The organism is Halomonas beimenensis, assembly GCF_002549795.1.
In the GTDB taxonomy this organism is placed as follows: domain Bacteria; phylum Pseudomonadota; class Gammaproteobacteria; order Pseudomonadales; family Halomonadaceae; genus Halomonas; species Halomonas beimenensis.
The window spans coordinates 3,820,539-3,934,296 of sequence record NZ_CP021435.1 but is presented as its reverse complement, the minus strand read 5'-3'; the positions used below and the strand labels follow the sequence as shown (position 1 = coordinate 3,934,296).

The 113,758-nt window shown below is 68.6% G+C and carries 101 protein-coding genes (2 of these 101 only partly in view); 60 read left to right on the top strand and 41 right to left on the bottom strand.

From position 1 onward, the window contains the following. Together flgK and flgL are read left to right on the top strand one after the other, a co-directional pair. A protein-coding gene (gene flgK, locus BEI_RS18275) for a flagellar hook-associated protein FlgK (RefSeq protein ID WP_097790841.1) crosses the window boundary here: on the top strand, positions 1–1,256 show its 3' portion. Its footprint begins 403 nt before the window's first position; 1,256 of the gene's 1,659 nt are visible here — the last part of the coding sequence; its start codon lies off the left edge, out of view; the stop codon is at positions 1,254–1,256. Positions 1,257–1,275: 19 nt separating this feature from the next. Then, the gene (flgL, locus tag BEI_RS18270; protein ID WP_097790840.1) at positions 1,276–2,514 is read left to right on the top strand and encodes a flagellar hook-associated protein FlgL; all 1,239 of its coding nucleotides are present in this window, start codon (positions 1,276–1,278) and stop codon (positions 2,512–2,514) included. Between the two features lie 201 nt (positions 2,515–2,715). Here the strand turns inward: flgL and BEI_RS18265 are convergent, their stop codons facing one another. The 14 genes from BEI_RS18265 to fliF form a co-directional block, all read right to left on the bottom strand. Further along, the gene (locus BEI_RS18265) at positions 2,716–3,705 is read right to left on the bottom strand and encodes an IS110 family RNA-guided transposase (RefSeq protein ID WP_097788805.1); all 990 of its coding nucleotides are present in this window, start codon (positions 3,703–3,705) and stop codon (positions 2,716–2,718) included. A gap of 226 nt (positions 3,706–3,931) precedes the next feature. Next, positions 3,932–4,726, bottom strand: coding sequence for a flagellar biosynthetic protein FliR (fliR, locus tag BEI_RS18260; RefSeq protein WP_097790839.1), 795 nt, complete (start codon positions 4,724–4,726; stop codon positions 3,932–3,934). Positions 4,727–4,740: 14 nt separating this feature from the next. Next, on the bottom strand, positions 4,741–5,010 hold the full coding sequence (gene fliQ, locus BEI_RS18255; RefSeq protein WP_097790838.1) for a flagellar biosynthesis protein FliQ: 270 nt from the start codon (positions 5,008–5,010) through the stop codon (positions 4,741–4,743). Positions 5,011–5,053: 43 nt separating this feature from the next. Beyond that, positions 5,054–5,806, bottom strand: coding sequence for a flagellar type III secretion system pore protein FliP (gene fliP / locus BEI_RS18250; protein WP_097790837.1), 753 nt, complete (start codon positions 5,804–5,806; stop codon positions 5,054–5,056). After that, positions 5,803–6,237, bottom strand: a complete 435-nt coding sequence (fliO, locus tag BEI_RS18245) for a flagellar biosynthetic protein FliO (protein ID WP_097790836.1) — start codon at positions 6,235–6,237, stop codon at positions 5,803–5,805. Before fliO ends, fliP begins: the two co-directional genes overlap by 4 nt. After that, complete coding sequence (fliN, locus tag BEI_RS18240) at positions 6,234–6,743, bottom strand: flagellar motor switch protein FliN (protein WP_097790835.1); 510 nt, start codon at positions 6,741–6,743, stop codon at positions 6,234–6,236. The genes fliO and fliN overlap by 4 nt, the downstream gene beginning before the upstream one ends. Continuing rightward, the gene (gene fliM / locus BEI_RS18235; protein WP_097790834.1) at positions 6,736–7,779 is read right to left on the bottom strand and encodes a flagellar motor switch protein FliM; all 1,044 of its coding nucleotides are present in this window, start codon (positions 7,777–7,779) and stop codon (positions 6,736–6,738) included. The genes fliN and fliM overlap by 8 nt, the downstream gene beginning before the upstream one ends. Positions 7,780–7,799: 20 nt before the next feature. After that, entirely contained in the window at positions 7,800–8,279 is a 480-nt protein-coding gene (gene fliL, locus BEI_RS18230) for a flagellar basal body-associated protein FliL (RefSeq protein WP_097790833.1), read from the bottom strand. 127 nt (positions 8,280–8,406) lie between these two features. Then, a complete protein-coding gene (locus BEI_RS18225) occupies positions 8,407–9,729 on the bottom strand; it encodes a flagellar hook-length control protein FliK (protein ID WP_097790832.1) in 1,323 nt (440 codons plus the stop codon). An 18-nt stretch (positions 9,730–9,747) separates the two neighbouring features. After that, positions 9,748–10,203 carry a flagellar export protein FliJ gene (gene fliJ, locus BEI_RS18220; protein WP_097790831.1) on the bottom strand — a complete coding sequence of 152 codons (456 nt, stop codon included), beginning with the start codon at positions 10,201–10,203 and terminating at the stop codon, positions 9,748–9,750. After that, complete coding sequence (gene fliI, locus BEI_RS18215) at positions 10,200–11,594, bottom strand: flagellar protein export ATPase FliI (protein WP_097790830.1); 1,395 nt, start codon at positions 11,592–11,594, stop codon at positions 10,200–10,202. The genes fliJ and fliI overlap by 4 nt, the downstream gene beginning before the upstream one ends. An 11-nt stretch (positions 11,595–11,605) precedes the next feature. Beyond that, positions 11,606–12,379: a flagellar assembly protein FliH gene (locus tag BEI_RS18210; RefSeq protein ID WP_097790829.1), complete on the bottom strand. Its 774-nt coding sequence runs from the start codon at positions 12,377–12,379 to the stop codon at positions 11,606–11,608. Next, positions 12,372–13,376, bottom strand: a complete 1,005-nt coding sequence (gene fliG / locus BEI_RS18205; RefSeq protein ID WP_097790828.1) for a flagellar motor switch protein FliG — start codon at positions 13,374–13,376, stop codon at positions 12,372–12,374. Before fliG ends, BEI_RS18210 begins: the two co-directional genes overlap by 8 nt. Beyond that, positions 13,369–15,090, bottom strand: a complete 1,722-nt coding sequence (gene fliF / locus BEI_RS18200) for a flagellar basal-body MS-ring/collar protein FliF (protein ID WP_097790827.1) — start codon at positions 15,088–15,090, stop codon at positions 13,369–13,371. The genes fliG and fliF overlap by 8 nt, the downstream gene beginning before the upstream one ends. A 247-nt stretch (positions 15,091–15,337) precedes the next feature. On the opposite strand from fliF, the gene fliE reads away from it, so the two are divergent. Continuing rightward, a complete protein-coding gene (fliE, locus tag BEI_RS18195; protein ID WP_097790826.1) occupies positions 15,338–15,667 on the top strand; it encodes a flagellar hook-basal body complex protein FliE in 330 nt (109 codons plus the stop codon). Positions 15,668–15,671: 4 nt separating this feature from the next. On the opposite strand, the gene BEI_RS18190 is transcribed toward fliE, so the two are convergent. Together BEI_RS18190 and BEI_RS18185 are read right to left on the bottom strand one after the other, a co-directional pair. After that, positions 15,672–16,034: a flagellar protein FlaG gene (locus tag BEI_RS18190; protein WP_097790825.1), complete on the bottom strand. Its 363-nt coding sequence runs from the start codon at positions 16,032–16,034 to the stop codon at positions 15,672–15,674. 143 nt (positions 16,035–16,177) lie between these two features. After that, entirely contained in the window at positions 16,178–16,855 is a 678-nt protein-coding gene (locus BEI_RS18185) for a hypothetical protein (RefSeq protein ID WP_227644517.1), read from the bottom strand. 261 nt (positions 16,856–17,116) lie between these two features. On the opposite strand from BEI_RS18185, the gene BEI_RS18180 reads away from it, so the two are divergent. The 6 genes from BEI_RS18180 to BEI_RS18155 all read left to right on the top strand — a co-directional run bounded on the left by BEI_RS18180 (position 17,117) and on the right by BEI_RS18155 (position 27,993). Beyond that, positions 17,117–18,781 (top strand): methyl-accepting chemotaxis protein, encoded by a 1,665-nt coding sequence (locus BEI_RS18180; RefSeq protein ID WP_097790824.1) that lies wholly within the window; start codon positions 17,117–17,119, stop codon positions 18,779–18,781. Positions 18,782–18,800: 19 nt separating this feature from the next. Then, entirely contained in the window at positions 18,801–20,132 is a 1,332-nt protein-coding gene (locus BEI_RS18175; RefSeq protein ID WP_097790823.1) for a sensor domain-containing diguanylate cyclase, read from the top strand. A 12-nt stretch (positions 20,133–20,144) separates the two neighbouring features. Beyond that, positions 20,145–21,893: a putative bifunctional diguanylate cyclase/phosphodiesterase gene (locus tag BEI_RS18170; RefSeq protein WP_097790822.1), complete on the top strand. Its 1,749-nt coding sequence runs from the start codon at positions 20,145–20,147 to the stop codon at positions 21,891–21,893. Between the two features lie 62 nt (positions 21,894–21,955). After that, entirely contained in the window at positions 21,956–23,605 is a 1,650-nt protein-coding gene (locus tag BEI_RS18165; protein ID WP_097790821.1) for a methyl-accepting chemotaxis protein, read from the top strand. 10 nt (positions 23,606–23,615) lie between these two features. Then, on the top strand, positions 23,616–25,388 hold the full coding sequence (locus tag BEI_RS18160) for a bifunctional diguanylate cyclase/phosphodiesterase (protein WP_227644516.1): 1,773 nt from the start codon (positions 23,616–23,618) through the stop codon (positions 25,386–25,388). Positions 25,389–25,485: 97 nt separating this feature from the next. Next, positions 25,486–27,993 carry an EAL domain-containing protein gene (locus BEI_RS18155; protein WP_097790820.1) on the top strand — a complete coding sequence of 836 codons (2,508 nt, stop codon included), beginning with the start codon at positions 25,486–25,488 and terminating at the stop codon, positions 27,991–27,993. Positions 27,994–28,085: 92 nt separating this feature from the next. Here the strand turns inward: BEI_RS18155 and ftsZ are convergent, their stop codons facing one another. Continuing rightward, positions 28,086–29,180 carry a cell division protein FtsZ gene (gene ftsZ / locus BEI_RS18150; RefSeq protein WP_097790819.1) on the bottom strand — a complete coding sequence of 365 codons (1,095 nt, stop codon included), beginning with the start codon at positions 29,178–29,180 and terminating at the stop codon, positions 28,086–28,088. Between the two features lie 206 nt (positions 29,181–29,386). Between ftsZ and BEI_RS18145 the strand changes: the two genes are divergently transcribed. Beyond that, complete coding sequence (locus BEI_RS18145) at positions 29,387–31,261, top strand: methyl-accepting chemotaxis protein (RefSeq protein ID WP_097790818.1); 1,875 nt, start codon at positions 29,387–29,389, stop codon at positions 31,259–31,261. 306 nt (positions 31,262–31,567) lie between these two features. Here BEI_RS18145 and BEI_RS18140 read toward each other — a convergent pair whose 3' ends face one another. The 3 genes from BEI_RS18140 to BEI_RS19460 form a co-directional block, all read right to left on the bottom strand. Beyond that, complete coding sequence (locus BEI_RS18140; protein WP_097790817.1) at positions 31,568–31,765, bottom strand: hypothetical protein; 198 nt, start codon at positions 31,763–31,765, stop codon at positions 31,568–31,570. Continuing rightward, a complete protein-coding gene (locus BEI_RS18135; RefSeq protein WP_097790816.1) occupies positions 31,762–32,115 on the bottom strand; it encodes a hypothetical protein in 354 nt (117 codons plus the stop codon). Before BEI_RS18135 ends, BEI_RS18140 begins: the two co-directional genes overlap by 4 nt. A gap of 80 nt (positions 32,116–32,195) precedes the next feature. Beyond that, complete coding sequence (locus BEI_RS19460) at positions 32,196–34,460, bottom strand: flagellin N-terminal helical domain-containing protein (RefSeq protein WP_097790815.1); 2,265 nt, start codon at positions 34,458–34,460, stop codon at positions 32,196–32,198. 290 nt (positions 34,461–34,750) lie between these two features. On the opposite strand from BEI_RS19460, the gene BEI_RS18125 reads away from it, so the two are divergent. From BEI_RS18125 to BEI_RS17960, 35 genes are all read left to right on the top strand, one after another. Beyond that, positions 34,751–35,983: a FliC/FljB family flagellin gene (locus tag BEI_RS18125; RefSeq protein ID WP_097790814.1), complete on the top strand. Its 1,233-nt coding sequence runs from the start codon at positions 34,751–34,753 to the stop codon at positions 35,981–35,983. A 132-nt stretch (positions 35,984–36,115) separates the two neighbouring features. Next, complete coding sequence (locus BEI_RS18120; protein WP_097790813.1) at positions 36,116–39,037, top strand: O-linked N-acetylglucosamine transferase, SPINDLY family protein; 2,922 nt, start codon at positions 36,116–36,118, stop codon at positions 39,035–39,037. Between the two features lie 6 nt (positions 39,038–39,043). Continuing rightward, entirely contained in the window at positions 39,044–39,616 is a 573-nt protein-coding gene (locus BEI_RS18115; protein ID WP_097790812.1) for an acyltransferase, read from the top strand. Continuing rightward, complete coding sequence (locus BEI_RS19080) at positions 39,613–40,464, top strand: hypothetical protein (protein ID WP_153045811.1); 852 nt, start codon at positions 39,613–39,615, stop codon at positions 40,462–40,464. The genes BEI_RS18115 and BEI_RS19080 overlap by 4 nt, the downstream gene beginning before the upstream one ends. A gap of 46 nt (positions 40,465–40,510) precedes the next feature. Continuing rightward, positions 40,511–40,744 carry a DUF2835 domain-containing protein gene (locus tag BEI_RS18110; RefSeq protein WP_379802303.1) on the top strand — a complete coding sequence of 78 codons (234 nt, stop codon included), beginning with the start codon at positions 40,511–40,513 and terminating at the stop codon, positions 40,742–40,744. A 171-nt stretch (positions 40,745–40,915) separates the two neighbouring features. Next, the gene (locus BEI_RS18105; RefSeq protein WP_193765132.1) at positions 40,916–41,881 is read left to right on the top strand and encodes an ABC transporter substrate-binding protein; all 966 of its coding nucleotides are present in this window, start codon (positions 40,916–40,918) and stop codon (positions 41,879–41,881) included. Further along, the gene (locus tag BEI_RS18100) at positions 41,878–43,827 is read left to right on the top strand and encodes a PhnD/SsuA/transferrin family substrate-binding protein (RefSeq protein WP_097790810.1); all 1,950 of its coding nucleotides are present in this window, start codon (positions 41,878–41,880) and stop codon (positions 43,825–43,827) included. Before BEI_RS18105 ends, BEI_RS18100 begins: the two co-directional genes overlap by 4 nt. A 123-nt stretch (positions 43,828–43,950) precedes the next feature. After that, a complete protein-coding gene (locus BEI_RS18095; RefSeq protein ID WP_097790809.1) occupies positions 43,951–45,621 on the top strand; it encodes a PilZ domain-containing protein in 1,671 nt (556 codons plus the stop codon). A 214-nt stretch (positions 45,622–45,835) separates the two neighbouring features. Further along, positions 45,836–47,224 carry a flagellar filament capping protein FliD gene (gene fliD / locus BEI_RS18090; protein ID WP_097790808.1) on the top strand — a complete coding sequence of 463 codons (1,389 nt, stop codon included), beginning with the start codon at positions 45,836–45,838 and terminating at the stop codon, positions 47,222–47,224. Between the two features lie 63 nt (positions 47,225–47,287). Further along, positions 47,288–47,707, top strand: a complete 420-nt coding sequence (fliS, locus tag BEI_RS18085; RefSeq protein ID WP_097790807.1) for a flagellar export chaperone FliS — start codon at positions 47,288–47,290, stop codon at positions 47,705–47,707. 1 nt (position 47,708) lies between these two features. Further along, positions 47,709–48,101, top strand: coding sequence for a flagellar protein FliT (fliT, locus tag BEI_RS18080; RefSeq protein WP_097790806.1), 393 nt, complete (start codon positions 47,709–47,711; stop codon positions 48,099–48,101). Next, positions 48,098–49,348 (top strand): flagellar hook-length control protein FliK, encoded by a 1,251-nt coding sequence (fliK, locus tag BEI_RS18075; RefSeq protein WP_097790805.1) that lies wholly within the window; start codon positions 48,098–48,100, stop codon positions 49,346–49,348. The genes fliT and fliK overlap by 4 nt, the downstream gene beginning before the upstream one ends. Then, positions 49,345–49,623 (top strand): EscU/YscU/HrcU family type III secretion system export apparatus switch protein, encoded by a 279-nt coding sequence (locus BEI_RS18070; RefSeq protein WP_097790804.1) that lies wholly within the window; start codon positions 49,345–49,347, stop codon positions 49,621–49,623. The genes fliK and BEI_RS18070 overlap by 4 nt, the downstream gene beginning before the upstream one ends. Positions 49,624–49,932: 309 nt before the next feature. Continuing rightward, on the top strand, positions 49,933–50,265 hold the full coding sequence (gene flhD, locus BEI_RS18065; RefSeq protein ID WP_097790803.1) for a flagellar transcriptional regulator FlhD: 333 nt from the start codon (positions 49,933–49,935) through the stop codon (positions 50,263–50,265). Then, a complete protein-coding gene (gene flhC, locus BEI_RS18060; protein ID WP_097790802.1) occupies positions 50,255–50,824 on the top strand; it encodes a flagellar transcriptional regulator FlhC in 570 nt (189 codons plus the stop codon). The genes flhD and flhC overlap by 11 nt, the downstream gene beginning before the upstream one ends. A gap of 124 nt (positions 50,825–50,948) precedes the next feature. After that, the gene (motA, locus tag BEI_RS18055; protein ID WP_097790801.1) at positions 50,949–51,821 is read left to right on the top strand and encodes a flagellar motor stator protein MotA; all 873 of its coding nucleotides are present in this window, start codon (positions 50,949–50,951) and stop codon (positions 51,819–51,821) included. Then, a complete protein-coding gene (gene motB, locus BEI_RS18050; protein WP_097790800.1) occupies positions 51,818–52,777 on the top strand; it encodes a flagellar motor protein MotB in 960 nt (319 codons plus the stop codon). The genes motA and motB overlap by 4 nt, the downstream gene beginning before the upstream one ends. A gap of 31 nt (positions 52,778–52,808) precedes the next feature. Continuing rightward, positions 52,809–54,959, top strand: a complete 2,151-nt coding sequence (cheA, locus tag BEI_RS18045; RefSeq protein ID WP_097790799.1) for a chemotaxis protein CheA — start codon at positions 52,809–52,811, stop codon at positions 54,957–54,959. After that, positions 54,956–55,453 carry a chemotaxis protein CheW gene (cheW, locus tag BEI_RS18040; RefSeq protein WP_097790798.1) on the top strand — a complete coding sequence of 166 codons (498 nt, stop codon included), beginning with the start codon at positions 54,956–54,958 and terminating at the stop codon, positions 55,451–55,453. The genes cheA and cheW overlap by 4 nt, the downstream gene beginning before the upstream one ends. Before the next feature lie 41 nt (positions 55,454–55,494). Continuing rightward, positions 55,495–57,111 (top strand): methyl-accepting chemotaxis protein, encoded by a 1,617-nt coding sequence (locus tag BEI_RS18035; protein WP_097790797.1) that lies wholly within the window; start codon positions 55,495–55,497, stop codon positions 57,109–57,111. A 58-nt stretch (positions 57,112–57,169) separates the two neighbouring features. Then, on the top strand, positions 57,170–58,909 hold the full coding sequence (locus tag BEI_RS18030; protein ID WP_275539479.1) for a methyl-accepting chemotaxis protein: 1,740 nt from the start codon (positions 57,170–57,172) through the stop codon (positions 58,907–58,909). 91 nt (positions 58,910–59,000) lie between these two features. Beyond that, positions 59,001–61,175, top strand: coding sequence for a methyl-accepting chemotaxis protein (locus BEI_RS18025; protein WP_097790796.1), 2,175 nt, complete (start codon positions 59,001–59,003; stop codon positions 61,173–61,175). 1 nt (position 61,176) lies between these two features. Then, on the top strand, positions 61,177–62,049 hold the full coding sequence (locus BEI_RS18020; protein WP_097790795.1) for a CheR family methyltransferase: 873 nt from the start codon (positions 61,177–61,179) through the stop codon (positions 62,047–62,049). A gap of 94 nt (positions 62,050–62,143) precedes the next feature. Further along, entirely contained in the window at positions 62,144–63,205 is a 1,062-nt protein-coding gene (locus BEI_RS18015; protein ID WP_097790794.1) for a protein-glutamate methylesterase/protein-glutamine glutaminase, read from the top strand. Between the two features lie 27 nt (positions 63,206–63,232). Next, complete coding sequence (locus BEI_RS19435; RefSeq protein WP_097790793.1) at positions 63,233–64,927, top strand: methyl-accepting chemotaxis protein; 1,695 nt, start codon at positions 63,233–63,235, stop codon at positions 64,925–64,927. 63 nt (positions 64,928–64,990) lie between these two features. Beyond that, positions 64,991–65,380 (top strand): chemotaxis response regulator CheY, encoded by a 390-nt coding sequence (gene cheY / locus BEI_RS18005; protein ID WP_097790792.1) that lies wholly within the window; start codon positions 64,991–64,993, stop codon positions 65,378–65,380. 42 nt (positions 65,381–65,422) lie between these two features. Then, on the top strand, positions 65,423–66,106 hold the full coding sequence (gene cheZ, locus BEI_RS18000) for a protein phosphatase CheZ (protein ID WP_379802301.1): 684 nt from the start codon (positions 65,423–65,425) through the stop codon (positions 66,104–66,106). Between the two features lie 146 nt (positions 66,107–66,252). Next, positions 66,253–67,416, top strand: a complete 1,164-nt coding sequence (gene flhB, locus BEI_RS17995; protein WP_097790790.1) for a flagellar biosynthesis protein FlhB — start codon at positions 66,253–66,255, stop codon at positions 67,414–67,416. Next, positions 67,416–69,497: a flagellar biosynthesis protein FlhA gene (gene flhA / locus BEI_RS17990; protein ID WP_097790789.1), complete on the top strand. Its 2,082-nt coding sequence runs from the start codon at positions 67,416–67,418 to the stop codon at positions 69,495–69,497. The genes flhB and flhA overlap by 1 nt, the downstream gene beginning before the upstream one ends. Before the next feature lie 5 nt (positions 69,498–69,502). After that, entirely contained in the window at positions 69,503–71,737 is a 2,235-nt protein-coding gene (gene flhF / locus BEI_RS17985; RefSeq protein WP_097790788.1) for a flagellar biosynthesis GTPase FlhF, read from the top strand. Then, positions 71,734–72,234: a hypothetical protein gene (locus BEI_RS17980; RefSeq protein ID WP_097790787.1), complete on the top strand. Its 501-nt coding sequence runs from the start codon at positions 71,734–71,736 to the stop codon at positions 72,232–72,234. Before flhF ends, BEI_RS17980 begins: the two co-directional genes overlap by 4 nt. Then, positions 72,231–72,620, top strand: coding sequence for a flagellar protein FlhE (locus BEI_RS17975; protein ID WP_097790786.1), 390 nt, complete (start codon positions 72,231–72,233; stop codon positions 72,618–72,620). Before BEI_RS17980 ends, BEI_RS17975 begins: the two co-directional genes overlap by 4 nt. Before the next feature lie 27 nt (positions 72,621–72,647). Further along, positions 72,648–73,352 (top strand): RNA polymerase sigma factor FliA, encoded by a 705-nt coding sequence (locus BEI_RS17970; protein WP_097790785.1) that lies wholly within the window; start codon positions 72,648–72,650, stop codon positions 73,350–73,352. Between the two features lie 247 nt (positions 73,353–73,599). Continuing rightward, a complete protein-coding gene (locus BEI_RS17965) occupies positions 73,600–74,418 on the top strand; it encodes a motility protein A (protein WP_097790784.1) in 819 nt (272 codons plus the stop codon). Then, positions 74,411–75,070 carry an OmpA/MotB family protein gene (locus tag BEI_RS17960; RefSeq protein ID WP_097790783.1) on the top strand — a complete coding sequence of 220 codons (660 nt, stop codon included), beginning with the start codon at positions 74,411–74,413 and terminating at the stop codon, positions 75,068–75,070. Before BEI_RS17965 ends, BEI_RS17960 begins: the two co-directional genes overlap by 8 nt. Before the next feature lie 15 nt (positions 75,071–75,085). On the opposite strand, the gene BEI_RS17955 is transcribed toward BEI_RS17960, so the two are convergent. Together BEI_RS17955 and BEI_RS17950 are read right to left on the bottom strand one after the other, a co-directional pair. Continuing rightward, a complete protein-coding gene (locus BEI_RS17955) occupies positions 75,086–76,840 on the bottom strand; it encodes a putative bifunctional diguanylate cyclase/phosphodiesterase (protein ID WP_097790782.1) in 1,755 nt (584 codons plus the stop codon). Next, positions 76,833–79,391 (bottom strand): sensor histidine kinase, encoded by a 2,559-nt coding sequence (locus tag BEI_RS17950; RefSeq protein ID WP_097790781.1) that lies wholly within the window; start codon positions 79,389–79,391, stop codon positions 76,833–76,835. The genes BEI_RS17955 and BEI_RS17950 overlap by 8 nt, the downstream gene beginning before the upstream one ends. Positions 79,392–79,851: 460 nt before the next feature. Here BEI_RS17950 and BEI_RS17945 point away from each other — a divergent pair, with 460 nt between their 5' ends. Continuing rightward, complete coding sequence (locus tag BEI_RS17945; protein ID WP_097790780.1) at positions 79,852–82,659, top strand: bifunctional diguanylate cyclase/phosphodiesterase; 2,808 nt, start codon at positions 79,852–79,854, stop codon at positions 82,657–82,659. A 6-nt stretch (positions 82,660–82,665) separates the two neighbouring features. Here the strand turns inward: BEI_RS17945 and BEI_RS17940 are convergent, their stop codons facing one another. The 11 genes from BEI_RS17940 to BEI_RS17890 form a co-directional block, all read right to left on the bottom strand. Next, positions 82,666–83,217, bottom strand: coding sequence for an invasion associated locus B family protein (locus BEI_RS17940; protein WP_227644515.1), 552 nt, complete (start codon positions 83,215–83,217; stop codon positions 82,666–82,668). A 61-nt stretch (positions 83,218–83,278) separates the two neighbouring features. Further along, entirely contained in the window at positions 83,279–83,866 is a 588-nt protein-coding gene (locus tag BEI_RS17935; RefSeq protein ID WP_097790779.1) for a nitrous oxide reductase accessory protein NosL, read from the bottom strand. 16 nt (positions 83,867–83,882) lie between these two features. Then, a complete protein-coding gene (locus BEI_RS17930; protein WP_097790778.1) occupies positions 83,883–84,707 on the bottom strand; it encodes an ABC transporter permease in 825 nt (274 codons plus the stop codon). Continuing rightward, positions 84,704–85,639 (bottom strand): ABC transporter ATP-binding protein, encoded by a 936-nt coding sequence (locus tag BEI_RS17925; protein WP_097790777.1) that lies wholly within the window; start codon positions 85,637–85,639, stop codon positions 84,704–84,706. Before BEI_RS17925 ends, BEI_RS17930 begins: the two co-directional genes overlap by 4 nt. Further along, positions 85,636–86,949 carry a nitrous oxide reductase family maturation protein NosD gene (locus BEI_RS17920; protein WP_227644514.1) on the bottom strand — a complete coding sequence of 438 codons (1,314 nt, stop codon included), beginning with the start codon at positions 86,947–86,949 and terminating at the stop codon, positions 85,636–85,638. Before BEI_RS17920 ends, BEI_RS17925 begins: the two co-directional genes overlap by 4 nt. A gap of 47 nt (positions 86,950–86,996) precedes the next feature. Further along, on the bottom strand, positions 86,997–88,874 hold the full coding sequence (gene nosZ / locus BEI_RS17915) for a TAT-dependent nitrous-oxide reductase (RefSeq protein ID WP_097790776.1): 1,878 nt from the start codon (positions 88,872–88,874) through the stop codon (positions 86,997–86,999). A gap of 3 nt (positions 88,875–88,877) precedes the next feature. After that, complete coding sequence (nosR, locus tag BEI_RS17910; RefSeq protein WP_097791146.1) at positions 88,878–90,989, bottom strand: transcriptional regulator NosR; 2,112 nt, start codon at positions 90,987–90,989, stop codon at positions 88,878–88,880. A 120-nt stretch (positions 90,990–91,109) separates the two neighbouring features. Then, the gene (locus tag BEI_RS17905) at positions 91,110–91,427 is read right to left on the bottom strand and encodes a c-type cytochrome (protein ID WP_097790775.1); all 318 of its coding nucleotides are present in this window, start codon (positions 91,425–91,427) and stop codon (positions 91,110–91,112) included. Between the two features lie 156 nt (positions 91,428–91,583). Further along, positions 91,584–92,354 (bottom strand): molybdopterin-binding protein, encoded by a 771-nt coding sequence (locus tag BEI_RS17900; protein ID WP_097790774.1) that lies wholly within the window; start codon positions 92,352–92,354, stop codon positions 91,584–91,586. Next, entirely contained in the window at positions 92,338–93,192 is an 855-nt protein-coding gene (locus tag BEI_RS17895; RefSeq protein ID WP_227644513.1) for a cytochrome b/b6 domain-containing protein, read from the bottom strand. Before BEI_RS17895 ends, BEI_RS17900 begins: the two co-directional genes overlap by 17 nt. 87 nt (positions 93,193–93,279) lie before the next feature. Beyond that, entirely contained in the window at positions 93,280–93,576 is a 297-nt protein-coding gene (locus BEI_RS17890) for a hypothetical protein (protein ID WP_097790773.1), read from the bottom strand. Between the two features lie 179 nt (positions 93,577–93,755). Between BEI_RS17890 and BEI_RS17885 the strand changes: the two genes are divergently transcribed. Together BEI_RS17885 and BEI_RS17880 are read left to right on the top strand one after the other, a co-directional pair. Beyond that, the gene (locus BEI_RS17885) at positions 93,756–94,475 is read left to right on the top strand and encodes a response regulator transcription factor (protein WP_097790772.1); all 720 of its coding nucleotides are present in this window, start codon (positions 93,756–93,758) and stop codon (positions 94,473–94,475) included. Continuing rightward, a complete protein-coding gene (locus tag BEI_RS17880) occupies positions 94,472–95,989 on the top strand; it encodes a sensor histidine kinase (protein WP_097790771.1) in 1,518 nt (505 codons plus the stop codon). Before BEI_RS17885 ends, BEI_RS17880 begins: the two co-directional genes overlap by 4 nt. Here BEI_RS17880 and BEI_RS17875 read toward each other — a convergent pair. Continuing rightward, a complete protein-coding gene (locus tag BEI_RS17875) occupies positions 95,980–96,447 on the bottom strand; it encodes an Rrf2 family transcriptional regulator (RefSeq protein WP_097790770.1) in 468 nt (155 codons plus the stop codon). The genes BEI_RS17880 and BEI_RS17875 overlap by 10 nt on opposite strands. A gap of 293 nt (positions 96,448–96,740) precedes the next feature. Here BEI_RS17875 and hemN point away from each other — a divergent pair, with 293 nt between their 5' ends. Further along, positions 96,741–98,126: an oxygen-independent coproporphyrinogen III oxidase gene (gene hemN / locus BEI_RS17870; protein ID WP_097790769.1), complete on the top strand. Its 1,386-nt coding sequence runs from the start codon at positions 96,741–96,743 to the stop codon at positions 98,124–98,126. On the opposite strand, the gene BEI_RS17865 is transcribed toward hemN, so the two are convergent. After that, on the bottom strand, positions 98,123–99,073 hold the full coding sequence (locus BEI_RS17865) for an IS481 family transposase (RefSeq protein WP_097789481.1): 951 nt from the start codon (positions 99,071–99,073) through the stop codon (positions 98,123–98,125). The two genes, hemN and BEI_RS17865, sit on opposite strands and share 4 nt — an antisense overlap. Before the next feature lie 494 nt (positions 99,074–99,567). Between BEI_RS17865 and BEI_RS19430 the strand changes: the two genes are divergently transcribed. The 4 genes from BEI_RS19430 (at position 99,568) to BEI_RS17845 (ending at position 104,152) form a co-directional block, all read left to right on the top strand. Continuing rightward, a complete protein-coding gene (locus tag BEI_RS19430; protein WP_193765131.1) occupies positions 99,568–100,488 on the top strand; it encodes a hypothetical protein in 921 nt (306 codons plus the stop codon). Between the two features lie 237 nt (positions 100,489–100,725). Next, positions 100,726–101,193 (top strand): ubiquinone anaerobic biosynthesis accessory factor UbiT, encoded by a 468-nt coding sequence (ubiT, locus tag BEI_RS17855; protein ID WP_097790768.1) that lies wholly within the window; start codon positions 100,726–100,728, stop codon positions 101,191–101,193. A 28-nt stretch (positions 101,194–101,221) separates the two neighbouring features. Next, on the top strand, positions 101,222–103,333 hold the full coding sequence (locus BEI_RS17850) for an adenosylcobalamin-dependent ribonucleoside-diphosphate reductase (protein WP_097790767.1): 2,112 nt from the start codon (positions 101,222–101,224) through the stop codon (positions 103,331–103,333). 78 nt (positions 103,334–103,411) lie between these two features. Further along, complete coding sequence (locus BEI_RS17845; RefSeq protein WP_097790766.1) at positions 103,412–104,152, top strand: ribonucleoside-diphosphate reductase; 741 nt, start codon at positions 103,412–103,414, stop codon at positions 104,150–104,152. Between the two features lie 42 nt (positions 104,153–104,194). Here the strand turns inward: BEI_RS17845 and BEI_RS17840 are convergent, their stop codons facing one another. From BEI_RS17840 to ubiU, 3 genes are read right to left on the bottom strand one after another with little or no spacing between them, the layout of a single operon-like run. Continuing rightward, positions 104,195–104,941 carry an anaerobic ribonucleoside-triphosphate reductase activating protein gene (locus tag BEI_RS17840; protein WP_097790765.1) on the bottom strand — a complete coding sequence of 249 codons (747 nt, stop codon included), beginning with the start codon at positions 104,939–104,941 and terminating at the stop codon, positions 104,195–104,197. After that, a complete protein-coding gene (locus BEI_RS17835) occupies positions 104,935–105,855 on the bottom strand; it encodes a U32 family peptidase (protein ID WP_097790764.1) in 921 nt (306 codons plus the stop codon). Before BEI_RS17835 ends, BEI_RS17840 begins: the two co-directional genes overlap by 7 nt. A gap of 9 nt (positions 105,856–105,864) precedes the next feature. Further along, positions 105,865–106,860, bottom strand: coding sequence for a ubiquinone anaerobic biosynthesis protein UbiU (ubiU, locus tag BEI_RS17830; RefSeq protein ID WP_097790763.1), 996 nt, complete (start codon positions 106,858–106,860; stop codon positions 105,865–105,867). 186 nt (positions 106,861–107,046) lie between these two features. On the opposite strand from ubiU, the gene BEI_RS17825 reads away from it, so the two are divergent. Continuing rightward, complete coding sequence (locus tag BEI_RS17825) at positions 107,047–107,439, top strand: ribonucleotide reductase subunit alpha (protein WP_097790762.1); 393 nt, start codon at positions 107,047–107,049, stop codon at positions 107,437–107,439. A 140-nt stretch (positions 107,440–107,579) separates the two neighbouring features. Here the strand turns inward: BEI_RS17825 and BEI_RS17820 are convergent, their stop codons facing one another. Beyond that, a complete protein-coding gene (locus BEI_RS17820; protein WP_097790761.1) occupies positions 107,580–107,933 on the bottom strand; it encodes a DUF488 domain-containing protein in 354 nt (117 codons plus the stop codon). Positions 107,934–107,973: 40 nt separating this feature from the next. After that, positions 107,974–108,540: a YIP1 family protein gene (locus tag BEI_RS17815; RefSeq protein ID WP_097790760.1), complete on the bottom strand. Its 567-nt coding sequence runs from the start codon at positions 108,538–108,540 to the stop codon at positions 107,974–107,976. A gap of 129 nt (positions 108,541–108,669) precedes the next feature. On the opposite strand from BEI_RS17815, the gene BEI_RS17810 reads away from it, so the two are divergent. Continuing rightward, a complete protein-coding gene (locus BEI_RS17810) occupies positions 108,670–109,092 on the top strand; it encodes a MarR family transcriptional regulator (RefSeq protein WP_097790759.1) in 423 nt (140 codons plus the stop codon). Positions 109,093–109,283: 191 nt separating this feature from the next. Here the strand turns inward: BEI_RS17810 and BEI_RS17805 are convergent, their stop codons facing one another. Then, a complete protein-coding gene (locus BEI_RS17805; protein WP_097790758.1) occupies positions 109,284–110,453 on the bottom strand; it encodes a globin domain-containing protein in 1,170 nt (389 codons plus the stop codon). Positions 110,454–110,667: 214 nt separating this feature from the next. On the opposite strand from BEI_RS17805, the gene BEI_RS17800 reads away from it, so the two are divergent. The 5 genes from BEI_RS17800 to BEI_RS17780 all read left to right on the top strand — a co-directional run. Then, positions 110,668–111,120, top strand: coding sequence for a globin (locus BEI_RS17800; RefSeq protein ID WP_097790757.1), 453 nt, complete (start codon positions 110,668–110,670; stop codon positions 111,118–111,120). 87 nt (positions 111,121–111,207) lie between these two features. After that, entirely contained in the window at positions 111,208–112,404 is a 1,197-nt protein-coding gene (locus BEI_RS17795) for an NnrS family protein (protein ID WP_097791144.1), read from the top strand. 4 nt (positions 112,405–112,408) lie between these two features. Then, positions 112,409–112,795 carry a SirB2 family protein gene (locus tag BEI_RS17790; RefSeq protein WP_097790756.1) on the top strand — a complete coding sequence of 129 codons (387 nt, stop codon included), beginning with the start codon at positions 112,409–112,411 and terminating at the stop codon, positions 112,793–112,795. A 51-nt stretch (positions 112,796–112,846) separates the two neighbouring features. Continuing rightward, positions 112,847–113,167: a carboxymuconolactone decarboxylase family protein gene (locus BEI_RS17785; protein ID WP_097790755.1), complete on the top strand. Its 321-nt coding sequence runs from the start codon at positions 112,847–112,849 to the stop codon at positions 113,165–113,167. A 175-nt stretch (positions 113,168–113,342) separates the two neighbouring features. Beyond that, positions 113,343–113,758, top strand: partial view of a c-type cytochrome gene (locus BEI_RS17780; protein ID WP_097790754.1) — the 5' portion only. The gene runs 37 nt beyond the window's last position; the window shows 416 of its 453 coding nt (coding positions 1–416); its start codon is at positions 113,343–113,345; its stop codon lies beyond the right edge, outside the window.

The following is a 113,758-nucleotide window of genomic DNA, read 5'->3' as shown; positions in this document are numbered from 1 at the left end:
AGTTCCGCTCCTTCGACGGCTACCTGCAGGACATGCAGGAGGGCATCAACGGCCAGATCCGTGACGAAGTCACCCAGATCAACAACACCACCGAGCAGCTGGCCGGCATCAACCGCGAGATCGCGCTGGCCCGGGCCCGCAACGGCGAGGCGCCCAATGGCCTGCTCAACCAGCGTGACCAGCTGGTCCACGAGCTCAGCGAGCGCATGGACCTTCGCCTCAACGTCCAGGACGGCAAGTCCTATAACATCAGCCTGCCCAACGGCCAGCCGCTGGTGATGGGGGACCGCCGGTTCAAGCTCGAGACCATGGACGCCCCTAACGATCCCCAGCGAACCGTCCTCGGCTATCGGGATTCGGGGGGCAACCTCGAAGCGCTCGACGAGGACACCGTCACCGGGGGGACCCTGGGTGGCCTGATGGCCTTCCGCGCCGAGACCCTGGACAAGACCCAGAACCAGATCGGCCAGATGGCCGTGTCGTTGGCCGTGGCGGTCAACGCGCAGCATGCCGCCGGTGTCGATCTCGAAGGCAACCCCGGGGAGGCGTTCTTCACCGTCGGTGAGCCACGGGCCTTCACCCACGAGGGGAACCAGGGCACCGCCGAGATCGCCTCGGTCGCCTTCGATGCCGCCAATGTGGGCGAACTCCAGGCCAGCGACTACACGGTGCGCGTCGCGGCCGTACCGACCGCGGCGGCCACGGACTTCGAGGTGGTCCGCAAGGACAGCGCTCAGGCCCTCGATCCGACCGACGTGGACTACGATGCCGCCGCGGGCACCCTGAGCTTCGGCGGGATGACCGTCACCTTCGACGATACCGCCAACCTGGCCGCCAACGACCGTTTCGAGGTCCAGCCGGTGCGCCGCGCCGCGGCCGAACTGGAGGGCGCCCTCGACGACCTGGACAAGATCGCCGCCGCGGGGTCAGGCGGCGGGGCCGGCAACAACGAGAACGCGCTGGCGCTGCAGGATCTGCAGCAGCAGAGCATCGTGGGCGGGTCTGCCTCCCTGAGCGGGGCCTATGGGGCCATGGTCAGCGATGTGGGCAATCGCACCAACATCGTCCAGGTGAACATGGAGGCCCAGCAGGGGCTCAGCGAGCAGCTGCGGGCCGCCCAGCAGGCCGAGTCCGGGGTCAACCTCGACGAGGAGGCGGCCAACCTGATCCGCTACCAGCAGTACTATCAAGCCAACGCCAAGGTCATCGAGACCGGCCGCACGGTGATCGACACCGTGCTGGGCCTGCGCGGCTGATCAAGGGAGAGCGTTCGAGATGCGCATCAGCACCGTTACCATGTTCGAGCAGAGCGTGACCTCCCTGAACCGTCAGCAGGGAGACTTCCTCAAGGTCAGCGAGCAGATCGCCAGCGGCCGCCGGGTGGTCAACCCCTCCGACGATCCCCAGGCGGCCTCCCGGGCCGTGGGCGTCGACCAGGCCAGGGCGGTGACCCAGCAGTTCGCCGACTCCCGGGTCAGCGCGCGAAACTCCCTCTCCCAGGCCGAGAGCGTGCTCAACAGCGTCAGCGACGCCGTGACCCGGGCCAAGACGCTGATGGTCCAGGCCTCAAGCGACACCCTCAGCGACGTGGACCGGGAGTCCGTGGCCAGCGAGCTGCGCGGCGTCTACGAGGCGCTGCTCGGCCAGGCCAACGCCACCGACGGCAACGGGCGCTACCTGTTCGGCGGCTACCAGGACAGCAGCGCGCCCTTCGTCAAGGATGCCGCCGGCGAGGTCCAGTACGTGGGCGACACCAACGTCCGACGCCAGCGCATCGACGCCTCGCGGTTGATGGACGTCAGCGACCACGGTGAGGCGATCTTCCAGAGCGTGCCCAGCGGGGCCGGCTATGTCACCGAGGCCGATGCCGCCAACGCCGGCAGCGTGACCTTCAAGGGGCCCGAGGTCATCGACAGCGGCGATGCGGGCTACGGCGAACGCTACCGGGTCAGCTTCGACGAGGACGCCGCGGGTGACCCGACCTTCAGCGTTGAGGTCTACGACGAGGCCGGCGGTACCTGGAACGCCACGGCACTGACCGAAGAGGCCTACAATCCCGAGGTCACGGTGGTGTCGGTCGGTGGCCTCAAGCTGACCCTGGAGGGCGAGCCGGCGGTGGGCGACAGCATCACCATGGGACCCGCCGACGAAATGAACACCGATCTGTTCCGGACCTTCGAGAAGGCCATCGCCGCCCTGGAGACGCCCAACGCCACCGAGTCTGATCGCGCCAGCCAGCGCAACACCCTCAGCAGCGTGATGCGCGAGCTCGACAATGGCCTGGACAACGTCCTGACGGTCCGCGCCTCCATGGGCGCGCGGCTCAACGAGCTGGACGTGGTGGACTCGGTGGGCGGCAACCGCTTGCTGAACTACGAGCAGACCCTCTCCGACCTGGTCGACCTCGACTACGCCGAGGCGATCTCCGAGTACAGCCTGCGCCAGGTGGGCATGCAGGCCGCCCAGAAGACCTTCGCCGACATGAAGGGGATGTCGCTCTTCCAGTTCCTCTGACCCTTCGCGAACCCTGCCGGTCATGGTCTTGCCATGACCCCTTGTCCCGCCCCGTCGCATCCCGACGGGGCGGTTTTTTATCCTGAGGCTGCGGGTGCGAGTTACTGCCGGCCGGATCTGTCGGGTGCGCTCGCAGGCTCGCTTACCCGACCTACGCGGGCTTCGCAGGGGCCGCGTAGATACCGTCTCTCCCGACCGACCTCAACCCCCCGCAGGGATGGGTTGGGGTCGATACTCGGTTTGCGTCTTCAGGACGCCATAGGCGATATGCACCAGCTTACGCATGGCCGCCCCGAGGGCCGACATGCTGTGCTTCCCTCGTGCCTTCAGCCGGGCATATTGCGCCTGGATATCCGGGTTGTGTGTCATGGCCACCACGGCTCCCATGTACAACTTCCGACGCATCACGGCACTCCCCGTCTTGGAGAGGGTTGGTGTCTTCTTGACCGACGTGCCAGAGGTGTAATACGTCGGCACGAGCCCCAGGAAAGCGGCCGCCTGTCGAGCACTCTCGAATGGTCGGCTTCGCAGGACCGCGACCAGCCTTGTGGAAAGCCCGGGACCGATGCCAGGAATGCTCATCAGCAACTGTCGATCTCGTTTTAGATGATCATGGCGGTCGAGGTGCGTCTCGATCTCCTCCTGTAAGCGCTTGGCTTCGCGCTCCAGGGCCGCCAGGACATGGCCGATCGAGGTCTCGGCCCCTGTATCACGGCTGAATTGAGCTTTCTCGAGACGATTCTTTTCGCGCTGAATATCCTGATAAACCGCTTCGAGGCGCGCCACCAGGCGCTTCAGCTCACGCGTTTCTTCAGGCTCCGGTGTCCACCGCCGGTGGCTTCGGGACGCGCCGAACTCTGCTAGGACACGGCTGTCTGCCTTGTCCGTCTTGTGAAGGCGACCTGCACTCTTGGCATAATGATGCGCGTGTGCGGGGTTGAGCACGTAGACATTGACGCCAGCCTCATGGAGCCAATAAGCCAGGGGCTCATGGTAGATCCCCGTGGCTTCCATGTAGACATGCAACGCTTCGGGAGACTCACCGGTCTGCCGGGTCAGCCAGTCCAGCAGCGCTGGATAATCCTGGTGCCGATTGGTAAAGACCTTGGTTTTGACCTTGCCCTTCTCCATATCACGAAGCCAGAGGCAATCCAGTTTCTTCTTGCCGATATCGATGCCGATATGTGCCATCTCACCACTTTCCCTTGTGCGTACAGCCTCTCCTCGCCGGAAGGGGGCATTGGATACCGTTCAGGTTTGCGAGATAGAAGCCTGGGAGACCAATCTACGGAACAGGTTCGAAACCGTCAGGGTAGATCCGGGTTTCTCCCAGGCCGTGGGGGTGGTAGCTAATCACTCCCCACTGGAGAGACACAAGGGTGGATAAGCGTTAGCGCATCCACCTTGCTTCCGGCATTCAACCGGCCAGCGGGGCCAGGACGTCCAGGAAGCTCCTGAGGAAGGCCAGCCCCTGGGAGAAGAGGCGTTCCAGGAAGCGCGACAGGTCGGTCATCAGCACCATCAGCAGGATCAGTCCCACGGTCAGCGAGCTGGGGAAGCCGATGTTGAACACGGTGAGCTGGGGCGCCGAGCGGTTGAGGATGCCCAGGGACAGGTTGATGATCAGCAGCGCCGCCACCAGCGGCAGGGCCAGCAGCATGCCGGAAACGAAGATGGTGCCGCCATAGCGGGCCAGCATCTCGAAGGCGGCGGGATCGTAGCGGCCCAGGCCGATGGGCAGCGCCTCGAAACTGGTCGCCAGGATCTCGATCACCACCAGGTGGCCGTCGAAGGCCAGGAACATCAGCAGCGTGATCATGTAGAGGATGCGCGACAGCACCATCATGTTGGTGCCGCTGGACGGATCGAAGAAGGTGGCGAAGGCCAGGCCCATCTGCAGCCCGATGAACTCGCCGGTGGCCTGGACCACCACCAGGGTCACCCGCATGACGAGCCCCATGGCCGCCCCGATCAGCAGCTGCTCGACGATGATGCCGAGCCCGGCCCAGGAGATCAGCGGCACCTCCGGCATGGGCGGGATCACCGGCGCCATCACCACCGTCAGCGCCCCGGCCAGCCCCAGCTTGGCCTGACGGGGCACGCTGGAATGGCCCCACAGCGGCGAGGTGAGCATCAGGCCGGTGATCCGGGTGAAGGGCCACAGGAAGGCGACCAGCCAGGCCTGCAGCTGCGCGAAGGTGACCTCGACCATGCCTGCGACCGGCCTCAGGAGACCAGCGAGGGAATGCTGGTGAACAGCTCCCGGGTGAAGGTGGTGATCAGGGTCAGCAGCCAGGGGCCCGCCAGCACCAGCACGGCGAAGACCGCCAGGATCTTGGGAATGAACGACAGCGTCATCTCGTTGATCTGGGTGGCGGCCTGGAAGAGGCTGACCAGCAGGCCGGTGAGCAGGGCGGTGATCAGCAGCGGGCCGGCCAGCAGCAGGGTCACGCGCATGCCCTGGTAGGCGATGGTCATTACCGTCTCGGGGGTCATGGCATCCGTCCCGGGTCAGAGGTGGAGGGTCAGAGGTGGAGGGTCAGAGGTAGAAGCTTTCCGCCAGGGAGCCGATGATCAGCTGCCAGCCGTCCACCAGCACGAACAGCATCAGCTTGAAGGGCAGCGAGATGGTGATCGGCGGCACCATCATCATCCCCAGCGACATCAGGGTGCTGGCGACGACCAGGTCGATGATCAGGAAGGGGATGAAGATGGTGAAACCGATCTGGAAGGCGGTCTTCAGCTCGCTGGTCACGAAGGCCGGCACCAGCACCCGCAGCGGCACGTCCTCCGGCCCCTGCAACTCGCCGACCTCGGCCAGGCGCGCGAACAGCGCCAGGTCGGGCTCCCGAGTCTGGGCCAGCATGAACTCCCGGAAGGGGCCCTGGGCCTCACGGAGGAAATCGGGGAAGGCGATCTCGCCGTTGGACAGCGGGACCCAGGCCAGGTCGTACACCTCGCCGAAAACCGGCGCCATGATGAAGAAGGTCAGGAACAATGCGAGGCCGAGCAGGATCTGGTTGGGCGGGGTCGCCTGGGTGCCCATGGCCGTGCGCAGCAGGCTCAGCACGATGATGATGCGGGTGAAGCTGGTCATCATCAGCAGCGCCGCCGGCAGGAAGGCCAGCGAGCTGAGCAGCAGCAGGGTCTGCAGCGACAGCGACCATTTCTGGCCGCCGTCCTCCAGCGGCTGGCTGACCAGGCCGGGGATCTGCTGGGCCATCGCCAGGCCCGGCAGCAGCAGCAACAGGAGCCCGACCCAGCGGGCCGCCCGGCGACCGCTCCACCTCATGGACGGCTCCGGTCCCGGCTCGGTCCCAGGCCGGCGTTGTGGCGCATGGCTCGGGCGAACCGGGCGGCGAAGCCGTCGTCCGCCGGCGCGGGGTCTGTCGCGGGCTGCGTGTCCGCCGGGGCGGGCAGCTCGTGGAGCTTGCTGACCTGGCCGCCGCCGACGCCCAGTACCAGCCAGGTGGACTCGACCTCGACGATCACCACCCGTTCGCGGTTGCCCACCGCCGTGCTGCCGACCAGCCGGGGACGATGGCCCTGGCCGCGGTTAACGCCCCCCAGCCGCCGCAGCAGCAGGCTGCAGGCCAGGATGACCCCCAGCACCAGCGCCAGGGCCGCGGCGGTCTTGCCCAGGGTGGCCATGCCCACCAGGACCTCGCCGCCGGCGGCCAGGCCGTCGATGGAGGCGGACGGGCTGGAGGCGGACTCGTTCATCGGTTCAGTTTCTGGACCCGTTCGGAGGGAGTGATGATCTCGGTGATGCGGATACCGTACTTGTCCTCCACCACCACCACCTCGCCCTGGGCGATCAGGTAGCCGTTGATCAGGATGTCCATGGGTTCCCCGGCCAGGCCTTCCAGCTCGACCACCGAGCCCTGGGCCAGCTCGAGCAGTTGCTTGATGGTCAGCTTGGTGCGGCCCAGCTCCACGGTCAGCTTGACCGGGATGTCCATGATCATCTCCAGGTCCCGCGGCACGCCGCTGCCCTGGCCCTGTTCGAGGGGCTGGAAGACGCTCTCGCCCGCGGGCTGCGCCGGCTGGGACGATGCCGGCTCGGCCGGGGACTCCTCCTCCTGGGCGGAGTCGGCGGCGGCCTGTTCGGCCAGGGCCGCGGCCCAGGGATCCTCGTCCTCGCTCGGGGCGTCGTCGCCCTGCTGCTCCGACATGGCGGCGGCCCAGTCGTCGTCGAGATTTCGATCGGGCTTGTTGGGATCAGTCATGCTTGGCTTCCTTGGATGTCGTCTGGGACCCCTTGACGAAGGCGCTGGACGGCGCGTGGCCGGCCGCGTGGTCGAACAGCCGCAGCACGCGCAGGGCCCGCTGCTCGTGCTGGCTGCCGTACTCGCATTCCATCACCGGCACGCCATCCACGCTGGCGGTGACGGTCTCGGGCAGATCCAGGGGCAGCACGTCCCCGACCTTGAGGGAGAGGACCTGGGCGATCCGCGAGGGGATGTCGGCGAAGTTGGCGACCAGCTCCACCTCGGACTGGCGAATCTCGCCGGCCATGCGCTTCGACCAGCTGCCGTCCTGATCCTGATGGCCGTCGTTGAGCGGGTTGGTCAGGAGGTCGCGCAGCGGCTCGATCATCGAGTAGGGCATGCAGATCTGGAAGCTGCTGGCCAGGTTGCCGACCTCGAGGTTGAAGCTGGTGTTCACCACGATCTCGTTGGGCGAGTTGGTGATGTTGGCGAACTTGGACTGCATCTCCGAGCGCAGGTAGCTGATCTCCAGCGGATAGACCGACCGCCAGGACTCGCCGTAGGCCTCGATGGCCAGTTGCAGCATGCGCTGGATGATGCGCTGTTCGGTGTTGGTGAACTCGCGGCCCTCGGACTTGGCCAGGAAGCGGCCGTCGCCCCCGAAGAGATTGTCCACCACCATGAACACCAGGCTGGGCGGAAAGACGATCAACGCCGAGCCCTTGAGCGGCTTCATGGCGATGATGTTGATGTTGGTGGGGACCGGCACGTTGCGGGAGAAGTCGCTGTAGCTCTGGTACTTCACCGAGTCCACGGTGATGTCGGCGCTGCGACGGATCAGGTTGAACAGCCCCGTGCGGAAGTGGCGGGCGAAGCGCTCGTTGATGATGTCCAGGGCATGCAGGCGCTCGCGGATGATCCGGTGCTGGGAGGCCGGATCGAAGGGACGCACGTTGGGCTGCCCCCCGCAGCTGGCGGTGGGTTCGTCATCCCCGCTGACGCCCTTGAGCAGGGCATCGATCTCATCCTGGGACAGCAGGTCGTCTTGGGACATGGTGCGGCGCGATCCCGGTGTTATTGCACGATGAATTCGGTGAAGAGCACGTCCTCGATGGTCAGTTCGGGCTGTGTCTCCGCCATCGGCGCCTCGAGGGCGGCCGTCACCTGGTCGGCGAGGCGCTGCTTGCCGTCGGGCGAGGTCAGCTGCGCGGCCTGCTTGCCGGACAACAGGCTCAGCAGGCGGCTGCGGACCTGGGGCATGTGGGAGGTCAGCAGGTCGCGGCTCTGCTCGTCGGCCACCTTGAGCGAGATGCCCGCGTAGAGCAGGCGGGACCCATAGTCATCGTCGGCCAGGTTGACGGTGAAGGGCTCGATTTCGACGAAGATCGGCGCCTTGTACTCGATGACCTCCGCCTCCCGGGCCTGGGCCTGCTGTCCTCCGTCCTGCCGGGTGAAGACCATGAAGAGGGCCGCGGCCGCCGCCGATGAGGCGAGCACGACCAGCACCACCAGTAGCCACAGCAGCGTCCTTGAGCCTCCGCTGGATTTCGCCATTACCGTTCCTATGCTGAATGAGTCCGCCAATGCCGTCGGATTATGCCCGCCGACAGGTCGTGATGATGAACCGAACAGGCCCGCTCGAGGGGCCTATCTCCATACTTTGCGACGCCGGGCGCGGGGCTCAGGCGTAGAGGTCGACGCGCCCGTCGAGGCTCACGCCGGGCGTGGAGGCCTCGACCGTGCCGGCGAGTCGGGCCGCGTCCTCGCCCTCGGGGTCTTCGGGGGTGCCCGTGCCCTCGGCGAAGCGGGTGCCGTCGCCTTCGCCCTGGCCTGTGCGTTGCTCACCCACCGAGGTCTCGCCCAGGGCGATGCCCTGTTCGGCCAGGGCCTCGCGAAGCTGGGGAATCGCCTGTTCCACCGCCTGGCGGACCTGGGCATGGGCCGACAGGAACTGGGCCTGGGCGCCCTGGTCGCCGACCTTCAACGTTACCGACAGCGGGCCGAGCTCGGCGGGATGCAGCTGCATCTCGATGCGCTGCTCGCCCCCGCCCTGGCCGAGGCGAATCAGCTGTTGCCCCAGCTGGCGCGGCCAGGCCGGGCTGTTGACCGGCGCGGTCAGGGCGGCCTGCTGGGGAGCGGGCGGAGTGGCGCCCGGTGCGCCGGAGGCGGACCCCGGGAGGGCGCTGGACTGGCCGGAGAGACCGGCCTGGCCGAGGAGCGCGTTCGGGCTCTCCCCCGGAGCCCCCTCCCGGCGTGCCGTGAGGGCCTCTGCCATCGCCTGGGGCGACGGCGTGGCGGACGGGGTCAGCGGGGCTTGTCCGTCGGTGGCCTTGGCAGCGGTCTCGACGGCGGTCGGCAGCGGCGAGGAAGGTGGCTGCCCGGTCCCCGGGGCGCGGGGGGGCTTCCCGAGGGCCGAAGGGAGGGCGCCCTGGGCAGCGGGGTTGTCCGGCGTGTCTCGGGCCGTGGTGACGTGGGCGGTCGCCGGCTTGCCGGCGGCGAGCTGGGCCGTGGTCTGGTCCAGGGCCGGTGACATGACGGGTACCGTCGTCTCGGCGGCGACCTCGTCGGGAGCCTGTCCGGCGTCCTGGATCAGCGCCAGGCGCTCCATCACCGCCGTCAACCCGGGCGGTGGGGTGGCGTCGGTCTCGCCCTCGGCCGGCGAGGCGGCGGCCCGCCGGGCGGCCTCGGTGAGCTTCGCCAGCAGCGCCTCCGGCACGCCTGCCCCGGCGGGCAGGGTTGCCAGGGAGTCGAGGCCCTCGTTCAGGGGCTGGCCCGGTGCGTCCCCCTGGACCAGGGCGGCGAGCGCCGCCAGGGCCTGACGGCGTGCCTGCGGGGTCCCCTCGATGGCCTCGAGTCCCTCGGCCGGGCCCGCCGCTCCGGCCGGGGCCAGGGCGGCCAGGGCCGCGGCGAAGTCGCCGGATTCCGAGGAGGCTGGCGCGCCGTCGCCCCCCTTGGGGGCGCTCGCCTGTCCCTTGACGCCGGCGAGGATCTGCTGGATGTCCATGGAGGGTCTCCTTGTCCGTCAATACCCGCCCGGGGCGGTGTCGCGGCGCCCCCAGCGCTGGGTCACCAGCTCGTCGGTGGCGCGCTGCTCGCGACGCTGTTCGGCACGCCGATGGGCCTGGGCACGGCGCTCGGCGAGGGTGTCGTAGGAGGTCAGCCGGCGCTGCTCCTGCTGCCACTGGCGCTGGCTGCGCTCCACCCGCTGCCGTTGTTCGGCCAGGGCCTGGCGGGCCCGCTCGAGGGCCTCGTCCAGCGAGGCCAGGAAGCGCTGGTAGTTGTGCATGGTGGCCGGATCGATGCCCTGGCGCAGGGCCGCCTGGAGTTGCTGGGCGTACTCCCGGCGGTAACGCTGCAGGGACTCGAGCTGGGCGACGATCTGGGCGGCGTTCTGACGCTCGCCGGCGAGCTTCTGGCCGGCCTTGTCGCGGGCCTCCCGGGCCAGCTCGGTGAGGTTGTCCAGGGCGCTGCGACTCATGACGTACCTCCCAGGGCGCCGGCCAGGGCCTGTCGCGAGGCCTCCAGGTCGGCGCATTCCGCGATGTCCTGTTGCAGGAAGCCCTCCAGGGCCGGATAGCGGCGTACGGCCTCGTCCAGCTCGGGATCGTGGCCGGGATGGTAGGCGCCCACGCTGATCAGGTCACGGTTGCGCTGATAGCGGGAGAACAGGCCCTTGAAGCGCCGCGCCAGGTCGAGCTGGGGCTTGTCGCTGATGGCCGTCATCGCCCGGCTGATCGAGGCCTCGATGTCGATGGCCGGATAGTGGCCGGCCTCCGCCAGGGCGCGCGACAGCACCACGTGGCCGTCGAGGATGGCGCGCGCCGAGTCGGCGATGGGATCCTGCTGGTCGTCCCCCTCGGTGAGCACCGTGTAGAAGGCGGTGATCGAGCCGCCGCCGCGCTCGGCGTTGCCGGCCCGCTCCACCAGGCTGGGCAGCTTGGCGAACACCGAAGGCGGGTAACCCTTGGTGGCCGGGGGTTCGCCGATGGCCAGGGCGATCTCGCGCTGGGCCATGGCGTAGCGGGTCAGCGAGTCCATGATCAGCAGGACGTTCTTGCCCTCGTCGCGGAAGCCCTCGGCGAGCCGGGTGGCGTAGGCCGCCCCCTGCAGGCGCTGGAGCGGCGAGGTGTCCGCCGGTGCGGCCACCACCACGGCCCGCTGTCGGCCGTCGGGGCCGAGGATGTTGTCGATGAAGTCCTGGACCTCTCGCCCCCGCTCGCCGATCAGGCCCACCACGATCACGTCGGCCCGGGTGTAGCGGGCCATCATGCCCAGCAGCACCGACTTGCCGACCCCGGAGCCGGCGAACAGGCCCATCCGCTGGCCGCGCCCGACGCTGAGCAGGGCGTTGATGGCGCGGATGCCCACGTCGATCTGTTCGCTGATGGGGGCCCGGGACAGCGGATTCAGGGGCGGCGTGGCCAGCGGCGCCCGGGGCGCCTCGTCGAGCGGGCCTCGGCCGTCCAGCGGCTGGCCGTTGCCGTCCACGACCCGGCCCAGCAGGGCCTGGCCGAGCGGAAAGCGCCGGGCGGCATCGCCGGCCCCGTCGCCCAGCGGCAGGACCCGGGCGCCGGGGCGCAGACCGCTGATCTCGGCCAGCGGCATCAGGAACAGTCGCTCCCCGTCGAAGCCCACCACCTCGGCCTCGGCATGGCGTCGTCCCGGGCGGCCCTGGGCATCGGGCAGCTCGATGCGGCAGGCATTGCCCAGCGCCACCTGAAGCCCCACCACCTCGATCACCATGCCGGTGGCGCGCACCACCCGCCCGCTGGCCCGGCTGACGGGGAGCGGCTCGATCCGGGCGCGCACGCCTCTCAAGGCACGTTGCCAGCTGGCCTGATGGCGATTGAGGGTGGGGGCGTCGCTCATGGCCGACTCCGTCAGTCCTTGCCGTCGTTCTTGCGCGCCGGGCGGCGCTGGCGGACCTGATCCCGGATGGCCTGCCAGCGAGTCTCCCAGGTGGCATCCAGTTCGCCGTTGGCGCTGGTCACCCGGCAGCCGCCCCGGCTCAGCTGGTCATCGGGCTGGAGGCGCCAGCCGGCCGCTTCCAGTTCCTCGCCCAGGGTCTTGGCGACCAGGCGGTGATCCAGCGGGTGCAGCCACAGCCGCTGCTGGCCCACCAGGGGCGGCTCGGTATGCAGCAGCGCCCGCACCAGCTCCAGCACCTGCCGCGGCCGGGCCTTGAGGGCCTCGCCGGCGAGCTGTCGACCGGTGGCCAGGGCCAGGTCCACCAGGTCCTCGGCCACGGTCTCGTCGAGTGCCTCCAGGGCCTCGCCGAAGTGGCGGGCGAGGGGCGCCAGCGGCGCCACGGTCTCCTCGAGGCGGCGTTCGAGTTCCGCCTCGGCCTGGCGACGTCCCTCCTCGAGCCCCTGGGCCAGGCCCTCGGCATGCCCGGCCTCGCGTCCCTCGCGCAGGCCTGCCTCGTAGGCCTCGCGGCGCGCCTGCTCGCGCAGGGCGTCCAGGGCCTCCTGCTGGCGCCGTGCCTCCTGCTCCCGAGCCTGCTTGGCGGCATCGGCCCGCGTGTTGCGCGACTCGCTGCGCGACTCGCTCGGATCCCGCTCGGCAGGGCGTGCCGGGGCGCGCAGCTCGCCCATCTGCCAGCGTCGCCAGGGCGTCTCGCCCCCCAGCGTAGACGTCCGATCGGGCTCAGACATAGGTGTCGTCTCCGCCGCTCAGCACCACCTCGCCGGCGTCGGCCAGGCGCCGCACCACCTGGAGGATGGCCTTCTGCTCGGCCTCCACCTGGGAGACGCGGATCGGCCCCCGGGCCTCCATGTCCTCGCGGAGCAGGTCGGCGGCCCGCTGGGACATGTTGCGCAGGAACTTGTCCATGAGCGCCTCCGGCGACCCCTTCAGGGCCACCACCAGGGAGTTGGTATCGATCTCCTTGAGCACCAGCTGGATGCTGCGGTCGTCCAGGTCGATCATGTTCTCGAACAGGAACATCTCGTCGATGATCTTCTGGGCCAGGTCCTCGCTGTGGGAACGCACCGTCTCGATGGCGGCCTCTTCCTGGTGGCTGTTCATCAGGTTGAGGATCTCCGCCGCGGTGCGGGCGCCGCCCATCTTGCTGCGCTTGAGGTTCTGGCCATCGAGCATGTTGGTGAGCACCTCGGTGAGCTCCTGCAGCGCCGCCGGCTGGACCCCGCTGAAGGTGGCGATGCGCAGCACCACGTCGTTGCGCAGCTTGTCGTCGAACATCTCCAGCACGTCGGCGGCCTGGTGCCGCTCCAGGTGGATCAGGATGGTGGCGATGATCTGCGGGTGCTCGTCGCGGATCATCTCGGCCACCATCGAGGCCTCCATCAGGTTCAGCGCATCGATGCCCGAGCTGGTCCCCGAGGTCTCCATGACGTCCTCGATCAGGCTCGAGGCGCGCTCGCTGCCCAGCGCCTTGGTCAGCACCGAGCGGATGTGCTCGCTGGAGTTGAGGTTCAACGCGATGAATTCCTCGGTCTCGGTGCTGAAGTCCTGCAGCACCTGGCGCATCTCCTCGTGGGAGACCTGGTGCATGGTCGCCATCTCGACGCTCAGCGACTGCACCTCCTTGGCGGACATGTGCTTGAAGACCTCGGCGGCGCTGTCCTCGTCCAGGGCCAGCAGCAGGATGGCGCTACGACGCAGTCCGGTGATTTGCTTGGGCTTAGTCATCTTTGTTCATCCAGCCGCGTACGATCATCGCCACCATGCGCGGATCCTCCTGGGCCATCTCGCGCAGGTCGTTGAGGTTCTGTTCGTAGGCCGTGGCCCGCCGCTTGCGGCGCGGCGGCGCATAGGCGGCCTCCTCGCCGTCCGCGTGCTCCCCGGCCTCCTCCTGATCCGTCTCGTCGTCGCCGATGCGCGCCTGGAAGCCCGGCTGGGGCGGCACGCTGGCCGGGACCGGCTGTTCGGTGTAGCGACGGATGAAGGGCCGAAGGATCAGCAGGTAGAGCAGCAGGATGGCCAGTCCCACCAGCAGGTAGCGGCCCAGGCCGATGGCCAGCTGCTGCAACTGGGGCTCCTGCCACCAGGCCAGCTCGGGGGATGGATTCTCTTCCCGGGCGAAGGGGCTGTTGACCACGGCCACCTGGTCGCCGCGCTGCTCGGAGAAGCCCATGGCCTGTCGCACCAGGCGCTCGATCTGGGCGATCTCCTCCTCGGCCAGCGGGGTCGGCTCCATCTGGCCGCTGTCGGGGTTCAGCGTTTCGCGGTAGTTGACGACCACCGCCGCCGAGAGGCGTTCGACCCGGCCGCGACGGTGCTGCACGTGGGAGACCTGCCGGTCCACCTCGTAGTTGATGACGTCGTCCCGGCTCAGCCGCTGGGCGCTCTCCTCGGCCTGCGGCTCGGCTCCGCCGTCCTCGCCCTCGCCTTCACCCTCGGCGGCGATCGGGGAGGGGGCGGTACCGGGCGGGGTATTGCTCAGCGCACCCGGGATGCCACTGGCCAGGTCGCCCTGGCCGTCGAGATCGAGGTGGGTCTGGCGGCTGCGCACCGCCGCGGCGTTGGGGGGCTGGTTGGGCCCGAAGCGCTCGGCGGTCTCCTCGCGCTTGGCGAAGTCGATCTGGGCGGTGACCTGGGCCTTGACGTTGCGGCTGCCGAGGATCGGCGAGAGGATGCCCTCGATGCGCCGCTGGTAGGCGCGTTCCACCTCGGCGACATAGTCCAGCTGGGTACCGTCCAGGCCCAGGGCGCCACCGTCGGGGGTGGAGAGCAGCCGCCCACCCTGGTCGACGACGGTGACCGCCTCGGCCGTCAGGTCCGGTACGCTGCTGGACACCATGTGCACGATCGATTCGATCTGGCCTTCCCCCAGGGTGCGGCCCGGGTGCAGGGTCAACACCACCGAGGCCTTGGCCGGCTCGCGCTGGCGCACGAACACCGAGTCCTTGGCCAGCGCCAGGTGCACCCGCGCCCCGGCCACCGGTCCCAGGGACTCCATGGAGCGTGCCAGCTCTCCCTCCAGGCCGCGCTGGTAGTTGACCTGCTCGGCGAACTGGCTGATGCCGAAGGCCTGGTTCTCCATCAGCTCGAAGCCGACGTTGCCGCCTCGCGGCAGCCCCTGCTCGGCGAGCTGAAGCCGCAGGGGATGGACCCGGTCGCCGGGTACCAGCAGGGCCTGGCCCCCCTGGCTGAACCGGTAGGGGACGTTGCGGCTGTCGAGCTCGGCGATGATGCTGCCGCCATCCGCCTCGCTGAGGTTGCTGTAGAGGACGCGATAGTCGGGCGTTCGGGCCCAGATCAGCAGGGCGACCACCACGGCGATGACCGCGGCGCCGGCGATCAGCAGGGCGACGAGGGGACTGCCGCGCAGCTGTCGAGTCAGCTGCGCGAACGGGGATGACGGGGCCTGTTGGCTGCCGGTGGCGGAGGCGCCACTGCTCATGCGGGCCTCCCGGCGCGTCTGGTGCCTGGGCCCGCGAAACTGTTAGAAGGCATCGACTGCGTTCCATCCGTCGCGGTTGGCCACCCGGAAGGGGGGCGGAGCTGTGATGGAGGCCATTATCCGCAGCGCCTGTCGCCCCAAAGGTGAGAAAAGCCCCGGTTTTCCCCGGCAATTGGGTCCATGGCGAGGCGGGAGCGGCTGCTAGGCTGCGAAGCCTCCGAACACTCCCAGACCCGAGAGGTTAGCGATGAGCGCACCCGCCCTGGCTTCGGCCCTCGCCCAGATGCAGTCCCTGGCCACCCAGGCCGGCGGCGACGCGACTCAGGGACAGCGGCTCGACACCACCGTGGGGGAGGGTGGCTTCGTCGGCGAGTTGCAGGCCTCCGTGCAACGGATCAATGCCCTCAAGCTGCAGGCAGACGCCAAGGCCCAGGCCTTCCAGGCCGGCGCGCCCGGGGTCGAGCTCAACGACGTCATGGTCGACATGCAGAAGGCCAGCGTGGCCACCGAGATGGGCATCCAGGTGCGCAACCGCCTGGTCACCGCCTACAAGGACGTGATGAACATGCAGGTGTGAACGGTCAGGCCTCGAGCCGGATCAGCTTGCCCTGCAGCTCCTCGAGCCGCTCGGCGATGCGCAGCACCTCCTCGGCGGGGATCTGCCGGATCGTCTCGCCGGTTTCCCTGTCCACCAGGCGGGTCACCAGCCGCGAGGTGGCCTCGTCGAGCTCGAACTCCACCCCATAGGGTCGCATCACCTCGTTGATGCGCTGGACGGGGGCCACCAGCTCCCCCCGGTGAGGGGTATCGCTGCCGGCGACGCCGTCCGCCGCCTCGGGCGGTGGCAGGCTGTCCAACGCCTGCTCCACCCGATCCCGGGGCTCGGCGGGGCGGGCGCCCCGTGTGGCATCGCTCGAGGGTATCTCGCCCAGTGGTGATGTCATCGTCTCTCTTCCTGTTCTTCTGTCGACGGGGCGTTGCGCAGGCGCGTCACGCGATCTCGAGACAGGCTATCGGCGCCAGGCGAGAAAGACTTTAATGACCCACGCAGAGGAGGCGCCGCCGGGTCACGGCGGCGCCTCCCGATTCAGAAGGTGTAGCTGACGCCGAGCAAGGCGACCGGATAGACCGGCAGCTCGTCCGCCTCGTCCTCGAGCCGGGCCTCCTCGTTCCGCAGGGCCTGGCGGAAATCATCGTCCTGGCTCTCGAAGTCCTTGGAGCTGCTCAGCTCCACGTCCACGTCGACCGCCATCACGCCGAACTCGGCGAAGAAGCCCAGCCCCTGTGCCTGACTGCTGCGCCAGCCCAGGCCGGCATAGGGCTGGACGCCGTCGGCGATGGTCAGGTCCCCCCGCAGCTCGCCCACGTCGCTGGCGGTGTAGGTCTGGCCGTCGAACTCGTAGCTGGCCCCTTCCTCGGCGGTGCCGGTCACGCGGGCGGACATGTCGGGCAGCATCGCGCCCAGGCTCAGGAAGAAGCTCCCCGCGAAAGGATGGAAATCCAGCTTCAGGGCCCCGGCGGCGATGTCCAGGTCCCCTTCGTAATGCACCTCGTCGGTGTCGTAGTCCCCGTCCCAGGTGAGGCCCCCTGCGTACTGCGCGGTGAGGCCGAAACGCTCGTGGAAGCGCCAGCTGACGTCCGCCCCCAGGCCGGTGGTTCCGCCCAGGCCGGTCAGTGCCACCCTGTCCTCGAAGGCCTGGGCCGATCCCGCGCTCAGGGTCAAGGCGGTCGCGATCAGGCCCGAGGCCATCATCTTGTTGATCATGCTGAAGTCTCTCGGTGATGGGGAGTTGTATGGACGAGCCCCTCTTATCGGCGTGATCCATCCAGACTTGAGGCGCGGATCGAGGGGCAGGGTCGCATGCCGACGGCGCGCAGGGGATAGAGGCAAGGTCGAAGAAGTAATTGCTAATTTATTGATGGGCATCAATGAAAGTCGCTTGAAGCCGCCCCGTCGGCTCTGTCGGCGGCATCTTTCACTAAGCTCCCTGTTCGTCGAATAAGCACAAGAACGACGGGAGAGCCCATGCGACGCAACCTGCCGGTCACGGATCACGAGTATCCGATCGGGGAGCACCAGAACCTCATGTCGCGGACCGACCTCAAGGGACGGATCACCTATGCCTCGCCGGCCTTCGTCGAGGTCAGCGGGTTCGACCATGCGGAGCTGATCGGTGCGCCTCACAACCTCATTCGTCACCCCGACATGCCCGAGGCGGCCTTCGCGGACCTCTGGGCGACCCTGCAGGCCGGGCTGACCTGGACGGGGCTGGTCAAGAATCGACGCAAGGACGGGAGCTTCTACTGGGTCAAGGCGCACGTGGTGCCCCTGGTCCACCAGGGCGAGGTCCAGGGGTATACCTCGGTTCGGATCAAGCCCTCCGATGCGGAGCGCCGGCTGGCCGAGTGGGCCTACCCTCGACTGCGCGAGGGGCGGACCCGGGGCATCGCCCTGCGGCGCGGTCGGCTGAGCGTGTCGGGCCCCCTGGGCCGACTCGGGCAGCGGCTTCCCAGGGGCGTGAGCGCCGGCCTGTGGGGGGTGGCGGCCTTGGCGGTGATCTCCGCGGGGCTGGGGGTCGTCTGGGGGTGGCCCGGGCAACTGGTCGGGATCCTGCCCCTGCTGGCCCTGTGCGCCTCGATCCAGAGCCGGCTGGGACGCTCTTCCCGCCGGCTCGAGGATTTCGCCATGCAGATCGCGGCGGGCAACCTCCAGGCCGAGCTGCCGCCGCCCGGCAACGACGAGCTGGGCGAAGCCCTGCGGTCCCTGGGGCTGATGCGCCGCAGCCTGGCCAATATCTGTGCCGATATCCATGCCACCCTCGATCGGGTCGAGGCCGATACCCGCACGCTCGGCCACGATCATCTCGACCTGGCCCGGCGCCTGCGCGAGCAGTCCGGGCAGTTGCAGGCGACGGCCGGAGGCATGGAGGAACTGGCGACCACGGTGCGGCACAACGCCGACCACACCGCCCGCGCCGAGGAGGGGGCCCGGTCGGCGCGTGACGCCGTGACCCGCGGTGGCGACGAGGTGCAGCGCCTGGTGGCTCGGATGGCGGCGATCTCCCGCAGCGCGGGCCAGATGACCGAGGCCCTCGAGACCATCGATGCGATCGCCTCCCAGACCAACCTGCTGGCGCTCAATGCCTCGGTGGAGGCGGCCCGGGCCGGCGCCTCCGGTCGCGGCTTCGGCGTGGTGGCCCATGAGGTGCGTGCCCTGGCGGAGCGTTCTACCGCCTCGGCCGAGCGGATCCGGGAGCTGATTCGCGCCACCCTGGGCGAGATCGAGCAGGGCCAGGCGCAGCTCGAGCGGCTGAGGGCCGGCAATCTGGGCATCGTCGAGGCGGTGGCCGACATCGACGAACGGATCGGGGAGATCGGTCTGGCCTCCCGGGAGCAGGCGCGAGGCTTCGACGAGATCAACGATGCCGTGGCCGCCATGGATCGCATCACCCGGGAGAACGCCGCCGGGGTCGGGCACTGCGAGGAGTTGGGGGATCGGCTATCCGACCAGGTCCGATGGCTGGATCGGGCCATCTCCTCGTTTCGTGAGCCGGAGGCCGGAAAGGAGTTCGTGTCGCGCGAGCGGCGTCGTCGGGCCCGACAGGCGACGTCATCGACGCCGCCGGCCTCGGTTCCCGAGCCGGCGCACGCCGGACAGCCGGTCCTCGAGGCACAGGGAAGCGCAGAGTAACCAGGACGGAGACAGCATCATGACCGTGAAGGAAAGGGAGCCTTGCATACACGATCGACCGGCAGACGAACCATACGCGGGCGAGCGAGACGTCGCCGGCCTGCGGGCCCGCTATCGACAGCTCTACATCGCCGTGGAGCAGAGCCCGGTGGCCACCGCCATCACCGATATCGACGGGCGCATCGAATTCGTCAACCAGCGGTTCCTTGACGTCACCGGCTACGCCAGGGAGGAGCTGCTGGGTCGCACCCCGGCGGTGATCCAGTCCGGGCAGACGCCCGACGCGGTCTACCGGGATCTCTGGGAGACCCTGCGAGAAGGGCGGGTCTGGCAGGGGGAGCTGCTCAATCGCCGCAAGAACGGCGAACTCTACTGGGAGTCGGAGGTCATCACCCCCATACGCGACGCCCGGGGCGACATCGTCAACTTCGTCGCGGTCAAGGAGGACATCACCGAACGCAAGCGGCAGGAGAACGAGCTTCGGCTGCTGGCGATGGCCTTCGAGACCGGCCAGGCCACCCTCATCACCGATGCCGAGATGCGCATCGAGAAGGTCAACCAGGCCTTCACCGACATCACGGGGTATCGGGAGGCGGAGGTCATCGGCCGGACCCCACGCATCTTCAAGTCCGGCCGGCACGACGCCGGCTTCTACGCGGCCCTGTGGGACGCCCTGCTGGCCACCGGGCACTGGCAGGGCGAGATCTGGAACCGCAACAAGCATGGGGACATCTATCCGCTGTGGCAGTCCATCACCGCGGTCCGCGGGGACGACGGGGAGATCCGCAACTTCGTGGCGGTCTTTCACAACATCGCCGAGCGCAAGCGCATGGAGCGCGAGCTGGAGCATCAGGCGACCCGGGACCATCTGACCGGTACCCACAACCGCCGGGCCTTCGACGCGGCGATGCGGCAAGCCATCCGGCGGGCGGAAGCGGGTCACGAGCCCTTCTCGTTGCTGATCTTCGATATCGATCACTTCAAGGCCGTCAACGACCACCATGGTCACGATACCGGTGACGCCATCCTCAAGCGCCTGGCCGAGCGCGTGGAGGACTCGCTGCGCAGCACCGACATGCTGGCCCGCTGGGGCGGGGAGGAGTTCACGATCCTCCTGTCGGACACTTCACTGGCGGGGGCGGCCAGCTTCGCCGAGCGGTTGCGTCGCCAGGTGGCCGAGTCCCGCTTCGAGGGGCTGGCCATCACCGTCAGCCTGGGGATCGCCGGCTATCGGCCCGGCGACGACCTGGACGCCGTGCTCGCCCGGGCGGATGAGGCGCTCTACCGCGCCAAGGCGGATGGCCGCAACCTCGTGCGCCTGTCTCGCGGGGTAGGATGCCATGCGAGTTGAGCGGGAAGCGGGATGGCGCGACAGGAGGGCGGTCGGGTGGATGGCGTGACCGAGGAGGAGTGCCGGCCGCGTCACTGTGGCTGCGATGGCGAAGCGTCCGTCGAGGCGCTGGTCGCGGAGAGCTTCCATCATGCCGGGGAGGCGATGCTCATCACCGCGCAGGACGGTCGCATCCTCGCGGCGAACGAGGCCTTCCGGGCGATGACAGGGCAGGCGCACGAGGCGATGATCGGCGAGCCCCTGGAGCGCTTTCTGCTGCGGGAGGCCCAGTCCCGGGACGCGGACGACGCACCGGGCCGGCGACAGGTGAGCTACCGCAACGCCCTGGGCCGGGTCTGCCCGGCGATCATGTCGCGGGTCCCCGTCCAGACTGAGAACGGACGCCCATGCCATCACGTCATCACCCTGGTCGACCTTGCGACCCATGGCGACCGGGACGGTCCCGGGGCGAGCCATCACGACTTCGATGCCCTCACCGGCCTGCCCAACCTGCAGCTGCTCACCCGGCTGATCCAGGAGGCCATGCACCGGGTGCGTCTTCGCGGCGGACGGCTCACGGTATGCTCGCTGGACATCGATCACTTCAAGCAACTCAACGACCGGCTGGGCCAGACGCTGGGGGACCTCGTGCTCTCCACCTTCGCCTATCGCATCCGTCAGCTCCTGCAGGATGACGACATCCTGGCGCGCATCGGCGGGGATGAGTTCGTCCTGCTGCTGCACCACGGGACCGACGAGGCCGATCTGGGTCGGCTCCTCGAGGCCATTCGCCGCCCCCTTCGCCTCGGGGAGCGGACGCTGCAGCTGACGGCCAGCCTGGGGGTGTCCAGCTTTCCGGGCGACGACGTCGCCGGCGATGTCCTGCTGCGTCATGCCACCCAGGCGATGTACCGAGCCAAGCAGCGCGGCCGCAACACCTTCCATGTGTTCGATCCGACCCGGGACCGGGAGCTGCAGGTGCGACAGGAACGGCGCCAGCGTTTCGCCAGGGCGGTGGCCGACCAGGAGCTCCGCCTGCACTACCAGCCCCAGATCGACATGACCGACGGTCGGGTCATCGGGCTGGAGGCACTGGTCCGCTGGCAGCATCCGGAGGAGGGCCTGCTGAGTCCTGCCGCCTTCCTGCCGCTGGTCGAGGGGTCGTCCCTGGAGTCGGTGCTGGGGGAGTGGGTGATCGATCAGGCCCTGAGGCAGTTGTCGGCCTGGCAGTCGGATGGCCTCCCGCTTTGCGTGCACGTGAACATCAGCCCGGCCCACCTGCTCGCCGAGGACTTCACCGAGCGGCTGGCGAGCCTGCTGCAGCGCCACGACCGGGTCCCCCGGGGTCGCCTCAAGCTGGAGGTACTCGAGACCGCGGCCATGCACGACATCGAGGCCGCCCAGGCCGTGATGCGCCATTGCCAGGCCCTGGGCATCGACTTCGCCCTCGACGACTTCGGTACCGGCTTCTCGTCGCTGACCAACCTGCGCCGGCTGCCGGTGGACCTGATCAAGATCGACCAGAGCTTCGTGCGGGCCATGCTCGACGACCCCGACGACCGGGCGATCGTCGAGAGCGTGGTCTTCATGGCCCGGCGCTTCGGCCGACCGCTCCTCGCGGAAGGGGTGGAGACCCTGGCGCACGCCCGCGCCCTGGTGGCGCTGGGGTGCACCCTCGCCCAGGGATACGGCATCGCGCGCCCGATGCCCGCCGCCTCCCTGCCCGCCTGGCTGAGGGAATGGTCGGGACGCCACGGCTGGCATGCCATCGGAATGTCATGAATCGCTGATATAACGCCGCCCTGACTCCGGCGATTGTCTTCCATCAGCGACAGGACTTCCCCATGCGGCTTCTCGATCGAATGACCATCCGGCTCAGCTGGTTCCTGGTACTGGTCGCCTTCGGCGCGATCATCCTGGGCACCGGCGCCCTCGGCCTCTACGCCAACCACCATGGGCGGAGCGCCTTCGAGACGCTGCGCGAGGTCCAGGTGTCCCAGTCCCGGGCCCTCAACCGGGCCTATATCGCCACCCTGCGTGCCCAGGTGGCGATGGATCGTGCCGCCCACCTGATCCGGGTGCCCTCCTTCGATCGTCCCGGGCCGGTCCTGGAGCAGGCGGACGCCTACATGGACGAGGCCAAGGCGGCCTTCGAGCGATTCCAGGCCGTCCCCGTCGCCCCGGGCCAGCAGCCGGCGAAGGAGACGCTGGTCTCGCGCTTCCAGTCGCTCTACAGCACCGGCCTGTCCCTGCAGCGGATGCTGCTCGAGGAAGGCGATGCGGGGGGCTACGATTCGGGCAAGTCCCGGGTCAGCGGCATGAGCCAGGCCTTCATGGACGCCGCCGATGCCTTCTTCGCCGCCTCGGCCGAACGTGGCGACGGCCTGGCCGAGCGATTCAACGCCATGGCCGGGTGGCTCAACCTGGCCCTGGCCGCCGCCCTGGGCGTGGCCCTGGTCATCGTCCTGGTGGTGGTCTGGGGTGTGCGTGCGAACGTGCTGCGGCCGTTGACCCGAATGATCGAGCACTTCCGGCGCATCGCCGACGGCGACCTGGCCACGCCGGTGGAGGCCCGGGGGGACAACGAGATCGGCCAGCTCTATGGCGAGCTCGACGGCATGCGCGAGGCGCTGGCGGCGACCGTGGAACGGGTCCGCGACGGCAGCCACCGGGTGCTCGCCGGGGCGGCGAGCATGAGCGAGGGCAACCAGGAGTTGTCGGCCCGCACCCAGCAGCAGGCCGCCTCCCTGGAGCAGACCGCCGCCAGCCTCGACGAGATGACGGCCTCGGTGGCCGACAACACCGGGCATGTCCGCGAGGCCAACGAGCTGGCCGAGCACGCCACCGGCAGGGCCCGAGAGGGCAGCGAGGTGGTCACGGCCTTCGTCGAGACCATGGGGGAGATCCACCAGCGCTCCGGGCGGATCGGCGAGATCGTCGGCCTGATCGACGACATCGCCTTCCAGACCAACCTGCTGGCGCTCAACGCCTCGGTGGAGGCGGCCCGGGCCGGCGAGCACGGCCGCGGCTTCGCCGTGGTGGCGGGCGAGGTCCGCTCCCTGGCCGGACGCAGCGCCCAGGCGGCCAAGGAGATCCGGGAACTGATCGAGGCATCGCGGGCCAGCGTGGAGCGGGGCAACGGGTTGTCGCACCGCGCCGGCGAGGACATGACGGCCATCGTCGCCGCCATCCAGGGGGTCGGCGAGCGTATCGACCAGATCGCCCATGCCTCCGCGGAGCAGCACCGGGGCCTCGAGCAGATCAATCAGGCCATGCACCAGATGGGCACCGTGACCCAGCGCAACACCGCCATGGTGCAGCGGGCCAACCGCACCGCCCTGACCCTGGAGGAGGAGGCCGAGCGGATGCGGGCCTTCACCGCCCGCTTCGCCCTGGCGCCGCCCCAGGCAGAGCCGGCCGTGCCCGCCGAGCCGGCGGCCGAGCCTTCGGCTTCGGAATGGGAACCCCGGGCGCTCGACGCCCTGCCGGCCTGAGGAGTCCCCCATGCCAGACGCGATCCGCGAGCCGGCACGCCAGACCGGCGGCGCCATGATCGATCACGAGGCACGGGAGCTGGACCGCATCCTGGGCGAGGGGCGGATCACCCCGCTCTTCCAGCCCATCGTCGATGCCGGCTGCCAGGGCATCTTCGGCTACGAGGCCCTGGCCCGGGGCCCCTCGGACTCCCCGCTGCACTCGCCGCTGACGCTGTTCGACACCGCCAAGCATACCGGGCGCCTGGTGGAACTCGACCTGCTGTGTCGCCGCCTGGCCATCGAGGCCTTCGCCCGGCTCGACCTGCCGGGCCGGCTCTTCCTCAACGTCATGCCCACCTCGCTGCTGGAGCACGACTTCCAGGAAGGGCTGACCCGGGCCTTCCTCGACGGCGTGGGGCTGTCGCCGGAGCGGGTGGTGATCGAGCTCACCGAGCACCTGCCGATCCACGACTATGCGCTGATGCGCCAGGCCGTCGACCACTACCGGCGCATGGGCTTCCAGGTGGCCCTGGACGACCTGGGCGCGGGCTACTCGAGCCTGCGCCACTGGGCCGAGCTGCGGCCCGATTTCGTCAAGGTGGATCGTCACTTCGTCCAGGACATCGACCGCGACCCCGGCAAGTGCCAGTTCCTGAACTCCTTGCTCGAGGTGTCGCGCAGCCTCGGTTGCCGGGTCATCGCCGAGGGCATCGAGACCGACGGCGAGCAGCGCTGCCTGTGGGGCATGAACTGCACCCTGATGCAGGGTTACCACTTCGCCCGGCCGGCCCTGGACCCGCCGCGTCGGCTCGAGCCCTCTGGTTCGGCCCTGCCGTCGATTTCGGGCACCTTCGGCACCAGCGCCGCCATGCTGTGCCGCCATCTGGGGCCGGTGGCCCAGGGCACCCCCGTGCCCGAGGTGGTGGAGCGCTTTCGCCGCGACCCCGAGCTGCGTTGCCTGGCGGTGCTCGATGACGACCGGCGACCGGTGGGGCTGGTGCGCCAGCACGAGTTCCTGGGCCTGTTCACCAACCCCTTCAGCCACGCGCTCCACGCGCGGCGCGACATCGATACCCTGATGGATCGCCGCATGCTGGTCGTCGAGGAGTCCATGCCCCTGGAGGCGCTCAGTCGACGCGTCACCGGCTCGCCCAAGGGCCGCCGCGACGACTTCGTGATCGTGGACGGCGCGGGGCGTTACCGGGGGTTGGGGCAGGTCATCGACCTGTTGCGCGAGATCACCGCGCTGCAGGTACGCAGCGCCCGTCAGGCCAACCCCCTCACCGGCCTGCCGGGCAACGAGGTGATCAACGACACCCTGGCCGCCCGGCTGGCCGAGGGCGCCCCCTTCGCCGCGGTCTATGCCGACCTCGACCACTTCAAGGCCTACAACGACGCCTACGGCTATGCCCAGGGCGACCAGGTGATCCTGGCCCTGGCGCGGAGCTTCCAGCAGGAGGCCGGCGACGACGGCTTCGTCGGCCATGTGGGCGGCGACGATTTCATGCTGGTGTTGCCGGACGAGGCGGGGCGGGCCCGCTGCGAGGCGATCCTGTCGCGCTTCGAGCGCTTCATCCCCAGCTTCTACTCGCGGGAGCATCGCCGGGCCGGCGGCTTCCCGGCGCGCAATCGGCAGGGTGAGGCCGTCTTCGTGCCGCCGATGACGCTCTCCCTGGCCTATCACGCCGTCTCGCCCGGCACCGGGCGCACCGCCATGGACATCGCCAACGTCCTGGCCGAGCTCAAGGGGCAGGCCAAGCGCCGACCGGGCAACAGCCTGTTCATTGATCGGCGTCAATGAAGAAATCCTGATTTAGCTGTTCTACCCTGGTGGTTAGGGGCTAGAGTAACGAGTTTTCCCTTGATCCTTCTCAAGGAGCGACTCGGATCACGACTTCATGACGCAAGACTTCCCCATCGAGCGCATCATGCAGACCGGCCTGCTGAGCTGCGGGCCGGCGACCCCGCTGTGCGAGGCCGCTGCCCGCATGAGCGCGCGCTGTTGCAGCTCCATCCTGATCGTGCAGGACGGCAGGACCCTGGGCATCTGGACCGAGCAGGACAGCCTGGCCATCGACTTCGCCGACCCTGCCATGGTGCGTCGGCCGATCGCCGAGGTGATGAGCCAGCCGGTGGCCCGCCTGCCTCGCCATGCCACGGTGGGCGAAGCCGCGATGCGCTTCGCGGTGGAACGCTGTCGCCACTTCCTGGTGGTGGATGACGCGGATCGGCCCCTGGGGATCGTCAGCCAGACGGACGTGGCCCTCAACCAGGGCCTGGAGCCCTACCTGCGACTTCGCGAGGTGCATGGCGCCATGCGTCGCTCGCCGTTGGTGCTGCCCGGCGACCTGAGCCTGGCCGAGGCGGCGCGTCGGATGCGCCAGCGTGGCGGCGATGCCGCCGTGGTCGGCGGCGACGGCCAGGAGCTCGGCATCCTCACCGAGCGCGACCTGGTGCGCTTCGTCGCCCGCCATCCCGGCAACGTGCCGGTGGGCGAGCTGGCCAGCCGGCCGCTGCTGACCATCGGCGCCAACGATCCCCTGATCCAGGCCCGGGAGCTGCTGGTCGGCCAGGGCATTCGCCACCTGGCGGTACTCGACGAGGCGGGCCGGGTCGACGGCCTGCTGGGCTTCCAGGACATCCTCGCCGGGGCCGAATACGGCTATCTGCAGGACCTGCGCGAGGCCCTCGAGCAGCGCGACCAGGCCCTGGCCAAGTCGCGGGAGAACCTGCAGCTCGCCGAGCGGGTCATCGACGCCTCCCTGGAGGGGATCATCATCACCGATCCCCAGACGCGCATCGAGTTCGTCAATCCCGCCTTCACCCACATGACCGGCTACAGCCTCGAGGACGTGGCCGGCCACACCCCGGCCATCCTGTCCTCCGGCCGGCACGATGCGGCCTTCTACCGCGACATGTGGCAGTCGCTTCAGGAGAGCGGCTTCTGGCGGGGCGAGATCTGGAACCGTCGCAAGAGCGGCGAGCTCTACCTGGAGCTGCTGACCATCTCGGCCATCCACAACGAGGCCGGCGAGGTGAGCCACTACGCGGCGCTGTTCACCGACATCACCCATATCCGGGAGAACGAGGAACAGGTGCGCCGGCTGGCCTACTACGATCCGCTGACACGGCTGCCCAACCGCCGTCTGCTGGACGATCGCCTGTCGCTGGCGGTCCGCCATGCCCATCGTCACGGCCGTCGACTGGCGGTGCTCTTCCTCGACCTGGACCACTTCAAGCGGGTCAACGACTCCCTGGGCCATGCCCTGGGCGACGAGCTGCTGGTGAAGCTCACCGGACGGCTGAAGCAGCACCTGCGGGAGGACGACACCCTGGCCCGGCTGGGCGGCGACGAGTTCCTCGTGCTGCTGCCCGACGTGCAGGAGATCGACGAGGTGACCCGGGTGGCGCGGCGGCTCATCGAGTCGGTGAGTGCTCCCTTCGAGCTGGGTCGGCACCGCTTCCGGGTCGGCTGCAGCCTGGGCATCAGCCTCTACCCCGATGACGGTGACGACGCCGAGGCGCTGGTCCAGCGGGCCGACGCGGCCATGTACCGGGCCAAGCAGGAGGGTCGCAACACCTACCGGCTGTTCCGCGCGGAGATGCACGTCAAGGATCATCACGACCTGGCCCTGGAGACGGCGCTGCGCAACACCGCCGAGACCGGCGACGGGCTCGCCGTCCACTACCAGCCGCTGGTTGACCGCGACAGCGGCGAGGTCCACGGCGCCGAGGCGCTTCTGCGCTGGACGAGCTCCGAGTTCGGTCCGGTCTCGCCGGGGGACTTCATACCGCTCGCCGAGCGCTCGGGGCTGATCCTGCCGCTGGGGCGCCGGCTGATGCACCTGGTGGCCGGTCAGCTCCGCGACTGGCGCGAGTCCGGCCTGTCGCCGCCCCGGGTGGCCATCAACCTCTCGGCGCGGCAGTTCTGGCAGAGCGATCTGGTAGCCGAGGTACGCCAGCTCTACGAAGACTACGACCTGCCGCCGGGCCAGATCGGCTTCGAGCTCACCGAGAGCACCCTGCTCGACAAGCACCAGCAGGCCACCGACACCCTGGCGGCGCTGCGCGAACTGGGTTGCTACATCGCCATCGACGACTTCGGCACCGGCTACTCCTCGCTGAGCTACCTTCACCAGCTGCCGGTGACCACCCTCAAGATCGATCGCTCCTTCGTCCGCGACCTGGGGGTCTCCCGCAGCAGCGGGGCCATCCTCGCCGCGGTGACCGGCCTGGCCCGAGAGCTCGGCCTTCGGGTCGTGGCCGAAGGGGTGGAGACCGAGGCCCAGCTCGAGGCCCTGAGGGACTACCACGTGACCCTGATCCAGGGCTTCCTCACCGGCCGGCCGGCGCCGGCCGAGGACTTCGAGGCGCGTTATCTGAGATCGGCGCTGGTGCGGACCTAGGCGGACGCCCGGCGGAGTTCTTCCGCGGGCTCCCCTCGTGGGAGCGCTCTTCAGAGCGCGATCCGCCGCGCCAGCGGCGGTCTCTCCCGTCGCTATCGGGGCTTCTTCAATCCTTTCAGGAAGTCGCCGATGTCGAGCAACTCGCTCGAATCGGCGCTCGCCCCTCCGCCCCGAGTCCGCCTGTCCGTCGCCTGACAGCGCCGGGTCGGGGGCTCCCGTCCTTCCGGGCTGACCTCCAGACCGGTGGCGACGATCGAGACCCGCAGCCGCCCTTCCATCGACGGGTCCAGTGCCGTGCCCACCACCAGCATGGCCTCCTCGCTGGCGAAGGTCGCGACCTGGCGGCCGACCTCGTCGAAGTCCGCCAGGCTCAGGTCCGGGCCGGCGGTGATGCTGACCAGCACGCCGGCGGCCTCGGCGAGGTCGGTGGCCTCCAGCAGGGGATGCTCCACGGCCGCCTGCACGGCCTCGCCGGCGCGCCCCTCCCCGTGGCCCTCGCCGGTGCCGATCCGGGCCCGGCCGGGGTGGCGCATCACGGCGGCCACGTCGGCGAAGTCGATGTTGATCATGCCGGGCTTGGTGATGACCTCGGCGATGCCGGTGACCGCCTCGCGCAGGATGTCGTTGACCGCCGCGAAGGCTCGCATCATCGAGGCGCTGGGGCCCAGCGTCGGCAGCAGGCGGTCGTTGGGGACCACCACCAGGCAATCCACCCGGCCGTTCAGGGCCTCGATCGCCGCCTCCGCGGCCTGGCGGCGCCGCGTGCCCTCGAAGGTGAAGGGGCGGGTCACCACCGCCACGGTCAGCAGGCCCATCTCCCGGGCCAGGTCGGCGATCACCGGAGTGGCGCCGCTGCCCGTGCCACCGCCCATGCCGGCCATCAAAAACAGCATGTCGGCCCCGGCCAGCCGGGCGCGCAGGGCGTCTCGGCTCTCCTCGGCGGCGCGCCGGCCGGCCTCCGGGTCCGCCCCGGCGCCCAGCCCGCGGGTGATGGCGCCGCCGATGGCCAGCGCCGAGGCCTGCGGCAGGGCATCGAGGGCCTGGCGGTCGGTGTTCACGCCGATCATGTCGATGCCGGCCGGCTCGGTGGTCTCGAGCAGATGGCGGATGGCGTTGCCGCCGCCGCCGCCGACCCCGACCACCTTGAGGGAGGCCGGGTATTCCTGGGGAGTGTGCGGGTCGCTCATGCGTCCTGTCATGGAGTGGGTCACGGGAAAGGAATGTCTCCCCCCATCATCGGCGAAGCCGCATGCATCTTGAAACCCCGTCCGGGGAGACGGGCGAGCGCCACTCGGGCCTCAAGTTCCTGCGTCCTACGCCGATAGTCGTAGGACGTCGCCGCCTGGCACCCGGGCGGCGGCGCATAACAAACTCCATACCCACGAGAGTGATGATGCTGACTTCCCTGAGACTGAGAATCCTGATCGCCACCCTGGTGGTGATCGCCGTGGCGTTGATCCTCAACGGCGCGGCCAGCTACCTCACCGTCAAGTCCCACAACGACGACCAGATCGCCCAGCAACTCGACTCCATCGCCCGCGGCAATGCCCTGGCGATCGAGGAGTGGATCGCCGCGCGGGCCAGCATGGTCGAGGCGACGCGCGAGCCGGTCATCGGCGACGCACCCCGGCAGGCACTGATCCAGCTGGCCGAGTCCGGCGGCTTCCTGTCGGCCTATCTCGGCAAGCCCGACGGCAGCCTCGTCTCCTCCGACGGCTGGGTACCGCCCGACGACTACGATCCCCGCCAGCGCGGCTGGTACCGTGCCGCCACCGAGCAGGAGCGGACCATCGTCTCGCTGCCCTACGTGGACGCCAACACCGGCGGCCTGGTGGTCACCTTCGCCACCCCGGTGGAGCGCAACGGTCGCCTGCAGGGCGTGATCGGCGGCGACGTGCTGATCGACAAGCTGATCGAGCAGGTCGGCGGCATCCGGCCCACGCCTTCGAGCTTCGCCTTCCTGAGCAGCGGGGGCGAGACCCTGATCGCCCATCCCGATCCCGACTTGACCCTCGAACCCCTGACCCGGGTGAGCGAGCAGCTGACGCCGTCGGTCATCGCAGAGCTGGGGCGCAGCCCGGAGGCCTGGAATCGGGTGGCCGTCGACGAGGCCGACAAGCGACTCGCCGTGACCCCCATCGCTGGCACCGACTGGGAGCTGGGCGTGGCCCTCGACGAATACGAGGCCACCGCCGGCCTGCGTGGGATGATGAGCGCCTCCGCCATCACCCTGGTGGTGGTGGCCCTGGGCGCGGCCCTGATCCTCGGGGGGCTGCTCAGGATTGCCTTCCGTCGCCTGCTGGCCACCCGGGATGCCATGGAGAACGTGGCCAGCGGTCAGGCCGACCTGACGCGTCGTCTGCCGGAGGACGGCAACGACGAGGTGGCCCAGATCGCCAACGCCTTCAACCGCTTCGTCGCGCGCATGGAGTCGGTGATGCTGACCATTCGCGACAGCAGCGAGTCGGTGCGCGTGGCCGCCACCGAGATCACCCAGGGGGGACAGGATCTCTCCCGGCGCACCGAGAACGCCGCCTCCAGCCTGCAGCAGACCTCCGCCTCCATGGAGGAGATCACCAGCACCGTGGAGCACACCGCCGAATCCTCCCGGCAGGCCAACGGCCTGGCCGAATCGGCCAGCGACGTGGCGCGTCGCGGCGGCGAGGCGGTGACCCGGGTCGTCACCACCATGGACGGCATCACCGACGCCTCCCGCCAGATCGGCGAGATCGTCAGCGTGATGGACTCCATCGCCTTCCAGACCAACCTGCTGGCGCTCAACGCCTCGGTGGAGGCGGCCCGGGCCGGCGAGCAGGGTCGCGGCTTCGCGGTGGTGGCCGGCGAGGTGCGCCAGCTGGCCAGCCGTAGCGCCGAGGCGGCCAAGCAGATCAAGGGGCTGATCGACACCTCGGTGGAGCGCACCGAGGAGGGCGCGGCCCAGGTACGCGAGGCCGGCGACACCATGCAGGAACTGGTGGAAAGCGTGACCCGGGTGGCCGACGTGCTGGCCGAGATCACCGCCGCCACCGGGGAGCAGAGCGACGGCATCGGCCAGGTCAACGTGGCGGTCTCCGAGCTCGACCGCATGACCCAGCAGAACGCCGCCCTGGTGGAGGAATCCACCACCGCCGCCGAGCAGCTCAAGGACCAGGCCGACCGCCTGGCCGAGGCCGTGGGGGGCTTCACCCTGAGCCGGCATGCCCACGAGGCCCTGGCCGACGACTCGTCGTATCAGGCCCTGCCGGGACGGGTGGCCGAGCCGGCCTGAGGCAAGTCCTCCAGCTCGCTACGCAAAAAGGGTGCCGATCGGCACCCTCTTGCATTGCGCTTTGCAACAGAGTGGAAACGCAGCCGTAGGCCGGAAAAACGAGCCTGCGAGTGCATCCGGCGGTCCCCGAGCCGGGTAGTGGTGAATGCGCTAACGCTCATCCCGTATCTGTCTGGTCACATCGGCCGCTTCCCGGTGAAATGCAAGGAACCCTGGAACCGGTGGGGAAGTGGTGCTGGGCAGGAGCGCAGCTCGCTGCGCGATAACCCGGTTCTTCTTCTTGCTGTCGCTTCGCAATGAGGCCAATCAAGACGACTTCAGCATGGCCAGGGTCTGTTCATGTTGCTGCTTGAGTGCCGACTCGAGGATCTCGTTCAGCTGCTGGTAATCCGCCGGCATTGCCTCATCCATACCCGTCGCCTCGAAGCGCTCCAGTAATGCTCGGGTATCCTGAATCACAGCATCGAGCTTCTCGATGACCTGCTGGTGTTCTTTGCCGGTCAACGGGAAAGTTCCTGGGCACGACGGTAGAGTGCCCAGGCGCTCTCGACAGCAACCGCCTCATGGGCATCGAGTGTCAGCACGGCATTACCCTCGCTATGACGGCCTTGGGCGGCATCCTCCAGCTGCTGCGAGTACCGCTGCATCAGGTGCTCGAGGTTCATGCGAATCATCGAGATCTCCAGCTCGAACTCGATCTTCAGCTCTTCCAGCCTGGCTTTCTCGGCCTCGTCGGTGCAGCGCTCGATCCGGCCCTGCAGCGTGCCATCCACAAGGCGTTCAGTAGCCTTGAGCTTGGGGATAAGGTCGTAGACGACCTCGCGGGTCGTGATCGTCTCGGGGAGGGCGTGCATTATCATTCCCTCAATGCATCGGGACCCTGCCGGGCGTCCGTTCGTGGGACATGGACCTCTCCTGTTCCGGGCCCTTGCCCTCAGCCCAGCAGGGACAGCACATTCTGAGGCAGCTGGTTGGCCTGGGCGAGCATGCTGTTGCCGGCCTGCTGGAGGATCTGGGCCTTGGTGAGCCGCGAGACTTCCCGGGCGTAATCGGCATCGAGGATGCGTGAACGAGCCGAGGCAAGCTGTGTCTCGGCGGTCTGGCTGGTCTCGATGACCGAGTCGAGGCGATTCTCCATGGCGCCCAGGTGGCTGCGCTTGCTGTCGACCATGGCGATGGCCTGATCCAGGGCTGCGAGCGGATTGCGGGGGTGCTTCAGGCGGATGTCCTGGTCCACCTCGGTGATATTGATGGTGGTGTGCGCCACGCCGTCGTCCAGGGCGCCGTCGGCATCCGTCTGGACCGTGACGTTATAGCCGCTGTCCAGGGTCTGGGTGGGGTGATAGATGATCACCTCGCCGTCACCGTTGACGGTCTTGATCAGGATATCCCCGTGCTCGTCGTCGACCAGGCTGGCCACCTTGTAGGCACCGTATTCGGACTCGCTGTCCGGCAGGTCGAAGTAGTAGTTGCCGTCGCTATCCTCCCGCAGGACGTCGCTGAAGGATTCGCTGTTGGCATCCGTGTAGTTGACCTGGACGTTGCGCGGATCGAGGGTCACGGTCGAGGTGCCGGAGACCCGTTCCACTGCGTGAGCGCCGGCATCGTAGGTCACCGGCGAATTGTTCGTCGCCGAGACGGTGACGCCGCCGGTCGTCCCGTCGGGCGCGGTCTCGACGCTGACCTCCGCCTCGTAGTAACGATAGACGCCGCCGCCTTCGTCGACCTCGATCATGTACCGGTCGCTGGCGTCATTGCGTTGCATCAGGCGGGTGCTGCCGGCGAATGCGCTGCCACTACTATCCTCGAAGCCGGGGGTGACGCCGGACAGGTCCGTGGTGGGGGCCTGGTTGACGGGGCTCGTCTCGCCGGTCAGGTCCAGTCCCGCGAAGGCCTCGTTGGTCTCGGCGCCCAGGGTCAGGGTCGTGACCTCCGAGGGGGGCGTGCCCGTGGTCGTGGTGGAGGCAGTGTCCAGCCGGTAGTAGGCGGTGCCGCCATCGACCGTGGCACTCAGATAGAGATCGCCATCCGGATTCTCCACCAGTTCGCCATCGGTCAGGGCGGCCCCACCGGCGTCCTCGAATCGCACCTGATCGTAGTCATCGAGCTGGTAGGTGGTGCCGTCGACGACGAAGTCCTGATCCGCCGGGACGGCCGAGTAACCAGGACCCGGCAGGGCGCTACTGGCCTGGTGGACCTCCATCTGGTTGGTTCCGCCCCCGTCGGTCGTGAAGTTCAGCTCGGCATCGTAGTAGCGCACGATACCGTCCTTGGACTCCCGGATCAGGTAGCCGTCCGCATCCTCGACCAGGGTGCGGCTGGCCCCGTCGGAGAAGGCGTTGCCGCCGCTGTCATGGAAGGTGGGTGAGCCACCGATCGTCGATGTCGTCAGGGAGGTGACCTCGTCATAGAGTCGGGCGCTCGTCGACACGTCGACCGTGCTCTGGTCGGTGGACGTCTCGTGGTGAGCGCTGACCCAGGCATCGTAGAAGACGGGATCGCCACCTTCCTCGGCGCTGACGTAGTAGCTCGACCCATCCCACATCAGGGCCGGGTTGCTGGCGGATACGCCGCTGTAGGTCACGGTGGTGTTCGGGTCATCGAGCACGATGTGTCGCGCGTAGCCCTGCAGGGTGTCGCGGTCGGTGACGTCCCCCTCGATGCCTGCGACGGTGAAGTCCTCGAGCCCCAGGGACTCGACGCTGAACCCGGGCGGTGTCAGGTTGAGATCCAGCTGTTCCTCGTCCTGGGTGCCGACCTGCAGGCCCAGGCGTCCCGCCTGGCCGTTCAGCAGCGGTATGCCGTTGTAGCTGGCCGACTCGGCCAAACGATCGATTTCCTTGAGGTTCTGGTTGATCTCCGCCTGGATGGCGTCGTTATCATCCCATTGCAGGCTGCCGTTGAGCCCCTGCACCGTCAGCTCGCGAATCCGGTGGAGCCGCTCGTTGATCTGGTCCAGGGCGCCGTGAGCGGTCTGGGCCAGGGAGACGCCGTCATTGGCGTTGCGCTGGACCTGGGCATGGCCATTGATCCGGCTCGTCATGCGATTGTCGATCCCGAGGCCGGCTGCATCATCCTTGGCCCCGTTCACCCTCAGGCCCGAGGACAGCCGCTCCATCGCGGTGCTGAGGGTGTTGCTGGCGCGACTCTGATGTTGCTGGCCCTTGAGAGCCGGCAGGTTGGTCTGGATCGATGCCATGATTGCGTCCTTGCAAAGGCGGTGTGTCCAAAGAGGTATGTCGGCAGCTTCAAATGCAACTTTAGCGAATATCGAAACAGTGCTGTTGATGGCAGCCGATGCGGGATTCTTTGGGTGTCAACGGTCATCGCAAAAAAATCTCCGGCTGCCCCTAAAGTCCTGCCCATGGCCGCCGTTAAAGGGAGTAACGGCCAACGGCGCCGTTGCGGCAGGCCCGGAGCGCCGGGACCTGGAACCCTGGTGCAGCGGGCCCGCCAATGGAGCCCTCAACAGCTTGGAAGGAAATCACCATGTCCGTGATCAACACCAACATTACCTCGATGATCGGCCAGCAGAACCTGACCGAGTCGAAGAACGCCCTGGCCACCTCCATGGAGCGCCTGTCTTCCGGTCTGCGCATCAACAGCGCCAAGGACGACGCCGCTGGCCAGGCCATCGCCAACCGCATGAGCGCGCAGATCACCGGTCTGAGCCAGGCGCAGCGCAACGCCAACGACGGTATCTCCGTGGCCCAGACCGCGGAAGGCGCGCTGAACCAGGTCAACGACAACCTGCAGCGCATTCGTGAGCTGAGCGTTCAGGCCCAGAACGACACCAATAGCCAGGACGACCTGGAGTCCATCCAAGGCGAGATCAACCAGCGTCTCAACGAGATCGATCGCATCTCCTCCGAGACCAACTTCAACGGCACCAAGGTGCTGGCTTCCGATACCAAGTTGGAGATCCAGGTCGGCGCCAACGACGGCGAGACCATCGAGGTCTCGCTGGAGGAGATCAACGCCGATACTCTGGGTCTCGACAAGTTCAATGTCGATGGTCCCGAGAATGCAGCGGCAGCTACGAATGCTAATGCAGATGATTTATCAGATGCAGATGACTACCTTAGTGGTGCTGTCAGCACCGATGTTGGTGAGTTTGGTGACGTAGCAGCTATGACTGGTGGTGATTTCGGTTTTTCCAGTTCAGGGGCTGCAGGGCTTGCTTCGTCTTCAATTTTGGTGGATGACAATGGCAACCTCTACGCTCAAGTACAGCTTGATGGAAGCAAGATGAACGATACTGATATCGAAAATCTTGCCGAAAACGGTATTAGATTCAATACTAGTGGCACTACCAATGTCTATATGGCATTGGATGCTGAAGATGCAGCTGTTGCTAATGGTGGCGTAGGCACCCTTACTTTCGATGCTACAGGCACTGGGACGGCAAACGCTGATGGTAATCTTGCCAACCTCAGTTTCGAGCGTAGTGAAGGTGAGTTGTCCACCCTCGATGCTTCTCTGAACCAGGTGGATAGCCTACGTTCAGACTTGGGTGCCATCCAGAACCGTTTCGAGTCGGCCATCACCAACCTGGCGACCAACGAGACCAACCTTTCGGCGGCTCGCTCGCGCATCGAAGACGCCGACTACGCTGCCGAAGTGGCCAACATGACTCGGTCTCAGATCCTGCAGCAGGCGGGTACCTCCGTCCTGGCCCAGGCCAACCAGATCCCGCAGAGCGCTCTCTCGCTGCTGGGATAAGCGGCCGCTCCCTCTCCCCTAAAGGGGTTCATGGAACGGGATAGCCATCGGCTATCCCGTTTTTCTTGGCTTTGCGGGACATTGGGGACGTTAGCATATCGGTAATACCATCAGGATTGGGAGAAACGTGCTATGTCCAAACGCAAACGCCGCAATGGAACAGCATCGAAGCCGAACCGACAGGTGCGTGCCGACCAGCTCGAAAGCCTGGCGAACGACTTCCTTATCCACTATCGGGCCAAGCAGCTGGATACCGCTGTGCCCCTGGCTCGTGAGATCACCGAACGCTATCCCAGGGCGTCATTCGGCTGGAAGGCCCTGGGGACTGCCCTGATGGAATCGGGCGATGCTCAGGGCGCGGTGGCGCAGCTTGAGCATGCCCTTGAGTTACAGCCCGACAACAACGAAACCCTGACCAACCTCGGCAAGGCATTGCAACAGCTGGGGCGCTACGAGGAAGCCGAGGCTCGGCTGAACCAGGCTCTCGAGCAGGACGCCGACAACTACCAGGCCAATATGCACCTGGCGGGCATCCACCAGCAGCGCGGTCGTCATGATCGAGCCTTGGAACATTACGAACGCTCTTTGGAAAGCCTGCCGGATGCCGTCTTGGCGAAAATGCGCAAGGCATCCTTAATGGTCGAACGGCGGGACTACGATCAGGCCCTGGCCATTCTTGAGCCCCTCGCCGAACAGCATCCCAAGGCCGTCGGGGTGCTGACCAACCTGGCCAACCTCTATGGTACTATGGGGCGTTTCGATGAGGCCGAAGCCCGCTACCGTCGAGCTATCGACCTGCAGCCCGATGCTTGGCTGGCCTTCTCCAACTACTATTTCACCGCCCACTACAATCCGCGTCATGAACCCGATACCCTCTTCGCCATCGGTCGGCAATGGCAGCAACGATATGCGCCGACTGTGCGTCCCGAGCGGCCGGCCACTGATCGCTCTGCCGCAAGGCCGCTACGTATCGGTCTGGTGTCGGCGGGCCTGAAGACCCACCCGGTCGGCCAGATGATCCTCGGTGCTCTGGAGCATTTACCCAAGGGGCAATTCCACCTATACGCCTATTCCGACAGCCTGGTGGACGACGCGACTGCGCGTCGCCTCAAGCCCCTGATGGAGCAGTGGCACGAGGTGCCGCATACCTCCCATCCGGATCTGGCCCGGATGATTCGCGACGATGCCATCGATATCCTGATCGACATGACGGGCCATACCTCAGGCAGCCGTCTGCCGGTGATCGCCGAGGAGCCGGCGCCGTTGATCGTCAAGTGGGTGGGCGGGCTCTTCAATACCACCGGCGTCGAGGCCGTCGACTATCTGCTCTCCGATGTGGTGGAGACGCCCCAAGGCAGCGATGACCATTACCTCGAGAAGCTGATCCGCCTGCCGGACGACTATATCTGCTATACACCGCCCCGGCACCTGACCGATGATCCCGGTCCACTACCCGCCTTGGAGAACGGCTCCATCACCCTAGGGTGCTTCAACAACCCAGCGAAGATCAACGAAGTATTGCTCGAGCAGTGGGCGACTCTCATGCACCAGCTGCCCGGCTCTCGTCTTCTGCTCAAGGGCGGGCAGTATACGAACGCTGACTACTGCGATCGTTTGTACTGGGTCATGGAAGAGCATGGCATCAACCGTGAGCGCATCCTGCTCGAGGGACCTGCACCTCACAAGGAGTTGGTCGCCACCTATCGGCGCGTGGATATCGCCTTGGATCCCTGGCCCTACTCCGGCGGCCTGACTACTTGTGAGGCTCTCTACATGGGGGTGCCCGTGGTCACCCTGCCGGGGCCGAGCTTCGCCGGCCGGCACAGTGCCACTCACCTGGTCAATGCTGGCTTACCGGAACTGGTTGCCGGCGATTGGGAAGAGTATCGCCAGCGTGTGATCGAGCTGGCCTCCGATCTGGAGAGTCTGGGTCGCATTCGACAGCACCTGCGCCAGGTGTTGCTGCAATCCCCTGTCTGCGATGGACCGCGTTTCGCGCACCATCTGACCATCGCTCTGCGGGGGATCTGGCAACGTCACTGTGAAGGAAAGGCGCCACAGACGCTGACCTTCGATAAGGAAGGAAAAGCCTGGTTCAAGGGCGAGCAGAAGCCGGTCCAGCTACCGGAAAGCGACTTTCCGGAGGACGGCTTCCAGTGGCGCTTCGAAGGCAAGATCATCGCCATGGATAATGGTAGCCGGCTATTGAACAGCGAGGTCGTCGGACAGATGTTGCAGCGCGGTACCATGGAGCTGATTGCCTTCGATCCCGCCAGCCGAGCCTTACAGGCCCCGCTCAAGAAGCAGGAGGGAGTGCACTATTACCCTAATGCGACACTCGGCGATGGTGCACCGGGGACGCTCTATGCCTGCCAGGACCCGGAGCAGAGTGGCACGCTCATGCCTTTGCAGGATGAATACTTGCCGGAAGGCGTCAAGAATGGGAATCGTCTACTAACCCGACTTCCCATCAGTACTGTGTCGCTGAACAAGATCGAGGGACTGCCTTCTCTCGACTGGCTGGTACTGGATGCCATGAATGACAGTGTCTGCATCCTCGAGCATGGGGGAGACAGGCTATGCAATACACTCTTGCTTCAAGTCCGAGTAGTTTTCCAGCCCACTCATGATCGGCAGCCGAACCTGGCGGAAGTGAGTCACTGGGCGACCCGACATGGCTTTCGCTTCTATCGGCTGAACGACCCTCAACATTGCAGCCTCTTGCCTTGTGATGTATCGCCAGAAGAACGTCAGGCAACGGAGCTGTATAGTGCCGACGCCCTTTTCCTACCAAGCCACGAGAGACTGCAGGAACTGACACCGGCACAATGCACGAAGCTAGCCTTCCTGCTACACACGGCCTTCGGTATTCGCGATATGGCCTACCGGTTATTGCTTAATGAAGATCAGCAGTTGGCAGAGCAGTATTTAATAAGCCAAGGGTTGGTTAGTATGCTGGATAACCAGCTACCGGCCGAATCTCCGGCGGTCTCTCCCAAAGAAGAGGAGACCATCGCTGATGAACTCGATAGGCTACTCAACAATGATTTTTGAGACGCGATGATGATGCCATTAGTGAACAAAAAACCAAGCGGGAACGCCGCCCTTCGGATAGGGCAAGACGTTAAGGGACCGTCGACCGGGGAGAGTGAATTTCTGACTCTTCTCAAAACGGCAAAGAAGAGCGAGCTTGCGGCGCTGGCCAAGCTCCTGATGCCGTTTATTGCCGATGCCGAGTTGCGTCAGGTTCGCGTCTGGGGGGATAAAAGTCGCCTTCATCTAGATAGAATTACAGTGTCAGTGAACGATTTGCTGGTTAACACCCGGTCGGGACATGTCACAGTGGAAGAGGACTGCTTCTTTGGTCACCGGTGCATGTTACTCACTGGGACTCATGACTACTCGAAGACCGGGCGGGACCGCTTGGTAACGGTGCCCGAGGAAGGGCGAGATATCCACATCGAGAGAGGAGTGTGGTTGGGTTCTGGGGTAACGGTCCTCGGCCCTGCAGTCATTGGTGAGAATGCCGTCGTGGCTGCGGGAAGCCTTGTCACAGGGGATGTGCCACCCAATACCATCGTCGCTGGCCGGCCGGCAAGGCCTGTAAAAATGATCGATGGGACACCCGTATGATCCGTTCGACCAAAAATCTCGTCTTCACCGTCACGCATGGTAGAACAGGCACCACCATGCTGACTGAAGTCTTCAAGATCTTCGATGACACGCGCTCAGAGCATGAGCCAGAGCCAAACTACGCAACATTCTTGCCCCGAGTTAAAGCGGATCCACGACATGCGCTGAAGTTCCTTGAAGGCAAGCTGAACCACATCGAATCAATTCGAGAATCCAACTATGTCGAGACCAGTAATGTCTTCGGAAAAGGCTTCCTGATTCCTCTCCTAAGGATGGGTGTTTTTCCTGGGTTGATTTTTCTTAATCGTGACTTTCGGGAGACGGCGAAGAGTCTCTACAAGCGGGGTAGTACGCCAATGCGTACCACTCGAGGATCCCATTACTCGTCAGATCCGCGAGTGCCGGGAAGTCTCCCTCTGTTCTTGCCCGATGAATTGTCCGACTATCAGCTTTGTTTCTGGGGTGTGCTGGACTCTTATTATAGACAGTTGCAGGCCAAGGATATCTATGATCAGGAAGGGGGGGTGTATAGCTGGGTGACTGCTGATGACTTTCATGACTTCAATCATACCCTTTCGGTGGGCCATCGATTTGGATTGAGAGCGAAACACGTCGAGGTTGCTAGGAGAATGCATGCGGAGGTGGTGGGGAGGCACCACAATCCCAACAAGGGGGGAAGAAGCTCCGAGGGCATGGAGTTCACTGAGCCTGAAATAGAAGTGCTCGACAGAGTTTCATTTTATTCGCCACGCTTCATAGACGCCGTGCTATCTAGTGATTTCATCGCTAGTGATGTGGTGTCAAGGATACAAGGTGTTGTCCAGGATGAAGTTCACGATCGAGGCTAGATAGCCTCAGGGTTGTGCACCGTTCTGCCGCCAAGGCTGTCATTGCATGATGCCAATGATCGATGTGGTGATCGAGCTGTCGCCTGACGCCTGCCTGGCCCACTACGAGGGCCGGGTGGGCATGGTGCATACCCGCAGCCTGGACGGGCGCAGCGTGGCGTTCCCCGCCGAGGCACTACGTCGGGTCGTCACCCATGATGGGGTCCATGGCATCTTTCGGCTGCACTTCTCGGCGGAGGGGCGCTTCGAGTCGATCCGTCGGCTGGGTGGCGCGGGCTGAGCGGCTCGTCCCGCCCGCTGGCATCGAACCGCATCCTTTCGACCGAAGGGGAGTTTCCATATTAACTTCGGCCATATAAGTTAACCCTTCAGATATAACCGGATGCCGCCGGCCCTATGGAAGCCCGGCTTGAAGGCGTCTTCGAGAGAAAGTGTTCCAGGATGGAGGCCCATGCATCGACGTGAACTGCTCAAGGCCATGGCCGGCCTGGCCGTCGCCCCGCTGGGGCTGCAGGCGTGCTCCGTCGGCGAGCCGCTGGTCATCGGCCTCCATCCCTGGCCCGGTTATGAGCCGCTCTACCTGGCCAGCGCCTTCGACTGGCTGCCACCGTCCGTCGTGCTTAGGGAGGGGCGCAGTGCGGGAGATTCCCTGGCCGGCCTGCGCCAGGGAGCCCTCGATGGGGCCGCCCTGACCCTGGACGAGGTGCTCAAGGCGCGGGCGGAAGGCATCCCGCTGACGGTGGTCGCCGTCTGCGATGACTCGGTGGGAGCCGACATGGTGCTGACCCGTCCCGGTATCGAGCGGTTGAGTGACCTGGAAGGACAGCGCATCGCCGTGGAACGCACGGCCGTGGGCAATCTGGTGCTGTCGCAGCTGCTGGAGGCGTCGGGGCTGTCCCGGGATCAGTTGACCCTGGTCGACATGGCGCCGGACGAGCAGCTCCCTGCCTGGCGGGCGGGAAGCATTGACGCCGCCGTCACCTACGAGCCCATGGCCACCCGCTGGCGGCGGGAGGGGGCGGTGCGCCTCTATGACAGCAGTCATTTTCCGGACGTCATCCTCGATGTGCTGGCGATGCGGCGCGATCGCCTGCGCTGGCGGGAGGGGGCGGTGAAGGCCCTGGTCGCCGGCCACTTCCGTGGGCTCGACCACCTGCGGATCAGTCCCCAGGACGCCATGCAGCGCATCGGTGCCTGGCGCGGGCTGGGGTTCGACGAGGTGCGGGCCTCCTATGCCGGACTGGAGCTCCCGGGGCGCGCCGGCAATCGGGACTATTTCGGACCGGGCGGCGACCTGATGAGCGCGGCGCGCCTGCTCAACGAGGTCATGGTGGCCGAGGGGATGCTGGTGCGCCCGGATGATCTGGCGACCCTGATGACGCCCCGTTACCTGCCCGAGCCGGGGGAGGCCGTATGAGCCCGCCGCGTTGGCTCCTTGGCTGCCTGATCTGGCTGGCCGGGCCCGTCATGGCGGAGACCACCCTGACGCTGGGGGTCTTCGCCTATCGGCCCGAGCCGGTGATGACGGCCCGCTATCAGCCCCTGGCGGATTACCTCGGCGAGCGCCTGCCGGAGCACCGTGTCGCGCTCGAGGTCATGAGTCTCGACGAGATCGAGGAGGCGATCGCCCATCGGCGCCTCGACCTGCTGATGACCAACCCCAGCCACTATCTTCAGGTGCGCAGCCGCAACAGCCTGACCGGCGCCCTGGCCACGGTCATCAATGCCGAGGATGGTCAACGGGTCAGCAGCCTGGGCGGGGTGATTGTCAAGGCGAGCGGCAACGACGACATCCAGCGGTTCGAGGATCTGGAGGGGCGCCGCGTCGCGATCCCCGGCCGGCGCTTCCTGGGCGGCTACCAGACCCAGGCCTTCGAGCTGAAGGAAGCCGGGCTCGACCCGCAGCGTGATATCGAGACGATCGTCGCCGGCAGTCATGATGCCGTGGTACAGGCGGTGCTGTCGGGCGAGGCGGAAGTCGGCTTCATCCGGTCCGGTATTCTGGAGCGGCTGATCGCGGAGGGGCGTCTCGACCCCGGGCAACTGACGGTAATAACCCCCCAGGCCTTGGCAGACTTCCCGTTCGTGGTTTCCACGCGGTTGTATCCCGAGTGGCCCTTCGTGGTCATGCCCCAGGTGCCGCCGGAGACGGTGCGCCGGGTCGCCGTGGCACTGTTCACGCTCAAGCCCGAGCATCGCGCGGCCCGGGCGGCGCATATCGCCGGCTTCGCCCCGCCCCAGGACTATCTGCCGGTGGAGAACCTGGCGCGCCGTCTGCGGCTGCCGCCGTTCGATGTCGTCCCCGACTTCACCTGGCGCGATATCTGGGAGCGCTACCACGGCTCCCTGCTCGGCTTCGCCGCCGCCGGTGCCCTGGTGGCGGTCCTGCTGGTGATGCTGGCGCGTCGCAATCGCTTGCTGCGCCATCAGCAGCAGCGTCTGGGGCTGCTGGCGGGGGTCTTCACCCACTCCCATGAGGGCGTGATGATCACCACGCCCCGAGGCGACATCCTGGAGGTCAATGGCGCCTTCAGCCAGATCACCGGCTATGCCCGCGAGGAGGTGATGGGTCGCAATGCCAGCATGCTCAGCGCCGGCCGTCATGACTCGGCCTTCTACGCCGCCCTCTGGCAGTGCCTGGAGGAGACGGGCCACTGGGACGGCGAGGTCTGGAATCGACGCCGGAACGGCGAGGTCTACCCCCAGCGATTGACCATCAGCGCGGTCACCGATGACGGAGGCACGGTGCAGCGCTACGTGGGCCTGATCTCCGACATCACCCGGATCAAGCAGCACGAGCGGCAGCTGCGTCACGCCGCCCAGCATGATGCCCTCACGGGGCTGCCCAATCGCCAGCTGCTCGCGGACCGGCTGCGTATGGCCATGGCCCAGACGGATCGGCGAGGAGGGCGACTGGCGGTGGTCTTCATCGACCTGGACGGCTTCAAGGCGATCAACGATACCCATGGCCATGCCAGGGGAGACCGCCTGCTGGTCGCCCTGGCCGAGCGCATGCAGGGCGAGCTCCGCGCCAGCGATACCCTGGCCCGCCTCGGCGGCGACGAGTTCGTGGCGGTGCTGGTGGATCTCGCCGGGGCCGAGGAGGGCGAAGGCGTCCTGACGCGCTTGCTGGAGGTAACCTCGGCGCCGGTGGAGATCGACGGGCGTCGACTGCAGGTGTCGGCCAGCCTGGGAGTGGCCTGTTACGGGGCGGGCGACGGGATCGACGCGGACCTGTTACTGCGTCGCGCGGACCAGGCCATGTACCTGGCCAAGGAGGCCGGAAAGCATTGCTACCGGGTCTACGAGGCCCCCCGCGAGGAGGAGGGAGCTCCGCTGCCGTCACCCCAGGATTCGTCGTAACGCGCTCGTATGGCCCCCGAGGGACGGGGCGCCGGTGCAGGGGACCAAGAATCGCTCAAGCTCTCGCCCCTGCTGCCGATGGTGATCCTGTCGAGAACCAGGATCACCAGGAGAGGCGCAGGGATGGCAGAGGACGGTTACACCCGGGTAGAGAACCCCATCGAGATCGAGGCCCTGATCGAGGCGTTGATCGGCCCGGGCGGGGCTTCCCTGCAGATGGGCGAGCATGGCGAGCCGCTGCCCGTGCTGGTGACCGAACAGCAGCCCGGCGAGGCCCTGGTGCTGGACATCAGCGCCATCCGGGAGGTGGCCGGCGAGCTCAAGCGAGGCAAGGGCTTCCGCGTGCTGGGCCAGTCACACGGCAAGATGGTGCGCACCCCGGAGCTGGCCATGGAAGAGTGTCGCCAGCTCGATGGTCGCCTGGTCTGCCGCTGTCCCTATCCGCTCACCCTCGAGGTCCTGCAGCGGCGCGAGTCCTTCCGTGCCCGCCTGCGCCTGGGCATGGAGGTGGGCGCCATCCTCAGAGACAACCAGGGCCGGACCGCCCAGGGCGACCTCAAGGACCTGTCCCTGGAAGGCTGCCGGCTGGAACTGCCCCTGGCGGCCAGCAGCCTGCTGGGCGAGTCGCCCCTGCCGCTGGAGATCGAGCTGTGCTTCCCCGACGGCACGCGCTTCCTCGTGAAAGGCAAGGCGCGTCATCGTCGGGTCGATACCGAGCGCCAGGTGGTCGCGGCGGGGTTTCGCTTCGAAGGCAACGGTCCCGAACAGGAACGCCGGCTCTGGCATTTCGTGCGGGAGATCGAGCAGGAGGCGGCGCGCCATGCCGAGGGGGGCGAAGCCTCGCGGCTGCCCTCGTTGCTCTTCCAGGGCACGGCCGCGACCGCCCCGGAAGTCGGGCGGCGTAACATGCAGGCCTATGCGACCCCGATGGCCAGGCGCCTGTCGCGCATCGCGGGTTACCTGGACGCCCAGATCCTGGAGCTGCAGGACGACGGGGTGGTGGACTCCGTGCAACTCTCGCGTCATGCCGACCGGCTGATGATGCTTCACGAGGAAGATCGCGAGGCCCTGCTCTTCGCCACCCATTGCCTGCATGACGAGTCCTGGCTGGTCTGTCATGGCCTGGGGGTGGCCGCTCATCTTCTGGACCTGGTGGGGCAGGCCTCGGTGCCGCGCGAGCTGCGCAAGGCCCTGGTGGCCTGTGCCATGGTCCACGACCTGGGCAAGGCCCTGCTGCCCGCCGAGCTCTGGCAACGGGGTGCGTCGGACGGGGCGAGCGCCGAGCTGCACGAGCACGTCGCCCGGCTGGAGGCGCGGATGGGGCACTGCCAGTGGCTGTCTTCCGCCGTCTTCGCCTCGGTGGTGCGCCGCATCAACGAGCGCCTGGACGGCAGCGGCTACCCGGCCGGGCTGTCAGGCGGCGAGCTGGGGGAGCTGGAGCGTGCCGCCGCCGTGGTGGATCGGGCGGATAGCCTGCGTCGCCCGCTCGACGGGCGCCCCGCCTGGCGGGTCGGGGCCATCTATCGCCATCTGCTCGACCGCGAGTCGGCCTACGATCAGCGCTGGGTGAAGCGGTATATCCGGCGCTTCGGCCTCTATCCGATTGGCTCCCTGGTGCGCTTCGAGAGCGGCCAGCTGGCCTGGGTACAGCGGCTGGACGATCAGGGGCGCCCCTTCCAGGTGCAGCTCACCGAGAAGGTCGAGCCGCCCGGCGAGAACCTGGGGGAGGTGCTGCGCGGGGAGGTGACCCAGAAGCTCGGCGAGCCCCGGGAGGAGGTGCTGGTAACAGGCTGAAGCCGGCGGGGCGCCTGACGGCGCCAATCGCGCAGAAAATATGCGCTCCCACATGACCCTGTCGGTAGTCCGTCGGTGTCACGCATCTCTGTGAAGACCCTAAAGTCGGCGCGGTAGTCGTCGATAACGAGAAATAGCCCGTTCGGCAAGGTCTGCTCGGTCCAATGCCGCCATTCGTCCTTGCCAGACTACTCGCATACAGGAAGGAAGCGTCATGGCCTCGATTTCATCGTTGGGTATCGGCTCGGGAATGGACCTCAACGGCCTGCTCGACCAGCTGAGAAGTGCCGAGCGGCAGCAGCTCGAACCCCTGGTCGCTCAGCAGAAGAGCTACCAGGCGCAGGTCTCGGCCTTCGGCAAGCTGGAGAGTGCGCTCTCCTCCTTCCAGGACGCCGCGGCCAAGCTCAACGATACCTCTCTCTACGAGAGCCTCTCGACCAGTGTCACGGGGGAAAGCGTCACCGCCTCGGCTTCCAGCGAGGCCCAGTCTGGCACCTATGACGTCAACGTCACCAACCTGGCGCGAGCCCAGAGTATCGCCACCGATGGCTTCGCCGCCCGTGACGCCGAGCAGGGTTCGGGCACCATGACCATCGATGTGGGGACCGGCGGCCAGGCCCAGGCCCTGACCATCGATATCGCCCAGGCCGACAGCACCCTGGAGGGGATCCGCGACGCCATCAACGCCGAGGATGCCGGGGTCACCGCCAGCATCGTCAACGACGGCGGAGCCAGCCCGTATCGTCTGGTGCTCTCCAGCGACGAGACCGGCACCGAGGCGGCGATCCAGTCCGTCGCCTACGCCAGCGACGCCGGGGACACGGCCCTGGATGACAAGCTGTCTTTCGGGGGGAGCGGCACCATGGCCGAGACGGTTGCCGCCGAGGATGCGGCACTCACCGTCAATGGCATCGGCATCACCAGCCAGTCGAACACCGTGGAAGGCGCCATCCAGGGCGTGACCCTGGAAATCGCCGAGGCAGGCGAGTCCACCGTCAAGGTGGAGCAGGACAACCTGGCCGTACGGGATGCCATCTCCGGTTTCGTCAAGGCCCATAACGATCTGCAGGGCACCATCGACAAGCTCACCAGCTTCGATGGCGAGACCGGGGCGGCCGGCACCCTGCTGGGAGACGGCACCCTGCGCAGCGTCGAGTCGCGGCTTCGTGAGGTGCTCACGGACACCGTCGACGCGGGAACCTTCGACCGTCTCACCGAGGTGGGCATCAGCCGCCAGCTCGATGGCACCCTGGAGCTGGACGATGAGACGCTCGACGACGTCATTGCCAACGACCGGCAGTCGCTGATCGACTTCTTTGCCGGCACCGACAGTGCCGATGGCCTGAGCGATACCCTCGACGGCACCCTGGGGCGCATCCTCGATGATGGCGGCACCCTGGACAATGCCACCACGGGGCTGGAGTCCCGGATCGAGGGGCTGGACGAGCGCAAGGCCCGCATGGAGCGATCCATCGACCGGACCATCGAACGCTATCGCAGCCAGTTCGGTCAGCTGGATAGCATGATCGCCAACATGAACCAGACCAGTACCTACCTGGCCCAGCAGTTCAGCTCGCTCAATGCTCAGCTGGGCCAAAACTGACGACAAGCGCCTTAGCCATGCCGGTGTCGAGCCGCGCATGGGGCGGCAAGGAGGACGACGAACATGAACGCGATGCGGGGAGCGGCCGCCTACGGGCGAGGAGCCAGCACCTATGCCAAGGTCGGGGTGGAGAGCGGCGTGATGTCCGCCAGCCCCCACCGGCTGATCGTGATGCTGTTCGATGGCGCCCAGGCGGCCATCCGGGCGGCGCGGATCCACCTGGAGGCCGGCAACATCGCCGAGAAGGGGACCTCGATCTCCAAGGCCCTGGATATCGTCAACAACGGCCTGGCGGCGGCGCTCGACGCCGAACGGGGCGGCGAGGTGGCCGAGAACCTGGCCTCCCTCTACGACTACATCGTCCGCCTGCTGCTGTCGGCCAACCGGCACAACGACGTCGACAAGCTCGACGAGGCCGAGCGGCTGCTGGACGATATCGCCTCGGCCTGGCGCGAGATCGAGCCCCAGACCGCGGAGGGCTGACATGTCGGCGAGACAGGAGGAGACGCAGGGAGCGGCAGAGATCATCGCCGGCTACGAGGCCTTGCTCGCGATCAGCGAGGCCATGCTGGCCGCCGCCCGCGACGCCGACTGGCCGACCCTGGTGGAGCAGGAGACGGATTACGTCCGCCGGGTGGAGCGCCTGTCTCGCCTGGATGCCGAGCATCCGCTGGACGAGCATCGGCAGCGGCGCAAGGCCGAGCTGCTGGAGCGCATCCTCGATAACGATCTGGAGGTGCGCCAGCGCCTGATCCGTCGCCGGGACGAGCTGGGCGAGCTGATCGGCACGTCCCGTCGGCAGCGGGACCTGCAGCGCGCCTATGGCAGTGGCCGCGTCCTCGCCGCCGAGGCTCGCTTCGGCCAGGGCTCCTCGTGAGCGGCATTACGCCCCTGATCGATACCCTCCTGCACCAGGTGCTGGGCAAGCGGGCCGACGTGCCGCCGGCCAAGCCCCTGAACCAGCCGGTCAAGCCCACCGCGCCTTCCGAGGCGCCCCGGGCCGTGCACAGCGACTCGCGGCTCGATGCCCGCGCCCCGGCGCCCACCTCGGGGGATGTCGCCAGGGGCCAGTCGCCGGGCACGCGCCCCCTGCCGGTCTCCGCGAACGCCCCGCCCTCGGCCCTGACCCATCTCAGCGGCACGGCGCGCACCATCGGCGATCTGCTGGTGCGCTTTCCCGCCCCTGCCTCGGCGGTCTCGCCCGCCGCCCCCTTGATGGCGGCGGGCGAAACAGCCGCTCCCGCCCTGCTGGCCCAGCGGATCGAGGGCAGCATCCGCGACAGCGGCCTGTTCTACGAGTCGCACCTGGCGCGCTGGTACCAGGGCAAGCTGCCGCCGTCGCAGCTGATGCGCGAGCCACAGATGCTGCGTACCCGGGAGTTCCTCCCGCTTCCCACCAGCCCGGCACAGGGAGCCGTCGTCCCGGGAGGTGGACAGCTGCCGTCCCTGGCCGCGCGGGTCCAGGCCCTCACTCCGCCCGTGCCGTTCCTGCCCCCCGCCCTTCATCCTCGCGGCGAAGGCATGCCGCCGGCGGCTCTCCAGGCAGCGGCTCCTGCCGCGAAGTCGCCGGTCGCCCCCGGTACGCCGACGACGTCCCAGCCGCCGGCCGCCCAGGCCGGTGATCCGGTCGCCCGGGGGGCGGCCGAGGCCGTGCGCGGCCAGGCCCCGGACGCCCCCGTCGAGGGGGGGCGCCTCATGGGGCGCGGGGAGCCGGTCCACGAGAGCCTGCAGAGCCTGGTCCGCCACCAGCTGGAACTGCTGGCCGCGCCCAGCCTGCGCTGGGAGGGTGACGTCTGGTCCGGGCTCTTCATGGCCCTGGTGATCCAGCTGCCCCAGGGGAGGCGCGACGGCCGGGAGGACGACGAGAGCGCCGCCGACCGGGCTCGCGACGAGCAAGGCGGTTGGCGCTCGAATCTGGAGCTGGAGGTGGCAGGCCTGGGGCCGATCAAGGTATCGCTGTACATGAAGGACGAGGCCCTGGATATCGACCTGCGGATTCGGGATGAGGGCATGCTGCCCCGTCTCGAGCATGGTCTCGAGACCCTGCGGCAACGGCTGAGCGGGCATGGCTTCGAGGAGGTGAGATTGCGCCTCGGTCCCATGGCGAGCGAGGAAGCGACATGAGCGAATCCGACCGGCAGGCCCGGCGCCAGGCCGTGGCGTTGGCCTACCAGGAGGCGGAGGGGGCGCCGCGGGTGGTGGCTCAGGGCTATGGCGAGCTCGCCGAGCGCATCGTCGAGGAGGCTCGGCGGCAGGGCGTCCATGTGCATGATGCGCCCGAGCTCGTGGGCCTGCTGATGCAGCTCGACCTGGACGAGGAGATTCCGCCCCGGCTCTATCAGGTCATCGCCGAGCTGCTCGTCTGGGTGCGGGAGATCGCCCAGGGCGACGCCCCATAAATGTAAGTAATTGTATACATATGTAATGATTCGTTATTGTCGCGGCGGGCGAAGGTCCTTTGCTGTGACTGCGTAATCGCTTAATAAGATGTTTTGATGGCGCTTTTTTAGAAAATTGACCTAGATCAAGTTCCCAGCGTTGGCCAGCGTTGGCAAAGGGGTATTGCAACGAATCAGACCCCATAGACAATGTGATGAAAATGAAAACAAGCGCCTGTATGTTGTGCTTTTCGTGACATCGGGCCTTCGCCCCGACGAGCACGGCGCCAAGACCGTGACGTGTAAATAATTCAATAATAGCAGGGAATTATGACTACCAATCCGCATGTCGACGAGATTCGGGAGATGAATCTCGCCTACCTTCTGCTCGCCCAGCGGTTGCTCAACGGCGACCGGGTCGAGGCCATGTTCCGCCTCAAGGTCGACGAGGAGATGGCCGATCTGCTGGCATCATTGAATGCCCAGCAGCTGGCCCGGCTGGCCAACACCAACCAGCTCCTCTGTCACTTCGGTGGGGAGAGTGCCGAGCAGCTCCGCCAGGTGGCCGACAACCCCCGGGACCAGGGGCTGGCCCATTTCCACTCCTCGCTGCTGATGGCGTCCCGCTCCATGCTGTCTCAGGGAGGCGAGCATGTCGGCTAAGAGTCTGCTGGACGAGCTGCAACAGGTGCAGCTCGCCATCGAGCTGATCGAGCTCGGGGCCCGCCTCCAGGTGCTCGAGACCGAGACCGACCTCAGCCGTGCCCGCCTCATCCGGCTATTCAAGGAGGTACGTGGCATGTCGCCGCCCAAGGGCATGCTGCCGTTCTCCACGGACTGGTTCATCACCTGGATGCCCAACATCCATTCATCGCTGTTTTACAACGTCTACCGCCGGCTGCTCGAGGACCACGGCTGCGAGCGCATGGAGGCCTTCATCAAGGCCTATCGGCTGTACCTGGAGCAGGTGGCCATCGACGACGGCGAGGCGGTGCTGGGGCTGACCCGGGCCTGGACCCTGGTGCGCTTCTTCGAGAGCGAGCAGCTCCAGCTCTCCGAGTGCGGGCGCTGTCGCGGCCACTTCGTGGCCCATGCCCACAGCCCCACCCATGACTATGTCTGCGGCATCTGCCAGCCCCCCTCCCGGGCCGGCAAGACCCGCAAGCGTCGGGCCTCGGCCCAGGCGAAGGGGCCCTCCCTCGTCGCGGCACGCCAGGCATGAGCCTGCGCCGGGAGGGACTCCTCCCGGCGCCAACTTTCTCCCCCCTCGACCCTCAAGTCCTGCCCCTCACCGGCCGATAACCCTCTCAGTCGCGTCACTCACGTTACGGGAAAGGATATCGATCGTGCTGATCGCCATTGGTTACCTGATCGTCCTGTTGTCGGTCTTCGGCGGCTTCGTGCTGGCCGGGGGGCACCTGGGCCCGCTCTTCCAGCCCTTCGAGCTGCTGATGATCGGGGGCGCCGGACTCGGTGCCTTCATCGCCGCCAACAACGGCAAGGCCCTCAAGGCGTCCTTCCGTATCTTTTCCCGGCTACGCCGTTCCAAGAAGTACGACAAGGCCCTGTACCTGGAGCTGATGGCGCTGCAGTACAAGATCCTGGCCAAGATCCGTCGCGACGGCATGCTCGGCATCGAACGCGACATCGACAATCCGCAGGAGAGTGCGCTCTTCAACGAGCATCCCAGGGTGCTCGCCGACCCCATGATCATGGCCTTTCTCACCGACTACCTGCGGTTGATGGTCAGCGGCAGCATGGATCCCATGGAGATCGACGAACTCATGCTCCATGAGATCGAGGCCTTCGAGCAGGAGGCCCATGTGCCGATCGATGCCATCCACAAGGTCGGCGATGCCATGCCGGCCTTCGGCATCGTCGCCGCCGTGATGGGGGTGGTGAAGGCCTTGAGCGCCGCCGATGCCAGCCCGGACCAGCTGGGCACCATGATCGCCCACGCGCTGGTCGGCACCTTCCTCGGCATCCTGCTCGGCTACGGCTTCATCCTGCCGCTGTCCAGCCGCATCGAGCGCCAGGCCAAGGAAGCCGAGAAGATGCTCCAGTGCATCCGCGTGACCCTGCTGGCGAGCCTGCACGGCTATGCCCCCCAGCTCGCCGTGGAGTTCGGCCGCAAGGCGGTGCATACCGCCGACCGCCCCGGTTTCAGCGAGCTGGAGGAGTACGTGCGTGAATCCAAGGCCGGCGTGGGGAGCGCATGAGCCAGGGGGATAACCGGCGGCCGATCGTCATCCGGCGCAAGAAGGTCGTCAAGGCCCATCACGGCGGCAGCTGGAAGATCGCCCTGGCGGACTTCATGACCGCCCTGATGGCGCTCTTCCTGGTGCTGTGGATCCTGTCCCAGGCCGGAGGCGAGGGGCGCGCGCAGGTGGCGGAATACTTCAGCACGCCCCTGGTGGCGGCGATCGCCGGCGGCGACAGCCAGGCCATGAGCGAGAACGTCATCCCGGGGGGCGGCCCCGATCCGATGTTCACCGACGGCGAGCGGGCGCGCATCGACCTGCGCCAGCGCACCCGGCCCAGCGAGCGCCAGCGACGCGCCTTCCGCGACCTGCAGGCGCGCATCGAGGCGGCGATCGAGGCCGATCCGGACCTCAAGGAGCTGCGCGACCAGCTGCGCTTCGACATGACCCCCGAGGGGCTGCGCATCCAGCTGCTCGATACCGAGCAGCGGCCGATGTTCGAGCTGGGCAGCGACCAGGTGGCGCCCTACATGCGGGACCTGCTGCGCCTGATCGCGCCGCTGCTCAACGAGCTGCCCAACGACCTGAGCATCAGCGGCCACACCGACAGCCTGGCCTATCTCAACGGCTACCGGGGCTACAGCAACTGGGAACTGTCCACCGACCGGGCCAACGCCTCGCGGCGCGAGCTGGTCGCCGGCGGGCTGGACACCGGCAAGCTGCTTCGGGTGGCCGGCTTCGCCGACCAGGTGGTGATGCCGGACACCGAGTCCAGCGACCCGATCAACCGGCGCATCGAGCTGCTGGTGCTGTTCGAGGAAGTCGCCGAGCGCATCCGCTCGCCGCGGATCGTCGACGGGGTCGGACTGCCGTCGACCCTGGGGCGAGGTAACCGCCCGCCGTCGGGCACTGCGCCGCTGGAACGCTTCAACGACAGCCTGAGCGAGGCCTTGGGCCCGGACGCATCGCCCTGAGGGGCCACAATCATCCAGGGTGGGGAAACGCATGGATATCACCGATTTCTATGACACCTTCTTCGAGGAAGCCGAGGAGCTGCTGGCCGACATGGAGCGCCATCTCCTCGAGCTCGATGTCGAGGAACCGGACGCGGAGCAGCTCAATGCCATCTTCCGTGCGGCGCATTCCATCAAGGGAGGCGCCGGCACCTTCGGCTTCGACGTCCTGCAGAAGACCACGCATCTCTTCGAGAACCTGCTGGATCACACCCGCAAGGGCGAGCTGACCCTGCGCCGGGATATCGTCGACACCTTTCTGGAAACCAAGGACATGCTGCACGACCAGCTGGACGCCTACCGCAACGACGAAGCGCCCGACCAGGAGGCCTTCGAGCGCATCTGCCAGACCCTGCAACAGCTGGCGCTGGAGGAGATCGGCCAGGAGCTGGAGGGTGCCGGCGACACCCCGGGTGCCGCCGGGGCCGCTGCCCCGAAGCCCGAGCCGATCCCTGAGCCGGCTCCCGAGCCCGAGCCGGCCGCCGGCGAGGCGGCCACGGGCTCGACCCGCCTGACGGTGTCCCTGCTGGGGGTCGGCGACAAGGACCGCGGCCTGCTGGTGGAGGAGCTGGAGCAGCTCGGGGAGATCCAGGCCCAGGAGGGCGATGCGGCCTGCTACCGGGTGACCCTGACCACCTCGGCCGCCGCCGAGGACATCGAGGCGGTGATGTGCTTCATCGTCGAGCCCGAGCAGTTGAAGATCGAGCCGGTCGGGGAAGCGACGACCGGCGCTGCGGCGGCCGCCGAACCCGCCCGGGCCCCGCAGGACGCCGAGCCCGAGGCCCCGCCGGCCCCCGCCGAAGCCCCGAAGCCGGCCACCGAGGCCCCGAAGCCCACCGCCGAGGCTCCCGAGCCGGCCGACAAGCCCAAGGCCAGGAAAGCCAAGAAGGCCAAGGCCGGCGGTGGCGAGTCGACCTCCATCCGCGTCTCCGTGGAGAAGGTCGACCAGATCATCAACCTGGTCGGCGAGCTGATCATCACCCAGTCGATGCTCGACCAGACCGTCAGCGAGCTGGACAACGTCAACCACAGCGGCCTGCACAACGGCATGAACCTGCTGCAGCGCAACGCCCGGGATCTCCAGGAAGCGGTGATGTCGGTGCGCATGATCCCCATGGACTTCGTGTTCAGCCGCTTCCCGCGCGTGGTGCGCGAGACCGCCGGCAAGCTCGGCAAGGAGATCGAGCTGGTCACCGAGGGGGCGGCCACCGAACTCGACAAGAGCCTCACCGAGCGCATCATCGACCCGCTCACCCACCTGGTGCGCAACAGCCTGGACCACGGCATCGAGGCCCCCGACGTGCGCGAGGCCGCCGGCAAGCCGCGCACCGGGCGCCTGACCCTCTCCGCCCAGCACCAGGGCGGCAACATCCTGATCGAGGTGAGCGACGACGGCGGCGGCCTGAACCGGGAGAAGATCCTCGCCAAGGCGCGGGAAAGCGAGCTCAACGTTTCCGACAGCATGAGCGACGACGAGGTCTGGCAGCTGATCTTCGCGCCGGGCTTCTCCACCGCCCAGGAGGTCAGCGACGTCTCCGGGCGCGGCGTGGGCATGGATGTGGTCAAGCGCAACATCCAGGGCATGGGCGGCAACGTGCAGATCATGTCCAAGCCCGGCGAGGGGACCACCATCCGGATCGTGCTGCCGCTGACGCTCGCCATCCTGGACGGCATGTCGATCAAGGTCGGCGAGGAGGTCTTCATCCTGCCCCTCTCGGCGGTGCTGGAGTCGCTGCAGCCGTCCAAGGAGGACCTCTACGCCATGGCCGGCGACGACGTGGTGCTCAAGGTGCGCGACGAGTACCTGCCGGTGGTGCCCGTCCACGAGGCACTGGACGTGACCGGCGCGCGCACCGAGCTCGACGAGACGATCGCCGTGATCGTTCAGGGCGAGGGCCGCCGCTATGCCCTGCTGGTGGACGAACTGGTCGGCCAGCAGCAGGTGGTGGTGAAGAACCTCGAGACCAACTACCGCAAGGTGCCCGGCGTCTCGGCGGCGACCATCCTGGGCGACGGCAGCGTGGCCCTGATCCTCGACATCACCGACCTGCATCGCCTCAACCGCTCCAAGAAGGAAGCGCGGCGCGGCCAGCGCGCCGCCGCCCCCACGACCCTTACCCGCAAGGAGGTAGAGCCGTCATGACCACCCCGACCACCGAGGCCGCCCTGGCCGCCACCGAGGATCAGAACCGCGAGTTCCTGGTGTTCTCCCTGGGGGACGAGGAGTACGCCATCGACATCCTCAAGGTGCAGGAGATCCGCGGCTACGAGAACGTCACCCGCATCGCCAACGCCCCGGAGTTCATCAAGGGGGTGACCAACCTGCGCGGCGTGATCGTGCCCATCGTCGACCTGCGCATCAAGTTCCACCTGGACAAGGTCGAGTACGGCGGCCAGACCGTGGTGATCGTGCTCAACGTCGGCGAGCGCATCGTCGGCATCGTGGTCGATGGCGTCTCCGACGTCATGACCCTGACCCCGGAGCAGATCAAGCCGGCCCCGGAGTTCGGCGTGACCCTCTCCTCCGATTACCTCAGCGGCCTGGGCAGTCTCGAGGACCGCATGCTGGTGCTGGTCGACATCGACAAGCTGCTGACCAGCCAGGAGATGGCCCTGGTCGACTCGGTGGGCGAATAACCCCGCCGAGCCCGATACCCACGACCCATGCGAGGTGAAGCGTGCGCCAACTGACAACCACACAAAAACTCTGGGCCTCCCTCGGACTCATCTGGCTGGCCATGGTGCTGATGGTGGCCTGGGGAGCCTGGGACAACCGCCAGACCATGCTCGAGGAGCGCCGGGACGCCCTCCAGGACTACGTCGCCCTGGCCAAGAGCGTGATCGCCGGCCAGGCCGAGCGGGCCGAGGCCGGGGAGATCGGCGTCGAGCAGGCCAGGGAAAGGGCCGCCGCCATCATCAAGGGCATGCAGTACGACGGGGGGCGCGGCTACCTCTACGTCTTCAACGACGACTTCGAGCTGCTCAGCCACCCGCGGCTGCCGGTGGGCACCGAGGTCGGCGATTTCCAGAACGTCGAGGACCGCTACCTCTTCCGGGAGTTCGCCGAGGACGTCGCCTCCGACGACGGCTACGTCGACTACCTCTGGCCCCACGAGGAGGGCAGCGAGCCCTCGCCCAAGTCCTCCTACCACGAGCGCTATGCGCCCTGGGGCTGGACCATCGGCACCGGCGTCTACATCGACGACATCGACGCCGCCTTCGTGGCCTCGCTGACCGGCAGCCTGCTGGCGCTGCTGGTGATCGGCATCCCGGTGAGCCTGGTGATGGGGCTGGTGATCCGCGGCGTGACCCGCGCCCTGGGGGGCGATCCCCGCTACGCCGCCGAGTCGGTGCGTGCCATCGCCGACGGCGACCTGACCCGGGAAGTGCGGGTCCGGAAGGGCGACGAGGGCAGCCTGCTGTTCGACATCGAGCGCATGCGTCGGGCCCTGGCCACCACCATCGGCGACATCCATCGCGACACCTCGGCGGTGAACGACGAGGTCGAGTCGCTGGGCGAGGGCAACGACGAGCTGGCCACCCGCACCGAACAGCAGGCCTCGGCGCTGGCAGAGACCGCCTCGAGCATGGAGGAACTCACCACCACGGTGGGCCACAACGCCGAGCACGCGGACACGGCCCGGGAGGTGGCCAGCGAGACGGCCGCCAATGCCGCCCGCGGACGCAAGGCCATGGAGGACGTGGTGGCCTCGATCAACGAGATCAACGACAGCGCCGCCCAGATGAACACCATCGTCGACACCATCGACGCCATCGCTTTCCAGACCAACATCCTGGCGCTCAATGCCTCGGTGGAGGCGGCCCGGGCCGGGGAGCACGGCCGTGGCTTCGCCGTGGTCGCCGAGGAGGTGCGCAAGCTGGCCAGCCGCTCGGCCTCGGCGACCCAGGAGATCAAGGCGCTCATCGAGCGTTCCGACGGCAAGGTCGTGGAGGGCAGCCGGCTGGTCAAGGAGACCGACGAGATCATCGCCGGCATGGCCAGCGACATCCACAAGCTCAGCGGCCTGGTGGACGAGATCTCCACCGCCACCCGCGAGCAGAGCCAGGGCATCGAGCAGGTCGGGGTCGCCGTGACGCAGATGGATCGCATGACCCAGCAGAACGCCGGCCTGGTGGAAGGCAACACCAACGCGTCCCGGCGCCTGGTGGCCCGCGCCCAGCACCTGCGCGAACGGGTGGCGCACTTCCAGCTCGCCAGCCGGCCCGGCGCTCCGGCCCCGGCGGCCCTGCCGGCCGGCCAGGAAGCCGAGGCGTGGGAGCCGGCCGAGGCCTGAGTCGTCATCCAACCGATCACCGGGGCGGCCGGCGCCGCCTCCTGACAGGGAGAATCCTGTGAAGCTTCTCGACAACATGACCGTCCGGGTCAGCTGGAGCCTGGTGCTGGCGGTCTTCGCCATCCTGGTGATGATCCTCAGCGGCCTGGGGCTCTACACGGTGCGCTACAGCGAGGAGTCGCTGCGCACCCTCAACCAGGTCAACGTCGATCAGCAGTCCGCCCTCAACCGGACCAACTCGCAGATGCTGTTCGCCCAGATGGAGCTGCGCAACCTCCACGCCCGCCTGGTGGAGGCCGTCTGGCCGGATGATCGCGAGGCGGTCAAGGCCGAGGCCGAGGCGATGGCCGGCACCCTCGACGAGATCGAGGCGACCTTCGAGGAGTTCCTGGCCCTGCCCCGCCAGGACGGCCAGGCGGCACTGATCGAGCCTCTCGAGGAGAGCTTCACGGCGCTGATGAGCGAGGGCCTGCGTCCCCAGCGACAGGCCCTGGCGGAGGGCAGCGCCCAGGCCTTCTCGGACCTCCACGAGGACGTGGAGCGCCTGACCCAGGTGTTCTACGACGAGGCGGTGACCTTCTTCCGCGATGCCGAGGACAACGGGCATGACCTGTACGTCGGCTTCTTCGACAAGGTGGGCCTGCTGCAGGGCCTGATGATCGCCGCCCTGGTGGTCGCCGCCCTGACCATTGCCGTGGTGCTGTGGGGCGTGACCGTCAACGTCATCCGCCCGCTGGGCCGCCTGGTGGGCTACTTCGAGCGCATGGAGCAGGGCGACCTGGCCCAGGACATCCCGCGGCTCGGCAACAACGAGATCGGGCGCCTCTACGGCTCCCTGGCCCAGATGCAGCAGGGCCTGGCCGAGACGGTGGGCAGCGTTCGCGCCTCGAGCGACTCCATCTACCAGGGCACCCAGAGCATCGCCAGCGGCAACAACGACCTCTCGTCGCGCACCGAGCAGCAGGCCGCCTCCCTCCAGGAGACCGCCTCCAGCATGGAGGAGCTGTCCTCCACCGTGGGCCAGAACGCCGAGAACGCCCAGCAGGCCAGCCAGCTGGCCGCCGAGGCCTCGCGCACCGCCCAGCAGGGCGGCGAGGTGGTCGGCGAGGTGGTGACCACCATGCACGAGATCAGCCGGGGCTCCCACCGGGTGGCCGAGATCATCGGCACCATCGACTCGATCGCCTTCCAGACCAACATCCTGGCGCTCAACGCCTCGGTGGAGGCGGCCCGGGCCGGCGAGCACGGCCGCGGCTTCGCGGTGGTCGCCCAGGAGGTGCGCAACCTGGCCAGCCGCAGCGCGGACGCGGCCAGCGAGATCCGTACCCTCATCGAGTCCTCGGTGAGCCAGGTCGAGGCCGGCACCGCCCGCGTCGACCAGGCCGGCCGGACCATGGAGGAGATCGTCGCCGCCGTGCAGCGGGTCAGCGACATCATGGACGAGATCGCCGCCGCCTCCACCGAACAGAGCAACGGCATCTCCCAGGTCAACGACGCCGTCACCCAGATGGATCAGGTCACCCAGCAGAACGCGACCCTGGTCCAGCAGGCCGCCAGCGCCGCGACCCAGTTGGAGGCCGAGGCCGGCCGCCTGCGCGACGTCACCCGCCGCTTCCAGCTCAAGGAGGGAGCCGCCGCCCCGCGCCTCGGGTCCCGGGGCGGCGATGCCTCGAGCGACGCCGACCTGGCGCGCTGGATGCCGTCGCTGGTCGCGGCCCCGGCATCGGGCAAGACGCCCGCCAAGGCCGCCGACACCGGCCGCCCGGAGGCCCCCGAGGACGACTGGGAATCCTTCTGACCCCAGCATAGGGCGCCGGCCGGGGGGGCGGCGCCATCCCGCAACAACACCGACAAGCGGCCACCCCATGCCGCGGCAGGGAAAGGACGATATGCGCAATAATCAACCGGTCACCCAGCGTGAATACGAGCTCCACGAGGATCACTTCCTGATCTCGCGTACCGACCTCAAGGGGCGGATCACCTACGCCAACCCGGCCTTCGTCGAGGTCAGCGGCTTCGGTCGCGAAGAGCTGGTCGGCGCACCCCACAACCTGGTGCGCCACCCCGACATGCCGCCGGCAGCCTTCCAGGACCTCTGGGACACCCTGCAGGCCGGGGAGTCCTGGCAGGGCCTGGTCAAGAACCGCCGCAAGAACGGCGACCACTACTGGGTCAATGCCAGCGTCTCGCCGATTATCGAGGACGGCGAGGTGGTCGGCTATGCCTCCATGCGCACCAGGGCCGAGCGGGCGGATATCGAGCTGGCCGAGGCGGTCTATGCGCGGATGCGCGAAGGCCAGAAGAGCGGCTACACCCTGAATCGCGGGCAGCTGGAGCGCCGCGGCCTGGTCGGCCGACTCGGCCGGATGAGCCTGCGCACCATGCGCGCCAAGATCGTGGCCATGGTGCTGGTGGCCGGCGTGCTGCTGGCCACGGCCGGGGGTCTGGGCCTGTTCGGCCTGGATGCCGCCGGGGATCGGCTGCAGGCGCTCAATAGCGACGGCCTGCAGGACGTGGCCCGACTGCAGCAGATCGACCAGGTGGTGACCCAGAGCCACCAGGCCCTGACCAGCCGCGAGCCCTTCCAGCTGATCAACGAGCGGGAGGAAGTGGTCGCCCAGCTCGAGGAGGCGGACGCCCGCCTGGAGACCCTCTGGACGCGCTATCGGGATCGCGACCTCAACCATACCGAGGCCGCCGACGCCTTCGCCGAGCGGCTCGGCAACTATCGCGAGGCGGGACTCGAGCACGCCCTGACGCTGATGAAGGCCGACGACAACTTCAAGGTATTCTCCGAGCTGCCGCCCCATGCCCAGCAGATGCGCGACTGGGGCAACGGCCTGTCGTCCCGGGTCAATGACCTGATCGCCGCCAAGCAGCAGGCGGCCAGCGCCCTCGCCGGCGAGGCCCGGGAGGCCCAGCGGCGCATGACCCTGATCCTGGCCGCCATGCTCGGTGCCGGCCTGCTGGTGCTGGGCGGCCTGGGCCTGGTGATGCTGCGCGCCCTGCAGCGTCCGCTGCGCGACGCCGAGCATTTCACCCTGCAGATCGCCTCGGGCAACCTGGCCGCCACCGCGCCGCGCCGCCAGCGTGACGAGGTCGGTCGCATGCTCGGCGCCCTGGACCTGATGCGCAAGAGCCTCGGCAGCATCGTCGGCGACGTCAACGACGGCGTCGGCCGCGTGGCCCCGGCGGCCCGGGACATCGCCTCCGGCAACGAGGAGCTCGCCTCGCGCACCGAGCAGCAGGCCGCTTCCCTGCAGCAGACCGCCTCCAGCATGGAGGAGATGACCACCACGGTGCAGCACAACTCCGACAATGCCCGTCAGGCCAGCGGCCTGGCCTCGGACAACGCCACCCGCACCCAGGAGGCCGGCGAGCTGATGCAGCAGCTGGTCGGCACCATGGGCGAGATCACCGACGGCTCGAAGAAGATGACCGAGATCATCGACGTCATCGACTCGATCGCCTTCCAGACCAATATCCTGGCGCTCAATGCCTCGGTGGAGGCGGCCCGGGCCGGCGAGCAGGGCCGCGGCTTCGCGGTGGTGGCCGGCGAGGTCCGCAACCTGGCCGGCCGTTCGGCGTCCGCCGCCCAGGAGATCAAGGCGCTGATCGACGGCTCCGCCCGGCAGATCGACGGCGGCGCCGAGCTGGTGAAGCGCGCCGAGGCCTCGCTCGGCGAGGTGCTCGAGGCCTCGACCCGGGTCAACGACATCATGGGCGAGATCACCGCGGCCTCCGAGGAGCAGAGCAACGGCATCGGCCAGATCAACCAGGCCGTGGTGGAGATGGACCAGGTGACCCAGCAGAACGCGGCCCGGGTGCAGTCCTCGGCCCGCGCGGCGGCCGAGCTCGCCGCCCAGGCCGCCGAGCTGGCCCATGCCGTGGCGGCCTTCCGCCTGCGGGGGGCCGGCCAGGAACGGGCGCCGTCGCTGGCCGAGCGACGCGCCGCCGCGCCCGCCAGGGAGCTGCCCCCGTCATCGTCCGCCCCAGAGCGGCCGGCGTCTTCGGCCATGACCCGCGCATCGGCGCCGGCCGTGGAGGAATGGGAGGAATTCTAAGGTGACAAGGGACCTGCTCACCCCGGAACCGGGCGGCTGGGCGAGCGGCGGTCAGCTCGAGCGCGATCTCGAGCTGACCGATGCCGACTTCGCCAGGATACGCCAGCTCATCTATCAGCGGGCCGGCATCGTGCTGGCCGAGCACAAGCGCGAGATGGTCTACAGCCGGCTGGCGAAGCGGCTGCGCCACCATGGCCTGATCCGCTTCTCGGACTACCTGGCCCGCCTGGAGCGCCAGCCCGAGGCCAAGGAGTGGGAGGCCTTCACCAATGCCCTGACCACCAACCTCACCGCCTTCTTCCGCGAGGCGCATCACTTCCCCCTGCTGGCCGATCACGTGCGCGGCCGGCGGGGTCCGGTGCGGGTATGGAGCGCGGCCGCCTCGACCGGCGAGGAGCCCTATTCCATCGCCATGGCGCTCACCGAGGCGCTGGGCTCCCGGGGCGGGGAGGCCGAGGTGGTGGCCACCGACATCGACACCGAGGCCCTGGAGAAGGCCCGTGTCGGCGTCTACTCGATGGAGCAGATCCACAAGCTCGACGAGGGCCGCATCAAGCGGTTCTTCCAGCGTGGGCGGGGGCGCCACGAGGGCCTGGCCCGGGTGCGACCGGAGCTCAAGGCCATGGTGGCCTTCGAGCCGCTCAACCTGCTGGCGCCGTCCTGGCCGGTGAAGGGCCCCTTCGATGCCATCTTCTGTCGCAACGTCATGATCTACTTCGACAAGGAGACCCAGGCACGGATCCTCGAGCGTTTCGCCCCGCTGCTCAAGCCCGATGGACTGCTGTTCGCCGGGCATTCCGAGAACTTTTCCTACACCACCGACGCCTTCCGGCTGCGTGGCCAGACCGTCTACGTGCGCCAGCCGCGGTGCTGATGCCGCGTTAAAGAACCCCGGAGGCCGGCCGATAGAGCCCTTATTGACCGGTGACGGCGGCGAGCCGCCCGCCACTGTGTAGAGGAGATGCCCCTTGAGTGCACCCAAGATCAAGGTGCTGTGCGTCGACGACTCGGCGCTGATACGCGACCTGCTGACCGAGATCATCAACAGCCAGCCCGACATGGAAGTCGTCGCCGTGGCGCCGGACCCCATCGCGGCCCGGGACCTGATCAAGCGACACAACCCCGATGTCCTGACGCTGGACGTCGAGATGCCGCGCATGGACGGCCTCGACTTCCTCGAGCGCCTGATGCGCCTGCGTCCCATGCCGGTGCTGATGGTCTCGTCGCTGACCCAGGCCGGTTCCGAGATCACCCTGCGGGCCCTGGAACTCGGGGCCCTGGACTTCGTGGCCAAGCCCTCGCTGGGCATCCGCAGCGGCATGCAGGCCTACGCCGAGGAGATCACCGACAAGCTGCGGGCCGCCGCCCGCTCGCGCCCCCGCCAGGCGCGTCGCCGCGATGCGCCGGCCCCCCGGACCCTCAAGGCGCCGCTGGTGTCGAGCGAGAAGCTGATCATCATCGGCGCCTCCACCGGCGGCACCGAGGCGATCCGCAGCGTGCTCGAGCCGCTGCCGCCCAACAGTCCGGCGATCCTGATCACCCAGCACATGCCGGGGGGATTCACGCGTTCCTTCGCCGAGCGGCTCGACCGCCTCTGCCAGATCTCGGTCAAGGAGGCCCAGGACGGCGAGCGGATCCTGCCCGGCCACGCCTACATCGCCCCGGGCGACACCCACCTGAAGCTGGCCCGCAGCGGGGCCAACTACGTGGCGCGCCTGGACGCCGGGCCGCCGGTCAACCGCCACCGGCCCTCGGTGGACGTGCTCTTCGACTCGGCCGCCCAGCAGGCCGGGCGCAACGCCATCGGCGTGCTGCTCACGGGCATGGGCAAGGACGGCGCCGCCGGCCTGCTGAAGATGCGCCAGGCCGGCTCGCCGACCCTGGCCCAGGACGAGGCCAGCTGCGTGGTCTTCGGCATGCCCCGGGAGGCGATCGCCCTGGGGGCGGCCTCGGACGTCGTCGCCCTGGACGAGGTGGCGCCCCGGCTGCTCAAGCTGGTCGCCGCCTCCGGCCGGGCGCAACGGGTCTGAGAATTCACTGGCAAAGGAGCCATCGCGATGCTCTCGCTCTTACGCAATCTCCGCATCAGCCGGGCCGTCAATGCCGTTCTGCTCTGCTTCCTGACCTTCCTGATCGTGGTGGCGGGCCTGGGCTGGATGGCCAGCCGCTCGGCCAGCGAGACCCTGGTCGCCCTGGACCGGGTCAACGTCGACCAGCTCAACGAGATCAGCCGTGCCGACTCGCTGCTCACCGGTGCCCTGGTGGACCTGCAGTCGGCCTCCGGCCACTTCCTGATGGGGCGCACCAGCCAGGCGGACAAGAGCCTGACCACCGCCCTGGACCAGATCGAGCGGGCCCAGGCCCGCTTCGAGACCTTCGCCGCCGTGCCGGCCGTCGCCGAGAGTGCGGCCATGGTCGAGGCGGTCGAGACCCGTTTCGCCGAGGTGCTGGATCTGGTGCGTGAGGGGCACGCCACCCTGGATCAGGTGGACACCCAGGGCTTCGCCCAGCTGCGCCAGCGCATGGTCGAGCCCCAGGAGGCCCTCGATGCCGCCCTCACCGACTTCGTGCGCCACGCCGATGCCCAGGGTGAGGCCATGATGGCCGACTACCAGGCCATGCAGACCCGCTTCACCTGGCTGGGCATCGCCATCCTGGCCGCGGCGGTGATCATGATGCTGCTGCTCTACCTGGGGATGCGCAGGGTGCTGGTGCTGCCGCTGCGCCAGGCGGTGGCGAACCTCGAGCGGATCGCCCAGGCCGACCTGTCCGAGGAGATCCGGGTGTTCAGCCGCAACGAGATCGGCCAGCTGTTCGCCGCCATGCGCGACATGCAGAGCAGCCTGGCCGGTATCGTCGGCGACGTGCGCCAGGGCAGCGGGGCCATCCACGGCCGGGCCCGGGAGATCTCCAGCGGCAACGCCGATCTCTCCTCGCGGACCGAGCAGCAGGCCGCCTCCCTGGAAGAGACCGCCTCCAGCATGGAGCAGATCACCGCCACGGTGCGCCAGAACGCCGACAACGCCCGCCAGGCCAACGGCCTGGCCCAGGAGGCCACCCATACCGCCGAGCGGGGCGGCGAGGTCGTCCAGCGGGTCGTGCAGACCATGCATGGCATCGCCGGCAGCTCCCAGAAGGTGGCCGATATCACCGGCGTCATCGACTCGATCGCCTTCCAGACCAACATCCTCGCGCTCAACGCCTCGGTGGAGGCGGCCCGGGCCGGCGAGCAGGGCCGTGGCTTCGCGGTGGTCGCCGGCGAGGTACGCGAGCTGGCCAGCCGCTCGGCTTCCGCGGCCAAGGAGATCAAGGAGTTGATCGAGGGATCGGTGACCCAGGTCCAGGAGGGCTCGGCGCTGGTCGAGCAGGCCGGCCAGACCATGGAGGAAGTGGTGGCCTCGGTGCGCCGGGTCACCGACATCATGGATGAGATCTCGGCGGCGTCCCAGGAGCAGAGCGACGGCATCGAGCAGGTCAGCCAGGCCGTGGGCCAGATGGATCAGGTGACCCAGCAGAACGCCTCCCTGGTCCAGCAGGCCTCCAGCGCGGCGGCCGCGCTCGAGGAGCAGGCCACCCGCCTGGAGCGGGCCGTGGCGGTCTTCCGCCTGGCCCAGGGCGATGCCGCCACCCTGCCCGCCGCACCGTCGCCGGCGTCGGTGTCGGCCCCCAGCCGGTCGACCCCGGCGGCCCAGCCGGCCCGGCGGGAAAGCGCCGTCGAGGCGCTCGCCGAGGATGACTGGGAAGAATTCTGATAACCGCCGGCGGCGCCGCCGCCGGCCACCCCTTGCCACGATACCCAGAGAAGAGGAATCCCGATGGCGGACAAGAACATGAGCATCCTGGTGGTGGATGACTTCCCGACCATGCGTCGCATCGTGCGCAGCCTGCTCAAGGAGCTGGGCTTCACCAACGTCGACGAGGCCGAGGATGGCCAGGACGCCCTGAACAAGCTCAAGGGCGGCGGCTTCGAGTTCGTGGTGTCCGACTGGAACATGCCGAACCTCGACGGCCTGGAGATGCTCAAGCAGATCCGCGCCGACGACGCCCTGAAGGACCTGCCGGTGCTGATGGTCACCGCGGAGGCCAAGAAGGAGAACATCATCGCGGCCGCCCAGGCCGGCGCCAGCGGCTATGTGGTCAAGCCCTTCACCTCGGCGACCCTGGAAGAGAAGCTCAACAAGATCTTCGAGAAGCTGGGCATGTGACATCCGCCGGGCCCGTGGGCCCGGCCACCAGGAGACGCGATGATGAGCATCGAGACGCAGCCTGGCGAACACCAGGCGGGTGGGGACGAGCTGGTCCAGCGCATCGGGCACCTGACGCGCATGCTGCGCGACAGCATGCGCGAGCTGGGCCTGGACAAGGAGATCGAGCGGGCGGCGGATGCCATACCGGATGCCCGGGATCGCCTCAGCTATGTGGCGACCATGACCGAGCAGGCGGCGGAGCGGGCGCTGAACGCCATCGACCGGGCTCAGCCCCTGCAGGATCGGCTCGGTGAGCAGGCCGAGTCCCTGGACGCCCGCTGGGCCGAGTGGTTCGCCGAGCCCAAGGAGCTCGACGAGGCCAAGGAATTGGTCAAGGATACCCGCGGCTACCTGGCGGGGGTGCCGGAGGCCACCCAGGCGACCAACAAGCAGCTGCTCGAGATCATGATGGCCCAGGACTTCCAGGACCTGACCGGCCAGGTGATCAAGAAGATGATGGACGTCATCCGCGAGATCGAGCACCAGCTGGTGCAGGTGCTGATCGACAGCGTGCCGGAGGGCGAGGCCCGGGAGAACATGCAGCGTCGCGCCGACGGCCAGCGCGAGACCGATGCCAAGCGCCGCGAGGACCTGCTCAACGGGCCCCAGGTCAAGCCCGAGGCGGACGACGTGGTGGCCGACCAGGATCAGGTCGACGATCTTCTGGATCAGCTAGGCTTCTAGTCGACCGCCCTCCCTCCCCGACAGCGTCATGCGAGAAGGCCGGCACGCGTGGATAAGCCCACGAAAACCGGCCCTTTTCGCATGACCGCCCCTTCCTCCCTCCCCGGATAATGGCCAGGGTGCGCACGAGTGCCCGGTGATTGGCCATGGCCGACGAGACCAGCGACGACGAGAAGACCGAAGAGGCGACGCCCCGACGCCTGGAGAAGGCGCGCGAGGAAGGTCAGGTGGCCCGCTCCCGCGAGCTCGCCACCTTCATGCTGCTGCTCGGCGGCGTGATCGGCCTCGGTGCCATGGGCGGCACCCTCTACGACCAGCTCGGCGGCGTGATGGAGCAGGCCTTCCTGTTCGAGCGCCGCCAGGCGATGGAGACCGCGCCGATGCTGGTCGAGGCCCTGGCCATCGGCCGCAGGACGCTGATCAGCCTGCTGCCGCTGTTCCTGCTGCTGACGCTGATCGCCCTGGTGGCCCCGGCGCTGCTGGGCGGCTGGGTGATCTCGGCCAAGTCGCTCAAGCCCCAGCTGGGCAAGCTCAACCCGCTGAAGGGACTCAAGCGCCTCTTCGGCACCCAGGCCCTGGTGGAGCTGGCCAAGGCCATCGCCAAGGCGCTGCTGGTGGGCGGCGTGGGGGTGGCCTACCTCTACCTGCATCGCGGCGACTTCATGGCGCTGATGAGCATGCCCATCCGGCAGGCTCTGGCCGAGGCCATGTGGATGGCCGCCGAGGCCTGCGGCCTGATGGTCATGACCCTGCTGGTGGTCATCCTCATCGACGTGCCCTACCAGCTGTGGAGCCATGCCAAGAAGCTGCGCATGTCCAAGGACGAGGTGAAGCGCGAGCACAAGGAGTCGGAGGGGGATCCCCAGGTCAAGGGCCGCATCCGCCAGCAGCAGCAGGCCATGGCCCGGGGACGGATGATGAGCCAGGTGCCGGAGGCCGACGTGGTCATCACCAACCCGACGCATTTCGCCGTGGCGCTGAAGTACGAGCAGGCCGGCATGGCGGCCCCCAAGGTCGTGGCCAAGGGCGTCGACGCCGTGGCCCCCCGGATCCGCGAGGTCGCCGAGGAGGCCGGGGTGCCGCGGCTGGAGGCCCCGCCCCTGGCCCGTTCGCTCTACCACCACGTGGACCTGGAGGCCGAGATCCCCGCCGATCTCTACACGGCGGTGGCCGAGGTGCTGGCCTGGGCCTTCGGCCTGAAACGGGTCGCCGAGGAAGGCGGCGCGGCGCCGCCGACCCCGGAGAACCTGCCGATTCCCGAGGCCGTGGCGGCCCCGGCGCCCGGCACCGATAGCAACGAGGCACGCTGATGAAGGCCCTGAGCCACTACCTGCCGCGACGCAACTGGATGGCCGACGTGCCCATGAAGGTGCTGGCCGGTCCGCTGCTGATCATCATGATCCTGTCGATGATGATCCTGCCGCTGCCGCCCTTCGCGCTGGACCTGCTGTTCACTTTCAACATCGCCCTGGCGGTGATGGTGCTGCTGGTCAGCATGTTCACCCAGAAGCCCCTGGACTTCGCCGCCTTCCCGGCCGTATTGCTGTTCACCACCCTGCTGCGCCTGTCGCTCAACGTGGCGTCCACCCGGGTGGTGCTCATGGAGGGCCACCAGGGCGGCGACGCCGCCGGCAAGGTCATCGAGGCCTTCGGCCAGTTCCTGGTCGGCGGCAACTTCGCCGTGGGCCTGGTGGTCTTCCTGATCCTGGTGATCATCAACTTCATGGTCATCACCAAGGGCGCCGGGCGCATCGCCGAGGTAGGGGCCCGCTTCATGCTCGACGCCATGCCCGGCAAGCAGATGGCCATCGACGCCGACCTCAACGCCGGCCTGATCGGCGAGGACGAGGCGCGCCAGCGCCGCGCCGACGTGTCCCAGGAGGCCGACTTCTACGGCTCCATGGACGGCGCCAGCAAGTTCGTGCGCGGTGACGCCATGGCCGGCCTGGTGATCATGGTGGTCAACATCATCGGCGGGCTGCTGATCGGGCTGCTGCAGCACGACATGGCCTTCGGTGATGCCGCCCGCACCTATGTGCTGCTGACCATCGGCGACGGCCTGGTGGCGCAGATTCCGGCGCTGGTGATCTCCACCGCCGCCGGCGTGACCGTGTCCCGGGTCACCACCGACCAGGACGTCGGCCAGCAGATGATCGGCCAGCTGTTCGTCAATCCCCAGGTGATGCTGCTGGCCGCCGGCGTCATGGGGCTGCTCGGCCTGGTGCCGGGCATGCCCAACCTGGTGTTCCTGCTGTTCACCGCCCTGCTCGGCGGCCTGGCCTGGTGGATGATGCGCCAGAAGGAGCGCGAGCAGGTCGCCGAGCAGACCCAGGCCGCGCCGCCCCCGGCCCCGGAGGCGCCGGAAGCCAGCTGGGAGGACGTCCAGCTGGTCGACACCCTGGGCCTGGAGGTCGGGCACCGCCTGATCCCCATGGTCGACGCCCAGCAGAAGGGCGAGCTGCTCGGCCGCATCAAGAGCGTGCGCAAGAAGTTCGCCCAGGAGGTCGGCTTCCTGCCGCCGGTGGTGCATATCCGCGACAACCTGGAACTCTCGCCGAACGCCTACCTGATCACCCTCAAGGGTGCCGAGGTGGGTCGTGCCGAGGCCTTCCCCGGGCGCTGGCTGGCCATCGATCCCGGCCAGGTCTCCGGGGAGCTCCAGGGCACCCCCACCGAGGATCCGGCCTTCGGCCTGCCGGCGGTGTGGATCGACACCGAGCAGCGCGAGCACGCCCAGGTCTACGGCTACACGGTGGTGGACGCCAGCACCGTGGTGGCCACGCACCTCAACCACCTGCTGCACCGCCACGCGGCCGAGATGCTCGGCCGCCAGGAGGTGCAGAAGCTGCTCGACAAGCTGGGCGAGGACCAGAAGCCGCTGGTCGAGGAGGTGGTGCCCAAGGCCATCTCGCTCACCGTGCTGCAGCGCATCCTGCAGAACCTGCTGGAGGAAGACGTCTCGATCCGCGACATGCGCACCATCCTCGACGCCCTGGCCGAGCATGCGCCCCAGCAGCAGGATCCGGGCGAGTTGACCGCCGTGGTACGCCTGGCGCTGGGTCGTGCCATCACCCAGCAGTGGTTCGCCGGCCACGAGACCCTCAACGTCATGGGCCTGGACGCCAACCTCGAGCAGGTGCTGACCCAGGCCATGAACGGCAGCGGTGCCCTGGAGCCGGGGCTCGCCGAGACCCTGATGCAGCAGGCCGAGCAGGCCCTCCAGCGTCACGAGGCCAGCGGCGAGCCGCCGGTGCTGGTGGTCCAGCACCCGCTTCGCCCGGTGCTGGCGCGCTTCCTGCGCCGCCGCCTGCGTCACCTGGTGGTGATGTCCCAGGCCGAGATTCCCGATGACCGCACCCTGAGGGTCACCACCCCGATCGGAGGACAGTGAGCGAGATGAGCGTCATGCGATTCGTGGGCGCGACCAGCCGCGAGGCGATGCGCCAGGTCCGCGCCGCCATGGTCGAGGATGCCCTCATCCTGGCCAACCGCCATACCGAGGCGGGGGTGGAGATCCTGGCCATGGCCGACGAGGCCGTGGAGGCCATGTCCGAGCAGGCGGCTCCCGCCCCCGCGCCGCCCCCCGAGGCCGAACCGCCGTCCCCGGCGGCGGCGCCGCCCCATGCCGAGGCCGCCGGCCCCGCGGCCGACTTCCAGGCCATGAGCGAGCGGCTGCTGCGCGAGATGCAGGACATGCGTTCGCTGCTGGCCGGGGAGCCGTCGCCCGGCCCGTCGCCGGTCGAGTCGGGGCAGGGGACGCTGGCACGGACCCTGCGTGAGGCCGGTTTCGGTCGCACCGTCGCCGCCGAGCTTCTGCAGGGGCTGCCGCAGGCGTTGGCCGGCCCCGAGGGAGAGGGCGAGGCCGGACGCGCCTGGCTGGCTCGCCGCCTGGCCGCCCGCCTGGACGCGGACACCGCCGCCGAGACCTTCTTCGACACCCCCGGCATCCTCGCGCTGGTCGGGCCCACCGGGGTCGGCAAGACCACCACCACCGCCAAGCTGGCGGCGCGTTTCGTGCGGCGCCACGGCGCCGAGAACGTCGCCCTGGTGACCACCGACGGGTTCCGGGTCGGGGCCCACGAGCAGCTGCGTATCTATGCCGAGCTGCTGGGCATTCCGCTGCATGCCCTGGCGCCGGAGCAGTCCATCGACGACCTGCTCGCCGAGCTGGCCGGTCGGCGCTTCGTGATCATCGACACCGTGGGCATGAGCCAGCGTGACCGGCGCATCATCGCCCAGGCCGCCCAGCTGCAGGGCGGCGCCGAGCGGGTGCGCATGCTGCTGGTGCTCAACGCGGCCAGCCAGCCCGGCACCCTGGAGGAGGTGGCCACGCGCTATCGCCAGGCCGCCCGGGCCGCCGGCGTCGCCCTGGATGACTGCCTGCTCACGAAGCAGGACGAGGCCGGCCAGCTGGGCCCGGCCCTGGACACCCTGATCCGCCACGGCCTGCGGCTGCTGTTCGTGTCCACCGGCCAGCGGGTGCCGGAGGACCTGGAGGCGGCCGACGCCACGGCGCTGGCCGAGGCGGCCCTGGCGGCCCGCCTGCCCGTCGAGGCCGAGGGCGCGTCGGCGACCGCGCCCTTGGCCGTGTCGCCCTGGGCGGGCGAGCTGCTCGGCCAGGGGCGTCGCCTGGGCCTGGTGCTGTCCGCGCTGCGTCGGCGCCTGACCGGTTTCGCGACCCTGGAGGCGGCCTGGGACCTCTCGGCCCTGCCGGCGACCCTGCAGGAGGCGCGCCTGGGCGGACTGCTGGAGGCGCCGCCCGAGCCGCTGGCCCGGGTGGGCATGCTCTGGGCGGCCCGCCGCAACCTGCCGGGCGCCGACTGGGCGATGCCCGACCTGGGGGTGGACGCCAGGGGTGGCTGGCTGGTGCTGCCCGACCTGCAGCATCGCCAGCCCGCCGGCTGGCCGGCGCGGCTGGCCGAAGCCCGGGCGCATCGGGGCGTGGGCGTCCACCTGCTGCCTGGCCTGCCCGACGCCGAGACCTGGCTGTGGCTGGACGAGTGCCGGTCTGCCTGGGTCGGCCAGGCGCGGCCCGGGCAACGGGTCCAGCACGCCGGCGAGCGGCGGCCGCTGTCGGGGCTGGCGGCGCTCGCCGAGCCGGTCGGCGAGCGCGACTGCCGGTTCCGTGGCCAGGCCGCCCGGGCGCGGTTCGCCCGCTTGCCCGTGGAGGCCGGTCCCGCCGGCCGGCGGGGCGGTCCGGCCGCCACGCCGATGGTGGCCTGGTTCGCCCGGCTGGACGACCCGGAGAGCGGCCGCACCCTGGGATGGCGCTACTGGCTGACGCCGCTGCGGGCGGCGGAGGACGCCCTGCCGCTGCTGGTGGGAGGGCTGCACGGCGAGGCCCTGCCCCGCCAGGTGCGCCGGGCCTGGGAGCGACTGGACGAGATGCTGCCGGCGGAGACCGATCGTGAGGTTCGCCAGCTGCTGGCCGGCGGCCTGGCCGCCGCGGCCACGCACCTGGATCAGGCCGACGACGCCGAGGCGGACGAGCTGCGCCGCGAGCTGCTGGCCCTGGCGGGAGGGCGTCGGCGACGGCGCGAGGCCGCGTTGCTGGAGGCCCTGTGCTATCTCGGCACGGCGCGCGATGCCATCCGCCATGTCGGGGCGGCCGGCCTGGAGGGGCTGCGGTGATCGCCGGGGATCAGGCGGCGGGGCTGCGGGCCTGGGCGCAGCAGGAAGGGCGTGACCCGGCAGCGTCCCGGGAGGCCCCGGCCGACCCCGCGCCGGCGGTGGCGCCACCTCCGACGACGACCACCCTGGTGGTGGTCGGTCTGCCGGGGACCTCGACGCGCCAGGTCGAGCGGGTGTCCGTCCTGCTCGAGCACTGGGCCGACCAGGGGCGACGCTGGGTGGGCGACCCCCGGGGCTGGAAGGTGGTACCGCTCGCCGTGACCAGCCCCCACCTGGGCGTGCTGGCCGAGCAGCAGAAGCGCTGGGCCCTGTGGGTCGATGCCGATGCCGAGGCCTTCCGCCGGGCCATGGCCGTCCTCTCGAGGCTGGTGGCCGGCGGCGGGCCGCGGCGCCTGCTGGCGGTGCATCCACCGGACCTGCCACGGCAGGGGCTGCTGGAGAACCTGCGCCAGGCCGCCCGCCACTACCTGGGCGTCGACCTGCTGGTGATGGCATGAGGCGCCTGATCCGTGGGCTGGTGCTGTGCGGCCTGGTGCTGGCCGCCGGGGCGGCCCAGGCCGCCGGCAGCTGGGTGGCCACGGCGCCTCCGGTGCGCGTGGCGATGGCCGATCGGGAGGCGGCGAGCGCCGCCCTGGTCCCCGGCGACGGCACGGCCGGACGCATCGCCGAGGTGCGCTGGCGCTACCGGCGCCCGGCCGGGGCGGCCCTGCGGGCGCGCCTCTGCCACCCCGGAGGCTGCATGCTCCTGCCGGGTCGGCGAGGGCGCAGCGAGGCCCTGGCCGGCCTGGCGGCCGAGGCGCCGCTTCGATTTCGCTTCTCGCTGGCCCCGGGGCAGGCACCGATCACCGTCCAGGGACTGCAGGTGATCGTGAACTATCGGTGAGGTTCGACGAGCCGCGAGGCAAGACGCATGTACACAGCACAAGGCAAGATCAGACAGGACGACCTGCTGGACGACTATATGCCCCTGGTGCGCCGTCAGGCGCTCAGCCTTCAGGTGCGATTGCCGGCCAGCATCGAGCTCGATGACCTCATCCAGGCCGGCACCGTGGGGCTGCTCGAGGCCCTGGGCCGCTTCGATGCCGCCCAGGGGGCGAGCTTCGCGACCTTCGCCAGCCAGCGCATCCGCGGCGCGATGCTCGACGAGCTGCGCAGCCGCGACTGGCTGCCGCGCAGCGTCCGGCGCAACGCCCGGGCCGCCGACGAGGCGGCGCGCCGGCTCGAGCAGGAACTGGGGCGGCCGGCAGAGGAGGGTGAGATCGCCGCCGCGCTGGACATGGACATCGAGGCCTACCGCCGCCTGCTCAACGACACCAACAGCGGCCAGCTGCTGCCCTTCGAGGAACTGATGGCCGAAGGGGGCGAGGGGCGACTGGTGGAGGACGGCACCCCGGAGACGCCGTTCGCCCGGCTGGTCGACCAGCAGCAGCGGGCCCGCCTGGTGGAGGCCATCGAGGCCCTGCCGGAGCGCGAGAAGCTGCTGATGGCGCTCTACTACCAGGAGGAGCTCAACCTCAAGGAGATCGGGGCCGTGCTCGGCGTCACCGAGTCCCGGGTCTGCCAGCTCCACAGCCAGGCGGTGGGGCGGTTGCGCGGCAAGCTCCGCGACGGCTGAGACGGGAGCGTAGGTCGGGTAAGCGAGCTTGCGAGCGCACCCGACTTACCCGCAGGGCAATCGCTGTTGGAGCTGGCGAGGGGCGCAGGGGGCAGGTCGAAGAAGACCTGTCGACGGATCAGCCCCGAGCGAAAACGCTAAATGCGATAGCCCTGGACACACCCGGCTGCCCACCCATGGGTAAAGCCATCGGCGATCGGGCCGATGAATAGTCATTGACCGTCTTTTCCTAGACAGGGAGTCCCTCATGAACCCGTCGACGCTGATCGGGATACTGGCGAGCATCGTGCTGCTGGCGAGCGTGCTGCTGTTCACCGCCGAATCGCCGCAGAGCTTCGTCAACCTGCCCGGCCTGGCCATCGTGCTGGCCGGTACCCTGGCCGCCACCTTCATCAGCTACCCGCTCAAGGAGGTGGTCCGGGTGGTCCGGCTGGTGGGCCTCGTCTTTCGCCGCGAGAACACCTATACCCGCGACGACATCAAGGAACTGGTGGACATGTCGCGGTTGTGGTTCAAGGGCGACGTGCGGGCCGTGGAGGCGGCACTCGACAAGACCCGTAACCCCTTCCTGCGCACCGGGATCCAGCTGGTCATCGCCAACACCAAGGAGGAGGAGATCTTCGACCTGCTGCGCTGGCGGATCGCCCGGCTCAAGGCCCGGGAGCACGCCGAGGCCCAGATCTTCCGCACCATGGCCACCTATGCGCCGGCCTTCGGCATGATCGGCACCCTGGTGGGGCTGGTGAACATGCTCGAGGTGATGGAGGCCGGGGACCTGAACGTCATCGGCCCGCGCATGGCGGTGGCGCTGCTCACCACCTTCTACGGCATCCTGCTGGCCAACCTGGTGTTCAAGCCCATCGCGGTGAAGCTCGAACGGCGCACCGAGGAGCGCCTGATCGCCATGAACATGGTGCTCGAGGGCATCTCGCTGATCACCAAGCGCCGCCTGCCGTCCTTCATCGAGGAGACCCTCAACTCCTTCGTCGCCAACTACCATGACGAGATCCGCGACCCCGTCCGCCCGTCGGAGCGCGAGTCGGGGGAGGCCGGTCAGGGTGCTTGACCGGGACACCCGCCAGGCCCTCGTGCCCCTGGGGCAGGGCGGCGAGGAGGGCGAGAGCTGGCTGATGAGCTACCTGGACGTGCTCACCCTGCTCATCACCCTCTTCGTGCTGCTGTTGTCCATGGCCAGCTACGGGCTGCCGGCCGGGGAGGCGGACCGCGAGGTGTCGACCGACGCGAGGCGTGCCGCCCAGGCGGTGGCCGAGGGCCTTCGGCCCCGCCACGATGGTCTTCAGCCGCGTTTCCAGGGGCTCTCGATCGACGGCGTCAGCGTCGAGGCGACGCCGGGGGAGATCACCCTGCGCATCGAGGATCGGCTGCTCTTCGCCAGCGGCCGGGCCGGCCTGACCGAGGGCGGCCGGCGGGTGCTGGACCGCCTGGCCGAGACCCTGGCGGACCTGGAGGGACGCATCTCGGTGGAGGGCCATACCGACAGCCTGCCCATCGCCACCTCGCGGTTCCCGTCCAACTGGGAGCTCTCCACCGGCCGGGCCAGCGCCGTGGTGCGTCACCTGGCGGCGGCGGGGGTGGCCAGGGAGCGGCTGAGGGCCATCGGCTATGCGGACACTCGCCCCCTGGCCGACAACGCCACCGCCGAGGGGCGGGCCGCCAACCGGCGGGTGGAGCTGGTGCTGCGCCGGCCCTCCCGCTGATCCACCCGGGGGAACTCAGGGGGCGTGGCCGGGCACGGCCTGGCGCCCGTACCAGGCCAGGAAGTCCGCCGCCGGCAGGGGGCGGGCGAAGAGGTAGCCCTGACCCAGCGGGCAGCCCATGGCCTCGAGCAGCCGGGCCTGGGCCTCTTCCTCGATGCCTTCGGCGATCACCTCGAACCCCAGGCCGTGGGCCAGCCGGGTGATGGTGGTGGCCAGGTGCCGGGCCTCGGGGTCGTCCACCAGGTCCATGACGAAGGCCCGGTCGATCTTGATCAGGCTCAGCGGCAGCGTCTTGAGGTAGGCCAGCGACGAGTAGCCGGTGCCGAAGTCGTCGACGCCGATGCCGATCCCGGCATCCGCCAGGGCGCGCAGCTGCCGGCGGGCCTGGTCGACATCCGCCATCAGCCCCGACTCGGTGACCTCGATCGACAGGCAGTGATGGGGCAGGCCCAGGCGGTCGAGGCGACCCAGCAGGGCCTCGGCGAAGTCCGGCCGGCACAGCTGACGGGGGGCGACGTTCACCGCCAGGGAGAAATCGCTCGTGACAGCGCCCCGGGCGCGCCACTCGCCGAGCTGGGTGAGGGCGGTCTCCAGGACCCAGTCGCCGAAGTCGAGGATGTCGCCTGTTGCCTCGGCCAGGGGGATGAAGCGCCCCGGCGAGATCGTGCCCAGTCGTGGGTGGTGCCAGCGCAACAGGGCCTCGGCACCCACCGTCTCCCGGCTCCCCAGGGTCAACTTGGGCTGGTAGACCAGCGACAGCTCGTTCCGGCCGGCGGCGCCGCGCAGGGCATGCTGGAGCTGCAGGCGCTCCCGCTGGAGCCTCTCCAGCTCCGAGCAGTGGTGCCTGAGGCGTTGCCCGGAGTCCATCGGCGGCAGGGCCAGGGCGGCCATGTGGGCCAGGCGCTCCGGACTGACCGACCGGGCCTGGCCGATCCCCACCCGGGCCCGCACGGTCAGCCGCAGGTCCTCCACCCCGTGCTCCCGCTCGAGGCGTGCGAGCAGCTTCCTGGCCAGGGCCTCGAGGGCCGCTTCGCTAGCCGGCGCCCGCACGATCACCAGCAGGCCGCCGCCTCCCCAGATTCCCAGCAAGGCCCGCTCCGGCAGGGCGGGACGCATGACTTCGGCGAGCGCCTTGAGCAGGCGCTCGGCGGTGGTGTGCCCGTGCAGCTGCACCACGTCCCGGAGGTCGTCGATGGCGATGAAGAGGGCGCCCGACGCCAGGCCGGCATGCTGCCATTCACGCAGGTGGCGGGTCAGTTCCCGCCGGTTGGGCAGCCCGGTGATGGGGTCGGTGCGCGACAGCCGTTCCAGCTCACGGGTGCGCGCCTCCACCTCCCGTTGCAGGCGGTCGGCCTGCTCGCTGCGGGTGGCGAAGCGGTGCTCCAGGTGCAGGGCATTGCGGATGCGCTGCAGGACCTCCCCGTAGTCGAACGGCTTGGTGATGATGTCGTGCACCCCCTGGGCCAGCACCCGGCGCCGGGTGGCGTCGTCGGCCTGGGCGGTGAGCACGATCACCGCCGGCGCCTGGTCGCCGAAGGCGTCCTTCAGCTGGGCGATGACCGCATAGCCGTCCAGGTGGGGCATGCGCAGGTCCAGCAGGATGAGGTCCGGCCGCCGGGCGCGGCAATGGTCCAGGACCTCGCGGGGGTCCTCCAGGCCGGCCGCGTTCTCGAACCCCTGGTCCTCGAGCAGGTCGAGCAGCAGCTCCACGTTCACGGGGTTGTCGTCGACCACCAGCAGTCGCTTCTCGCGCAGCGGCGTATCAGGCATGCGTCGCTTCCTTGCCGTCCTGTGGTTTCCGTGACTCGGCACCGGGCGCCGCGGCCGGGAGCTCGAACCAGAAGGTGCTGCCCGCCCCCGGGCGGCTGGTCACCCCGACGTCCCCGCCCATCGCCTCGACCAGCTCCCGGGTGATCGCCAGGCCGATGCCCGTGCCCTCGATGGGGCCGTGTTCGGCCCCCAGTCGCTGGAAGGGCTGGAACAGCGCGGCCTGGCGAGCCTCGGGAATGCCCGGCCCGGTGTCGCGGACGGCGACCCGCCAGCCCGGCGAGACCCGGCACAACTCGACGTGGACCTCGCCGCCCTCGTGGTTGTACTTGATGGCGTTGGCGATCAGGTTGTAGAGGATCTGGCGCAGCCGGGTGGCATCGGCCTTCACGAGGGCGTTCGCCGGGGCCGGTGTCCGGTGCAGACGGATGCCGGCGAGCCGGGCGGTGCCCTCCAGGGCGTCCAGGGCCTCGTCCACCGCTCCCGCCAGCTCCACGGCTTCCGGGGTCAGGGAGAGCCGGCCGGCCTCGCTTCTGGCCAGGTCGAGGACATCGTTGATCAGCCCGAGCAGGTGGCGGCCGCTCTTCTCGATCTGGGCGACCTGCCGACGCTGGCGCTCGTTCAAGGGCTGGCGCTGGCTGTTGGCCAGCAGTTGGGCGAACCCCAGGATGGCATTGAGCGGCGTTCGCAGCTCATGGCTCATGGAGGACAGGAAGTCGCTCTTGGCCCGGCTGGCCCGCTCGGCCTGATCCCGGGCCTCGGCCAGCGCCGCCATCACGCCCTCCCGCTCGGCGATCTGACGATGGAGGTTGATCAGCAGGGCGCAGGTCGCGGTGAAGGGCTCGAGCCAGTCGACCAGCGCGTGGTCATAGGGACGGCGACCATTGGCGATGGCCAGCATGCCGAGGATCCGGTCCCCGTCGCGGATGGGAACGCCGAGGAAGTTGTCCAGTGGCGGATGCCCTGGCGGGAAGCTGCCCTCTCCCGCTTGCGCCGTCAGGTCGTCCCGGATCGTCACCTCGCCATGGGCGAACACCCGGCCCAGCAGGCTGTCCGGGTTGGAGAGGGTCATGTCGCCGCTGCGCAGCCGCTCCATCAGCTGGCGCGAGGCGGCGCTCCAGGACAGGTCGGTGATGGCGTGGATCTTCAGGGCCGGTTGGTCGCCATCGTCGATTGCCTCGCCGAGCAGGGCGTGGTCGCTGTCGGTCAGCTCGCACAGCGCCTTCAGCAGGAAGTCCCAGAGGCGCCGGCCGGACATCAGCGCCGGGTAGTCGGTGATGCCCCGGTGCAGGACGCGAAGCAGGGCCGCCTGGCGCCGAGCCAGGGTGGTGTCCCGCCCGACGCCGACCACGCCACGGATCTGCGCCTGGTCATCGCGCAGCGGCGACAGGGTCAGCTCGTAGTGCCGCCCTCGGACGGGGGGCAGGTCCAGCCGCTGGGGGATGCCGTCGCGCATCACCGTGCGCTCGGCGGATTCGAGGCGCTCGATCAGGTCGGCGGGCAGACGGTCGGGGTAGCGGTCCAGAGGCAGGTCCGGGCGCGTCATCTCCAGCAGGCTCAGGCAGGCCTCGTTGGCGCCCAGGAAACGGCCGGAGGCGCTGCGCGCGAAGATGGGGTCATGGCTGCCGTCGATCAGGGCCCTCAGAAATTGTCGCTCCTTGTGGACCGCCTCCCGGGCGGCGTGGATCTCGCTGAGATCGGTGAGGATGCCGAGAAACTCGGTGATCTCGCCGCTCTCGTCCCGGATGGCGCTCACGGCCAGGTGGATCGGCACGGGGCGTCCGTCCCGGTGGCGAGCCTCGACCTCACGGCCCTGACCGATGATGCGCGGCGCCCCCCCGGCCAGGAAGCGTGCCAGGTAGCCATCGTGTTCCCGCGCCACCGTCGCCGGCATCAGCATGCTGACGTTGCACCCCAGCAGCGCCTGCCGCTCGTAGCCGAGCAGCGACAGCACATGGGGGTTGGCATCCAGGATGGTGCCTCGGGTGTCGATGCGCACGATGCCGGTGGCCGACTCCTGCAGCAGGGTCTCCAGGCGGCGGGTGGTGCGCTCCTGGTGGCGGGCGCGTCGTTGGTCCTGCAGCAGGTCCTCCACCTGGCTCGCCAGCAGGGCCAGACGGCGACGCTCCTCCGCGCCGAACGCGCGGGGGCGATGGTCCAGCACACAGAGGGTGCCCACGACATGCCCACCGTCCGGGGCCAGGGGGTGGCCGGCGTAGAAGCGCAGGCCCTTCGGCCCCGCCATCAAGGGATGGGATCGGAAACGGCGGTCCTCGTGGGCGTCCTGGATCACCAGGGGGGCGCCGTCGGTCACCACCCGGTCACAGGGAGAGTGGGCGCGGGGCAGGGCCTGCCGGGACCACCCCCGACGGGACAGGCACCACAGCCGCTCCCGGTCGACCAGCGAGATCAGCGCGACGGGGACCGCGAGGCATTCCCCGGCCAGGATGGTCACCCGGTCCAGCGCCGGCGACGGCGGGAGATCGAGCGCTTCCAGATCGTGGAGGGCGTGAAGGCGTGCCGCCTCGTCGCCGGACATGGCATGGCGGGGCATGGGCTGACTCCTCGGGTCGTGATGGCCGCGGGCGGCCCCGGTCGTCCTGAAGGTATCGGCGCGTCGGGGCGAGACTTGAATGCTCGCCGGTCATCACTGGACCGCCATCGAACTGGCCATGCACGAGCCGTTCGAGGCCACCTGGCCCGGCCTTCGGTGCCTTGGACCACCGGACCCGTCGCCGAGGGCCCGCGTTCGGCGAGCGCCGGTGGCGGGTTTGACAAGGGCGGTGCGTGACGGCCAGGCTTTATATAAGTTAATTCTTACTATACTGCCTTCGGATGACGCTTCATGGCATGGCACGGCGCTATACTCGGAGCCTGGCCAGGGTTACTGCCCTTGGCTTGGCCCCGAGCGATCCGGGACCATCAACTTTTGCCTTCCGCTCCCCGGTGAGATGAGGTGATACCGGCCTGTCGGGCCGGCCTGGGGGCCCGGGAGACTCACAGGGACGTGACGCATGACGATGTCGACCGATGCGCAGGAGGCCTTCCAGGGGTTGGCGGATAGCCTGTCGCCGGAGGACCGGCGGGACTTCTTCCCCCAGCTGGCCGAACGCCTGGCCGAGCTGCTCGACGCCGATCACGTGCTGGTCGCCCGGACCCTGCCCGACGGTCGCCGGGTGCGCTCCCTGGGGGCCTGGTCGCGGGGCGGCAGGCTCGAGGCCTTCGACTACGACCTGGCGGGCACCCCCTGCGAGCGTGTCATCGACCTGGAGCCCTGCCGGTTTCCCGAGGGGGTCCGCGAACGCTTTCCCGAGGATCGACTCCTCGCCGACATGGGAGCCGAGGCCTATCTGGGGGTGCCCATGTTCGCCCCCGACGACCGCCTCCTGGGGCTGGTCGTCGCCCTCTACGAGCGCCCTGTCCACGAGACCGGCCTGGCCCTGGAGGCCCTGCGCATCGCCGCCTCCCGGGCCGGCGCCGAGCTGGCCGGCCAGCAGGCCGAGCGGGCCCTGAGCCGTACCCACCGCGCCCTGACGCTGCTTCGCCTGGTCAATCGGGCGGTGATCCGCGCCACGAACGAGCCGAGGCTGCTCAAGGAGATCTGCCGGCTGGCCACCGGCCAGCAGGGGGGGTACCGGATGGCCTGGGTGGGCTATGCCCTCCATGACGAGGCGCGCCGGGTGATGCCCCAGGCCTTCGCCGGCCTCGAGGAGGGCTACCTGAACGAGGTCTGGTTCAGCTGGGATGCCGATTCGCCCCAGGGACAGGCGCCCGCCGGCCGCTGCATCCGCACGGGGCGGCCGGTGGTCCTCGAGGATCTCGTCCCCGATCCGGCCTATGCCCGCTGGCGGGAAGCGGCGCGCCGGCGGGGCTATCGCGGGGTGATCGCCCTGCCGTTGCGGGATGGGGACCGGACCTTCGGTGCCCTGATGCTTCTTCAGGGCACGGTCGGCGGGGTGGCGGACGAGGAGCTGGCCCTGCTCGAGGAGCTGGCCGAGAACCTCGCCTTCGGCCTGCGCACTCTCAAGGTGCAGACCGAACGGGAACGTACCCAGAAGGCGGTGCTGGACATCGCCGAGGCCTTGACCGCCCGCAGCGACGCGGCCTTCTTCGCGCAGCTGGTGCGGCACATGGTCGACGCCCTGGGCGCCGATGCCGGCTTCATCTCGCGCCTGGAGGGCGGCGAACCTCCCATGGCCACCACCCTGGCGGGGATCGTCGACGGCGAGCCCGCGGCGCCCCAGCGTTACTCCCTGGCCGGCAAGCCCTGCCACGTCGCCTTCGAACGCCGGGAGTTGATCGTCGACGACGGCCTCCCCGAACGTTTCCCCGGCGTCGAGCTGGTCGAGACCCTCGGCGCCCGTGCCTATGCGGGGCGACGCCTGGATGACGCCGCGGGGCGGCCGATCGGCTCGCTCTTCCTGCTCTATCGCCGGCCGATGCTCGACACCGCCATGGTCAGCCACCTGCTGCGTATCTTCGCCGCCGGCGCCGCCGCCGAGCTGGAGCGCCATCGCAGCGAGGCCCACATGCGTCACCTGGCCTACTACGACAGCGGCACCGGCCTGCCCAACCGGGCCTGCTTCATGGAGCGCCTCCAGGAGGCCGTCGCCCGGGCCGGGCACGGCGGGTATCGGCTGGCCCTGCTGTTCCTCGACCTCAATCGCTTCAAGGAAATCAATGACAGCCAGGGGCACGACGTCGGCGATCGGGTGCTCCGGCAGGTGGCCGGCCGCTTCCAGGGGGGCCTCGGCGAGGGGGCGAGCCTGGCCCGCCTCGGCGGCGACGAGTTCGTGGTGATGCTCGAGGACACGGACGCCTGCACGGCCGAGGCGATGGTGGCCCGGCTGGCGCGTTCCCTGGAGGAGCCGATCGTGGTCGGGGAGCGGCGGTTCTCGCTCGAGGTGAGCATCGGCGTGGCCTTCTATCCCGATCATGCCGACGGCCCGCGGGAGCTGCTCAAGCATACCGACATCGCCATGTATCGGGCCAAGCAGGCCGGGGTCGTCCACCGTGTCTATGATGCCGCCATGGGCGAGGCCATGGCCCGGCGCCTGAGCCTGGCCGGTCGGCTGGCCTCGGCCCTGGCGGAGGGAGCCCTGGCGCTGCACTATCAGCCCTGCGTGGACATGGCGAGCGGGACCCTGATCGGGGCCGAGGTGCTGTGTCGCTGGCAGGATCCCGAGCTGGGCTGGATCAGCCCGGCGGAGTTCATCCCCATCGCCGAGGAACGCGGGATGCTGCCTCGCCTGGGAGAATGGGTGCTGCGCGAGGCCTGCGCCCAGCGGGTCGCCTGGCGTGGTGCCGGCCTCGAGATGCCGGGGCGGCTGCACATCAACGTGGGGGCCCAGCAGCTCGAGGACCCCCGGCTCTCCCAACGGCTTGCCGGGATCGTCGAGGCGGCCGGCCTCTCGCCGTCGGTGATCGGGCTGGAGCTGACCGAGAGCGGCTTCATGGCCGATCCCGAGCAGGCCGTGGCGGTGACCCGTTCGCTGCGCGAGGCCGGGTTCGCCCTGGCCATCGACGATTTCGGGACCGGCTACTCGTCGCTCGCCTACCTCAAGCGCCTCGCCGTGGACACCGTGAAGATCGACATGTCCTTCGTGCGGGACATGCTCAGCGACGACAACGACCGCGCCATCGTCACCACCATCATCGCCATCGCCGAGAGCCTCGGCCTGGCCACCCTGGCCGAAGGCGTGGAGTCCCGGGCCCAGGCCGAGGCCCTGCTGGCGCAGGGCTGCCGGCATGGCCAGGGCTTCCTCTTCGACCGGGCCCTGCCCGCGGAGGCCTTCGCGGAGCGCTGGCTGGTCGCCGGCTGAGTGCCGTCAGCCGGCTCGGCAGAGCCGATCCAGGCGATCGAGGGCGGCCCCGGCCCCCGTCAGGCTGAAGACCATGAACCAGGGGTCGTTCTCACCGCGGTGGATGCGCAGCCGCAGCACCTCACCGCCGCGCATCTCGTCCAGCAGGGCGCCGGTGTCGGGGAAGGCGAAGCGCACGTAGAAGCCGCTGTTGCCGCGCTCGGTGATGAAGGCGGCCTCCCCGGTATGCACCCAGCCCTCGTCGACCAGCAGGTCCGCCGGCACCCGGTTGACCGTGGCGCTCTCGGCCTGGACCTCGCCGAGCTCCACCCGCATCTCCAGCCAGGGCCGCGCGCAGGCCCCGGGGGTGGCGTTGACGCTGAACACGCTGTCGCGGTAGCTGTGCTGTTCCAGCGCCCGGACGTGACGCTCCTCGCCCAGGGTCAGGCGCAGCGAATGCCAGTCGCCATGCGACCGGACGGCGTCGGTGTTGAACTGGCCGGCCAGGCTCGGCCCGGCGAGGGCCAGGCCCAGCAGCCAGGCCGGCAGGCCGAACGAGGGGCGACGACGTGAGGACATGGGCACTCCCGGGGCCAAGGACCCCGGCAGGCTAGCATATTCGCGACGGACACCGGGATCGTCAGGGCGAGTCGGTCATGTCGCCGTGGGCGCCATGGTCGCCCTGAGGCGTCATCCCGCCGTGATCCTCGGGGCCTGGCCCCCGGGACGGCTCGCCGCGCCCCAGTCGGCCGAGCAACGCCAGGTCGATGTCCGCGTAGGCGATCACCTCGCCGCCGTGCGCGTCGCGGAAGGCGTCGGCATCCTCGCGGCCGGCGAAGGACGCCAGGGTGTGGCCCATGGAGCCCCGCCGGTCGTGGCCGACGACGTACCAGGCCTCCTCGGCGCGAATGAAGGCCTCGTCGGCTGGCCGGCCCCAGGTCGTCTTGCCGATGTCGTGGACGTAGGCATGGCTGAGCCGGCTGGCGTTCTCCGGTTGCGCGAGGAAGACGAACAGTTCCAGGGTCGAGCAGAACTTGCGTGGCCTCTCCGCGCCATCCAGAAAGGCCTCGCCCTTGGGGCCGGGGTGCTCGGTGATCAGCATCCCGCAGACATGGCAGCTGTCACCGGAGGCGATGGGCTCGGGCGCGGCCAGCGCCGGAGGGGAGGGATCTCCCCCGCAGCCGGCGAGGGCGAGCAAGAGCAACAGCATGGAGAACGGGCGGATCATGTCGATGTCCTCGGGATCAGGCTTCGCGGCGGTGGAAGCGCAGGACGGCCAGGCCCAGCGGCACCAGGATCCAGGCCAGCAGGATCGGGACCAGCAGGGCCGGCCGGAAGAGGTCGCCCCGGGCGATGCCGGCCAAGCCGGTGTAGTCGCGAGCGGCCTCGAAGCCGGCCAGGTTGATCAGCCGGAAGCACTCGGTGGGATTGAGCAGCAGCAGCCAGGGCAGCCAGTCGCCGCCTTGCTCGACGCTCACCAGCAGCGCCAGCAGCCCCAGGTCGAAGACCAGCACGAACAGGAACCAGACGCCCAGGGCCAGGCCCGCCGCCCGGGCCTTCTCGGTGGCCCCGGCGCTGATCAGGTAGGCGAAGGCGATGAACACCCAGCCCAGCAGCACGCTGCTGACGATCAGCAGGCCCATCCCGGCGACCAGTTCCGCGAGGGCCACCCCCTCGGCTCCCAGCGCGATCACCGCCCCGGCGACGCTGAAGCCGAGCACCGTGGCCGCGGCGAGGATCAGGCCGTGACCCAGGAACTTGCCCAGCAGCAACTGGGGGCGGCTCAACGGATAGGTCAGCAGCAACAGCAGGGTGCCCGCCTCCTGTTCGCCGACCACGGCGTCGTAGGCCAGCAGCAGGGCGATCAGCGGAATCAGGAACACCGCCAGGGTCGACAGGCTGACCAGGGTGGTGGCGAGCGACGCGAAGCCGAGCCCGCCGCTGGCGGCGGCGCCGAACCAGGCGATGCCCACGGCCAGGGCGGCCAGGATCAGGGCGATGGCCAGCACCCAGCGATTGCGCAGGCCGTCGCGGAACTCCTTGCCGGCCAGCGTCAGGATGGCGTTCATGGGGCATCTCCTCGTCTCTCCCGCGTGCCGAGGCGCGAGAAGTGGGCGTAGAGGGTCTCCAGGCTCGGCGGCTGCAGCTCGATGTCCTCGACCCCGGGGATGGCGGTCAGTCGCCTGAGCACCGCGAGCTTGCACTCGGCGGGCACCGAGAGGGAGACCTCGTGGCCATTCAGGGGGCGGGCGACGATCCGCGCATCCTCCCAGGTCGTCCGCCAGTCCCGGTCCGCCAGCCGCCCCCGGGCGCGAATGGTCAGCGGCAGGGCCGCCTCCGTGCGCAGCCCGTCCAGGCTGCCCAGGGCCAGGCGATGGCCGTCGCCGAGGATCAGGGCGCGGTCGATGTAGGGCTCTACCCCCGGCAGGACGTGGGACGACAGCAGCACGGTGCAGCCTCGTTCGCCGAGCTCGCGGACCGTGTCATAGAAGTCCCGGGTGGCGGCGGGGTCGAGCCCGGTGGTGGGCTCGTCGAGCAGCAGCAGGCGGGGGGCGCCGAGCAGGGCCTGGGCCAGGCCGAGGCGCTGGCGCATGCCCTTGGAGTAGGTCTTCACCCGGCGCCCGGCGGCCGTCGCGAGGCCCACCCGCTCGAGCAACTCCTCCGCCTGCCCGGCCGCGGCCCGCTTGAGCCGGGCGAAGAAGTGCAGTACCTCCCGTCCGGTAAGCTGCTCGTAGAAGCTGACGTTCTCGGGCAGATAGCCCAGATGCCGGCGAAGCACCGCCGCGTGGCGGCCATCGGGACGGCCGCCGAGTACCTCGAGGCGGCCCGCGCTCGGGGTGAGCAGTCCGAGGATCAGCTTCATGGTGGTGGTCTTGCCGGCCCCGTTGTGGCCGAGCAGGGCCAGCACCTCTCCCTCTTCCACGGCGAGATCGAGGCCCGCGAGTCGGGTCAGGCCGCCCTGGCGCAGGCTCACGTCATGCAGTTCGATGATCGGTCTCATGCGTCGGCCTCCGCGAAGACGGGGGGAGCCATCAGCGGCGCGCTGTCCTTGACCCCCTGGGGGCGGAACACCGGGAACCGGCGCTGTACCCAGCGCAGGGCCAGCACCGCGGGGCTGTGCATCAGCACCCGGGCGACCGGATAGCGCCACAGCAGGCGGTCCATGGCATCGTTGGGCTCATAGGGCGTATCGCCGATGCCGTCGCCGGCCAGGTCCCAGCCCAGATAGTCGCTCCAGTAGTTGCCTCGGCCATTCTCCGACCACTCCTGGGCGCGGGTGGCCACGTACATGACCTGCTGGCGGTTGGCGATGAAGGCGTTACCCACCATGGCGTTGTCCTCCGATCCCGCGGTGAGATGGATGCCGATGTCGCTGTCGGCGAAGCGGTTGCCCTCGAAGCGGTTGAATTGGGCGTTGTAGACGAACAGCGCCTTGCCCTCGCCGCCCTGGACCACCAGCCGTCCGTCGTCGCCGCGCGGCTGGCGGATGCCGGTGACCCGGTTGCCGCGCAGCAGGCTGTCGGTGATGTTGTTCATCAGGATGCCGTAGTGGCGGTCGTCCTCCGAGCGATTGCCGATGACGGTCAGCCGCTTGGATTGCATCAGCGCGTAGCCGGTGCGGGTGTGGCGGGTCAGGTTGTCTTCCAGGTGATTGTCGTGGGCGTACATGTAGTGGACGCCGTAGCGCAGCTCCTGCAGGCGGTTGCCGCGCAGCAGGCTGTTCCGGCTGGTGTCGATGTAGATGCCGTCGCGGACCCCGCGGATGTCGTTGCCTTCCACCCGGGCGTCCGCGACGTTGAACAGGTGGATGCCGTTGCCGCGATCCTGGGACCGCAGCGTGGCATCGCCGCGGATCCGGTTGCCGATCACCGCGACGTCGTGCACCGCGTCGAGTCGGATGCCGAAGCCGGCCCCCGTCAGGCGGTTGTCGCGGATCAGGCTTCCGGTCGCCGTCTCGCGGACCAGGATGCCGGTATCCATGGCGGTCAGGTCGCGGCCCCAGTCCTCGATGGTGAGTCCCGAGAGCACGATGTCCGGGGCGGCCAGGGTCACCGCATCGCCGGCATCGCCGCCGTCGATCACTGCCCTGCCCTGACCCTGCAGGGCCAGGGACTTGTCGATGATCAGCGGCCCCGGATAGCGGCCCTCGGGCAGCAGCAGGGTGTCGCCGGCCTCGGCCTGCTCGATCAGCGGCTGCAGCGATGCCCCGGGGGTCGCCGTCCAGGTGGCCGCCTGGACCATCGACCCCGGGAGCAGGCCGGCGGCGGTGCTCAGCAGGGCCATGGCGATCAGGTGAATGCCTCGCTTCATCGCGGCTCCGGTCATGGGGGGCCGAGCGGACTCGGCCCCGGTGGGGATCAGGCCTTCTCGACCAGCATGCGTCCCGTCATCTCCATGTGCATGGCATGGCAGAACCAGTTGCAGTAGTACCAGTGCACGCCGGGCCGATCGGCCACGAAGGTGACGCTGGCGGTCTGCTGGGGGCTGATCTCCATGGACACCCCGTGATTGACCAGGCAGAAGCCATGCGTCAGGTCCTCGACCTGGTCGAGGTTGGTGATGACCACGGTGACCTCGTCGCCTTGCCGGACCTTGAACTGGGTCAGGCCGTACTGGGGCGCGATGGAGGTCATGTAGACCCGCACCTTGTTGCCGTCGCGGATGACCTTGTTGTCCCGCTCCAGGGTGATGCCGTCGGCTTCGGCCATGGCCCGGGTCTCGGCGAAGAAGGGATCGTCGCGGGTCCAGACGCGGCTCGGGCTGAGCTGATCGGCCCGCAGCAGGATGCAATCGTGGGGCTCGGCGTAGGTGGGCCCGTCGTGGACCAGCTTCATTTCCTCGCCGGAGATATCGATCAACTGGTCGTTCTCCGGATGCAGGGGGCCCACCGGCAGGAAGCGGTCCTTGGAGAACTTGGAGAGCACCACCAGCCACTTGCCGTCGGCGTCGCGGGACTCGGTGAGGCTGGCGTGGTTGTGACCGGGCTGGTAGTGGACGTCGAGCTTCTGGCGAATGTAGTTGACCTCCTCGCCGTTGTAGGCGCGGATGGCATCGGCGATGTTCCACTTGGCCACCTGGCTGTCGATGAACAGCGTGGTGTAGGCGTTACCGCGGCCGTCATAGGTGGTATGCAAGGGCCCCAGGCCCAGCTCCGGCTCGCCGACCACGGCGTCGCGGGGGGCGATGGCGTCATCGAACAGCGCCGGCAGCTTGTCGATGGCGATGATCGACACCGTCGGCGAGAGCTTGCCGTTGGCGATGAAGTACTGGCCGTCCGGCGAGGTGTTCAGGCCGTGCGGGTTCTTGGGCACGGGAATGTAACGGGTCAGCCGGGATCCCTTGCGACCATCGAGCACCGGCACCTCGGAATCGCCCAGGGTCTGGTACTCGCCGGCGGCCACCGCGGCCTCGATGGCCTCGACGTCGAACACCACCACCCAGTCGCGTTCCGCGCGCATGGTGTCGGCCAGCGTCATGCCCTTCTCGGAGTTGTAGCAGGTGGAGGCCACGAAACGGCCGGTGTAGTCGGCGTCGGTGTTGTCCAGGTTGCCGTCGACGATCACCTGCCAGGCGACCTTCATGTCTTCGGCGTCGATGCCGTTGAACATGGTGTAGTAGTTGTCGGGGCTCTCCAGGTCACGACCGTCGTTGAGCTGGGGGATCGGCAGCTCGGCGTTGGCGAAGACGTACTTGGTGTGCGGTACCTTCTGCAGGCGCAGGCCGTGGATCGCCTGGACGTTGGGGATGGTGATGATCTTGTCCGTCTTCATGATGTCGAGACGGATCCGTGCCACCCGGGTGTTGGCCTTGTCGTTGATGAACAGGTACTTGCCGTCGTAGCGGCCGTCGGTCATGGAGACGTGCGGGTGGTGGGCATCGCCATTGAGGAAGCGGCTCGACTCGCCCAGTACCCGCTTGGATTCGTTGGTGATGCCCCAGCCGCTGGCGCTGTCGACGTTGAACACCGGGATGCGCATCAGCTCGCGCATGGACGGCACCCCCAGCACCCGGACCTCGCCCTGGTGTCCGCCGCTCCAGAAGCCGTAGTACTCGTCCAGCTCGCCCGGGGCGACCTCGATGCCGTCCTCGCCGGCGGCACGCGCCTGGCGGCTGTTGATCAAGGCGCCGGCACCGAAGCCGCCGGCCAGGCCGGCGCCGGCCACGCCGGTTACCGCGCTGTTGCGCAGGAAGTGCCGGCGGCCGAGGTTCTCGATGTCCTTCTTCTTCTCGCTCATGGTTCAGTCCTCCTGGTGAATCGGGATTGGCTGCAGCTTCGAGGATCCGGCCTGGCCGGAGTCGTGGGTCTCGGCGCCTGGACGGGCACCCGCCAGGCGTGCCGCCTTCTCGTAGCGCTTGCGGCGCTTGATCATCGGCGGACAGCGCCGGTCGTCGTGATAGGTGACCTGGCAATCGAGACAGTAGTGGCACTCGTTGGCGTTGATGCGACCGTCGGGGTGGATGGCCGCCACCTCGCACTCGTTGGCGCAGATCTGGCAGGGCGTGCCACAGCTGCCGCGATGGCGCTTGAGCCAGTCGAAGAGGCGAAGGCGGGCGGGCACCGCCAGGCCCGCTCCCAGGGGACAGACATAGCGGCAGTAGAACTTGTGGTTGAACGCCGAGACCGCCACCAGGCCCAGGGCATAGAGCACGAAGGGCCAGTCGCGCTGGAAGCGCAGGGTGATGGCGGTCTTGAAGGGTTCCACCTCGGCGTAGCGTTCGGCGGTGCCGAGGGAGTGCAGCGAGAGGGCGAACAGTCCCAGCAGGATGATGTACTTGATGGCCCAGAGCCGCTCGTGGAGGCCGAAGGGGATCTGGATCTGCTTCACCCCCAGCCGGCGGGCGGCCTTGTTGACGAGGTCCTGCAGGGCGCCGAAGGGACACAGCCAGCCGCAGTAGACCCCGCGTCCCCACAGCAGCAGGCTGACGGCCACGAAGCACCAGAGGATGAACATCATCGGGTCGATCAAAAACGACGACCAGCTGAAGTCGGTGATCAAGGCGTTGGTGAAGGTCAGGACGTTGACCACCGAGAGCTGGGCCAGGCCATACCAGCCGATGAAGACCAGGGTGTAGACGAGGAAGCCGAGGCGGAGCGGGGCCAGGACTCGCGGATAGCGCACCAGCACGTCCTGGAACAGCATGATCCCGGTGAGCACCAGCAGGCCGGCGCCGAGCACGCCGATCTGGAAGGCCTTGTCGTGCCACACCCGTACCCAGACGGGACGCTCGACCACCGGCTCGGGGCGCTCCACATAGGCATCGGGCACCCGGTAATCGGCGCTGAACCGCGTGAACTCCGTATCCAGCGGTCCCGAGGCGCGACGGACCAGCAGGTTGAGCTGCCAGGGGCGGCCAGGGTCGAACCCGGCCTCCTCGCGGATGACGAAGATGTCCTTCTCGGTCATGCGCGGCATGCCGTCGAGGGCGAGCCGGCCGAGCCGCTGGTGGTCCCGGTCGTGGAAGGTGATGGTCCGGCCGTCCTGGCTCACCTCGATGCGGTCGAAGATGCCCCCTCGCACATAGCCCGAGCCCTTGAAGGAGTAGTCGCCACTGGCCATCAGGGCGATGGCATGCTCGCCGGCCTCGAGCTCGGCCATCAGCCGATCGTAGCCCCGCTCCCCCAGCAGGTTGCGTCCGGCGGTGGGCGCGTTCAGGTAGCTGTAGTAGAGGTCGATGAAGGTCTTGTCCGGGGCCTCGGGCGTGTGCAGGTAGTCCTCGGCAGGGGTGCCGACGAAGGCGGCGTCGACCTCGCCGTGGGTCAGCCGCAGGCGGCGGATGGTGCCGTCCCCGGTCAGCGCCTGCCAGTCGGCCTCGCGGAAGACGTCGGGCCGGACGGTCGCCGCGGGCTGTGCCGAGGGATCCTCGATGAGGCCCAGGTCGGCGGCGACGCGGCGGGCGGCGCGCATGATGGTGTCATTGACGACGATGACCGTGACCGTTGCCCCGGAAATCGCGTCGAGGTTGTCACCGATCTTGAGGGCGTCGGTGACATGATGGGGCACGTGGGCACCGGCGAAGTCCTGGAGCTTTCGGTCGGGAATCCCCACCAGCATGATCGGCTCGGCGTGGTCGAGGACCCTGGCCATGGTCAGCCGGCCGTCGGGATCGATGCCGACCAGGAGGTTGACCGGTTTGCCGGAATAGGCCGGGATGGGCGCGATGTCGACGGTCTCGAAGGCGTAGCCGAGCAGCTCGTCGCCGGCATAGACCTCGTTGACCGGGGACTCGGTCGCGGCCGGGGCCAGGCGGTCGGCACCGGGAAAGCCGCTGTGCACCTCGCTCGCCGTCATCGCCAGGGCCGGGAAGGTCAGGCAGACGCCGATCAGGCACAGCAGCAGCCGGCGGAGCATGAACGAGCATCGGGGCCAGGGAAGCGGCATGAGAGGGATCCCGAGACGGAGGGGCTGGGGCGTGACGGCCGCCGGTCGCTTCGCCGACCGGCGAGCCGGGGCGGCGAAGCGGCCGGGAGGTCAGGGCGTCAGGCTGGCGTAGTAGGCGGCGATGTCGGCGATGTCCTCGTCGGAAAGCGCCTGAGCCTGGGGGCTCATGATGGCGGACATGCCGCCGCCGCGCTCCCCGGCCCGGTAGGCCTTGAGGGCGCTCTCCAGGTAGGTGGCGGACTGGCCGGCGAGGTTGGGATAGATGGGCGACGTTCCCTTGCCGTCGGTGCCATGGCAGGCGGCGCAGGCGGTCGCCTTGGTTTCGCCGGCGGCCGAGTCTCCGGCGGCAAGGGCATCGACGGCCAGGGCGCTGCAGCCGATGAGGGCCAGGATCGCAAGCGTCTTCATAACGAGCCTCCAGAATGCATCTTTTTGTGCTGAAAGAAACCCGGCATCGGCGTTGCTGCCCCGGGCGGATGCCTTCATCTTGCCAGCCCACCCGAGCCTGACGCTTGACCTGGATCACTTTCCGGCGAGACGTCCCTTCCCGGGCATCCTGGTCACTCAGATGCCGGCCCACCAGCGGTAGCCGCGGTCCTCCCAGAAGCCGCCTCGGCCGCCGCCGATGTGCGCGAAGCTGTCCACCAGTTCCAGGCGCATCAGGTACTTGGCCATCTTGTAGCCCAGCTGGCGTTCGGCGCGCAGGCGCAGGGGGGCGCCATTGGCGATGGGCAGGGGGGCGCCGTTCAGCGCGTAGGCCAGCAGGGTCTGGGGATGATAGGCCTCGCGCATGTCCAGGCTCTCGTAGTAGCGATCCCCGCCGGGGAAGCGGTCGGCGCAGTGGAAGACCACGAAGCGGGCCTCGTCCTTCACCCCCACCCGGGCCAGCAGGTCCCCCAGCACCACGCCGGTCCACTGGCCGATGCAGCTCCAGCCCTCGACGCAGTCGTGCCGAGTGATCTGGGTGCGCGAGGGCAGGGCCCGGAGCGCCTCCAGCGAGAAGGCCTGGGGGCGCTCGACCAGGCCGTCCACCTCCAGGCGCCAGGCCCGGAAGTGGCCCGCCGCCAGCCGCATGTAGGCCCGTTCCCGGGGGAAGGTGGTGCCGTTGGGGCGGAAGGTCGGAGCGATGTCGGCGGGCGTGTATTCCCGGGCTAGGGCCTCCCGGGAGGCGAGCAGCCGGTGGGCCCGTTGGGTCAGGGCCTCGCTGGCGTCGAACAGCGGCTGCAGGGTGCCGCTGCGCGAGAGGCGGTCGCAGCCGCCCAGCAGCAGGCTGCCGGTGGCCAGCAGGGAGCCCGCCAGGAACCGGCGGCGCCGCTCATCAGGAGGTCGGGTCATGGCGAGACTCCTCTTCCGGGGGCAGCACATAGCGCCCCGTGATCATCGATCGCAGGTTGTTGACGACGCCGGAGGCCAGCACCATCGACACATGGATCACGAAGAAGGCCAGCAGGGCGACGGCGCAGAGGAAATGGAGGGTGCGGGCGCTCTGACGGCCGCCGAAGACGTCCAGCAGCCAGGGCCAGGCGGCGTCCATCGTCGGCGACATGGTCAGGCCGGTGAGCACCACCAGCGGGGCCAGCACGAACAGCACCGTCAGGTAGGCCAGCTTCTGCAGGAGATTGTAGTGGCGGGCCGCCTCGCCCCGGGGGAAGCGCAGGCGCAGATGGTCGATGAGGAGGGTGCCGAGGTGGCGCCATTCCGTGGTGCGGGGCAACAGCCGGCGGCGGAGCCGGCCGCCGATCACCAGGTAGAGCAGGTAGGCGACCAGCAGGGGCACGAAGAGCCAGGCGGCCAGGAAGTGCCACTGTCGGCCCATGGCCAGCCAGCGCGGACCGGGCAGGGTGGCCCAGGCGGGAAAGGCGCGCCGGTCGCGGTCCCCCTCGGGACCGGAGACTCCCAGCAGGCCGGTGGTATCGAACCGCCAGCCGCCGAGTTGCGTGATCCCCCGCCACTCGCCGTCCTGTCGCTCCGCGCCGATCGACAGGGCGGGGCTGTCGAAATGCGAATCCTTGCCCCAGTAGAGGGCCGGATGGGCATTGAATATCTGCAACCCGCTCATCAGCAGGATGACCAGGCAGAGGACGGTAAGCCAGTGCCAGAGCCGCGTGAACAGCGAGTGTCGGCGGATCACCGTCTTCGAGCGGTCGCGGGTGGGATGGTGCATGGCGGACATGTCGTAGCCTCTCCGGGACGGCCAGGGGCGGGAAACGGGGCGGCCGGCCGGGAGACGGGCCCGGCGGCCGATCGCGGGCGCCGAGCCTCACATCTCGCCCTCGCCCTCCATCGTCTCCCCTTCTTCTTCCATCGGCATCGCGTCGTCATCTTCCGGCTTCATGGGCAGCTCCTCGCTCATCGCCTCACCCTTCATGGCCTCGCCGGTCATCGCTTCACCGGCCATGGCGTCCTGCTCCATGCCGTCGCCTTGCTGCATCATGCTGTCGCCTTGCTGCATGGCGTCCTCGTGATGGTCGGCCAGGGCGGCGGCCGGCAGCAGCAGGGCACCGCCGAGCAGCAGGATGGCGAACGTGGCGGGACGGGCGCGCTCTCGAATCAACATCGCATACCTCCAGGCTTGTCCGAGCCAGCGGCGGAATGCCGACATGGCAGCTTTCACGCTAGTCGGCCGTCCCGGCGTATTCATCACGAAATCATCACGGCCGTGGTGACGGTTTCGTGATGCATCCGGAGCCTCGTGGTTCTAGAGTGGAATGCCGAACCGCCCTACAAGGTCAGCCCATGCCCTACCGGATTCTCTGCGTCGAGGACAATCCCGACATCGGCAAGCTGCTCGCCGAGCGTCTCGGCGAGGCCGGCTATCGCTGTGACTGGGTCACCGACGGCGAGGCGGCCCTGGCGGCGCTGGACGCCGCCTCCCCCGAGGCGCGTTACGATCTGGTGATGCTGGACCTGATGCTCCCGGGCCTCGACGGCCTGGAGGTGTGTCGCCGGCTGCGCCGGCACGATGCGCGGACGCCCGTGCTGATGGTGACCGCCAAGGCGTCGATGCGGGACGTGGTGAGCGGGCTCGAGATCGGCGCCGATGACTATGTCACCAAGCCCTTCCAGCTGCCGATCCTGCTGGCCCGGGTCCAGGCCCTGCTGCGCCGGCTGCAGGGCGCGGCGCGGGAGGAGCTCACTCCCCCGGCCCCCATCGTCCAGGGGCCCCTGATCATCGATGTCGATCAGCACCGGGTCACCCTGGCCGGGCGCCCGATCCAGCTGACCGGCAAGGAATTCGCCCTGCTGACGCTGTTCGCCCGCCATCCCGGTCACAGCTTCAGCCGAGGCGAGCTGCTCGATCGGGTATGGGGGGAGGAGTTCGATGGCTTCGACCACACCGTGAACACCCACATCAACCGCCTGCGCAACAAGCTCGAGGACGATCCGGCCCAGCCGCGCTTCATCCAGACCGTGTGGGGCGTGGGCTACCGCTTCGTGGTCCCGGAGGAGGCATGAGCGCCCTGTCGAACCGCCTGGCCGGCTGGGCGCGCAGCCTCTATGCCCGGATCGCCCTCGTCTACCTGAGCGGGCTGCTGCTGCTCTCGGTGGCGGTCGCCTGGCTGGCCACCAGCCAGTTCGACCAGCTGAGCCGCGAGTTCCAGCAACGGCAGGAAGCGGGACTGGCCGGCAACCTGGCCCGGGTCATGGCGCCTGCCCTGGACGCGGGGGCGGACAGCCCCGCTGCCCGGCGCATGGCGCGCCATATCGTCGCCATCAATCCCTCGCTGTCGCTCTACGTGCTCGACGACCGGGGCCGGGTGATCGCCGACTATGCGCGGCCGCCCTGTGGCCTCGGCAGCCGGGTCGAGCTCGCGGCCATCGAGGCGCTGCTGGGGGAGTCGCCGATGCTGCCGGTGCTGGCCTCCTCGCCCTGCGGCGGGGAACCGGGCGTCTTCTCGGTGGCGAGGATCCGTTACGGACCCGAGGGCCGGCCGGGCTACCTCTATGCCGACCTGAACAAGGCCAGCGAGGCCTCGATGGTCGCCATGCTTCGCACCAGTTCCATCACCCGCACCCTGGTGGCGGCGGGGGGGCTGGCGGTGCTGATCGCCGGACTGCTCGGCCTGGTCTGGTTCGCCCTGCTGACCCGGCGCTTCTCGCGGCTGACCGGCGCCGTCCAGCGCTTCGCCCGGGGCGAGTTCCAGGCGCGCCTCGTCGATCCCGGTCGCGATGAGCTGGGACGGCTGGGGCGGGCCTTCAACGACATGGCCGGCACCATCGAGGCGCAGCTACTGGCATTGCGCGAGACCGATCGTCAACGACGCGAGCTGGTGGCCAATCTCTCCCACGACTTCCGCACGCCCCTGACGTCGCTGCGCGGCAACGTGGAGCATCTGCTCGAGCGCGAGGACCTGACGGTCGAGGAGCGCCGGCGGCGATTGACCGGGATCCTCGACAACGTCGGGCGGCTGACACGGCTGGCCGACCAGCTCTCGACCCTGTCGCGACTCGATGCCCACGACCGGCCGTTGCAGCGCGAAGCCTTCTCGCTCGCCGAACTCGCCCACGACATCGCCGGCAAGTTCCAGGACCAGGCGAGGCGCCGGAACATCGCCCTGGAGGTGACGTGCGATCCCGGCCTGCCCCGTGTCGAGGCGGACCTGGGACTGATCGACCGGGCGTTGGCCAACCTGATCGACAACGCGATGAAGGCGACGACGCCCGGCGGGCGGGTCTGGCTGTGGGCTCGGGCCGAGCCCGGGGACGGGGTGCGGGTCGCGGTGAGCGACGACGGTGTCGGCATCGCCCCGGACGAACTGCCCCTGGTCACCCAGCGGTTCCATCGCACTCGCGACGGTCGGGCCCGGGGCGAAGGCTCCGGACTTGGCCTGTCGATCGTCAGCGAGATCGCCGAGCGTCATGGTACCCGCCTGGCCATCGACAGCGTCCCCGGGCGGGGGACCACGGTGAGCCTCTGGTTGCCGCTCGCCGATACCCTTCACGGGCCGGGTGACGCGGCTCAGGCCTGAGGGTCGGCGGCGTCGGGCAGTGGATCCTCGAGGTGCAGCAGCTGGATCAGGCCGGTGCGCTGGGGGCCCAGCAGGTCGGCGAGGGTGTAGCGGTCGAGCACGCCGAGGAAGGCCGCCAGGGCCTCGGCGAGGATCGGCTTGAGCCGGCAGGAAGGGGTGATGACGCAGTCGTTGTCGTCACCGAAGCATTCCACCAGCCCCAGGTCGCGCTCGGTGTCCCGCACCAGGGCGCCCAGGCAGATGTCGGCCGGGGCCCGTCGGAGCAGCAGGCCGCCGTGCTTGCCGCGGATGGCGGTGATGTAACCCCGGTGGTTGAGATCCTGCACCACCTTCATCAGATGGTTGCGTGAAATCGCGAAGCGCTCGGCGATCTCGGTGATGGTCGAGCGCTCCTCGCCGCGAATGGCGAGATAGATCAGGACGCGTAGTGAGTAGTCGGTGTAGCGGGTCAGGTGCATGGGGCTTCCTGGTCGACGGGCAGGGGAGCGCAGGACTCCCGGGCGGATGCCGGGATTCTATCATTGACAGACCGTTGAGTCGGATCCTGGCTCGCCTTCGCTATAAAAGATTCATATTGAATGCCAGATATTATAGCCGAGGCTCGCAGGCAAGGCGCGAGGCGCCGATCTACCTCGAATTGACCTGGGTCAGCTACCTCGAGAAGGGTACCGACGCCCGCCGGTGCCGGTGGCATACTGCCCCGAACAGGGCGGGGGACCCCGCCCACGGCTTCCAGAGGCAACGACCGATCATGCAAGATTCCCTGACCTTCGACCGTCCCCTGGTGGAGAAGTACGACCGGCCCGGTCCCCGCTATACGTCCTACCCCACGGCGCCGCAGTTCCACGCCGCCTTCGCCGAGGACGAGTACCGCGCGGCGGCCGAACGCAGCCATCGCCAGGAAACGCCCAAGCCCCTGTCGGTGTATGTGCACATCCCCTTCTGTCACAGCCTCTGCTACTACTGCGCCTGCAACAAGATCATCACTCACAACACCGAGCGGGCCGCCGCCTATCTCGACTGGCTCAAGCGCGAGATCGAGCTGCAGGCCGCCCTGTTCGACGACGATCGTCGCCTGACCCAGCTGCACCTGGGGGGCGGCACTCCCACCTACCTGAGCAACGCCCAGCTCGGGGAGCTGATGGCGGCCCTGGAGGATGCCTTCCATTTCGCCCCGCTCGAGGCGCGCGAGTTCTCCCTGGAAGTCGATCCCCGCACCGTGACGCCGGCTCAGATCCATGAGCTGCGCGCTCTCGGCTTCAATCGCCTGAGCTTCGGCGTGCAGGACTTCGATCCCGATGTCCAGCAGGCGGTCAACCGGGTACAGAGCGAGGCCCAGGTGGTCGAGCTGGTGGCCGCCGCCCGTGAGGCCGGCTTCCGGTCGGTAAGCGTCGACCTGATCTACGGCCTGCCCCTGCAGACGGTGGCCAGCTTCGATGCCACCCTCGACAAGATCATCGCCCTGAGGCCGGATCGGATCGCCGCCTACAGTTATGCTCACCTGCCCGAGCTGTTCAAGGCTCAGCGGCTGATCCGCCCCGAGGACATGCCGCCCCCCGAGCGCAAGCTGGAACTGCTGGAGCTGACCATTCGCCGGCTCACCGAGGCCGGCTACGTCTACATCGGCATGGATCACTTCGCCCTGCCGGAGGACGAGCTCAGCCGGGCCCGGGAGGACGGCACCCTGCAGCGCAATTTCCAGGGCTATTCCACCCAGGCCGACTGCGACATGATCGGGCTCGGCATCACCGCCATCGGCAAGGTCGGCGACAGCTACAGCCAGAACGTCAAGGACACCGCCCAGTACCAGGCACGCCTTGAGGCGGGGCGGTTGCCGGTGATGCGAGGCTACCGGCTCAGCGACGATGACCGGCTGCGGCGCGACGTGATCCATGCCCTGATGTGCCACGGCGCCGTCGACTTCGCCGAGATCGGGGCTCGCTACGGCATCGACTTCCGGACCTACTTCGCCGAGCCCCTCGAGACGCTGACGGAGATGCAGGAGGACGGCCTGATCGCCCTCACGAGCGATCGTCTCGAGGTGCTGCCGGCCGGGCGTCTGATGATGCGCAATGTCGCCATGGCCTTCGATGCCTACCTGGCCGCCGGCCAGGGCCGCTACTCGCGCACCGTCTAGGTGTGTAAACCCACCAGGTTGTTCACGGAAAGTCCCAGCCGACTAATCGGAGGCTGATAATTCAGACTGGCATGTGGCCGATGCCAGTTGTACTGGTGGAGCCAGGCGGGCAGATGCTCGCCTCGTTGCTCTGAGCTCTGATAAGACCAGGCATAGGCCCATTCGCGCAGGGCGGTTTGAATGAACCGCTCTGCCTTGCCATTGGTACGGGGCGTAAAGGGGCGAGTGCGCTTGCGTTTCAGCCCTAATCGGCGGCACAGGCGGCGGAATGGCTTGGACTTGTAGCATCCGCCATTGTCGGTCAGTACCCGGCTAAAGTGGACCCCCAGACGCCTGTAGTACCGCACGGCCTGCAGCAGCGCACGGCAAGCGCTCCACTTGGTCTCATCCGGCAGGATGGTGCTGAAGGCCACTCGCGAGTGGTCGTCGATGGCCACATGGACGTACTCCCAGCCAGCGCCTCGTGTGTTCTGCTGGCGATTGCCGGTGACACGATGCCCTGGGCGCTCGAAGCGGCCGAGCTTCTTGATGTCCAGGTGCAGGAGCTCTCCCGGGGCGTCATGCTCGTAGCGGTTCTCGAGAGGAGCGGGCGCCAAGACCGAGAGACGATTCAGCCCCTCGCGCTCAAGGAGTCGCGCGACCGTACTGTGTCCGATGCCCACCTGTTCGGCAATCTGGCGGTAGGTCTGGCGCTGCCGGCGGCGTGCGATGACCTGCGCGCGGATCGCGTCTGGGGTCTCATGAGGACAACGGCATGGGCGAGAAGAACGGTCCAGGAGACCGGCCTCGCCCTCGTCCCTGTAACGGCGTACCCACTTGTAGACCGTCCGCACACTGACGCCTTGCGCCTGGGCCACCTCCGCTGGCCGAAGCCCTTCCCTGATGACTCGGCGGACCAGCAGGGCTCGACCATGCACTGTGAGACGGGCATTCTTATGGGTGTTCATCCGGGCCTCCTGGAGGTTGGTTTGGGTCGCACCTCCAATTGTCCGGGTAGGTTCCGGATGAACAACCTACCGAGAGATCACATCTAGGCGCCTGTCGGGCTTAACGCTGATCTACTGCGAATCCCGGGTTGTTGGCCAACTTCATCGATCCATTTCGTTATATAGCGCGCTATTCGTCTCAATCGATCGATGAATTTGACTCTAAGTCCGTGATTCTCGTGACGATCGGTCAAACCCGACAGACTCCTGGCAGCCTGCCCCATTCGTCGGCCTCGGTCTCCCTGGACCGAGGCTGAATCCTCTCAGGGCGCCTATATCAGGTTTCTCCCTCTTCCTCTCCATCCTTTCCTGCTGTTTTTCGATCGAATATTCAGCCGAGTTTCCGATGGAGAACTTTTCATTGGATAACGATGCTATGAAGGCATGTAACAAAATGTGTCTTTGTGCATTCTGCCGCGGGAGCAGGCCTCCTGGCGGCGAGGGAGGGGGTGGCTATGCAAGGGTTCAAGTTGGCTGCCTTGGTGATGGCGATAGGCTGTGCGTCAGTCTCGGGGGCGATGGCGCAATCGGTCACGGACAGTAGTACCGGCACCGTGCTGTCGGACGAGGAGCTGTCCAGAATCGCCAACGACAGGCTGACGGAAACGACGCGATCAGGGGAAGGGGCCGATCGGACCCTGAGCGACGAGGAGATCACTCAGCTGCTCAGGACCGGTCCTGAAGGCGAGGCGCTGACCGACGAGCAGATTGCCAGGTTGCTGGAAAACCTGCCGCCGCCTGCCGCCGGCGGTGGCGGCGGCGGAGGCTGCGGCGGAGGAGGCGGTTCCCTGGAGGGTTGTGACAGTGCGCCCTTCCTCAGTGCCGTGGCCGTGGCGCCGCCCGTCGATGAGCCGCCCGATGACGGCGACGACGACGACGGCGGTGATGACGACGGCGGTGATGACGGTGACGGAGGTGACGACGGAGGGGATGACGGCGGCAACGGCGACGACGGCGGCAACGGAGGCGGCGACGGCGGTAACGGCGGCGACGGAGGTTCCGGTGGCGGCGGCGGTGGTACCGGTGGCGGTGACGGCGGCGATGCCGGCTCCGGTGGTGCCGGTGGTGGTACTGGCGGCGGCGACGGCGGCGATGCCGGTTCCGGTGGTGCCGGTGGTGGCAGCGACGGCGGCGATGCCGGCGCCGGTGGTGACGGTGGCGGCAGCGGCGGCGGTGACGGAGGCGATGCCGGGTCCGGTGGTGCCGGTGGTGGTACCGGCGGTAGTGGTTCCGGTGGTACCGGCGGCGGTGCCGGCGGTGGCGGCGATCGTGATGGAGCCGGAGGCGATGGCGGCAGCCCGGGAGCGGGAGGGGGCGCCGGTGGCACCGGTTCCGGAGCGGGCGGCGGCATCGGTGGCGGAAGCGCCGGAGGCTGACCGATCCCCGTTCCTGCGACGGCTCGCAATCTCAGAGGCGCCCGGCCAGCCAGCCGGGCGCCTTTTTCGTTAGAGCTCCGCTCGGCGACCAGGCCCAAGATAAGGTGTGTCGATCGTGATGATGAACTATATATGGTAGTCGAGAGCCGCGATACGGGGATGAGTTGACGCGTGTCAGTGCCGCTCCCGATGCGGCGTCCTAGCATGGGGGTCTTCGTCCCCAAAGGAGCCCATGCCATGCCCTTGCCCGCCTTGCCCCTGCCCACCGCGACCGCACCGGCGCGCTTGCTGGGCACGCTTCCCCTGGCCGTCAGGCGCCCGTTGGTCGAGCCCTGGCTCAATCGCAGCTTCGCCGTTCCCCTGGCGGAGGGGGAATTCGACGCGCTCGAGGGTCGGCGCGTCCGGCTGCAGGTGACCGACCTGGGGCTCTCCCTGACCCTGACCCTGGCCCGGGGGCGCCTGTCGCTGACCGATGCCCCCGGCGAGGCGGCCATCCGGGGGGGCTGGCGGGAGTTCCTGTGCCTGGCGACCCGGGGAGAAGACCCCGATTCCCTCTTCTTCCAGCGTCGCCTGTCCCTGGAGGGGGATACCGAGCTGGGACTGACGGTCAAGAATCTGCTCGACGGGCTGGAGGAGGGGCTGGCCCAGGGGCGGCTGGGAGAATGGCTGGTGCGCCTGGAGCGCCTGGCCCGCCGAGATCGTTGACGCCCATACCGCGAACGGGAGAGACCGAATGTCTACATCCGCCAAGGATGCCCCTGCCGTCGAGGAGGTGCCCATCCAGGCGCCCTCGCTCGACATCTGGGATACCAAGTATCGTCTCAAGGACCGCCACGGCCGTCCGGTGGACGCGGACCTCGCCGCCACCCGCGAGCGGGTGGCCCGGGCGCTGGCCGCGGTGGAAGGCGAGGCGGCCGACGCCTGGCTACCGAAGTTCCGCTGGGCGCTGGACAACGGCGCCATTCCCGCCGGCCGTATCGTCGCCAACGCCGGCGCCGAGCACGTCAAGCCCGAGGTCAGCCTGATCAATTGCACGGTGTCGCGGACCATCCGCGACTCCATGCGCGACATCCTGGAAGCCGTGGTGGATGCCGGCATGACGCTCAAGGCGGGCTGCGGCATCGGTTACGAGTTTTCCACCCTGCGCCACAAGGGCGCCTTCGTGTTCGGCGCCGGTGCCGGCACCAACGGCCCCCTGGCGTTCATGGATATCTACGACAAGATGTGCTTCACGGTGGCCTCGGCGGGCGGGCGTCGCGGGGCGCAGATGGCGACCTTCGACGTCGGGCATCCGGACGTGCGGGCCTTCATCGAGGCCAAGCGTGAGGCGGGTCGCCTTCGCCAGTTCAACCTCAGCCTGCTGATCACCGACGAGTTCATGGAGGCGGTGCGCGGCGACGCCGACTGGCCCCTGGCCTTCCCCCTGCACCCGAAGGAGAAGGACGACGTCGAGGAAGACGAGCTGGTCTATCGGGACTGGCCGGTGATCGAGGAGGGCTACACCCTGGACGACCAGGGACGGGTCGCCTGCCGCATCGTCGAGGTGGTCCGGGCCCGCGAGCTCTGGGACACCATCATGCGCTCCACCTACGACTTCGCCGAGCCGGGCTTCATCCTGATCGACCAGGTCAACCGGATGAACAACAACTGGTTCTGCGAGGAGATCCGCGCGACCAATCCGTGCGGGGAACAGCCGCTTCCGCCGGAAGGCGCCTGCCTGCTGGGCTCGATCAACCTGACGCGCTTCGTCCTCGACCCCTTCGGCGACACGCCGCGCTTCGACTGGGCGCGCTACCGGCAGGTGGTGGCCATCTTCACCCGCATGCTCGACAACGTGGTGGAGATCAGCGGCCTGCCGCTGGAGGGCCAGCGCCGCGAGATCGAGGCCAAGCGACGCCACGGCATGGGCTTCCTGGGGCTGGGCTCGGCGCTGACCATGCTCAAGATGCCCTATGGCTCGCCGGAGTCGCTGGCCTTTACCGAGGAGGTCAGCCGGGTGATGGCCGTCGAGGGCTGGAAGCAGGCCCTCGAACTCTCCCGGGAGAAGGGCATGGCACCGATCCTCGCCGAGGACTTCGCCATCACCCCGAAGATGCTGCGCGAGCGGCCGGAGCTGGCGAACGACGGCTACGAGGTGGGCGATCGGCTCCCCGGGCGCATCCTGCACGCCCGCTACAGTCGCTACATGCAGAAGGTCGCCGAGGTCGAGCCCGAGCTGGTGGCCGAGCTCGCCGAGCATGGCGCCCGTTTCACCCATCACAGCTCCATCGCGCCCACCGGCACCATCTCGCTGTCGCTGGGCAACAACGCCTCCAACGGCATCGAACCGTCCTTCTCCCACCGCTACTACCGCAACGTCATCCGCGCCGGGCGCAAGACCAAGGACCAGGTCGAGGTGGTGTCCTTCGAGCTCGCCGCCTATCGGCACGTCGTCGCGCCGGAGGCGGTGGAGAGCGAGCTGCCGGACTACTTCGTCACCGCCGATGCCGTCTCGCCCGCCCAGCACGTGGCGGTGCAGGCCGCCGCCCAGGCCTGGGTGGACTCGGCAATCTCCAAGACGGTCAACGTGCCCACCGACTTCGCCTTCGCGGACTTCAAGGACCTCTACCTGGACGCCTACGACAGCCAGCTCAAGGGCTGTACCACCTTCCGCTTCAACCCCGAGGCCTTCCAGGGGGTGCTGGTACGCGAGGACGATCTCAAGAACACCACCTATGTCTTCGAGCTGGAGAACGGCGAGACCGTCGAGCTGGCCGGGGACGAGAAGGTCCTCTACGAGGGCGAGGAGCACACCGCGGCGAACCTCTACGAAGGACTCAAGGAGGGGACCTATGGCAAGTGGTAAGCCACGCCCCTCGGGGCGCGTCACGACTGTGAGCCGGCCTCGCGCGATCCCTGATTCCCTATTTCAAGGAGCCCGTCGATGACCGTCGAGATCACCTCGAAGATCGTGTCCTACAGCGTCAAGAAGGCGGTGGAGGAGCCGCCGCTGGCCGACGAGAACCCCTTGACGGTCCGCATCCCCTCGCGCCCCGAGGGCACCCTGGAGGCCGTCTCGGAGAAGATCTCCTACGTCGGCGCCGAGGGCCGCAAGAAGGTCTACCTGCTGGTGTCCTTCATGCCGGTGGAGGGCGTGCTGGGCGGCAAGCGGGTGGTCATCGAGCGCCCGGTGGAGTTCTTCTTTCCCTCCGGGCAGCTGTCCAGCGAGCACCAGTGGATCACCGCCACCATGCGCAGCCTGTCGTTGGCCGCGCGGGGCGGCTATGTCACCCAGGCGGTGGCCGACCTGCGCAAGGTGGCCTGGGACAAGGGGCTGGTGCGCTGCGGCATGAACCGCTGGGGCAAGCCGATGTTCCACGACTCCGAGGTCGCCGCCATCGCCTGGTCGATCCAGCAGATCCTCTATCGTCGCGGTTTCCTGGATCAGGACGGCCATCAGGTGCCGGTGGAGGAACTGGTGCACCGCCATGCCCAGCGACTGGCCAGCGGCCACCCCTGGCAGCCGCCGAGCCCGGAGGAGCAGGCCCAGGCCGAGCGCGATGCCGAGGCGAAGCAGGGCAAGCCGACGGTGGTGGGGCAGTGTCCCGAGTGCCGGGGGGACCTGATCATGATGGACGGCTGCCCCACCTGCTACGCGGGTTGCGGCTGGTCCAAGTGCGGCTGAGTGCAGCGGCGCCCGCCTCCGGCGGGCGTCATGGCCGGGAGCTCAGTGGCGCAGGGCCAGATGGTCGAAATGCGGGCACAGCCGCCGCGCCAGGGCCTCCAGGGTTTCCCGGGAGGGGGCCCCTGGAACCGGCCGGCAGTAGTCGGGATCCTGGCAGCGTTCGGTGCGGGCCACCTGCAGCGCATAGCGGCGCACGCCGCAGTCGGCCAGGGTCATCGCCAGGCGTTCGACGTCGGCCAGCTCGAAGTCCCGCCAGTGCACCGTGGTGCGGCACTCGAAGGCGACGTCGCCGGCCAGCAGGGCCTCCAGGCTGCGGGCATGGCGTCGCCAGACCCCCGGCCGGCCGCCGATGCGGTCGAAGTCATGTCCCCTTCCCTTGACGTCCAGCGCCACCCAGTCCAGCCAGGGCAGCAGTCGCGCCAGACGCTCGGGATAGGGGCCCGCCGTGTGCAGGCCCACCGACAGTCCCAGGCCGCGTACCCGGGCCACGGCCTCGGGGAGATCGGCGTGCAGGGTCGGCTCGCCGCCGCTGAAGACCACCGCCTCCAGGCGATCCAGGCGGCTGGCCAGGTACGTTTCCACGGCCTCCCACTCGCCGCTTTCCCCTCGGCGCGGGGCCATCATGGTGCCGTTCTCGCAGTAGCCGCATTGCAGCGGGCAGCCCTGCAGGTAGATCACCGCCGCGCGGCGGCCCGGGAAGGCCTCGGCGTCCAGGGTGGTGAACCCGGCCAGGGGCAGGCGCAGGGCCCGGGCGGGCTCGGTGTCCAGGGACAGGGCGGGGATCAGCATGACGATGCCTCCTCGGTGCGGCGGGCCATGCCCGCCCCGCCGTGCCAGTAGCCGTCGCAGAGGCTGGCATCGACCAGGCGCAACGGGTCGGGGGCCGGCGGCTCGCCACGGCGAGCCGCATCATAGGCCGCCACGATCTCCGCCATGCCTGCCGCCCGGGGGCTCAGGCGGGCGGCGGCCACGCCCATGGCCTGCATGGCCGGCAGCTCGTGGCGCAGGTCCTGGCAGGCGCCGGACAGGGTCTGGATGCCGTTCAAGGTGAACACTTCCTGGCCTTCCTGGGAACGCAGCGCCAGGCCCTCGGGATAGTCCTGACAGACGAAGCCGCAGCGATCCTTGGGACGCCGGTGGCGCCGGGCGGTGAAGCAGCGTGAGGACCAGGCCAGCGGTAGGTGCCCATGGGCGAACACCTCGCAGGGCGACTCGACGCCCTGGGCGCGACAGTCCTCGAGCAGTGTCGACAGGGCCTCCCGGGACATCTCCACCGGGGCCTGCCAGGCCTGCATGCCGGCGCGTTCGAGCACCGCGATGGCCTGGCGGTTGTAGAGGTTGAGGGCGGCGCCACCGACGAAGGGCAGCCCGCGCTCGATCAGTCCCTGGAGGGCGCTCTGGTCGTTGGCCTCCACCAGGAAGTCGCCGTTGTCGCATAGCTTGCGCAGGTCGCGAAGGTCGGCCTCGGACTCGATCAGCGTCTGGGAGGCCAGCACCACCCGCTTGCCGGCCTGGGCCAGTTCGCGGCCGAGGCCGAGCCAGTCGTCGAGCTTCATGTCGCGACGCCGCGAGCAGACGCTTTCCCCCAGGGTGACGGTGTCGACCGGCCAGTCGGCGGCCTCCCGATAGAAGGCCTCGTAGCGCTCCCGGGACCAGTAGAAGAGCACCGGCCCCAGGGTCAGTTCCAGTGGCGTGTCACGCATGGCGGACTCCTATTTCCAGCGACGCTCGTAGGCGCCCAGGGTGGTGGTGGTGCCCTCGGCGACGCCGCCGAGGCCGGCGAGCCAGGCGGGGTCGGGATGGAAACGCGCCGGCTCCCGCGCGAGGCGGTCCAGGGCCTGGCGCCAGATGCCGGCCACCTTCGACACATAGGCCGGGCTGCGCTGGCGCCCCTCGATCTTTACCGCGCTGATGCCGAGCTCGGCGAGCTCCGGCAGCAGCTCCAGGGTATTGAGGCTGGTGGGTTCCTCGATGGCGTGGTACGTCTCGCCGTCCACCGCGAAGCGCCCCTTGCACAGGGTCGGGTAGCCGGCCCGTTCGTCGTCCGCATAGCGGTCGATGAGCACGCCACCGAGCCGCGACTCGAGCCCGTCGGGCGTCTCCTCCCAGCGGACGTGTCCGGCCGGCGAGCAGACGCCGCGGGTGTTGGGCGACTCGCCGGTGAGGTAGGAGGACAGGTAGCAGCGTCCCTCGGCCATGATGCACAGGCTGCCGAAGGCGAAGACCTCCAGCTCCACCGGGCTCTGCTTCGCCAGGTCGCGGACCTGGGTGATCGACAGCACCCGCGGCAGCACGGCACGCTTGATGCCGAAGTGATCGTGGTAGAAGCGTAGCGCCGCGTGGCTGGTGGCCGAGCCCTGCACCGAGAGGTGACGCGGGAGATCCGGGTGGCGGGTCGCGGCATACTCCAGCAGTCCCATGTCGGCCAGGATCAGGGCGTCGACGCCGAGATCGGCGGCCTGGTCGACGGCGCGGGCCCACTGGCCCCAGCCGTCGGGCTGGGGATAGGTGTTGATCGCGCAGAACACCCGCCTGCCCCGGGCCTGGGCGTAGGCGATGCCGTCCCGGGCGCGCTGGTCGGTGAAGTTGAGGCCGGCGAACTGGCGGGCGTTGGTGGCGTTTCGGAAGCCGAAGTAGACGGCGTCGGCCCCCTCATCCACGGCGCGCTTGAGGGCGGGCAGGTTGCCGGCGGGGCAGACGAGCTCCATGGCGGTCTCCTGGCGATGAATACCCGACCATGCTAGTCGCCCATACCTTCATCGCCATTGACCCGGGTCATGGCGGTCCCTTGTTGAGGGCGCGGATCGGCATGACGCCATGTCGCCGGGCTTTCCCGGGGGAGGCAACGGAGACTACCCTGCCGTCAACGGTCCCCAAGTCTTCCGAGGAGTCCCATGGCCATCCAGAATTTCGTCGACCTGCTCGAGGAGGCGCGTCGCCAGGCCGAGCCGCAGCGCCTGCTGTTCGTGATGGTGCGCGCCGAGCTGCCCGATCACCCCAGCGAGGCGCAGCGAGCGCGCTTCGAGGCGGGAGAGGGGGGCGTGCTGACACCGGTGCTGTGCGTCGACAAGACGCCCGACGAACTCACCGGCATGGCCCCCCTCGTCGAGGAGGCCTGCGCGACGGGGGTCGACTGGGATATCGCCTTCGTCGGAGCCCTGGATGACCCCGGGAGGGAGGCCGACGTGGAGCCACAGCTGCAGCGGATGGTGGAGTCGCTGAAGATGGGCAACATCGACCGCTTCCTGGCCTTCGATCGTCAGGGCGAGGTGGTCAGCTTCCAGTAGGCCGCGATCGGGGCTCGCTGACGGGGCGCCTCGGCGCCGCCGTCCGGCGGAAGCGCCCGACAGCCGGCTCCGCCGACCCGACGGCGGGAAGCGGATCGTCGGCCCGCCGGTCGAGCACGCCGTATCCCCGGCAGGCGGGGTCAGCGGTTCAGCATCCGGAGATACTGCTTCAGCACCATGGCATTGTTGTGCCGCTCGTCGCGGGAGGCGTACACCAGCGTCACCCGCTGCTTTCGCGCGCGCTCCGCCAGGCCGCGCAGGCGCCCGCGGCAGGCGCGCAGTTCGGACAGATAGCGGCGCCGAAACTCCCCCCAGGACAGCTCGCCGCCATGAAAGGCCCGGCGCAGTTCAGCGCTCGGGGCCGCCTCCTTGGGCCATTCGTCGATGCGCGCCTGAGCCTTGGGGACCCCCCTCGGCCAGATCCGGTCGACCAGCACGCGGTAGCCATCCGCCGGCTCGGGCGGGTCGAAGGCCCGCTTGAGGACGATACCCATGGTTCGGCTCGCCTCGATCGTGTGATGCGGGGCCGGGCCCTCAGAAGACCCAGACGATGGCCATCAGCAGCCCCCAGGCCAGCACGCCGGAGGCCATCACCGTGTAGGTCACGGACTGGGTGACCACGTCATTTTCCTCGCGTTCGCAGAGGGCCTGGAGGCCGTGGTAGACCAGGCTGCAGGAGATGCCCAGCGCCACCAGCACCGCCAGCACATTGAGCAGGAGGCTGGGGATCAGCAGCACGATCGCCGAGGACCACAGCGGCAGCGGGGCCAGGGCCGCCAGCAGATAGGCATCGTGATAGTCGATGGACAGCTCCCGGGTCGCGTTGACCACGGCATGGATCAGCCAGCCCATGACGAAGAAGGTCAACAGTTCGGCCAGGAAGAGGATGGTGGTGATGAAGCGCCACTGGCGCTCGGCGAAGCCGGCCACGAAGGCGTCGCCGTAATGAGTGCCGGCATAGTAGAGCAGCAGCGGCGGCAGCAGCGACATGGGCAGCACCACGCCCCAGGCCAGGGTCGCGATCGAGGGCTTGCGTTTCTGCAGCTCCTTCCAACCCGCCAGACGGGTGAAGGGCAATCGGATGACGGTGATGGGGTTCATGGTCCGGCCTCGCGTCTGTTCGTTTCCGGGTTGGCAAAAAAATATCATCTCATGATACTTTATGATCAGGTTTATGCCCCGTCAGGCCTTCTGTCAAGGCGGGAAGCGCCGCCATCACTGGAGCATGCCATGCCGGATGCGTCTCCCCTGACCAAGCAGGATTTCCAGCGCCTGTCGCACTTTCGCTATCAGCTGCGCTGCTTTCTCAGGCAGAGCGAGGACATCTGCCGGGAGCATGGGCTGACACCCCTCCAGTACCAGCTGCTGCTGCACCTGATGGGATTCGAGGGCCGTGAATGGGCCACGGTGGGGGAGCTGGCGGAGCGCCTCCAGGCCAAGCACCACGGCACCGTCATGCTGGTGGATCGCTGTGAGGAGCTGTCGCTGGTCGAGCGCCGGCCTGGACGGGCGGATCGTCGCCGGATGGAGGTGCACCTGCTGTCCCGGGGCGCCGAGCTGGCACGGTGCATCGCCGAGCGGCACCAGCCGGAGCTGCATCATCTCCAGGAGGAGTTTCACCTGCCCGGCTGGCCCGAACTCTCTGCCGAATGACGAGGGTTGGGGCGAAGCGCACGGTCGAGACGGCCGTTCGGCGCCCCGTTCCCGACGGAGAAGGCCGCGGATGGGCGATATCACGACGGGCTGCCGATCGCCCGTTTCCGGCCAGGGATCGGTGGGCCGAGGCGATCGGGGGCCGCTGAATCGAAGCGGCCCGGGCGCCGGGCGCCCGGGCCGGGGAGCGATCAGGCCGCGTCGAGGGGCCGGGACGGGCCGAAGTGCTCGAAGTGACGGCGCTCGGCCGGAACGCCAAGAGTCTCCAGGGACTGGTCGATGGCGGTCATGAAGCCCTGGGGGCCGACGAAGTAGCAGCGGGCGTCCGCGGGCAGGTAGCGGGCCAGCAGTTCGCGATCGATGCGGCCGGCGTGGTCGGCACCGTCGCCGCGCTCGTGAACGGTCACGGCGGTCAGCCGCTCGGGATGCTCGGCGGCCAGGGTGGCCACCTCCTCGGCGAAAGCCTGGTGCTCGGCATCCAGGGCGGCGTGGAGGTAGACCACCTCGCGCCCCTGGCTGAGGGCCTGCCGAGCGATCGGCAGCAGCGGCGTCTGGCCCACGCCGCCGCTGGCCAGCAGCAAGGGATCGTCGCCGTCCACCAGGGTCAGGTCGCCGGCGGGGGGCAGCAGCTCCAGGGTGTCGCCCACGCCCAGCACGTCATGCAGGTGACGACTGGCGTGGCCTTCCGGCTCGCGCTTGACCGAGATGCGGTACGTCTCGCCGTTGGGCGTCGCCGACAAGCTGTAGTGGCGATAGACCGGCTCGCCGTCGATGACCAGTCGTACGCCGATGTACTGGCCGGGCTGGTGGTCGGCCACCGGGGCGCCGTCGGTCGGGGCGAGCACGAAGGAACGGATCACCGCGCTCTCCTGACGGATCGCGGCGATGCGGAACTCCCGCGGGCCGCGCCAGCCGCCCGCCTGCTGCTCGAAGTCGCGATAGCGATGCTCCTCCAGCTCGATCAGCAGTCCGGCCAGCTCCTCGTAGAGCGCGCCCCAGGCGTCGGCGATCTCCGGCGTCACGGCATCCCCCAGGACCTCGCCGATGGCGGCCATCAGGCATTCGCCGACGATGGGATACTGCTCGGGACGGATGTCCAGGGAGACATGCTTGCTGACCGCGGTGGCCAGGGCCTCCCGGGCGCCGGCGGGATTCCCGCGCAGCCCGACGTAGGCCAGCACCGCCCCGGCGAGCGCCCTGGGCTCGCCGGCGCCGGCCTGGTGGGCCTGGTTGAACAGCGACTTGACCTCGGGGTAGCGCGAGAACATCAGCGGGTAGAACCGCTGGGTGATGGCATCGAGGTGTTCGGCGACCACCGGGGCGGTGGTCTCGATCAGGCGTTCCTGGTCCGGTGTCAGCATGGGGGCTCCATTGTGTTGCGTTATTAAAGAGGCATAAAAAATACATCTATTGGGGCGCGACCGCGACCCCGCACCCGGGGCAGATTGTCGCAGGCGGCGATTGCCTTGATGTCGGTCAAGGTTGGCGGGCTCAATCTCCCTGCCGCTCCCGGAGCGGTACGGGCCGGGCTAGGCTGAAGACAGGGCCGGCCGGTGCAAGGCCCGAGGAGGGAGCGTGGACATCATCAAGATCTTCGATGCGAGCTTTGCCCGCGCCCTGGCACGGGAGATCCAGGGGCACGGCTTCTTCGATGCCTTCTATGCGCGCTTCCTGGCCGCCTCCCCGGAAGTCGCGGAGAAGTTTCGCCACACCGACATGCACCGCCAGCAGGCCATGCTCAAGAAGGCCTTCTATCATCTGGTGTCCCTCTATGCCTCGAGCCACGCCGACCACTACCTGGATCAGGTCGCCATCCGGCATGGTCGCCATCACCTCGATATCCGCCCGGGCCTCTACGACCTGTGGCTGGAGACCCTGTTGGCGACGCTCCGGGACTATGATCCGGAATGCTCGGACGAGGTGGAGCTGGCCTGGCGGCTGGTGATGGCCCCGGGCATCGTCTACATGAAGTTCCACTACGACCGCGACGACGTGGTGGACCATGGCGAGGCCCCGCCTGCGACATAAAGATGCATATTTGATGCATGTCATAGTGCCGGCCTCTCGGCCTGACGCACAATGGCCTTGTCCAAGCGTTTCCGTCGGGTACCCGTCATGACCGCCATCCCCTTTTCCGTCTCGCGCCTGGCCCTGGCCCGCCTGGCCTTCCGTCCCTTCTTCCTGCTGGCCGCCCTGTTCGGCATCGCCGCGCTGATGGTGTGGCTGGCCTTCTGGCACGGGGATGTCCTGCTGCGTCCCCACGGCGGCATGCTCTGGTGGCACCAGCACGAGATGCTGTTCGGCTTCGGGGCCGCCGTGGTGGCGGGCTTCCTGCTCACCGCGGTGCAGAACTGGACCGGACGCCCGAGCCTGCGCGGGGGGCCCCTGCTGGCGCTGGTGATGCTCTGGTTGGCCGCGCGCTGGGTGCTGGCCTTCCCCATGGGACTGCCGGCCTGGGGGCCGATGCTGATCGACGCGAGCTTCCTGGCGGTGGTGGCCGGGGTGGTGGCTCGCCTGGTGATCGTCGCTCGGCGCTGGCGCAACCTGATCCTGCTGCCGGTGGTGGCCTTGCTGATCCTGGCCAACCTGGCCATGCACCTGGGGATCCTCCAGGGCGATGGCCTGCTGGTGCGTCAGGGAGCCCACCTGGCGGTGCTGCTGATCACCGCCCTGATGGTCGTCCTCGGCGGCCGGGTGATCCCGATGTTCACCGCCAACCGGCTGGGGCGCGCCAAGCCTAGGCCGCTTCCCTGGCTGGAAGGCCTGGCGCTCGTCGGCATGGCCGCGGTGCTGGTCGCCCAGCTCGCCGTCCTGCTGGGGGCCGCGCTGCCCGGCGAAGCGATCGCCGGCCTGATGGGGGTGGCGGCGCTGGCCAACACCCTTCGCCTGGCGCGCTGGGGCGGGATTCATACCCTGGGCGAGCCGCTGCTCTGGGGGCTGCATGCCAGCTATGCCGCCATCCCGGTCGGGTTGGGCATGTGGGCCCTGGCGGCCCTCGGCCTCTTGCGGGTAGAGCTCGCCGTGCATGCCCTGACCATCGGCGGCATGGGCACCATGATGCTGGCCATGATGTCCCGAGTCTCGCTCGGGCATACGGGACGTGCCATCGAGACCCTGCCGGGCATCGGCGTGGCCCTGGGGCTGCTGGTCGCCGCCGCACTGCTGCGTTCGCCGGTGCTGGCGCTCTTCCCCGGCCTCACTCACCTGACCTACAGCGTGACCATCATCCTGTGGTGTCTGGCCTATGCCATCTTCCTGCTGCACTATGGGGTGCCCCTCGCGACCCCGAGGGTCGACGGCAAGGACGGCTGACCGCATGGAGCACTATTTCCTGATCAAGCACCTCCACATGACCCTGGCCGGGCTGAGCATCACCTTCTTCCTGGTGCGGGCCTGGTGGGCGGTACGTGGCTCGCCCCGGCTCGGCCGGCGCTGGGTCCGGGTGCTCCCTCACCTGATCGACACCGCCCTGCTGGGGCTCGGCGTCTGGCTGATGGCGAGCCTCGCACTCTGGCCCCACCAGCAGCCCTGGCTGGCTGCCAAGCTGCTCGCCCTGGTCGCCTACATCGGCCTGGGGACCCTGGCCATCAAGCGCGGGCGAACGCCCGTGGGGCGCGGGGTGGCGGCGCTGGCCGCCCTGGCCACCTTCGCCTACATGGCGGGGGCGGCCATCCAGCATAGCCCCTGGTCCTGGCTGGCCTGAGCGGGCGCTTCCTATACTGGGTGGCACATTCCCCCTCAGAAGGATGTCCGAATGGCCAAACAGGAGCTTCCCGCCGGCGCCGGCCAGGTCGCCGAGCAGTATCCCGAGGTCTGGGAGGCCTTCACGGCTCTCGGCAAGGCCTGCGCCGAGACCGGCCCCCTGGACGAGCGCACCCGTCGCCTGGTCAAGCTCGCCCTGGCGGTAGGCAAGGGATCCGAAGGGGCGGTGCATTCCCACGTCCGTCGGGCCCTGGCGGAGGGCGAGTCCCCCGAGGCCCTCAAGCAGGTGGCCCTGCTGGGCATTCCCACCCTGGGACTGCCCGCGGGCGTGGCGGCGCTGACCTGGATCGGCGACATCACCGACGACGCCTGATTCCCCCCGATTCCGGCCGGGCGACATCACCGCCCGGCGGTTCGCCCCCAATCCCCACTTCTTGATCGATGTCATGGTGTTCCAGGGCCCCGGGGCGCTACCATTAACATGCATTTCCAATACATGTTAATGGCGCGGCCCGACGGCGGCGCCCAGCGAGCGAGGGGGAAGGTCCATGGCCGAAGGTCTCACCAAGTCGGCGGCCCGCAACATCTTCTATGGCGGGTCGCTGTTCTTCTTCCTGCTGTTCGCCGCCCTGACGGCGCACAGCCACTGGTACATGGTCTCCGAGTCCACCGACCAGGCCGGGCTCAGCGAGTCCGTGAAGCACGGCAAGGAGGTCTGGGAGGAGAACATGTGCATCAACTGCCACAGCATCATGGGCGAGGGCGCCTACTTCGCGCCGGAGCTCGCCAACGTCTGGACGCGCTACGGCGGACGCGAGAACCCCGAGGCGGCCCGCGCCGGCCTGGCCGCCTGGATGCGCGCCCAGCCCCTGGGGGCGCCGGGACGGCGCCAGATGCCACAGTTCGACCTCGATGACGAGGAGATGGATGCCCTGATCGACTTCCTGCAATGGACCGACGGCAT

What these genes read in the sequence shown, in the direction of transcription:
- cheW (WP_097790798.1), top strand. Translation starts at nt 54,956, where the DNA reads ATGACCACCCCGACCACCGAGGCCGCCCTGGCCGCCACCGAGGATCAG.
- BEI_RS18170 (WP_097790822.1), top strand. Translation starts at nt 20,145, where the DNA reads ATGGCGCGACAGGAGGGCGGTCGGGTGGATGGCGTGACCGAGGAGGAG.
- BEI_RS17820 (WP_097790761.1), bottom strand. Translation starts at nt 107,933, where the DNA reads ATGGGTATCGTCCTCAAGCGGGCCTTCGACCCGCCCGAGCCGGCGGAT.
- flhF (WP_097790788.1), top strand. Translation starts at nt 69,503, where the DNA reads ATGAGCGTCATGCGATTCGTGGGCGCGACCAGCCGCGAGGCGATGCGC.
- BEI_RS17895 (WP_227644513.1), bottom strand. Translation starts at nt 93,192, where the DNA reads ATGTCCGCCATGCACCATCCCACCCGCGACCGCTCGAAGACGGTGATC.
- BEI_RS17940 (WP_227644515.1), bottom strand. Translation starts at nt 83,217, where the DNA reads ATGTCCTCACGTCGTCGCCCCTCGTTCGGCCTGCCGGCCTGGCTGCTG.
- BEI_RS19080 (WP_153045811.1), top strand. Translation starts at nt 39,613, where the DNA reads ATGATCCGTTCGACCAAAAATCTCGTCTTCACCGTCACGCATGGTAGA.
- fliM (WP_097790834.1), bottom strand. Translation starts at nt 7,779, where the DNA reads ATGTCCCAAGACGACCTGCTGTCCCAGGATGAGATCGATGCCCTGCTC.
- BEI_RS17805 (WP_097790758.1), bottom strand. Translation starts at nt 110,453, where the DNA reads ATGCTGACACCGGACCAGGAACGCCTGATCGAGACCACCGCCCCGGTG.
- BEI_RS17880 (WP_097790771.1), top strand. Translation starts at nt 94,472, where the DNA reads ATGAGCGCCCTGTCGAACCGCCTGGCCGGCTGGGCGCGCAGCCTCTAT.
- BEI_RS17970 (WP_097790785.1), top strand. Translation starts at nt 72,648, where the DNA reads ATGTACACAGCACAAGGCAAGATCAGACAGGACGACCTGCTGGACGAC.
- BEI_RS17920 (WP_227644514.1), bottom strand. Translation starts at nt 86,949, where the DNA reads ATGAAGCGAGGCATTCACCTGATCGCCATGGCCCTGCTGAGCACCGCC.
- BEI_RS18210 (WP_097790829.1), bottom strand. Translation starts at nt 12,379, where the DNA reads ATGTCTGAGCCCGATCGGACGTCTACGCTGGGGGGCGAGACGCCCTGG.
- BEI_RS18095 (WP_097790809.1), top strand. Translation starts at nt 43,951, where the DNA reads ATGGCAGAGGACGGTTACACCCGGGTAGAGAACCCCATCGAGATCGAG.
- BEI_RS18120 (WP_097790813.1), top strand. Translation starts at nt 36,116, where the DNA reads ATGTCCAAACGCAAACGCCGCAATGGAACAGCATCGAAGCCGAACCGA.
- fliG (WP_097790828.1), bottom strand. Translation starts at nt 13,376, where the DNA reads ATGACTAAGCCCAAGCAAATCACCGGACTGCGTCGTAGCGCCATCCTG.
- BEI_RS17875 (WP_097790770.1), bottom strand. Translation starts at nt 96,447, where the DNA reads ATGCACCTGACCCGCTACACCGACTACTCACTACGCGTCCTGATCTAT.
- flhC (WP_097790802.1), top strand. Translation starts at nt 50,255, where the DNA reads ATGTCGGCTAAGAGTCTGCTGGACGAGCTGCAACAGGTGCAGCTCGCC.
- fliT (WP_097790806.1), top strand. Translation starts at nt 47,709, where the DNA reads ATGTCGGCGAGACAGGAGGAGACGCAGGGAGCGGCAGAGATCATCGCC.
- BEI_RS18110 (WP_379802303.1), top strand. Translation starts at nt 40,511, where the DNA reads ATGATGCCAATGATCGATGTGGTGATCGAGCTGTCGCCTGACGCCTGC.
- BEI_RS17965 (WP_097790784.1), top strand. Translation starts at nt 73,600, where the DNA reads ATGAACCCGTCGACGCTGATCGGGATACTGGCGAGCATCGTGCTGCTG.
- BEI_RS18165 (WP_097790821.1), top strand. Translation starts at nt 21,956, where the DNA reads ATGCGGCTTCTCGATCGAATGACCATCCGGCTCAGCTGGTTCCTGGTA.
- ubiU (WP_097790763.1), bottom strand. Translation starts at nt 106,860, where the DNA reads ATGGAGCTCGTCTGCCCCGCCGGCAACCTGCCCGCCCTCAAGCGCGCC.
- BEI_RS17950 (WP_097790781.1), bottom strand. Translation starts at nt 79,391, where the DNA reads ATGCCCCGCCATGCCATGTCCGGCGACGAGGCGGCACGCCTTCACGCC.
- BEI_RS18115 (WP_097790812.1), top strand. Translation starts at nt 39,044, where the DNA reads ATGATGATGCCATTAGTGAACAAAAAACCAAGCGGGAACGCCGCCCTT.
- hemN (WP_097790769.1), top strand. Translation starts at nt 96,741, where the DNA reads ATGCAAGATTCCCTGACCTTCGACCGTCCCCTGGTGGAGAAGTACGAC.
- BEI_RS17795 (WP_097791144.1), top strand. Translation starts at nt 111,208, where the DNA reads ATGACCGCCATCCCCTTTTCCGTCTCGCGCCTGGCCCTGGCCCGCCTG.
- BEI_RS17900 (WP_097790774.1), bottom strand. Translation starts at nt 92,354, where the DNA reads ATGACCCGACCTCCTGATGAGCGGCGCCGCCGGTTCCTGGCGGGCTCC.
- BEI_RS17865 (WP_097789481.1), bottom strand. Translation starts at nt 99,073, where the DNA reads ATGAACACCCATAAGAATGCCCGTCTCACAGTGCATGGTCGAGCCCTG.
- cheY (WP_097790792.1), top strand. Translation starts at nt 64,991, where the DNA reads ATGGCGGACAAGAACATGAGCATCCTGGTGGTGGATGACTTCCCGACC.
- fliD (WP_097790808.1), top strand. Translation starts at nt 45,836, where the DNA reads ATGGCCTCGATTTCATCGTTGGGTATCGGCTCGGGAATGGACCTCAAC.
- BEI_RS19430 (WP_193765131.1), top strand. Translation starts at nt 99,568, where the DNA reads ATGCAAGGGTTCAAGTTGGCTGCCTTGGTGATGGCGATAGGCTGTGCG.
- BEI_RS17945 (WP_097790780.1), top strand. Translation starts at nt 79,852, where the DNA reads ATGACGATGTCGACCGATGCGCAGGAGGCCTTCCAGGGGTTGGCGGAT.
- fliO (WP_097790836.1), bottom strand. Translation starts at nt 6,237, where the DNA reads ATGAACGAGTCCGCCTCCAGCCCGTCCGCCTCCATCGACGGCCTGGCC.
- fliL (WP_097790833.1), bottom strand. Translation starts at nt 8,279, where the DNA reads ATGGCGAAATCCAGCGGAGGCTCAAGGACGCTGCTGTGGCTACTGGTG.
- BEI_RS18025 (WP_097790796.1), top strand. Translation starts at nt 59,001, where the DNA reads ATGCGCAATAATCAACCGGTCACCCAGCGTGAATACGAGCTCCACGAG.
- fliN (WP_097790835.1), bottom strand. Translation starts at nt 6,743, where the DNA reads ATGACTGATCCCAACAAGCCCGATCGAAATCTCGACGACGACTGGGCC.
- flhD (WP_097790803.1), top strand. Translation starts at nt 49,933, where the DNA reads ATGACTACCAATCCGCATGTCGACGAGATTCGGGAGATGAATCTCGCC.
- BEI_RS18225 (WP_097790832.1), bottom strand. Translation starts at nt 9,729, where the DNA reads ATGGACATCCAGCAGATCCTCGCCGGCGTCAAGGGACAGGCGAGCGCC.
- BEI_RS17790 (WP_097790756.1), top strand. Translation starts at nt 112,409, where the DNA reads ATGGAGCACTATTTCCTGATCAAGCACCTCCACATGACCCTGGCCGGG.
- flhB (WP_097790790.1), top strand. Translation starts at nt 66,253, where the DNA reads ATGGCCGACGAGACCAGCGACGACGAGAAGACCGAAGAGGCGACGCCC.
- fliJ (WP_097790831.1), bottom strand. Translation starts at nt 10,203, where the DNA reads ATGAGTCGCAGCGCCCTGGACAACCTCACCGAGCTGGCCCGGGAGGCC.
- BEI_RS18155 (WP_097790820.1), top strand. Translation starts at nt 25,486, where the DNA reads ATGACGCAAGACTTCCCCATCGAGCGCATCATGCAGACCGGCCTGCTG.
- fliI (WP_097790830.1), bottom strand. Translation starts at nt 11,594, where the DNA reads ATGAGCGACGCCCCCACCCTCAATCGCCATCAGGCCAGCTGGCAACGT.
- BEI_RS18185 (WP_227644517.1), bottom strand. Translation starts at nt 16,855, where the DNA reads ATGATCAACAAGATGATGGCCTCGGGCCTGATCGCGACCGCCTTGACC.
- fliS (WP_097790807.1), top strand. Translation starts at nt 47,288, where the DNA reads ATGAACGCGATGCGGGGAGCGGCCGCCTACGGGCGAGGAGCCAGCACC.
- BEI_RS19435 (WP_097790793.1), top strand. Translation starts at nt 63,233, where the DNA reads ATGCTCTCGCTCTTACGCAATCTCCGCATCAGCCGGGCCGTCAATGCC.
- BEI_RS17840 (WP_097790765.1), bottom strand. Translation starts at nt 104,941, where the DNA reads ATGCTGATCCCCGCCCTGTCCCTGGACACCGAGCCCGCCCGGGCCCTG.
- BEI_RS17935 (WP_097790779.1), bottom strand. Translation starts at nt 83,866, where the DNA reads ATGATCCGCCCGTTCTCCATGCTGTTGCTCTTGCTCGCCCTCGCCGGC.
- BEI_RS17850 (WP_097790767.1), top strand. Translation starts at nt 101,222, where the DNA reads ATGTCTACATCCGCCAAGGATGCCCCTGCCGTCGAGGAGGTGCCCATC.
- ftsZ (WP_097790819.1), bottom strand. Translation starts at nt 29,180, where the DNA reads ATGAGCGACCCGCACACTCCCCAGGAATACCCGGCCTCCCTCAAGGTG.
- BEI_RS17845 (WP_097790766.1), top strand. Translation starts at nt 103,412, where the DNA reads ATGACCGTCGAGATCACCTCGAAGATCGTGTCCTACAGCGTCAAGAAG.
- BEI_RS18175 (WP_097790823.1), top strand. Translation starts at nt 18,801, where the DNA reads ATGACCGTGAAGGAAAGGGAGCCTTGCATACACGATCGACCGGCAGAC.
- BEI_RS17975 (WP_097790786.1), top strand. Translation starts at nt 72,231, where the DNA reads ATGAGGCGCCTGATCCGTGGGCTGGTGCTGTGCGGCCTGGTGCTGGCC.
- BEI_RS17835 (WP_097790764.1), bottom strand. Translation starts at nt 105,855, where the DNA reads ATGCGTGACACGCCACTGGAACTGACCCTGGGGCCGGTGCTCTTCTAC.
- cheZ (WP_379802301.1), top strand. Translation starts at nt 65,423, where the DNA reads ATGAGCATCGAGACGCAGCCTGGCGAACACCAGGCGGGTGGGGACGAG.
- BEI_RS17905 (WP_097790775.1), bottom strand. Translation starts at nt 91,427, where the DNA reads ATGAAGACGCTTGCGATCCTGGCCCTCATCGGCTGCAGCGCCCTGGCC.
- BEI_RS17815 (WP_097790760.1), bottom strand. Translation starts at nt 108,540, where the DNA reads ATGAACCCCATCACCGTCATCCGATTGCCCTTCACCCGTCTGGCGGGT.
- motB (WP_097790800.1), top strand. Translation starts at nt 51,818, where the DNA reads ATGAGCCAGGGGGATAACCGGCGGCCGATCGTCATCCGGCGCAAGAAG.
- BEI_RS17810 (WP_097790759.1), top strand. Translation starts at nt 108,670, where the DNA reads ATGCCGGATGCGTCTCCCCTGACCAAGCAGGATTTCCAGCGCCTGTCG.
- BEI_RS17930 (WP_097790778.1), bottom strand. Translation starts at nt 84,707, where the DNA reads ATGAACGCCATCCTGACGCTGGCCGGCAAGGAGTTCCGCGACGGCCTG.
- fliR (WP_097790839.1), bottom strand. Translation starts at nt 4,726, where the DNA reads ATGGTCGAGGTCACCTTCGCGCAGCTGCAGGCCTGGCTGGTCGCCTTC.
- fliF (WP_097790827.1), bottom strand. Translation starts at nt 15,090, where the DNA reads ATGAGCAGTGGCGCCTCCGCCACCGGCAGCCAACAGGCCCCGTCATCC.
- BEI_RS18160 (WP_227644516.1), top strand. Translation starts at nt 23,616, where the DNA reads ATGCCAGACGCGATCCGCGAGCCGGCACGCCAGACCGGCGGCGCCATG.
- BEI_RS18265 (WP_097788805.1), bottom strand. Translation starts at nt 3,705, where the DNA reads ATGGCACATATCGGCATCGATATCGGCAAGAAGAAACTGGATTGCCTC.
- BEI_RS18125 (WP_097790814.1), top strand. Translation starts at nt 34,751, where the DNA reads ATGTCCGTGATCAACACCAACATTACCTCGATGATCGGCCAGCAGAAC.
- BEI_RS17785 (WP_097790755.1), top strand. Translation starts at nt 112,847, where the DNA reads ATGGCCAAACAGGAGCTTCCCGCCGGCGCCGGCCAGGTCGCCGAGCAG.
- BEI_RS18100 (WP_097790810.1), top strand. Translation starts at nt 41,878, where the DNA reads ATGAGCCCGCCGCGTTGGCTCCTTGGCTGCCTGATCTGGCTGGCCGGG.
- BEI_RS18145 (WP_097790818.1), top strand. Translation starts at nt 29,387, where the DNA reads ATGCTGACTTCCCTGAGACTGAGAATCCTGATCGCCACCCTGGTGGTG.
- fliQ (WP_097790838.1), bottom strand. Translation starts at nt 5,010, where the DNA reads ATGACCCCCGAGACGGTAATGACCATCGCCTACCAGGGCATGCGCGTG.
- BEI_RS17890 (WP_097790773.1), bottom strand. Translation starts at nt 93,576, where the DNA reads ATGTTGATTCGAGAGCGCGCCCGTCCCGCCACGTTCGCCATCCTGCTG.
- BEI_RS18190 (WP_097790825.1), bottom strand. Translation starts at nt 16,034, where the DNA reads ATGACATCACCACTGGGCGAGATACCCTCGAGCGATGCCACACGGGGC.
- flhA (WP_097790789.1), top strand. Translation starts at nt 67,416, where the DNA reads ATGAAGGCCCTGAGCCACTACCTGCCGCGACGCAACTGGATGGCCGAC.
- flgL (WP_097790840.1), top strand. Translation starts at nt 1,276, where the DNA reads ATGCGCATCAGCACCGTTACCATGTTCGAGCAGAGCGTGACCTCCCTG.
- BEI_RS17825 (WP_097790762.1), top strand. Translation starts at nt 107,047, where the DNA reads ATGGCCATCCAGAATTTCGTCGACCTGCTCGAGGAGGCGCGTCGCCAG.
- BEI_RS17925 (WP_097790777.1), bottom strand. Translation starts at nt 85,639, where the DNA reads ATGAGACCGATCATCGAACTGCATGACGTGAGCCTGCGCCAGGGCGGC.
- fliE (WP_097790826.1), top strand. Translation starts at nt 15,338, where the DNA reads ATGAGCGCACCCGCCCTGGCTTCGGCCCTCGCCCAGATGCAGTCCCTG.
- BEI_RS18070 (WP_097790804.1), top strand. Translation starts at nt 49,345, where the DNA reads ATGAGCGAATCCGACCGGCAGGCCCGGCGCCAGGCCGTGGCGTTGGCC.
- BEI_RS17885 (WP_097790772.1), top strand. Translation starts at nt 93,756, where the DNA reads ATGCCCTACCGGATTCTCTGCGTCGAGGACAATCCCGACATCGGCAAG.
- fliP (WP_097790837.1), bottom strand. Translation starts at nt 5,806, where the DNA reads ATGAGGTGGAGCGGTCGCCGGGCGGCCCGCTGGGTCGGGCTCCTGTTG.
- BEI_RS19460 (WP_097790815.1), bottom strand. Translation starts at nt 34,460, where the DNA reads ATGGCATCGATCCAGACCAACCTGCCGGCTCTCAAGGGCCAGCAACAT.
- nosR (WP_097791146.1), bottom strand. Translation starts at nt 90,989, where the DNA reads ATGCTCCGCCGGCTGCTGCTGTGCCTGATCGGCGTCTGCCTGACCTTC.
- nosZ (WP_097790776.1), bottom strand. Translation starts at nt 88,874, where the DNA reads ATGAGCGAGAAGAAGAAGGACATCGAGAACCTCGGCCGCCGGCACTTC.
- cheA (WP_097790799.1), top strand. Translation starts at nt 52,809, where the DNA reads ATGGATATCACCGATTTCTATGACACCTTCTTCGAGGAAGCCGAGGAG.
- BEI_RS18180 (WP_097790824.1), top strand. Translation starts at nt 17,117, where the DNA reads ATGCGACGCAACCTGCCGGTCACGGATCACGAGTATCCGATCGGGGAG.
- BEI_RS18135 (WP_097790816.1), bottom strand. Translation starts at nt 32,115, where the DNA reads ATGCACGCCCTCCCCGAGACGATCACGACCCGCGAGGTCGTCTACGAC.
- ubiT (WP_097790768.1), top strand. Translation starts at nt 100,726, where the DNA reads ATGCCCTTGCCCGCCTTGCCCCTGCCCACCGCGACCGCACCGGCGCGC.
- BEI_RS17955 (WP_097790782.1), bottom strand. Translation starts at nt 76,840, where the DNA reads ATGCCTGATACGCCGCTGCGCGAGAAGCGACTGCTGGTGGTCGACGAC.
- BEI_RS18105 (WP_193765132.1), top strand. Translation starts at nt 40,916, where the DNA reads ATGCATCGACGTGAACTGCTCAAGGCCATGGCCGGCCTGGCCGTCGCC.